Annotated in this window: 110 protein-coding genes, 1 tRNA gene and 1 pseudogene (1 of these 112 only partly in view); 55 read left to right on the forward strand and 57 right to left on the reverse strand. The window is 54.8% G+C overall.

Annotated elements, in window-relative coordinates; translation table 11 throughout:
• Positions 1 to 42: 42 nt before the first annotated feature.
• Positions 43 to 222 (reverse strand): hypothetical protein, encoded by a 180-nt coding sequence (locus C5Y44_RS09160; RefSeq protein WP_105324662.1) that lies wholly within the window; start codon positions 220 to 222, stop codon positions 43 to 45.
• A gap of 209 nt (positions 223 to 431) precedes the next feature.
• Here C5Y44_RS09160 and C5Y44_RS09165 point away from each other — a divergent pair, with 209 nt between their 5' ends.
• Positions 432 to 944, forward strand: a complete 513-nt coding sequence (locus tag C5Y44_RS09165; protein ID WP_233189931.1) for a hypothetical protein — start codon at positions 432 to 434, stop codon at positions 942 to 944.
• Position 945: 1 nt separating this feature from the next.
• On the opposite strand, the gene C5Y44_RS09170 is transcribed toward C5Y44_RS09165, so the two are convergent.
• Positions 946 to 1,854: a LysR family transcriptional regulator gene (locus C5Y44_RS09170; RefSeq protein ID WP_105324664.1), complete on the reverse strand. Its 909-nt coding sequence runs from the start codon at positions 1,852 to 1,854 to the stop codon at positions 946 to 948.
• A 71-nt stretch (positions 1,855 to 1,925) separates the two neighbouring features.
• On the opposite strand from C5Y44_RS09170, the gene C5Y44_RS09175 reads away from it, so the two are divergent.
• The 3 genes from C5Y44_RS09175 to C5Y44_RS09185 all read left to right on the forward strand — a co-directional run bounded on the left by C5Y44_RS09175 (position 1,926) and on the right by C5Y44_RS09185 (position 5,280).
• On the forward strand, positions 1,926 to 2,963 hold the full coding sequence (locus C5Y44_RS09175; protein ID WP_105324665.1) for a YeiH family protein: 1,038 nt from the start codon (positions 1,926 to 1,928) through the stop codon (positions 2,961 to 2,963).
• A gap of 112 nt (positions 2,964 to 3,075) precedes the next feature.
• Positions 3,076 to 4,194 (forward strand): HNH endonuclease signature motif containing protein, encoded by a 1,119-nt coding sequence (locus C5Y44_RS09180; protein ID WP_105324666.1) that lies wholly within the window; start codon positions 3,076 to 3,078, stop codon positions 4,192 to 4,194.
• Between the two features lie 75 nt (positions 4,195 to 4,269).
• Positions 4,270 to 5,280, forward strand: coding sequence for a pirin family protein (locus C5Y44_RS09185; protein WP_105324667.1), 1,011 nt, complete (start codon positions 4,270 to 4,272; stop codon positions 5,278 to 5,280).
• On the opposite strand, the gene C5Y44_RS09190 is transcribed toward C5Y44_RS09185, so the two are convergent.
• From C5Y44_RS09190 to C5Y44_RS09205, 4 genes are all read right to left on the reverse strand, one after another.
• Positions 5,277 to 6,182 (reverse strand): CPBP family intramembrane glutamic endopeptidase, encoded by a 906-nt coding sequence (locus C5Y44_RS09190; protein ID WP_105324668.1) that lies wholly within the window; start codon positions 6,180 to 6,182, stop codon positions 5,277 to 5,279. The two genes, C5Y44_RS09185 and C5Y44_RS09190, sit on opposite strands and share 4 nt — an antisense overlap.
• Positions 6,182 to 6,844 carry a DUF3887 domain-containing protein gene (locus C5Y44_RS09195; protein WP_105324669.1) on the reverse strand — a complete coding sequence of 221 codons (663 nt, stop codon included), beginning with the start codon at positions 6,842 to 6,844 and terminating at the stop codon, positions 6,182 to 6,184. The genes C5Y44_RS09190 and C5Y44_RS09195 overlap by 1 nt, the downstream gene beginning before the upstream one ends.
• Positions 6,845 to 6,900: 56 nt before the next feature.
• On the reverse strand, positions 6,901 to 8,421 hold the full coding sequence (locus C5Y44_RS09200) for an anion permease (RefSeq protein ID WP_233189932.1): 1,521 nt from the start codon (positions 8,419 to 8,421) through the stop codon (positions 6,901 to 6,903).
• A gap of 172 nt (positions 8,422 to 8,593) precedes the next feature.
• On the reverse strand, positions 8,594 to 8,803 hold the full coding sequence (locus tag C5Y44_RS09205; RefSeq protein ID WP_105324670.1) for a hypothetical protein: 210 nt from the start codon (positions 8,801 to 8,803) through the stop codon (positions 8,594 to 8,596).
• Positions 8,804 to 8,877: 74 nt separating this feature from the next.
• On the opposite strand from C5Y44_RS09205, the gene C5Y44_RS09210 reads away from it, so the two are divergent.
• Genes C5Y44_RS09210 through C5Y44_RS09230 form a run of 5 tightly spaced genes read left to right on the forward strand, consistent with a single transcriptional unit; the run spans position 8,878 to position 12,701 of the window.
• Positions 8,878 to 9,690, forward strand: coding sequence for an ABC transporter ATP-binding protein (locus C5Y44_RS09210; protein WP_105324671.1), 813 nt, complete (start codon positions 8,878 to 8,880; stop codon positions 9,688 to 9,690).
• Positions 9,687 to 10,346 (forward strand): ABC transporter permease, encoded by a 660-nt coding sequence (locus tag C5Y44_RS09215; protein WP_105324672.1) that lies wholly within the window; start codon positions 9,687 to 9,689, stop codon positions 10,344 to 10,346. The genes C5Y44_RS09210 and C5Y44_RS09215 overlap by 4 nt, the downstream gene beginning before the upstream one ends.
• Positions 10,343 to 11,017: an ABC transporter permease gene (locus C5Y44_RS09220; RefSeq protein WP_105324673.1), complete on the forward strand. Its 675-nt coding sequence runs from the start codon at positions 10,343 to 10,345 to the stop codon at positions 11,015 to 11,017. Before C5Y44_RS09215 ends, C5Y44_RS09220 begins: the two co-directional genes overlap by 4 nt.
• Positions 11,018 to 11,028: 11 nt before the next feature.
• Entirely contained in the window at positions 11,029 to 11,940 is a 912-nt protein-coding gene (locus C5Y44_RS09225; RefSeq protein WP_105324674.1) for an ABC transporter substrate-binding protein, read from the forward strand.
• A 2-nt stretch (positions 11,941 to 11,942) separates the two neighbouring features.
• Entirely contained in the window at positions 11,943 to 12,701 is a 759-nt protein-coding gene (locus tag C5Y44_RS09230) for an alpha/beta hydrolase (protein WP_105324675.1), read from the forward strand.
• Here C5Y44_RS09230 and C5Y44_RS09235 read toward each other — a convergent pair.
• The 4 genes from C5Y44_RS09235 to C5Y44_RS09250 form a co-directional block, all read right to left on the reverse strand.
• Positions 12,698 to 13,216: a GNAT family N-acetyltransferase gene (locus C5Y44_RS09235; protein WP_233189933.1), complete on the reverse strand. Its 519-nt coding sequence runs from the start codon at positions 13,214 to 13,216 to the stop codon at positions 12,698 to 12,700. The two genes, C5Y44_RS09230 and C5Y44_RS09235, sit on opposite strands and share 4 nt — an antisense overlap.
• A 25-nt stretch (positions 13,217 to 13,241) precedes the next feature.
• Positions 13,242 to 15,065, reverse strand: a complete 1,824-nt coding sequence (locus C5Y44_RS09240; protein ID WP_105324677.1) for an ABC transporter ATP-binding protein — start codon at positions 15,063 to 15,065, stop codon at positions 13,242 to 13,244.
• A complete protein-coding gene (locus C5Y44_RS09245) occupies positions 15,062 to 16,666 on the reverse strand; it encodes an ABC transporter ATP-binding protein (RefSeq protein ID WP_105324678.1) in 1,605 nt (534 codons plus the stop codon). Before C5Y44_RS09245 ends, C5Y44_RS09240 begins: the two co-directional genes overlap by 4 nt.
• Positions 16,667 to 16,730: 64 nt before the next feature.
• A complete protein-coding gene (locus C5Y44_RS09250) occupies positions 16,731 to 16,934 on the reverse strand; it encodes a hypothetical protein (RefSeq protein WP_105324679.1) in 204 nt (67 codons plus the stop codon).
• Between the two features lie 325 nt (positions 16,935 to 17,259).
• Here C5Y44_RS09250 and C5Y44_RS09255 point away from each other — a divergent pair, with 325 nt between their 5' ends.
• From C5Y44_RS09255 to C5Y44_RS09265, 3 genes are read left to right on the forward strand one after another with little or no spacing between them, the layout of a single operon-like run.
• Complete coding sequence (locus C5Y44_RS09255) at positions 17,260 to 17,598, forward strand: helix-turn-helix transcriptional regulator (RefSeq protein WP_105324680.1); 339 nt, start codon at positions 17,260 to 17,262, stop codon at positions 17,596 to 17,598.
• Positions 17,599 to 17,615: 17 nt separating this feature from the next.
• On the forward strand, positions 17,616 to 18,482 hold the full coding sequence (locus C5Y44_RS09260) for an ImmA/IrrE family metallo-endopeptidase (protein WP_105324681.1): 867 nt from the start codon (positions 17,616 to 17,618) through the stop codon (positions 18,480 to 18,482).
• 10 nt (positions 18,483 to 18,492) lie between these two features.
• Positions 18,493 to 19,092 carry a hypothetical protein gene (locus tag C5Y44_RS09265; RefSeq protein ID WP_233189934.1) on the forward strand — a complete coding sequence of 200 codons (600 nt, stop codon included), beginning with the start codon at positions 18,493 to 18,495 and terminating at the stop codon, positions 19,090 to 19,092.
• Positions 19,093 to 19,146: 54 nt separating this feature from the next.
• Here the strand turns inward: C5Y44_RS09265 and C5Y44_RS09270 are convergent, their stop codons facing one another.
• Positions 19,147 to 20,058 carry a hypothetical protein gene (locus tag C5Y44_RS09270; protein ID WP_105324683.1) on the reverse strand — a complete coding sequence of 304 codons (912 nt, stop codon included), beginning with the start codon at positions 20,056 to 20,058 and terminating at the stop codon, positions 19,147 to 19,149.
• Positions 20,059 to 20,360: 302 nt separating this feature from the next.
• On the opposite strand from C5Y44_RS09270, the gene C5Y44_RS09275 reads away from it, so the two are divergent.
• Together C5Y44_RS09275 and metE are read left to right on the forward strand one after the other, a co-directional pair.
• Positions 20,361 to 21,335: a methylenetetrahydrofolate reductase gene (locus C5Y44_RS09275; RefSeq protein WP_105324684.1), complete on the forward strand. Its 975-nt coding sequence runs from the start codon at positions 20,361 to 20,363 to the stop codon at positions 21,333 to 21,335.
• 9 nt (positions 21,336 to 21,344) lie between these two features.
• Complete coding sequence (gene metE, locus C5Y44_RS09280) at positions 21,345 to 23,651, forward strand: 5-methyltetrahydropteroyltriglutamate--homocysteine S-methyltransferase (RefSeq protein WP_105324685.1); 2,307 nt, start codon at positions 21,345 to 21,347, stop codon at positions 23,649 to 23,651.
• A gap of 37 nt (positions 23,652 to 23,688) precedes the next feature.
• On the opposite strand, the gene C5Y44_RS09285 is transcribed toward metE, so the two are convergent.
• A complete protein-coding gene (locus C5Y44_RS09285; protein WP_105324686.1) occupies positions 23,689 to 24,378 on the reverse strand; it encodes an HAD family hydrolase in 690 nt (229 codons plus the stop codon).
• A gap of 103 nt (positions 24,379 to 24,481) precedes the next feature.
• Here C5Y44_RS09285 and C5Y44_RS09290 point away from each other — a divergent pair, with 103 nt between their 5' ends.
• From C5Y44_RS09290 to C5Y44_RS09305, 4 genes are all read left to right on the forward strand, one after another.
• Entirely contained in the window at positions 24,482 to 25,018 is a 537-nt protein-coding gene (locus C5Y44_RS09290) for a peptidylprolyl isomerase (protein WP_105324687.1), read from the forward strand.
• A gap of 115 nt (positions 25,019 to 25,133) precedes the next feature.
• Complete coding sequence (locus tag C5Y44_RS09295; protein ID WP_105324688.1) at positions 25,134 to 25,787, forward strand: rhomboid family intramembrane serine protease; 654 nt, start codon at positions 25,134 to 25,136, stop codon at positions 25,785 to 25,787.
• 628 nt (positions 25,788 to 26,415) lie between these two features.
• Positions 26,416 to 26,760: a PadR family transcriptional regulator gene (locus tag C5Y44_RS09300; protein WP_233189935.1), complete on the forward strand. Its 345-nt coding sequence runs from the start codon at positions 26,416 to 26,418 to the stop codon at positions 26,758 to 26,760.
• Positions 26,753 to 27,277: a DUF2812 domain-containing protein gene (locus C5Y44_RS09305; RefSeq protein ID WP_233189936.1), complete on the forward strand. Its 525-nt coding sequence runs from the start codon at positions 26,753 to 26,755 to the stop codon at positions 27,275 to 27,277. Before C5Y44_RS09300 ends, C5Y44_RS09305 begins: the two co-directional genes overlap by 8 nt.
• A 155-nt stretch (positions 27,278 to 27,432) precedes the next feature.
• Here the strand turns inward: C5Y44_RS09305 and crgA are convergent, their stop codons facing one another.
• From crgA to C5Y44_RS09345, 8 genes are all read right to left on the reverse strand, one after another.
• Entirely contained in the window at positions 27,433 to 27,708 is a 276-nt protein-coding gene (gene crgA, locus C5Y44_RS09310; protein ID WP_105324691.1) for a cell division protein CrgA, read from the reverse strand.
• Positions 27,709 to 27,784: 76 nt separating this feature from the next.
• Complete coding sequence (gene pknB / locus C5Y44_RS09315; RefSeq protein ID WP_105324692.1) at positions 27,785 to 29,800, reverse strand: Stk1 family PASTA domain-containing Ser/Thr kinase; 2,016 nt, start codon at positions 29,798 to 29,800, stop codon at positions 27,785 to 27,787.
• Positions 29,793 to 31,385 (reverse strand): serine/threonine-protein kinase, encoded by a 1,593-nt coding sequence (locus tag C5Y44_RS09320; protein ID WP_105324693.1) that lies wholly within the window; start codon positions 31,383 to 31,385, stop codon positions 29,793 to 29,795. Before C5Y44_RS09320 ends, pknB begins: the two co-directional genes overlap by 8 nt.
• Positions 31,385 to 32,800, reverse strand: a complete 1,416-nt coding sequence (locus C5Y44_RS09325) for a penicillin-binding transpeptidase domain-containing protein (RefSeq protein WP_105324694.1) — start codon at positions 32,798 to 32,800, stop codon at positions 31,385 to 31,387. Before C5Y44_RS09325 ends, C5Y44_RS09320 begins: the two co-directional genes overlap by 1 nt.
• On the reverse strand, positions 32,797 to 34,137 hold the full coding sequence (locus C5Y44_RS09330; RefSeq protein WP_105324695.1) for an FtsW/RodA/SpoVE family cell cycle protein: 1,341 nt from the start codon (positions 34,135 to 34,137) through the stop codon (positions 32,797 to 32,799). The genes C5Y44_RS09325 and C5Y44_RS09330 overlap by 4 nt, the downstream gene beginning before the upstream one ends.
• Positions 34,138 to 35,685 carry a PP2C family serine/threonine-protein phosphatase gene (locus C5Y44_RS09335; RefSeq protein ID WP_105324696.1) on the reverse strand — a complete coding sequence of 516 codons (1,548 nt, stop codon included), beginning with the start codon at positions 35,683 to 35,685 and terminating at the stop codon, positions 34,138 to 34,140. It abuts the gene before it with no gap.
• Between the two features lie 3 nt (positions 35,686 to 35,688).
• Positions 35,689 to 36,153, reverse strand: a complete 465-nt coding sequence (locus C5Y44_RS09340; protein ID WP_105324697.1) for an FHA domain-containing protein — start codon at positions 36,151 to 36,153, stop codon at positions 35,689 to 35,691.
• A gap of 173 nt (positions 36,154 to 36,326) precedes the next feature.
• Positions 36,327 to 37,190, reverse strand: a complete 864-nt coding sequence (locus tag C5Y44_RS09345) for a DUF3662 and FHA domain-containing protein (RefSeq protein ID WP_105324698.1) — start codon at positions 37,188 to 37,190, stop codon at positions 36,327 to 36,329.
• Positions 37,191 to 37,411: 221 nt separating this feature from the next.
• Here C5Y44_RS09345 and C5Y44_RS09350 point away from each other — a divergent pair.
• A tRNA-Leu gene (locus tag C5Y44_RS09350) sits at positions 37,412 to 37,496 on the forward strand.
• A 67-nt stretch (positions 37,497 to 37,563) separates the two neighbouring features.
• Here the strand turns inward: C5Y44_RS09350 and C5Y44_RS09355 are convergent.
• The 9 genes from C5Y44_RS09355 to C5Y44_RS13495 all read right to left on the reverse strand — a co-directional run bounded on the left by C5Y44_RS09355 (position 37,564) and on the right by C5Y44_RS13495 (position 48,889).
• Positions 37,564 to 38,700, reverse strand: coding sequence for an ATP-binding cassette domain-containing protein (locus C5Y44_RS09355; RefSeq protein WP_199186024.1), 1,137 nt, complete (start codon positions 38,698 to 38,700; stop codon positions 37,564 to 37,566).
• Positions 38,691 to 39,350, reverse strand: coding sequence for an energy-coupling factor transporter transmembrane component T (locus C5Y44_RS09360; protein ID WP_105324700.1), 660 nt, complete (start codon positions 39,348 to 39,350; stop codon positions 38,691 to 38,693). The genes C5Y44_RS09355 and C5Y44_RS09360 overlap by 10 nt, the downstream gene beginning before the upstream one ends.
• Positions 39,350 to 40,105 (reverse strand): glycosyl transferase family 9, encoded by a 756-nt coding sequence (locus C5Y44_RS09365; RefSeq protein ID WP_105324701.1) that lies wholly within the window; start codon positions 40,103 to 40,105, stop codon positions 39,350 to 39,352. Before C5Y44_RS09365 ends, C5Y44_RS09360 begins: the two co-directional genes overlap by 1 nt.
• A 46-nt stretch (positions 40,106 to 40,151) precedes the next feature.
• A complete protein-coding gene (locus C5Y44_RS09370; RefSeq protein WP_105324702.1) occupies positions 40,152 to 41,090 on the reverse strand; it encodes a nucleoside hydrolase in 939 nt (312 codons plus the stop codon).
• An 11-nt stretch (positions 41,091 to 41,101) separates the two neighbouring features.
• Complete coding sequence (locus tag C5Y44_RS09375) at positions 41,102 to 42,295, reverse strand: FtsW/RodA/SpoVE family cell cycle protein (RefSeq protein WP_105324703.1); 1,194 nt, start codon at positions 42,293 to 42,295, stop codon at positions 41,102 to 41,104.
• Between the two features lie 229 nt (positions 42,296 to 42,524).
• Positions 42,525 to 43,343 (reverse strand): hypothetical protein, encoded by an 819-nt coding sequence (locus tag C5Y44_RS09385; RefSeq protein WP_146108490.1) that lies wholly within the window; start codon positions 43,341 to 43,343, stop codon positions 42,525 to 42,527.
• A 35-nt stretch (positions 43,344 to 43,378) separates the two neighbouring features.
• Positions 43,379 to 44,695, reverse strand: coding sequence for a heparan-alpha-glucosaminide N-acetyltransferase domain-containing protein (locus tag C5Y44_RS09390; protein WP_158255479.1), 1,317 nt, complete (start codon positions 44,693 to 44,695; stop codon positions 43,379 to 43,381).
• 73 nt (positions 44,696 to 44,768) lie between these two features.
• Entirely contained in the window at positions 44,769 to 47,108 is a 2,340-nt protein-coding gene (locus C5Y44_RS13490) for a Pls/PosA family non-ribosomal peptide synthetase (RefSeq protein ID WP_233189937.1), read from the reverse strand.
• Positions 47,105 to 48,889 (reverse strand): non-ribosomal peptide synthetase, encoded by a 1,785-nt coding sequence (locus C5Y44_RS13495; RefSeq protein ID WP_233189938.1) that lies wholly within the window; start codon positions 48,887 to 48,889, stop codon positions 47,105 to 47,107. Before C5Y44_RS13495 ends, C5Y44_RS13490 begins: the two co-directional genes overlap by 4 nt.
• A gap of 542 nt (positions 48,890 to 49,431) precedes the next feature.
• On the opposite strand from C5Y44_RS13495, the gene C5Y44_RS09400 reads away from it, so the two are divergent.
• The 4 genes and pseudogenes from C5Y44_RS09400 to C5Y44_RS09415 all read left to right on the forward strand — a co-directional run bounded on the left by C5Y44_RS09400 (position 49,432) and on the right by C5Y44_RS09415 (position 53,310).
• Positions 49,432 to 50,643, forward strand: coding sequence for an extracellular solute-binding protein (locus C5Y44_RS09400; protein ID WP_105324707.1), 1,212 nt, complete (start codon positions 49,432 to 49,434; stop codon positions 50,641 to 50,643).
• Between the two features lies 1 nt (position 50,644).
• Positions 50,645 to 51,478 carry a sulfate ABC transporter permease subunit CysT gene (cysT, locus tag C5Y44_RS09405; protein WP_105324708.1) on the forward strand — a complete coding sequence of 278 codons (834 nt, stop codon included), beginning with the start codon at positions 50,645 to 50,647 and terminating at the stop codon, positions 51,476 to 51,478.
• Between the two features lie 3 nt (positions 51,479 to 51,481).
• Positions 51,482 to 52,291: a sulfate ABC transporter permease gene (locus C5Y44_RS09410; protein WP_105324709.1), complete on the forward strand. Its 810-nt coding sequence runs from the start codon at positions 51,482 to 51,484 to the stop codon at positions 52,289 to 52,291.
• A pseudogene (locus C5Y44_RS09415) lies at positions 52,288 to 53,310 on the forward strand (sulfate/molybdate ABC transporter ATP-binding protein). The gene C5Y44_RS09410 and the pseudogene C5Y44_RS09415 overlap by 4 nt, the downstream one beginning before the upstream one ends.
• Here the strand turns inward: C5Y44_RS09415 and C5Y44_RS09420 are convergent.
• Together C5Y44_RS09420 and C5Y44_RS09425 are read right to left on the reverse strand one after the other, a co-directional pair.
• Positions 53,307 to 53,711, reverse strand: a complete 405-nt coding sequence (locus C5Y44_RS09420; protein WP_105324710.1) for a VOC family protein — start codon at positions 53,709 to 53,711, stop codon at positions 53,307 to 53,309. The pseudogene C5Y44_RS09415 and the gene C5Y44_RS09420 overlap by 4 nt on opposite strands.
• Positions 53,708 to 55,273 carry an ATP-binding cassette domain-containing protein gene (locus tag C5Y44_RS09425; protein ID WP_105324711.1) on the reverse strand — a complete coding sequence of 522 codons (1,566 nt, stop codon included), beginning with the start codon at positions 55,271 to 55,273 and terminating at the stop codon, positions 53,708 to 53,710. The genes C5Y44_RS09420 and C5Y44_RS09425 overlap by 4 nt, the downstream gene beginning before the upstream one ends.
• 201 nt (positions 55,274 to 55,474) lie before the next feature.
• Here C5Y44_RS09425 and C5Y44_RS09430 point away from each other — a divergent pair, with 201 nt between their 5' ends.
• Together C5Y44_RS09430 and C5Y44_RS09435 are read left to right on the forward strand one after the other, a co-directional pair.
• Positions 55,475 to 56,056, forward strand: coding sequence for an adenylate kinase (locus tag C5Y44_RS09430; protein WP_105324712.1), 582 nt, complete (start codon positions 55,475 to 55,477; stop codon positions 56,054 to 56,056).
• Between the two features lie 10 nt (positions 56,057 to 56,066).
• A complete protein-coding gene (locus tag C5Y44_RS09435) occupies positions 56,067 to 56,375 on the forward strand; it encodes a CHY zinc finger protein (protein ID WP_105324713.1) in 309 nt (102 codons plus the stop codon).
• Here the strand turns inward: C5Y44_RS09435 and C5Y44_RS09440 are convergent.
• The 6 genes from C5Y44_RS09440 to C5Y44_RS09465 all read right to left on the reverse strand — a co-directional run bounded on the left by C5Y44_RS09440 (position 56,346) and on the right by C5Y44_RS09465 (position 64,729).
• On the reverse strand, positions 56,346 to 57,233 hold the full coding sequence (locus tag C5Y44_RS09440; protein ID WP_105324714.1) for a class C sortase: 888 nt from the start codon (positions 57,231 to 57,233) through the stop codon (positions 56,346 to 56,348). The genes C5Y44_RS09435 and C5Y44_RS09440 overlap by 30 nt on opposite strands.
• Positions 57,234 to 59,990 (reverse strand): choice-of-anchor G family protein, encoded by a 2,757-nt coding sequence (locus C5Y44_RS09445; protein WP_233189939.1) that lies wholly within the window; start codon positions 59,988 to 59,990, stop codon positions 57,234 to 57,236. It abuts the gene before it with no gap.
• Between the two features lie 99 nt (positions 59,991 to 60,089).
• Complete coding sequence (locus C5Y44_RS09450) at positions 60,090 to 61,634, reverse strand: SpaH/EbpB family LPXTG-anchored major pilin (protein WP_105324715.1); 1,545 nt, start codon at positions 61,632 to 61,634, stop codon at positions 60,090 to 60,092.
• Positions 61,635 to 61,965: 331 nt separating this feature from the next.
• Positions 61,966 to 62,523: a hypothetical protein gene (locus C5Y44_RS09455; RefSeq protein ID WP_105324716.1), complete on the reverse strand. Its 558-nt coding sequence runs from the start codon at positions 62,521 to 62,523 to the stop codon at positions 61,966 to 61,968.
• 38 nt (positions 62,524 to 62,561) lie between these two features.
• Entirely contained in the window at positions 62,562 to 63,905 is a 1,344-nt protein-coding gene (locus tag C5Y44_RS09460) for a M20/M25/M40 family metallo-hydrolase (RefSeq protein WP_105324717.1), read from the reverse strand.
• Positions 63,906 to 63,916: 11 nt separating this feature from the next.
• A complete protein-coding gene (locus C5Y44_RS09465; RefSeq protein WP_105324718.1) occupies positions 63,917 to 64,729 on the reverse strand; it encodes a class II glutamine amidotransferase in 813 nt (270 codons plus the stop codon).
• Positions 64,730 to 64,834: 105 nt separating this feature from the next.
• Here C5Y44_RS09465 and C5Y44_RS09470 point away from each other — a divergent pair, with 105 nt between their 5' ends.
• Complete coding sequence (locus C5Y44_RS09470) at positions 64,835 to 65,239, forward strand: hypothetical protein (RefSeq protein WP_105324719.1); 405 nt, start codon at positions 64,835 to 64,837, stop codon at positions 65,237 to 65,239.
• Between the two features lie 129 nt (positions 65,240 to 65,368).
• On the forward strand, positions 65,369 to 66,085 hold the full coding sequence (locus C5Y44_RS13500; RefSeq protein ID WP_233189941.1) for an EamA family transporter: 717 nt from the start codon (positions 65,369 to 65,371) through the stop codon (positions 66,083 to 66,085).
• 22 nt (positions 66,086 to 66,107) lie between these two features.
• Here the strand turns inward: C5Y44_RS13500 and C5Y44_RS09480 are convergent, their stop codons facing one another.
• The 4 genes from C5Y44_RS09480 to C5Y44_RS13270 all read right to left on the reverse strand — a co-directional run bounded on the left by C5Y44_RS09480 (position 66,108) and on the right by C5Y44_RS13270 (position 68,432).
• Entirely contained in the window at positions 66,108 to 66,293 is a 186-nt protein-coding gene (locus C5Y44_RS09480; RefSeq protein WP_105324720.1) for a hypothetical protein, read from the reverse strand.
• A 5-nt stretch (positions 66,294 to 66,298) separates the two neighbouring features.
• Positions 66,299 to 66,910, reverse strand: coding sequence for a hypothetical protein (locus tag C5Y44_RS13265; protein ID WP_146108491.1), 612 nt, complete (start codon positions 66,908 to 66,910; stop codon positions 66,299 to 66,301).
• A 230-nt stretch (positions 66,911 to 67,140) separates the two neighbouring features.
• Positions 67,141 to 67,944, reverse strand: coding sequence for an MFS transporter (locus tag C5Y44_RS09485; RefSeq protein ID WP_158255480.1), 804 nt, complete (start codon positions 67,942 to 67,944; stop codon positions 67,141 to 67,143).
• Positions 67,866 to 68,432, reverse strand: a complete 567-nt coding sequence (locus C5Y44_RS13270; protein WP_369831084.1) for a hypothetical protein — start codon at positions 68,430 to 68,432, stop codon at positions 67,866 to 67,868. Before C5Y44_RS13270 ends, C5Y44_RS09485 begins: the two co-directional genes overlap by 79 nt.
• 158 nt (positions 68,433 to 68,590) lie before the next feature.
• Here C5Y44_RS13270 and bioB point away from each other — a divergent pair, with 158 nt between their 5' ends.
• Together bioB and C5Y44_RS09495 are read left to right on the forward strand one after the other, a co-directional pair.
• Complete coding sequence (bioB, locus tag C5Y44_RS09490) at positions 68,591 to 69,571, forward strand: biotin synthase BioB (protein WP_105324722.1); 981 nt, start codon at positions 68,591 to 68,593, stop codon at positions 69,569 to 69,571.
• Positions 69,571 to 69,828, forward strand: a complete 258-nt coding sequence (locus tag C5Y44_RS09495; protein ID WP_105324723.1) for a hypothetical protein — start codon at positions 69,571 to 69,573, stop codon at positions 69,826 to 69,828. Before bioB ends, C5Y44_RS09495 begins: the two co-directional genes overlap by 1 nt.
• A gap of 5 nt (positions 69,829 to 69,833) precedes the next feature.
• On the opposite strand, the gene C5Y44_RS09500 is transcribed toward C5Y44_RS09495, so the two are convergent.
• Both C5Y44_RS09500 and C5Y44_RS09505 read right to left on the reverse strand, forming a co-directional pair.
• Positions 69,834 to 71,060 carry an allantoate amidohydrolase gene (locus tag C5Y44_RS09500; RefSeq protein ID WP_105324724.1) on the reverse strand — a complete coding sequence of 409 codons (1,227 nt, stop codon included), beginning with the start codon at positions 71,058 to 71,060 and terminating at the stop codon, positions 69,834 to 69,836.
• 2 nt (positions 71,061 to 71,062) lie between these two features.
• Positions 71,063 to 72,244: an FAD-dependent oxidoreductase gene (locus C5Y44_RS09505; protein ID WP_105324725.1), complete on the reverse strand. Its 1,182-nt coding sequence runs from the start codon at positions 72,242 to 72,244 to the stop codon at positions 71,063 to 71,065.
• Between the two features lie 115 nt (positions 72,245 to 72,359).
• Between C5Y44_RS09505 and C5Y44_RS09510 the strand changes: the two genes are divergently transcribed.
• From C5Y44_RS09510 to C5Y44_RS09525, 4 genes are all read left to right on the forward strand, one after another.
• Entirely contained in the window at positions 72,360 to 73,259 is a 900-nt protein-coding gene (locus tag C5Y44_RS09510) for a LysR family transcriptional regulator (protein ID WP_105324726.1), read from the forward strand.
• 142 nt (positions 73,260 to 73,401) lie between these two features.
• On the forward strand, positions 73,402 to 74,679 hold the full coding sequence (locus C5Y44_RS09515; protein ID WP_105324727.1) for an ammonium transporter: 1,278 nt from the start codon (positions 73,402 to 73,404) through the stop codon (positions 74,677 to 74,679).
• A gap of 32 nt (positions 74,680 to 74,711) precedes the next feature.
• A complete protein-coding gene (locus tag C5Y44_RS09520) occupies positions 74,712 to 75,854 on the forward strand; it encodes a tyramine oxidase subunit B (RefSeq protein ID WP_105324728.1) in 1,143 nt (380 codons plus the stop codon).
• 26 nt (positions 75,855 to 75,880) lie between these two features.
• A complete protein-coding gene (locus C5Y44_RS09525) occupies positions 75,881 to 76,816 on the forward strand; it encodes a Sir2 family NAD-dependent protein deacetylase (protein ID WP_105324729.1) in 936 nt (311 codons plus the stop codon).
• Here C5Y44_RS09525 and C5Y44_RS09530 read toward each other — a convergent pair.
• From C5Y44_RS09530 to C5Y44_RS09545, 4 genes are all read right to left on the reverse strand, one after another.
• Positions 76,813 to 77,973, reverse strand: a complete 1,161-nt coding sequence (locus C5Y44_RS09530; protein WP_199186025.1) for a triacylglycerol lipase — start codon at positions 77,971 to 77,973, stop codon at positions 76,813 to 76,815. The genes C5Y44_RS09525 and C5Y44_RS09530 overlap by 4 nt on opposite strands.
• Positions 77,974 to 78,327: 354 nt before the next feature.
• On the reverse strand, positions 78,328 to 79,236 hold the full coding sequence (locus C5Y44_RS09535) for a hypothetical protein (RefSeq protein WP_105324730.1): 909 nt from the start codon (positions 79,234 to 79,236) through the stop codon (positions 78,328 to 78,330).
• A 32-nt stretch (positions 79,237 to 79,268) separates the two neighbouring features.
• Entirely contained in the window at positions 79,269 to 80,339 is a 1,071-nt protein-coding gene (locus C5Y44_RS09540; RefSeq protein ID WP_105324731.1) for a tellurite resistance/C4-dicarboxylate transporter family protein, read from the reverse strand.
• 20 nt (positions 80,340 to 80,359) lie between these two features.
• On the reverse strand, positions 80,360 to 81,961 hold the full coding sequence (locus C5Y44_RS09545; protein ID WP_199186030.1) for a DASS family sodium-coupled anion symporter: 1,602 nt from the start codon (positions 81,959 to 81,961) through the stop codon (positions 80,360 to 80,362).
• 127 nt (positions 81,962 to 82,088) lie between these two features.
• Here C5Y44_RS09545 and C5Y44_RS09550 point away from each other — a divergent pair, with 127 nt between their 5' ends.
• From C5Y44_RS09550 to C5Y44_RS09590, 9 genes are all read left to right on the forward strand, one after another.
• Complete coding sequence (locus C5Y44_RS09550) at positions 82,089 to 82,985, forward strand: LysR family transcriptional regulator (RefSeq protein WP_105324732.1); 897 nt, start codon at positions 82,089 to 82,091, stop codon at positions 82,983 to 82,985.
• A gap of 102 nt (positions 82,986 to 83,087) precedes the next feature.
• Positions 83,088 to 84,164, forward strand: coding sequence for a tartrate dehydrogenase (locus tag C5Y44_RS09555; protein ID WP_105324733.1), 1,077 nt, complete (start codon positions 83,088 to 83,090; stop codon positions 84,162 to 84,164).
• Positions 84,164 to 85,285, forward strand: coding sequence for a glycerate kinase (locus C5Y44_RS09560; protein ID WP_105324734.1), 1,122 nt, complete (start codon positions 84,164 to 84,166; stop codon positions 85,283 to 85,285). Before C5Y44_RS09555 ends, C5Y44_RS09560 begins: the two co-directional genes overlap by 1 nt.
• A gap of 174 nt (positions 85,286 to 85,459) precedes the next feature.
• Entirely contained in the window at positions 85,460 to 86,398 is a 939-nt protein-coding gene (locus tag C5Y44_RS09565) for an Abi family protein (RefSeq protein ID WP_105324735.1), read from the forward strand.
• A gap of 63 nt (positions 86,399 to 86,461) precedes the next feature.
• Positions 86,462 to 87,883 carry an AMP nucleosidase gene (gene amn, locus C5Y44_RS09570; RefSeq protein ID WP_105324736.1) on the forward strand — a complete coding sequence of 474 codons (1,422 nt, stop codon included), beginning with the start codon at positions 86,462 to 86,464 and terminating at the stop codon, positions 87,881 to 87,883.
• Between the two features lie 129 nt (positions 87,884 to 88,012).
• Positions 88,013 to 88,669 (forward strand): heme oxygenase (biliverdin-producing), encoded by a 657-nt coding sequence (locus C5Y44_RS09575; protein WP_105324737.1) that lies wholly within the window; start codon positions 88,013 to 88,015, stop codon positions 88,667 to 88,669.
• 308 nt (positions 88,670 to 88,977) lie between these two features.
• The gene (locus C5Y44_RS09580; protein ID WP_066792123.1) at positions 88,978 to 89,478 is read left to right on the forward strand and encodes a ferritin; all 501 of its coding nucleotides are present in this window, start codon (positions 88,978 to 88,980) and stop codon (positions 89,476 to 89,478) included.
• Between the two features lie 158 nt (positions 89,479 to 89,636).
• The gene (locus C5Y44_RS09585; protein WP_105324738.1) at positions 89,637 to 90,101 is read left to right on the forward strand and encodes a cytochrome C biogenesis protein; all 465 of its coding nucleotides are present in this window, start codon (positions 89,637 to 89,639) and stop codon (positions 90,099 to 90,101) included.
• A 71-nt stretch (positions 90,102 to 90,172) separates the two neighbouring features.
• The gene (locus C5Y44_RS09590; RefSeq protein ID WP_105324739.1) at positions 90,173 to 90,766 is read left to right on the forward strand and encodes an HAD family hydrolase; all 594 of its coding nucleotides are present in this window, start codon (positions 90,173 to 90,175) and stop codon (positions 90,764 to 90,766) included.
• Here the strand turns inward: C5Y44_RS09590 and C5Y44_RS09595 are convergent.
• Together C5Y44_RS09595 and C5Y44_RS09600 are read right to left on the reverse strand one after the other, a co-directional pair.
• A complete protein-coding gene (locus C5Y44_RS09595) occupies positions 90,763 to 91,965 on the reverse strand; it encodes an ROK family transcriptional regulator (protein WP_105324740.1) in 1,203 nt (400 codons plus the stop codon). The genes C5Y44_RS09590 and C5Y44_RS09595 overlap by 4 nt on opposite strands.
• 129 nt (positions 91,966 to 92,094) lie before the next feature.
• Complete coding sequence (locus tag C5Y44_RS09600; protein WP_105324741.1) at positions 92,095 to 92,829, reverse strand: NAD-dependent deacylase; 735 nt, start codon at positions 92,827 to 92,829, stop codon at positions 92,095 to 92,097.
• A gap of 26 nt (positions 92,830 to 92,855) precedes the next feature.
• Here C5Y44_RS09600 and C5Y44_RS09605 point away from each other — a divergent pair, with 26 nt between their 5' ends.
• On the forward strand, positions 92,856 to 93,419 hold the full coding sequence (locus C5Y44_RS09605; protein ID WP_066792127.1) for a TIGR00730 family Rossman fold protein: 564 nt from the start codon (positions 92,856 to 92,858) through the stop codon (positions 93,417 to 93,419).
• 65 nt (positions 93,420 to 93,484) lie between these two features.
• Positions 93,485 to 95,146, forward strand: a complete 1,662-nt coding sequence (locus C5Y44_RS09610; protein ID WP_105324742.1) for a DUF885 domain-containing protein — start codon at positions 93,485 to 93,487, stop codon at positions 95,144 to 95,146.
• Positions 95,147 to 95,168: 22 nt separating this feature from the next.
• Here the strand turns inward: C5Y44_RS09610 and C5Y44_RS09615 are convergent, their stop codons facing one another.
• A complete protein-coding gene (locus C5Y44_RS09615; RefSeq protein WP_105324743.1) occupies positions 95,169 to 96,803 on the reverse strand; it encodes an HNH endonuclease signature motif containing protein in 1,635 nt (544 codons plus the stop codon).
• Between the two features lie 114 nt (positions 96,804 to 96,917).
• Positions 96,918 to 97,535 carry a LysE family translocator gene (locus C5Y44_RS09620; RefSeq protein WP_105324744.1) on the reverse strand — a complete coding sequence of 206 codons (618 nt, stop codon included), beginning with the start codon at positions 97,533 to 97,535 and terminating at the stop codon, positions 96,918 to 96,920.
• A 113-nt stretch (positions 97,536 to 97,648) separates the two neighbouring features.
• On the opposite strand from C5Y44_RS09620, the gene C5Y44_RS09625 reads away from it, so the two are divergent.
• Complete coding sequence (locus C5Y44_RS09625; protein WP_105324745.1) at positions 97,649 to 98,131, forward strand: Lrp/AsnC family transcriptional regulator; 483 nt, start codon at positions 97,649 to 97,651, stop codon at positions 98,129 to 98,131.
• Here the strand turns inward: C5Y44_RS09625 and C5Y44_RS09630 are convergent.
• Positions 98,102 to 99,157, reverse strand: a complete 1,056-nt coding sequence (locus tag C5Y44_RS09630; protein ID WP_105324746.1) for an AbrB family transcriptional regulator — start codon at positions 99,155 to 99,157, stop codon at positions 98,102 to 98,104. The two genes, C5Y44_RS09625 and C5Y44_RS09630, sit on opposite strands and share 30 nt — an antisense overlap.
• A 64-nt stretch (positions 99,158 to 99,221) precedes the next feature.
• Between C5Y44_RS09630 and C5Y44_RS09635 the strand changes: the two genes are divergently transcribed.
• A complete protein-coding gene (locus C5Y44_RS09635; RefSeq protein WP_105324747.1) occupies positions 99,222 to 99,992 on the forward strand; it encodes a TSUP family transporter in 771 nt (256 codons plus the stop codon).
• 3 nt (positions 99,993 to 99,995) lie between these two features.
• Here the strand turns inward: C5Y44_RS09635 and C5Y44_RS09640 are convergent, their stop codons facing one another.
• Positions 99,996 to 102,341, reverse strand: coding sequence for an ATP-dependent RNA helicase (locus C5Y44_RS09640; protein WP_105324748.1), 2,346 nt, complete (start codon positions 102,339 to 102,341; stop codon positions 99,996 to 99,998).
• Positions 102,342 to 102,914, reverse strand: a complete 573-nt coding sequence (locus C5Y44_RS09645) for a sugar O-acetyltransferase (RefSeq protein WP_105324749.1) — start codon at positions 102,912 to 102,914, stop codon at positions 102,342 to 102,344.
• A gap of 42 nt (positions 102,915 to 102,956) precedes the next feature.
• Between C5Y44_RS09645 and C5Y44_RS09650 the strand changes: the two genes are divergently transcribed.
• The 7 genes from C5Y44_RS09650 (at position 102,957) to C5Y44_RS09680 (ending at position 106,936) form a co-directional block, all read left to right on the forward strand.
• Positions 102,957 to 103,637: an alpha-ketoglutarate-dependent dioxygenase AlkB gene (locus C5Y44_RS09650; RefSeq protein WP_105324750.1), complete on the forward strand. Its 681-nt coding sequence runs from the start codon at positions 102,957 to 102,959 to the stop codon at positions 103,635 to 103,637.
• A 105-nt stretch (positions 103,638 to 103,742) separates the two neighbouring features.
• Complete coding sequence (locus C5Y44_RS09655) at positions 103,743 to 104,462, forward strand: SDR family oxidoreductase (RefSeq protein ID WP_199186026.1); 720 nt, start codon at positions 103,743 to 103,745, stop codon at positions 104,460 to 104,462.
• 9 nt (positions 104,463 to 104,471) lie between these two features.
• A complete protein-coding gene (locus tag C5Y44_RS09660) occupies positions 104,472 to 105,128 on the forward strand; it encodes a LysE family translocator (protein ID WP_105324751.1) in 657 nt (218 codons plus the stop codon).
• Positions 105,129 to 105,145: 17 nt separating this feature from the next.
• Positions 105,146 to 105,475: a YbjQ family protein gene (locus tag C5Y44_RS09665; protein WP_105324752.1), complete on the forward strand. Its 330-nt coding sequence runs from the start codon at positions 105,146 to 105,148 to the stop codon at positions 105,473 to 105,475.
• Between the two features lie 2 nt (positions 105,476 to 105,477).
• Complete coding sequence (locus C5Y44_RS09670; RefSeq protein ID WP_105324753.1) at positions 105,478 to 105,789, forward strand: MGMT family protein; 312 nt, start codon at positions 105,478 to 105,480, stop codon at positions 105,787 to 105,789.
• 22 nt (positions 105,790 to 105,811) lie between these two features.
• A complete protein-coding gene (locus C5Y44_RS09675; protein ID WP_105324754.1) occupies positions 105,812 to 106,105 on the forward strand; it encodes an RNA-binding S4 domain-containing protein in 294 nt (97 codons plus the stop codon).
• 3 nt (positions 106,106 to 106,108) lie between these two features.
• On the forward strand, positions 106,109 to 106,936 hold the full coding sequence (locus C5Y44_RS09680) for a VOC family protein (RefSeq protein ID WP_105324755.1): 828 nt from the start codon (positions 106,109 to 106,111) through the stop codon (positions 106,934 to 106,936).
• On the opposite strand, the gene C5Y44_RS09685 is transcribed toward C5Y44_RS09680, so the two are convergent.
• Genes C5Y44_RS09685 through C5Y44_RS09695 form a run of 3 tightly spaced genes read right to left on the reverse strand, consistent with a single transcriptional unit; the run spans position 106,899 to position 109,960 of the window.
• Entirely contained in the window at positions 106,899 to 107,777 is an 879-nt protein-coding gene (locus C5Y44_RS09685) for a PrsW family intramembrane metalloprotease (protein WP_105324756.1), read from the reverse strand. The genes C5Y44_RS09680 and C5Y44_RS09685 overlap by 38 nt on opposite strands.
• The gene (locus tag C5Y44_RS09690) at positions 107,774 to 108,343 is read right to left on the reverse strand and encodes a hypothetical protein (RefSeq protein WP_105324757.1); all 570 of its coding nucleotides are present in this window, start codon (positions 108,341 to 108,343) and stop codon (positions 107,774 to 107,776) included. The genes C5Y44_RS09685 and C5Y44_RS09690 overlap by 4 nt, the downstream gene beginning before the upstream one ends.
• 27 nt (positions 108,344 to 108,370) lie before the next feature.
• A complete protein-coding gene (locus C5Y44_RS09695) occupies positions 108,371 to 109,960 on the reverse strand; it encodes a Na+/H+ antiporter NhaC family protein (protein WP_105324758.1) in 1,590 nt (529 codons plus the stop codon).
• A gap of 148 nt (positions 109,961 to 110,108) precedes the next feature.
• Here C5Y44_RS09695 and C5Y44_RS09700 point away from each other — a divergent pair, with 148 nt between their 5' ends.
• Together C5Y44_RS09700 and C5Y44_RS09705 are read left to right on the forward strand one after the other, a co-directional pair.
• Complete coding sequence (locus tag C5Y44_RS09700; protein ID WP_105324759.1) at positions 110,109 to 112,052, forward strand: M13 family metallopeptidase; 1,944 nt, start codon at positions 110,109 to 110,111, stop codon at positions 112,050 to 112,052.
• A gap of 24 nt (positions 112,053 to 112,076) precedes the next feature.
• A protein-coding gene (locus C5Y44_RS09705) for an alpha/beta hydrolase (protein ID WP_105324760.1) crosses the window boundary here: on the forward strand, positions 112,077 to 112,951 show its 5' portion. The gene runs 31 nt beyond the window's last position; only the first 875 of its 906 coding nucleotides appear in the window; it begins with the start codon at positions 112,077 to 112,079; its stop codon lies beyond the right edge, outside the window.

The raw sequence follows: 112,951 nt of genomic DNA on the forward strand, positions 1-112,951 counted from the left end.
GCAGCCTAGCACGCCTGGCAGATACGGCAAGCTCAGATTTCTTTAATTTGGACGATTGGTTTTATACACCAGATAAGACAGTAGAGCCCCGAAAAGGACGAATCCGATGGTGGCTACCGTCATGGAATGCTGCCATTCGAGATAGGCAGCGAATAATAGGCCGCCGATAAATACGGTTATGGCTTTCGTAATGGCACGCTGCTTAGTTCTTTTATCACGCACGACTAGTGCTCCTTAGATCGCAGGATTGTCCCGGCCAAGCTTTAACTGTGTAAGTCCCCCTACCAGTACGGCTCATAATGAACCCTACACGCCAGGCGGCTCAGGCGAGACAGCCCGATTTCTATAGTGGGGCTGTTTAGGGCAGCGGAAGACGTATTAGTGTGGGGCACACTGAATGCTTGATTCCTATGCGTGCTCGTTGAGGGGAAATGATGACTGACACCGCCACGCTTAAGGAACAACGCCGGCCCACGGCTTCCCTGAAGCGGTTAGCCACTGTAGAAGCTATTTTTGGCTACATCATGGTGCCGTTTTATGTGGTGTTGCAGTACGTTTTCCCAAAGCCGCGGGAGAAAAACGACCGTCAGCAAGGGGCAATTAAAGGTTTCATTGCCACGTGGGTGAAGTCGATTGGTATCGCGGTTAGTGCAGGAGCACTACTTGGCGCGGTGGAGTGGGTATTGGCCAAACTGCTTGGTCGCAGGCTTCTCGATGGCATCCCCGCCGTCCTGGCCGGAATCGGCATTCCGGCACTGGTCGGGGGCTGGCTGATTGACAAGCGCAATCGTCTGCGTGGTGCGATGATTGCGGCGGTGGCAACGCTTCCGCGCCTTGTGGTTTCTGAAAGTTGGGTCCGCGATAAATCCAGTGATGAGGAATTCGACCAGGAGATGAAGATCGCGCGGGATCGCTTGTACGCAGTGCTTAACGATGCCTCCTGATTCAAGCGCCAGTGGACTTCGCGATGGTAATCAGTTCGTGCGCCAACCTGGGCGGCCGGCGGTGCCCTGACCAGATTGCTGTGAGCGGGCGTGTGATCTTGTCGCCTTCTAAAGGCACTTGCAGGAGGTTGCCATTGGCGAGCTGATCGCGCACTGCCAGCTCACTCATCACTGCGGGTCCGGCACCGGAAGCTACTGCGACACGCACGGCCGCAATGCTGTTGAGTACTTGGGCTGGTGTAGCAACATCCAGGCCAGCTAAATGGTCTTGCAGGGCTTCGAAGGTTCCGGAGCCGGGTTCTCTTACAACAAGTGGTGTTTCAGCCAGCTCTTGCAAGCTGATTCGCCCGGTTCGTGAGGCCCAGTGGTGGTGCGGGGCAATCACCACGAAAAGCTCGTCTTCCTGGACGATTTGAGCGTTCAGCTGCACTGGTACATGTGGCGTTTCGATGAAACCTACATGGAAATGGCCATGTCGAACCTGTGAGATAACTTCTGCTGAATTCACCACAGAAATAGCAACCTGGACATCGGGGTATCGTTCGCGCAGCGCGGCAATCCATACTGGCAAGAGTGTCTCCGCGATGGTCAAGCTGGCGCCGACGCTGAGCGTCTTTTGTGATTCGTCGTGATTCTCCGCGACCCAAGATTGAAAATCACGCGCAGCATCCAGGACTTCACGCGCATGCGCAGCGAGCGAAAGCCCGAAAGGCGTGGGCACTGAGCCGCTGGGACGACGATCCAGCAAATGGCTTTGCATCGTTGCCTCAAGCTCGGCCATCGCGCGGCTTGCATTAGGCTGCGCCATTCCGACACTGCGCGCCGCGGCGCCGAGGCTGCCGCTATCCACCACTGCGACGAACAGTTCCAGTGTGCGAAGGTTGGGCCAGCGGTCCTGAGCAGGAGTCATATCAGTAGTATATGCCCGGATGTGTAATTGCCGTCTACCGCAAACCACGTTGCGCGGTGAGACTTTAAAGCATGTCCACTGAAATCTCGGCACCTGCTTCAAATGAAGTTCAACCGCGCGCACGTGTAATCAAGACGTATGCGCCCGGGCTGCTGCTGTGTCTAGGCGGCGCTATTGTCGCGATGATTTTCAGTTCTTTTGTTCCGGGGCTTAGCGCGATGATCGTGGCGATTATCGCCGGGATCGCTCTAACGAACATGACACGGCTTCCCGGCACGTTTTCGCCAGGTATCCAAGTAGCAGCTAAGACTTTGCTGCGGTGGGGAATCGTGTTTCTGGGACTGAAACTGGTTATCGCAGATGTCCGCGGCCTCGGGCTGCCGATGCTTCTTGTCATTGTCTGCATAGTCTCCGGCGGAATCATCGGCACGCTGCTTATCGGACGCCTGCTAAAGATGAAGCCAGCGCAGGTATTGCTCATCGCCTGCGGATTTTCCATCTGCGGCGCGGCGGCCGTCGCGGGAGTCGAAGGCACAAGCGATGCGGAGGAAGAAGACGTTGTCATCGCCGTCGCGTTGGTGGTGATTTTTGGAACCATCATGATTCCGACCATCCCGTTTCTCGGTGCCCTTGCCGGTTTAGCCCCGGAAACGATAGGAATGTGGGCCGGTGGATCAATTCACGAGGTTGCCCAAGTCGTTGCCGCCGGAGGCGTCATAGGCGGTAGCGCTTTGGAAATAGCCGTCGTTGTTAAACTCGCGCGCGTTCTAATGCTAGCTCCAGTCGTATTCATTCTGAGCCTTGCAAAACGTCGTCAAAGTAGCGGCGTGCAGACTACGGGCAAAGAGAAGCGCCCACCCATAGTCCCGCTGTTTATCATCGGTTTCTTATCGATGGTCCTTCTTCGCTCCACCGTCGACCTTCCCGAGCCAGTCCTCGCCACCGGCGATTTCTTACAAACAATTCTGCTTGCAACCGCGATGTTTGCTCTCGGGTGCGGGGTGAAAATCCAAAGCCTGCTGCACGTTGGAGTTCGTCCCTTCATCCTGGCCTTTGCGTCAACAGTGCTCGTCGCAACCATCGCATTTGTAGGCATTGAGCTCGTCTAATCGGCGTGCCTGTGGATAACTTCGCCGTTTGGGTGACGTGTCATGTGAATTACTCGCAGGTTTTTGAACTTGCCCTAGTCGGGGGTTGCACTGTCGTTTTAGTGTCGAAGTCATGAACGGATATGAATTATTTGAAGCCTTCGACAGAGGTGGCGTGGGTATTCTTCGCGACTTTTACGAGCTATCACCCTACGACGTAGCTACTGACGGACACAGACTTTCTACAGCGCAGAAATATGCTCGGCTGGCCAGAGTTTACTTTGGGTCCTGCGACTCGCCGCGTGTGCAGCAAGAGGCTGTCGCACTTGCCGAAGAGCGCAGGTTGAGCATCGAGTTCTTAGAGATGGTTAATAAACACGCGAAGAATTTGAAAGCGCGTGGTGCCGCGTGGAAGCTCCGTGCAGAACTCATCGCGTATGAGGGAAGCTACGAAGAAGTCGATGAGCATGGCAAAAAGCGCGTGACCGAAGAAGGCGGTGACAAACCGAAACAAAAAGGCGTACGCGTTGGCCGCGTAATAGACGGGCTGCGCACCATTAGCATTACCGATACCCAACGCCGGATTACTGATTTAGAAAAGACGCTTGATGCTGGCATCAAGCACGATGAGGACCAACCACGCTCCGAAGCCCTTCTAGAGCCATTCTGGGACTTAGTTGAAGGCAACGGCACGGGTCTTATCAAGCCTGAATACCGCACGGTTATCGCTATCGGCCTCAATGACTCGGCAAAGGTCTTCAGCGGCGAAGGCGACGATGTCAACGTCGGCGCCTCCGACGGCACCACCATGACCGGAGCCGAAATAGTCAACGCAGCGATGGAAGGCGCACTCGGCGGCAAGCTCTATGTCGGGCTTTTCCACCCCTCCGCCGGGCCGGTCAATCTCTACGAGGCCCGCTTCGCTTCCGACAAGCTGCGCACCTTGGCCATGGTGGAGAATCTCGTCTGCCCCTGGCCGGACTGCAACGTCCCGGCCGACAGGTGCCAAGTCCACCACATCGAGGCACACAAGAATGGCGGCCATACAAAGCCGTCGAACCTGACGATGTTGTGCAAGTACCACAACGGCGTCAACGACGATAACCCCAACCGTCCACGCAAGAAGCGAAAACGGCCAAGTCGTGGCAGGATGCGACGCCACCGCGGAATAGTCAGGCACTTCACCCCACGTGGAAAACCCGTCGATAACACGCACCCCTTGAGCAGCATGGGAGCGATGAACCTGATCTAATAACGCATACCCACGCTGAAACTGTGGACCGAAAGGTGGAAGAGAAAATAAACTCAATCGACTAAGGTTGTTGACATGAACGCAACTGCAGTTGAAATCATTTCTTCCCGCGCTGTTCCCCTAGGCGGACCACGCGCGATGACGGTTCACCGCACGCTTCCACACCGCCAACGATCGCTCATTGGCGCGTGGTGCTTTGTCGATCATTTTGGTCCCGATGATGTGTCAAAGACCGGAGGCATGGACGTTGCGCCGCACCCGCACACTGGGCTGCAGACCGCGACGTGGCTATTTACCGGCGAGATTAGCCACATCGATGCCGGGGGCGGACGCGGCTTCGTGCACCCCGGTGAGTTCTATTTGATGACTGCCGGTAATGGCATTTCGCATACGGAGACCACCACGGAAAAGACCACGATCTTGCATGGAGTGCAGCTGTGGATTGCGCTGCCGGATTCCACACGTAGTACTGCCGAGCGCGACTTGGCTTATTTCAAACCTCCAGTTCCCGAGCTCGATGGCGGTCAGCTCAAAGTGTTTATGGGTGAGCTCATGGGCGCATCTAGCCCAGTGCACTCGCATACCCCGATGGTCGGCGCGGAAATCACTATCGATCCGCGCTCAGAAATCGTGCTTGACCTCAACCCCGAATTTGAACACGGCGTGATCGCAGACTCCGGAACCATCGTGGTCGCAGATACCGAGCTGGAAAAGACGCAGATTGGATACACCGGTATCGGTGAAACGCGTCTGCGCATCCGCAACGATTCCGATGACATGGGTCGCGCACTATTTATCGGCGGTGAACCGCTGCGGGAAGAAATCCTCATGTGGTGGAATTTCATCGGCCGCGACCATGATGAAATCGTGCGTTTTCGCGACACTTGGCAAGCTAGCGAAGGTGAAGACGTTGACGGCCAGTTCGGTTTCGTCGATGGCTACATCGGCCACGGCGGCGTCGGCGAAGATGGCCTGGGCCGCAACGCCGATGGCATGACCTGGCTTCCAGCGCCGAATCTTCCCAATGCCCGAATGCGCCCGCGCACTCTCACCGAACCCGTCGCGCGGCCAAACACGAAAATCTAAACCTTTTGCTTAACTCCGCGCGAGCTAACAAACAACACGACGGCGACTACCGCAAAAATCGCGATGCCAGGAACGCCCATGGGCGCAGCAAGGACGCGGTCCCAATTATCACCGGTTGCAACAAGCATCGCGGGGAAACCGGCGAGCGCGTTGAAAAATGCGTGCCCAATAGCTGCGGGCAGTACGCTCTGGGAGCGCAGGCTCAGCCAGCTCAACACCGCGCCGAAGGCAATGCAGAAAGCCGTGAACAGTAGCACCGCCACGGCGCCGGGAATCTGATCACTGAAGTTATAGCCCGCCGCGATTAACGGTGCGTGCCACAGCCCCCAGATAACGCCAATGAGCAGCACTTGGCGCAGGCGCCCCAGCGGCTCTAAAGCATTTTGCAGCCAACCACGCCAGCCGGCTTCTTCACCGAAAGCCATGAGGGCGTTGATAGTAATGCCAGCGATAAACGCCTGGATAACCGTCATGACGATCAACACCGTCGGCGAAATATCCGCACCCGCTTCAATCAAAGGCGCACGGGTCTGCGTCATCTCCCAATCAGGATTCAGCCACCCAGCGGCAGTCGCCAGCGCGATCGACGCTGCAATCACGCCCACAACCAGCTCAAACCCGATGAATACCGAAGAAACAATCTTCTTCCAGTTACCATTCGCAAAAGATTCCTGGCCCAGCCCGACGGCACTCGTCCACTTTTCAAAGGTAATAAACCGGCAAACAATGACCGTTGCAATCAGCGGCGTGAACATGCGCAGCGAAATCGGCAGGATAGCCAGCGGATGCGCCAAACCCAGAGTGCTTAAAAGAACAGCATCGAGCGCATAAGCAAGCCCGAAAGAAATCAGCACGAAGAAGCCGACGGCTCTCCAATTGACTGCTCGCGTTTCGGTATTCATTAATCTGGCCTTTCTGTTAGTGCCTGGTCAGCGGGCACGAACCACAGTCCAGCCATGCTGCCATCGGTGTTGTAGCTAATGCGTGCAACTAGGTCGGCGGCTTCGAAGGCGAGGTGTTGTTCGACAACAGTGATGTCATCGGCAAGCCCGATAGCTTCAGCAGGCAGTCGGGTTTCTAACGCACCGCTTATCGATGCCACCTGCGCCCACGTCGTGGCCAACCCCTCCGCATCCAAATGCGCGCCGATGACCGGACCCAATTGACCTGCTGCTTCTTCCCAGCGGGATGCGGTCAGGTCGTCTAAAAATTGCTCCGCCTTGGTTATGGCTTCGCGCTTAGTATCTTCGGTCGGTTTGTTCATCGCTTTTCCTGTCCGAGGGTCAATCGCCGTGCCAAAACGTTGGAAGGCAGCTTGGCGCGAAATGCCCAGGGCATCTCCGATGGTCTGCCACGTAATTCCACGCTCGCGGGCATCGCTCACCAAGTGCGCCAATGCTTCATCGGCGAGCGCCTGCAAAGACCGCGCCGTGGACAGCGCATGGGTGACATCGCTGCGCGAACTTTCCCCGGAAGAGTCGTCTGAGGTGGAGAGTTCATCGGCAAGCAATGCGACTATGCGCGTGATGTGATCTGCCAGCTCGTGGCCTCGTTGATTGCCCACGTGTCAAGTCTGCCTTTACAACAAATGCTTTGTCAAGGAAAACTTGACACGTCCCGTCACCAGAGACCGATGAGGTTCATCCAACCCATGCCGACGAAGATCCAGATAGCCAAAGAAATCACGCCCGCGACAAGACCCACGCCCCACCATTGCGCGACGGAGTTGTACTTCATTCCGAACAGCGTCGGCGATGCGCCACCTGCGTAATGGGTCAACGACTGGAAGATATTCGAGCAGTAAGCGAAGATCAGCGCGGACAATAGCGGCGGTGCGCCGAGTGCGAGTGCCGCGCCGAGGAAGGCGATGTACATCGCGGAAATATGCGCGGTAGCCGAGGCGAAGAAGTAGTGCGCGAAGAAGTAAATGACAACGAGCAGAATCAATGCCGTCAGCCAGCTAAGTGCGCCCAAGGAGCCGGCGATGACTTCGGAGACCCAGTCGATGAAACCATAAGCCGATAGGGCAGTGGCCATCATGTACAACACCGCAAACCAGGTCATGGTGTCCCAGGCTGCCTTTTCCCGGATGATGTCTTCCCAGGTCAGCACTTGGAAGACCATCAGGATGATGACTCCGACAAAGGCCGTGGTCGTCGCGGAGATACCCAGGGCCAAGTCGCCGACTGTCCACAGCAGTAGCAAGACGATGAAAGTGGCGCCCAGAACCTTTTCGCCGTAGCTCATGCCGCCTAGTTGTTTTAGCTCATCGCGGGCCATCGCTTGTACTTCTGGAGTCTTTTTCAGCTCTGGCGGATAGACCATATAAATCACCAGGGGCACCACTACCAGTGCGAGAAGCCCGGGAACGATAGCGCCCATGGCCCACGTCGTCCAGGAGATATCGACGCCAAGTTCACCGGCGAGCGATGCAATCAGTGGGTTGCCTGCCATTGCAGTCAGGAACATCGCACAGGTAATGGAGTTGGAATTAGAGACCACCAGGGACAGATAAGCACCTGCACGGCGCGATGTCGGCCCGGGTTCTGAGTCGTAGGTTAGCGCCACCGACTTCATGATCGGCGCCATGATTCCACCGCCACGGGCTGTCGCCGACGGAATTGCTGGCGACAGCACCAAGTCCGCAAGCCCCAATCCATAACCGACACCCAGCATGTGCCCGCCGACTTTGGAAACGAAAAACAGCGCCACGCGCCGGCCGAAACCAGTCTTAATAAATCCGCGCGAGAGCAAGAAAGCCATGACGATCAACCAAATTGTGGAATTGCCAAAGCCGACCAGCGCATAGGGTGCGCCCGGGTTATCACTATCCGGCGACAGCGGAACAATCCCGGTGAGCACCGTGGCGATCATGCCGATGATTGTCACCGCACCCATCGGCATCGGCGCCATGATGATGCACACGATGGTGGCCACGAAAATGCCAAACATGCGCCACGCTTGGTCCGTCAGCGCCTCCGGATGCGGACTGAACCAGAAAATCAGCGCAATAATAATGGGAACACCGAAGCCGAGCCCCATTTTGCGCCAGTGTTGAGTGGGCGGGGCATCGACACGCTGCTGCGGCGGCGAAGCGTGCGACCGCGACTGGCTAGGTGTGCTGATGGGACTGGCAGACATAAGGTAGCTCCCGTCGTGAAACTGCTCCTGCCTTGTGCAGGAACTCGCCGCGGATATCGCTCTCCCCGAGTAGTGGGAAGAAAACCTTCCGCTAAGTCCCAGCTTAGTAACTTGCTATGACGGGAGGAAGGCCAGTGACCTGCTAAAAAGGTGAGATTCGCTACACGGTGGCCTAGCCTAAGTCACTATCGGGATTACACCGTTCCCGATGCTTTTCGGACGTGCTCCAGTGGATAATTAGCGCACCAATCACGGTGGTCGATAGCGCAAGAACAACCGTTATGGTGGAGATCTCGCCGGCAATCGCTGCCGCTAAAGTCCCGAGTGCACACACAATTGCCGCCACCCCGAGTGCGAATCCAGTCTTGTGGTGAATCTTCATGCTTACACGGTACCTGCGGGGAAAGAATCTGTTTTCCGGCTTTTTCCTTGTGCGTCGGTTCTATACTGGTGCCCATGATCGAGTTTGAACACGTCACCAAGTCCTATCCGGACCAAACCGTGGCGGTAGCAGATTTCTCGCTTGCCATAGACTCGCATCGCACCATCGCGCTCGTGGGTTCTTCCGGTTCGGGTAAGACAACGCTGCTGCGCATGGTAAACCGCATGGTAGAGCCCACCGCAGGCCGCGTGCTTATCGATGGCACCGATATCGCCACCGTTGACCCCGTCAAGCTGCGTCGCTCCATTGGATACGTTTTGCAGCAAGGTGGCCTGATGCCGCACCGCACGGTGGTGGATAATGTTGCTGCCGTGTTGCGCTTAAACGGTATGGCGAAATCTCCAGCGCGCGAGCGCGCGCTGGAGATGATGGACCGCGTCGGGCTTGACCGCGCGATGGCCAAGCGCTACCCAGGGCAGCTTTCCGGTGGCCAGCAACAGCGCGTTGGCGTTGCGCGGGCGCTGGCACCGGAGCCGAATATTTTGCTCATGGATGAACCTTTCGGCGCAGTAGATCCGATTGTGCGCCGCGAACTCCAAGATGAGCTGCTGCGACTGCAGGCAGAACTCGGAAAGACCATTGTTTTTGTCACTCACGACATTGATGAAGCATTCCGCTTGGGCGATGAAGTCGTGATTTTAAAGCCCGGCGGGGTCATCGCTCAGCAGGGCACCCCGGCAGAAATTATGGCGCATCCGGCAGATGATTTCGTGCGCGGTTTCGTAGGCAGCGACCGCGGGGAGCGGCAGCTGCGGATTGAAAAGCACGATGGGCGCACCGTTGCCGTGGACGTCAACGGCCGCCCTGTCGGAGTGATCAGCCAATGACGTGGCTGCAACTGAATTGGCCACAGGCACTGGAACTGTTGTGGGCGCACCTCACCTTGGCCATTCCGGCGATTGTGCTCAGCGCCCTCATCGCCATTCCGGTTGGCCGTTTTGCCTTTCGTAGCCCCCGTATCGGCGGTCCGCTGCTGAGCACCGCGACGTTGCTCTATGCCATCCCGGCCCTGCCAATGTTGATTATCGTGCCGGTGATTTTCGGCGTGGGCCTGCGCTCCCCGGCGACGATGATCATCGCGCTGACCGCCTACGGCGTGGCCCTGTATGTGCGCACCAGCGCTGATGCTTTCGGCTCCGTGGATCGTACAGTGCGCGATTCCGCCACCGCTATGGGCTATGCTCCACAGAAGCTGTTTTGGCAGGTAGACCTACCCCTTTCCACTCCGGTGCTCATCGCCGGATTGCGCGTGGTGTCAGTATCGACCATCGGCCTGGTCACCATCGGCGCGCTAATCGGCGTGCAAAACCTGGGCACGCTGATGACCGACGGTTTCCAGCGCGGCATCGCCGGCGAAGTTGCCGTAGGCGTCATCGCCACGGTGCTTTTGGCGTTGGTGATTGATGCGCTGCTGTTGATCATCGGCAAGCTGCTTACCCCCTGGACGCGCCGGGTGGAATCCACCAAGGCGGTGAGCGTATGAACCTTGTAGCGCAAGGCTGGCAATGGTTGACAGATCCCGCCCATTGGACGGGCATTGCCGGAATCCCCAACCGCCTGGCAGAGCATGTCACCGTGACCTTCGCAGCGCTGGTAGTAGCGGCAATTATTGCCATTCCCGCAGGGCTTATCATCGGCCATACCCGCCGCGGTGCAGCGGTAGTCGGTGCGATTACCGGTGGCGTGCGCGCTATCCCGACCTTGGGCCTGTTGACGCTTTTGGGCTTGTGGTTGGGCATTGGCATCGAAGCACCATTTATCGCCCTGGTGGTCTTAGCCATTCCCTCGCTGTTGGTCGGTGCGTATTCCGGCGTGGAAGCCATCGATAGCCACACCCCGCAGGCGGTCCAAGCCATCGGCATGCGACCTGCCCAAGTGCTGCTCACCGTGGAACTGCCACTCGCGCTACCCGTGATCGTCGGCGGCATCCGCGCCGCGACCTTGCAATTGGTAGCCACCACAACCCTTGCCGCCTACACTGCCGATACCGGGCTCGGCCGCTATATTTTCTCCGGGCTGAAAACCCGTGACTACGCGGAGATGCTCGGCGGCGCCGTTCTCGTCATCGTCGTTGCGGTTATCCTCGAACTTATCCTCGCTACCTGTCAACGCCTCGCGCACCGCGTTGCTCTTCCCGCTTCCCACAACCTCTAAGGACTAACCCCATGTTCTCTAAAAACCGTTTGACCGCACTTGCTGCACTCGCCGTTACCAGCACCTTTGCTCTGACCGCGTGCGGTACCGACAGCAGCCCATTAGAAGATGACGCCACAAACGATGACACCATTGTTATCGGCTCGCAGGATTATTACTCCAATGAGATCATCGCCGAAACTTACGCGCAGGCGCTAGAAAATGCTGGTTATGCTGTGGATCGGCAGTTCCGCATCGGCCAGCGCGAGGCCTACCTGCCGGAAATCGAAGCCGGGGAGATTGACCTTTTCCCCGAGTATTCCGGGCCGGTCCTGCAGTACTGGGAGCCAGATACCGAAGCGCGCCTGCCGGATGACGTGTACGCAGCGCTTGTCGATGCCTCCCCCGACGGCCTCAACATCCTCGACCAATCACCGGCCACTGACCAGGATTCCTATGTCATCACCCAAGAATTTGCCGATGAGTGGGGGATTGAAAATGTCGAAGACCTCTCCAAGGTCACCGAACCGATGACTTTGGGTGCTAACTCCGAAGGCGAATCGCGCCCGAATGGTCCGAAGGGCCTGGAAGAAACTTATGGCGTCAAGGTAGATTTCGCGCCGATCGAAGACAGCGGCGGACCGCTCACCGTCAAAGCCCTCAAAGACGGCGATGTTCAAATGGCGATTATCTACACCGCCGACCCATCCATTGAGTCCAATAACTTAGTGACCCTGGAAGATACCAAGGGCCTGTTCTTGTCCTCCAACGTTGTGCCGCTGGCCAGCGACAAAGTAGATGACAAGGCGGCCGAAGTTATCAATGAAGTCTCCGCCGCGATGAGTCCCGAAGACCTAGTCTCTTTGAATAACCGCAGCGTCACCGACCAGTTGCCCGCCGCGGACATCGCCAAGGACTGGCTGGAAGAAAAGGGCCTGGCGTAGTCATGCCGGAGAAAGCCGCACACGTCATCCTTGTTCCGGGTGCTTGGATGGGCGGCTGGATCTGGGAGCCGACGGTGAAGCGGCTGCGCGCTCACGGCATCGACGCGGAAACGATGACCCTTCGCGGCCTTGAGTCTGGGCAATCTGATACTGATATTGCGGGCGTGAGCCTCGAGAACCACGTGCAGCAGCTTGTCGAGCACATCGCGCAGACCCGCGCCGACAAAGTGATTTTGGTGTCGCATTCTTATTCTGGGGTGGTGGTGGCATCGGCAGCCGACCGGCTACGCGCCCAGGTCGCTGGCATCATTCACATCGGCGCTTTCTTGCCTGTCGATGCCCACGCGCTTCTCGATAACTGGGGTGCTACCGATGATGAACGCGCGCAAGAAAAGGAAGATACCGAGGCCGCCGGTAACCTGTGGCATGCTCCCACGCGTGAGATGTTCGATTACGTTGACGACCTCACCGATGCCGACCGCGACTATCTAGCTTCGAAATTCACAGCGCACCCTGGCCGAACGGTCCTTGATGCAGCGCACCTATCGTCGCCAGTGGAGGAGCAGCCTTCGACCTATGTTGCGTTGACGTTAAAGGATGATTTCGATGCCGCCTGGGAGGATGCTCCCGCCGTTGCCAAATCGGCTTCCTCGTGGCATCGACGCAGCCTAGTCAGCGGCCACTGGCCGATGCTCTCTGCCTTCGACGAGACCGTCACGCTCATTGAAGAAGAAATCCGCCATTATGGAAGTTCCGCTTAGAAACGTTTCACCAAAACGTAGTGGCCTTCGCGCTCGCTGACCTGTTCAAACCCTAAGTGGAGATACAGGCGGTGAGCGCGTTCATTTGCCGCGGCTACCGACAGTGAAATACCGGGAGCGCCCATCTGACGGGCGAGCTGCGTCGCGGCTTCCAACAATGTGGTTCCGATTCCCTCGCCCTTGTAGCGGTTCTCCACCGCCAAGGCGAGCTCCGGGATACCTTCTTCGACGTGGCCGAAACCGTGGAGTTCATCGGTGCCCCAGTTCAACCACACGCCACCAGCGGGGATATGCCCGCGCCAGGCGATGAATCCGCCTTTTTCTTCCGTCCAGTTCTGCAGATAATAAATCCAGTCGCGGTCAAAATCTGCGGTTACCTCACCAAGTTCGTCACCGAAGGTATCGGTCAGGAAATTCAAACGCGACAGGTACGTGCGGTCTGATTCGGTGGCGACGACCAGGACCAAGTCATCTTCTGAACTGCTTTCTGGGCTGCTTACGGGAGTGGAATTCATGCGCACCATTTTAACGCGCGCGTACCTACTTGCCGTGCTCCCATTGGGCATACGCGCGAGCGTAGTGCCCGCCGAGAGCAATGAGTGATTCGTGGTCGCCGTCTTCGATGATTTCGCCGGCTTCCATAACCAGGATGCGGTCGGCGACGCGGGCTTGATCGAGCCGGTGCGCTACGACCAAGGTGGTGCGGCCGCGGGCGACAGCGCGCGCGGCAGACTCGAGGGCCTCGGCGTGTTCGCTACCTGCTTCGGAGGTTGCCTCATCCATGATCAGCACCGGGGGCTGGCGCAAAAACATGCGCGCCAAGGAAATCTGCTGGGCTACCTCGGCGCCAACCTCGGGATTGCCGGCACCGATTTCGGTATTCAGACCCTTCGGCAGCCAGCGATCCCAAGCCGGAGTGCCGTGGCGCAGACCCACGGTGGAAAGTGCCGTGAGCAGTTCATTATCGCTGGCATCGGGTTTGGCCAGTAGCAAATCATTGCGCAAGGTGCCCGAAAATAGGTGCACATCTTGGGTGATCAACGCGACGTGCTGACTGATCCACACATTGGGAACCGTGGCGGTATCGGTGCCATCGACAATGATCTTGCCGGCAGTGGGATATTGCAAGCCTGCGACCAAAGCAGCCAAAGTCGATTTACCAGCACCCGATGTACCAACTAGAGCGGTGGTGGTTCCGGCTTTGAGGGTGACGGAGACATCGGAAAGCACGTGCGCGCCGCCGGGGTAGGCATAGTCCAGGTTTTTGATCTCCACCGTGGGCTGGGGTTTTACGGCGGGAAGCTCAGTATCGGCGATGATGTCATCATCAGCAATCTTGCCCAGCGCAACAGCGCGGCCCAAAGCAGTTAACGCGTGCTGGATATCGCCGGCGGAAAAGAGCAGGGTAAATACGTGCATCTCCAAGCGCATGACCAATAACACCGCGGTAGCGGCCTCACCCACGCTCAACCAGTTGGCGGCAACCATCGGCATGGACATCACTAAAGAACCCAAGAGCAAAAAGCCAAAAGCGATGCTACCTTGACCCATGATGCGGTTAAACAGCGGCAATCTATCGCCCCAGGCCTGTACCGTTTCCCAGGACACATAATCCATGCGGCGATGTGCCCAGCGCATCAGGCGGAATTGCCGCAGGGTCTCAAGCGCGCGGATGCTATCGAGCAACACATTATTGCGCTTAGCTTCTACCGCGGAGACCACGTTGGTTACCGCAGGCACATCGCGGATGACCTGCTTAATCCACGGCCACATGATGATTGCCGTAACAATCATCAACACTAAATACGCCGGGTGAACCAAAACCAACGTCACCGCGGTAACGGGGATAAAAACCAAGGTGACAATCAACCGGTCACCGGTATGGCTAATGGTAGAAACCGTCGTGTCAATATCTTTGGACAACCGCGTAATCACATTGCCGGTGCCCAGCTCCAAAATGCGTGGCACGGGCGCGCGCATCACGGCATCGAGAGCCGTTTTGCGCAGGTCGATGCTCAAACGCCTCGTTGCCGTATTGATCAAAAAGAGGTTGAGCGCGCGCCCGATGGTTTCGATGACTAAGGCGATGGCGAAGATGATCATCGCTAAGCTCACGGTGTCTTTGCCTGAACCTAAAATGGTGCTGCTGCCACCGGAGATGAGATCGACAATCGAGCCGATTACCGTCGCGCCGATATTCATCGCAGCGGCCGCGGTGATGATCGAAGCCAGAGTGAAAATGACTTGGTAGCGCTTCGGTGCCGAAGGCAAGGCCTTAATGAAATTCCAGATATCTTTGCCACCAGCAGGAACCAGCGCATCAGCTTGGCGCACCACGGGTTTAGGTTGTGCAGGTTGTGTCATCGTGTCACCACCTCATCAGCGACCGCTGCCCAGGACGGCGAGGAAGAAATCACGATGGTCATGCGCCCTGCACGCAAACTGGCCACGCGCCGGGCAACGGTTGCCAGCGTGATGGAATCTAATCCGGTGGTCGGTTCATCCAGCACCAACACATCTGGGTCATAGGCGAGTGCGCGCGCTAAAGCCACACGTTGGCGCTGCCCGCCCGATAAGTTTAGCCCGGCCTCGCCAATGCCGGTGGTGGGTAATTCGCCTTCGTCGCCAAAGCCACCTAGCCGGGTGACAATATCGTGGCAGGCCGCGGCATCGAGTGCCTCATGGACCTGCTCTAGCGAGAAGCTTCCTTCGGGGTTGATATTATCCGCCAAGGTTCCTTCCAGCACCGATACCTGGTGTGGTGGGCACAGCGCGCCCATGGAGCCGAGCAGTTTAATATCTTCAGCGATGCGGTGCCGGCCTTCAACCGTCGCGGGCTGCCAGACGGTTAGTCCTGGCCCCAGATTGAATGCGGTAGCAATAGAATCCGTGTTGTTTCCTGTGGAATTGGCGGGAGTGGGTTGCGGCTGGAGGTCATCGACAAGCGATGCGATACGCTGCGTCGATGCCAAAGCCCGGGCATAGAACTGGGTGAGAAAGCCCAGCGCATAGCCTGTCGATGTCAACGCCGGCGGCACCAACATCACGATAGTCATCAGCGCACCGGTGGAAATTTCCCCGGCATAAGTCTGCGTGATGGCATATAACACCAGCGTAATCGCCCACATGGTGGGAACGAGCTGGCGCACAAGCGTCGTCCACGATAGCGTGCGGACCTCTTTGAGCATCGAATCCAGCGCTGCCTGCGACACCTCAGCGAAACGCTGCGACACGATATCACCCGCGCCTAAGCCTTTGACCACGCGGTTGCCCTGGGCGGCATCGGTGGCCAAGCTAAGGGCGATATTGTCATTCGCACGGCGCAAAGCTGTGACTTTGGTCAGCGACTTGGCCGTGAAATAGGAAACCAGCATGGTCAACGCGACGCCGACAGGCAAGGCCGTGGCGACAACCGGTGAGGACGGCGCGATGACGATGACGGCACCAACGACATAGCCCAACATCATGACGGGGAAGTTGAGGATTTCTTTCAACTGCCCAATGTTGTTGCTGTCTTCATCCATGGTGTTGAGCAGCCGGCCGGGGTTAAGCCCCTGGGTGCGGCTGCGCAGCAGTCGCTGCAACAGTCCTAGACGCAGATCATGCGTGGTGCGCGCGGTGCCCACTTCTGTAAAGGCATCCGCGGTGGACTCGGCGACCCACTGAAACCACAACAATAAGATGGTCAGCAAGACCGGCACGAGAAGCGATGCCCAGGTAAGTTCCCGAAAGACGTTTTCAGTGGCGTAGCCAATCACCGCTGACACCGCTGCGCCAACGGGGGCAGAAAGCCCCATGCTCACAAGCGTCATCCACACGCTGGTGGGATGCATCCCTAGCAGGGAAAGGCTTGCGCGCACGGGGCTGTCCCACCGCGTGGCATTGATGTCGTAGGTGCTCGGCGGTGAATCCTCCGGCACATACCACGCCCACGTTCGCATCCGTGGGTACTTCGGTGCACTCATGGTGCTTTAGTCTATGCCTTTAGGCACAGATGCACAGCAAAATTTCTGCTGTGAAATGCACTAATTAGTGCATGGTGTAGCGCTCTACATCGGCGCCATTAAAGACCTGCTCATAGCCATCAGAGTCGAGGGAACGGAAATCGCTAGAGTTCTCAATAGCTTCCCGGAGCAAATCAAGACGAGCAGAGCTGTCTCCAATTACCGCGCCGGCTGGGAAGTAGTGAGTTTTTCCGTTCTTGAGGTTGACGGTAAGTGTTTCGTAGCTCATTGAAATCGCAGCCTCCAACTGGGCAAGGAACGTAGCGTAAAAAAGAAAACCGATTAACCCCACGGAAGATAACCATGACGCTAATGCAGTTATAGGGTTCTATCACGACTTTTAGAAGTGTTTTGCATAATTGAACCAGTGGCCGTCACCAACTGCAATCAAGTGGGATCTACATTACGTTTGACCCACCCCCAAATGGCGATTAACCAGCGCATCTTCAGCAGTTGAAGCTTTCAAAAGGTGGGATTCGGGTGGGGTGGACGTGAGGCATGGTATTAGCTATGCTGAATCAAGTTTCTAAAAGTGATTCAGGAGGTGAATTGCAGTGGATAAGCACTTTGTAGCCAAGCAGATCGGGGCGGCGTTGAAGCGCGCGAATATAAGCCAGCGGCGCCTGGCTGATGTCACGGAGATATCTCAATCGACTCTGTCTCGTATTATTGCTGGCGATCGCATGGTGAGCATGCCTGAGCTCATTCTGATTGCCGAGGCAACCGGTACCACCGTTGCTCAACTAGCGGGTACGAGCAATGTTGCCGAACGTGTGCAGTATGCGGCACGGTCTACCAATTCATCGTCGATGGATTCCATGCGGCAAAAGCTCCTGCACTTTGTTGAGCTCAATGATTACCTCGATGAGCAGGGCATTCCTACTCTCCGCTAAGGATGGTATTTGAAACCATGACACTGGAAGAACAGGGTAAAGCAGCTGCTGAGGAATTTCGTGCTTTGCACAATCTGGGTTCAAAACCATTACATGACCTAGTTCTTGTTATTGAGCAAGCCACTGCGCATGAAGTCGCGGTGCTTGATGTTGAGGATGCCAACGAACATGGGCTAACGATGTGGGACCCAGAAAGGAAAATCGCTTTCATTGGAGTGGCACGCACACGCCATCCCATGCGGCAGCGAAGCACCCTGGCTCATGAACTGGCGCACGTCGGGTTTAAAGATTGGTCCAATGGCGATGATGGTGAATTATCGGCGCGCACCCCTCAAGAAAAACGTGCGGATGCTTTTGCGCGCCACCTTTTAATTCCGCAACAAGGGATCGTGAGTCTTCTAGATGCTCCCGGGACAGAAATTTCTGAAGCCCAGTTGTCGCTGGTTGTGCAGCGATTCTTGGTATCTCCAGCTATGGCTGCCATCGCACTGTTTAATGGCGGATATATTTCCAGCCCTACTAAAGATGCGTGGATGAAGATATCCACACGTACTCTGGCAACACGCTTTGGTTGGTCTGATCAGTACCGGATGCTGCAGCACGACGCCGACCAAACCCGCGTGCCGCAACGCTTGCTTGCAAGGGCGGTCGCTGGCTACAAAGAGGGAATCGTCTCTGCTCGAGCCATTGCTGTACTCCGCGGACTTTCGGACGAAGAAGTCGCTGCCGAATTGGCCGAGGCGGGGATTTTCCCGAAAAGTCCAGATGCTACCTGGATGGATGCACAAGATCTCCCGGAGGTAGACATTGATCTAGATGACCTCGATGACATTCTTGGTCCTGAATCATGGGATGGAACGGGAGAGATGAAAACCGATGAATAGTCGGCCAATCATGGATGCTGGGCCAGGGCTAAATTTCTTTTCCATAAACAAGGAACGGCTACTATTCAAAGTGCTTGGACCTTTGTGTATTCCGATGAGTGTCGAGGAAGAAATCTTACGTAAAGCCCGGACCGACCGTCGGTTTTCTGCCGCGGGAACCGTGGTTAAGAAACTTCCGGATAAGTATTTAAAAATTCTTCCTGACACAGCTACCGATGAACTAGTTCAGGTAGTAGAACGAATATCGGGGACTACCTTTCACGAGCGTTTGGATATGAGCCGGGATCTGGGGGAAACGATGGTGATTGCTCACGCGGTAGTCGCAGCCGAGGCAGGGGCTGACATCACGGTCTTGATTGATGAACGCGGGGGAAGAAAAATAGCGGGGGCTGAGCAAAATCGACTAGTACGACTTAAGGGCCAAGGTCGAAACGTCGGGAATCTATCGCTAGTAAATACCGAGACCGTGCTTAAGACAGCGGTTACAAGGAAACACATCGCAGATAAGGCCGAGTTGCAGGAACTTTATCGTCGTCTGCGGGGGCTTGATGATGGTTTGGTGCCTATTGGGGATACCGGTTTATTGGCTGCGAACCTGTGGCAGAGATGAAAACACCCCAGGAAAATTTCCTGGGGTGTAAATCTTCGCGCGGAATGCTAGGTGCTACTTCTCGTCGCCTTCGAGGCGGTGCTTGCCTTCGTCCTCGGAGTCATCGGTAACGCGAGTGGTGTCGATGTCGGAGGCGTCATCATCCTCGACGTCAGGCGCTTCAGTGTCGGTTTCGGCTTCGGCCTGTTCGCGGTGAGCTGCAAGCTGCTCTTCCAGAGAATTGAGCAGTTCCTCATCGCGCTCTTCGGCGCCTTCTTCTGCCAGGTCGCCGGCTACCTTGGTGGCGCCGGCAACTGGAGCGCCTTCCTTGACGTCATCTTCGGTGGTGGAGGTGTAGACCAAAGTGGAGCCGGTTGCGTCTGGCTCGGACTTATCGGTGAAGTCTTCAACGCGCGGGGGAACCTCACCCGGGGTGTCGTTGCGGCGCAGGAGATAGTAGACACCGCCGAGAACCGCAGCGATCAAAGCAAGAATGCCGGCGATGGAGAAGAAAGACTTGCTCTTCGACTTCTTCTTTTTGCCGAGTTTCTTATTCAGCTTCTTGGTGTTCTTATTAGCGGTCTTTTCTAGCTGCTTGCGCTTAGCTTGAGCTGCCTTGGTGGCCTGGTTGGCCTGCTTGCGGGCCTTCTTGCGCGTTGAGCGGGTGGCCTTTTCTGCGCGGTCGCCGAAGTCGGAAGCGGCAGAGACCAAGCGTTCGCTGGCCTCTTCGCCACGGGAGCTAAATTCCGCCAAAGCTCGCTCGATGCGGTCGTGCGCTGCCTTGGTTACGGCACCGGCCTGCTTGCGGGCTTCGGAAAAGTTGGATTCCGCGTCATCGCTGAAGTTGTCCGCGTTTTCTTTAACGTTGGAGGCTGCCTCTTCTAAAGCAGAGTAGGCCTGCGCCGCCTTTTCTTTGCGGTATTTGTTGAACTGGCCCCACAACGAGGATGCGACCTTCAACGCTTGTTGCGCTGCAATGGGATTCATATCCTTCTAACTCCTTTACTTCCAGCGAAATTTTTTAATCGTGGTCTCTTCCACTACTTAGCTACCCACAGTAGTTGTCTTTGTCATGGCTGTGGGGACAAACAGAAGAAAAATTCTTCACCTTCAAGCCCCAAAATAGACAGCTTGGTATATTTTGGGCAGATTTTATTCATGCTGGTTTGGGGCCTTTTGCAAGGCAGTGCAATTTCAAAGGTAACACCATTAAAAACCCCTAGTGCAAAAAGTGAACAGCTTGGTACATTTTGGGTACTTGCACATCAACTACCAGCACAGGAGGAATCATGGTGCCACGCATGTCAGCATCTGCGCCGCTCGATTATCTTGAGCTGGACCCTGCCGGACACCCACGTCCAGAAAAAACTCAGCAGGCTTTTTCCCGTACCGCTTTGTCTTTTGAAGTCATCCCCCCGCGGCATGACGCAGACCAAGCAAAAATCGCGAACCTACTTCAGGTACTGGGAAGCTATAACCCCGACTACATCGCGGTAACTAGTTCCAAGCGTTCGGGATGGTTAGAAGGAACCGCGAAGTTTATTGAGCAGATTTCTTCGACCACCACTATGCGGCCTTTGGCGCACTTGGCCTGCACGGCAGGGGACAAGCGCGAGCTCATTCACTGGATTAACGTGCTTGTCGATGCCGGGGTGCGCGGTTTCTTAGCCCTTCGCGGCGACTTGGAACCTGGGCAGACCAGTCTTCCAGAAGGCTACTTGCAGCATGGCGATGAACTCGTGCGGCTTATCCGCCAGCTGGAAGGGGAGCAGGCAGCGCGCTTTGCCGCAGGTCGCCTCGCCGTTGCGGTGGCGTGTTACCCCAATGGCCACGCCGAATCAGCGAACGACGATGAAGATTTCGATGTCTTATTGTCCAAGCAGCGATCGGGTGCAGATTTGGCTATCACCCAGCTGTTTTTCGACGCTGAAGACTACCTAAAATTCGCGCAACGCGCCCAGCTGGCGGGCACGAAGATGCCGCTGATTCCGGGAATCATGCCGATTACTTCGCTCAAACGAGCCCAGCGGATGGGCGAGTTGTCGGGGCTGGAGGTGCCGCCGAAGCTCATCGACAAGCTCTCGCGTGCCCGCAGCCCGGATGAGGAATACGCCATTGGCATGGCGCACACCGTGGAACTTGCCCAGGCAGTTATCGCGGCGGGCGCTGGCTGTTTGCACATCTACACCCACAACAATGCAGATATCACCCAAGAATTACTGACTGCGATTGGCATTACGGCCAATAGCACCATCAAAAGTTAAGGAAAGCATATGACCAACCAACCCACTCCATTTCCAAAGGCCACGATTGAGGGCTACCCACGCGTTGGACCACAGCGCGAGCTGAAGAAGGCACTGGAAGCATTCTGGGCAGGCAAGATTGACCAGGAAACCTTCGAATCCGCAGCACATTCTTTGCGCGTAGATACCTATGCACGCCTGAAGGATTTGGGTCTGAATGAGGACTACGCCATCCCGGCGGATGTTGCGTACTACGACCAGGTACTGGAGACCGCTTTGACCGTCGGCGCTGTCGGTGGGGATGCGGCTGAGGTATCTCTCGATGAGGAATTCGCGCTGGCTCGCGGTAACTCCGAGCGTGCACCTTTGGAGATGACCAAGTGGTTTGATACCAACTACCACTACATCGTTCCAGAAATCGCCGATGGCCAGAAGTTCGTCGCGCGCCCACAGCGCATCGTTAAGCTGGTGGAAGAAGCTCGCGCCCAGGGCCACGCCGTGCGTCCTTACCTGGTTGGTCCAGTGACCGTTCTTGCGCTGTCCAAGCAGGCAGAAGGCTCCAACGGCCAGCCGCTTGAGCGCCTGGATGAGCTGGTGGAGTCCTACATTCAGGTTCTTGCAGCGCTTGCCGATGCCGGCGTCGCCTGGGTCCAGCTCGCCGAACCAGCGACTGTTGCTGACTTGGCTGTTGCTGATGACGCGCAGATTGCCGCGCACCTGGAAGCTGCCTACACCAAGATTTTGGCAGCCGAAAACCGCCCACAGGTATACCTGACCACACCTTATGGCTCCGCACGCGCCGGGCTGGATGCACTGGCCAAGGTTGCACCAGAAGCACTGCACGTGGATTTGTCCGTGGGCACCCAGGCACTGGATTCCGACTATGTTAACCGCGTGAAAAACACCGTTGATACCGCCAAGACCCAGCTGGTTGCTGGTCTGGTCGATGGCCGCAACGTGTGGGCAGGCAACCTGCGTGCACTGCGTGAGACCTTCGAGCAGTTCGACGGCGCATCCGTATCCACCTCAGTGTCGCTGCAGCACGTTCCACACACCGTGGAGGCAGAGCCCAACTTGCCTGTCGATGTCGCCGCATGGTTCTCCTTCGCGAATGAAAAGATCGGCGAAGTTGTAGCGCTGGCTGCAGGTCCTTTGGATGCGGCAGAAGCTTATGCTCGCGCTGACCGTGCAGTGCGTACCCGCGCGGAATCCACCCGTACCCACAATCAGCAGGTTGCTGACCGCACCGCGGCACTTCCTGAGGGCCAGGTGCAGCGTGAGCCAGCATTTGCGGAGCGCCAGGAAGCACAAAAGGCACTTGGTTTGCCGCTTTTGCCTACCACCACCATTGGTTCTTTCCCACAGACCTCCGATATCCGTAAGGCCCGCGCTGACCACCGCGCCGGCAACTTGACCGATGAGCAGTACGTAGAGGAACTGCGCAAGGAAGTTGCTAGCGTCATTGAGCTGCAGGAGCGCCTCGGCCTGGACGTTCTGGTTCACGGCGAGCCAGAGCGCAACGACATGGTGCAGTACTTCGCAGAGCTTCTCGATGGCTTCGTGGTCACCGAAAACGGCTGGGTCCAGTCTTATGGCTCCCGTTGCACCCGTCCACCAATCGTGGTTGGTGACGTCTCCCGTCCAAAGGCAATGACCGTGGAGTGGGCAAAGTACGCACAGTCCCTGTCCGAGAAGCACGTCAAGGGCATGCTCACTGGCCCAGTCACCATCTTGGCGTGGTCCTTTGTGCGTGACGATGTCCACCAGTCTGTCTCCGCTGACCAAATTGGTGTGGCGTTGGCTGATGAGGTCAAGGACTTGGAAGAAGCTGGCATCGAAATCATTCAGATTGATGAGCCAGCACTGCGTGAGCTGCTGCCACTGCGTGAAGAAGACCGCCCAAGCTACCTGGACTGGGCCGTGCGTTCCTTCCGCCTGGTGTCTTTGGATGCTGCGCCAACCACGCAGATTCACACCCACCTGTGCTACTCCGAGTTCGGTCAGATCATCGACGCCGTTGCTGGTCTCGACGCCGATGTCACCTCGATTGAGGCTGCCCGTTCCCGCATGGAGCTGCTGCAGGATATCGATGAGAAGTTCCACTCCGAAATCGGTCCTGGCATCTACGACATCCACTCTCCACGTATTCCATCCGTGGCTGAGATGGCCGAGCTTATCCGTGCTGCTTTGAAGCACGTTCCGCTCGAGCGTCTGTGGGTCAACCCAGACTGTGGCCTGAAGACCCGCGGCTACGAAGAAACCGAGCAGTCCCTGCGCAACATGGTTCTCGCTCGCGACGAAGTCGCCGCGAACCTCAAGGTTTCGGTTAACGCTTAAACGCAGAGCCAACGGCTCGAGTATTAAGCCCTGAGCATTAAGCCCTAAACACCAGCTGGCTGAGTGAGGAAATTACCTCCCGGTCAGCTGGTTGTGGTTTTGGCTGATGCGAAAGACCTTGGTAGAAGTACACGCCGGTTAGGCCGGCTTGGCGGGCGCCTTCGACATCGTTAAGCCAATTGTCCCCAATTAATGCGGTGCGCTGCGGGCTGGTGCCAATCTTTTCGCAGCCCAGTGAATATGCCCGCGGGCGCGGTTTGGGCGCGTCGTATTCCACAAGCGGAATCAGTTCCACACCGTCAATGACTAAGTTGCCGGCGCGGACTTTGCCTTCCTGCATCTCGCGGGCACCGTTGGTCAAAATGCCGACCTTCTTGCCGGCTTCCAACGCGCTGTGGATAGTTGGAATGGCGTTCTGAAATGCCGCCCAGTGCGCCTGGTAGCCGCGAATGAACCCCGCGTAGAGCTCAGTTGCTTCCTCATCACTTAAATGCAGCTGGCCCGTAAATTCCTTGGCACGTTCACGGCGCTGCTGCGGGTGGGAAAGATCCCCGCGCTCATAACGGCTAACCCACTTGTGCTCAATTTCTGCCCACCGTTCATACTGTCCGGTGGGCAGACCTAGTTCTTCACACCAGCTATCTAAGCCTTTGATGGATGCACCGGTGTGGTCCATGAGTGTGTCATCTAAGTCAAAGAGAATTCCGTCATAAGCAGCAAGATTCATAATTCTTCAGTGTACAAAAGTTAAACCCTGAAAGAAGGGATACTGATCGCTGTGCGCGAGCATTCCCCGGTACGCATGCCACGGCTTTAGAACTTTGTTTACAATGGCTGCCATGACTCAGAAGACTGCAACTGCAACGCTGCACACCAACCTCGGTGACATTGTCATCGACCTGTTCGGTAACCACGCACCAGTAACTGTTGAAAACTTTATCGGCCTCGCAACCGGTGAGAAGGAATACTCTGCTCAAAACGCTAAGGGCGAGCAGACCGGCCCGTTCTACGACGGCGCTATCTTCCACCGCATTATTGATAACTTCATGATCCAGGGCGGCGACCCAACCGGCACCGGCCGTGGTGGCCCTGGCTACCAGTTTCAGGATGAGTTCCACCCAGAGCTCACCTTCGACCGCCCATACCTGTTGGCTATGGCAAACGCTGGCCCTGGCACCAATGGTTCCCAGTTCTTCATCACCGTGGCACCAACCCCACACCTGAACAACCACCACACCATCTTCGGTGAGGTCACTGACCCAGCTTCCCAGGAAGTTGTGGCTAAGTTGGCAAAGGTTCAGACTGACCGCATGGACCGCCCAGCTGAAGACGTTGTCATTGAGTCTGTGGAGATTGCACAGGCTTAATGCCCTGATGAGCTAACTTCTCATCGTTATTTTCCCGCGTGAGCGCGCTCTATAGTTAAACCTGTAGAGGAAGCCCACGTGGGTTTTCTAGTTTTATCTCGAGGAACTTAAATTCATGCAGACGTGGCTGAAATCCTTTTATCGCACTGCTCCCGCAACGCTGATTATCACTAGCGCGTGCATTATCTTGTGGCTTGTCGCGGCCTTTCAGGCGCGATCGCTGACGAACGTTTTTGGCGACTCTGCGCTCATGAACAACATGATGGTGTGGGGGCCTGCATTCGAGATTGCAGACCACTGGTGGACTCCGCTGAGCTACGCGTTTATGCACCTGGATATTGGCCACCTGACGGTGAATATGTTCATGCTGATGCTCATCGGCCGTGAGGTTGAACGTCACTTCGGCACTGTGTTGTTTGTGGCGTTGTATCTCTCGGCTGCGATTAGCTCGGGACTGTTGATTCTGACCCTGGACTTCATGTCACCTACCGCCGGTGCCTCCGGCGCGCTGTTCGCGCTCATGGTGCTGTTGATTTCTGTCTACCGCAGCCGCGGTGCCGACCTGCGCGCGTCCATCGTCTTAGTTGTGGTCAACGTGGTCTATACCTTCCTCACAACTGGGGTATCCCTCTGGGGACATCTCGGTGGCCTTTTCGCCGGCATCATCCTGGCATTGTGCGTTAACCGTAAATCACCAGTTACCCACTGGGTTGGCATCATCGGCCTGCCCGTTGCTGCGTTCTTTTTATACACAGGGGTTGGAGCTTAAACCCAACAATCATTAAGGCGCCTTCCACACAACGTGGAAGGCGCCTATTTTGATCGCATTGGCACAGGGTTGTGAATTGTGCCGCGCAGTGAGACGCGGGCTGTGTGCATTTGTGGAATTTGTGCCCTGAGCAGGGCAGTGGGGATAACTACGGCATGTTATCCACGGGGACATGTGTGCGAAAGTAATTCACAGTAGTTATCCACATTGTGGATAACTACACTTGTGTAATTGTCGAAAGAAAACGCGAATCGAACATATAAAACGCCAGCTATTCCGATCTTTTGCGCATTTTTCGAAACTTTAGAGCCCTGTTAAAACAGTGAGAAAAGTTATCCACAGGCTGTGTGTAAACATGTGGAGAGCCGAATTCCACAGACTTGTCCCCAGGCTGTGGATAACTTTGTGCACGGGCGGTGTAAAACCGTGGATTACTCGGGGTTTTCACGCCGAATTAGCATGCTGTCCACAAGGTGGAAAAAGTTTTAACCATTTTGAGCAGGGGAAACCGTGATTTTCTCAACCCTGTTGTTGTTTTCCACCTTGTGCACAACTTGGTTCTATGCTTATCATGTCATTAAGCGATATATCAGTTAGTGATATAGCGTTGAGCGATATAAGGAGATGAATGATGGCGAGAAAGCCTGGCTTGGATGAAGGAAACCTTCCAGAAGCGGCGTTCTTTATTTTGCTGGCTGTGAGGAACACCCGTCACGGGTACTCAATCATGCAGCACTTGGAAGAACGCTCAGGCGGATTAGTCACCATCGGTCCAGCGTCGTTGTACACAACGTTGAAAAAGCTCGCCGATGCTGAACTGATTGAGGAAATTGATTCCTCCAACAACCGCCGTAGCTACCGCATGACCGCTAAAGGAATGGAAGTTGCAACCAAAAACGTCGAGCGCCGCCGGCAACTAGTCGCAGCGGCGGAGAAACTGCTTAACGAAGAGATAGGAGAAGATAATGGCTAAGCGTTGGAGCGGGGGTCTCGCTTTTAGTCCGGAGCGCGAACTGCAAGTATTTCGCGAAATGGCACTGAAAGGTGAACATCTGTCTGGAACAGCGATGGCTGGGCATGGCTGGGAGTTTACGCCAGGTGAGAAAGAAGATGTCATCTTTGACATGACTACCGAGCCGGACGCAGATGACGACTTTTTCACAATGTGCAAGCAAGCCGGTTGGACTCACGTTCTGTCTGTGGCAGATACGCACATCTTCAAAGCAGCTCCCGGCACCGTTGCATTGCACACCGATGAGCAATTGGAAACGGAAATTCTGGAGAATCAGCGCAATAGGTTTGCGAAGGCCTCTGCGGTATCCATCGTGATATTCATTGCCGTATTTCTACTTATTGCAAACGTTGACTGGCCCAATATTATTGAAGTCGTCCTTGGCGTCGCAGCGATTTTCCTCGTGGTTTACTCAGTTTTACCGCTGGTTGGTTTTCAAACCAAGCTCATAAAGGCTCGCAAGCAACTAGATGACTAGCAAAGCACTTCCCATCCGAAGGTCACTCTAACGAGGATGTTCGGCATGGCTCTTATACGCAGGGATAAAAAGCGACGATGAGCACGGTAGGTAATCCACCGTGCTCATCGTCGCTGCGAAGTTAACGCTATTTATAGCGTTAACGCCAGCTAAGGCTAACGCCAACCCATGGTCATGAGTAGACCGATGATGGCAAGGCCGAAGCCGATGCCGTAGTTCCAAGGGCCGAGGGCGGCCATAAAGGCGATCTGTTCGCCGGCGAGGTAGTTGACAACAATCCATGCCAGACCAATGATCATCAGACCCAACATGACAACGATGTACCACTTTGGGGTGCCCTCAGCATTGACCTTTACCGGGGTGCGGTTTGCTGCGGAACCGGCGGTAGACGGTGCAGGGGTCGAAGATGGGTTGTACTTTGACTTTGGCATGGGCCTTTATCAACCTTTTCGCGAATGAAATAACGACTAATATTTATATTGTGGAATCAAACTTTACCAGAGCAATCTAGGGGATAAGCTCCCCGAGATTAAACTCCCACACACGGATTTCGATATCGGCATCGCGGCGGACAGAGTCGCCTTCGCTTACCGATGCCCACGCGATCAAATCACTATCAACCGCCGAACCAGTATTAACTGGGCGGCCAATATTGAAACTGCCGGACCAGCCAGCATCGCGTAACGCTTCCTCGGCCTCCTCAGGGGTCTGGCGAACCAAATCCGGAGCAACAATGAGCTGGCCATTAGAAACGCGTACTGTCACGGTGCTATCGGCAGGAATCTCATTGCCCTCATCAGAGACCGAAAGAACCTGTCCATCTGTTTCTGTGGAGTCCACGTTTTCTACCTGGACATCAAAGCCCATGGCATCCAAGGTGGAGCGGACATCTTCAATATCTTGACCCACCAGGTTCGATGGCACACGGATCATGCGTGGACCAGTACCAACGGTCACCGTTACCCGGGAACCACGGGAGAGTTGCGAACCAGCAGGCGGATTCTGCTGGGTAACCCGTCCGGTGTTTTCCGCGCTGGATTCTTCTTCTTCGACGCTGTCAGACATGCTCAGGCCGGCATCGGAAAGCGCACGGGAGGCGTCTTCCAAGCTTAAGCCGACGACATCTGGTACCTCAGTGATCTCGCGTCCCGATGACACCGTGAGAATAACCGTGGAATTGCGCTGCAACTGCGAGCCCGGTGCCGGATTAATGCGAATCGCATTGTCACGAGCAATATCGGGATTAGCTTCCTCATTAACCGTGACCAGTAGATCAATATCTTCTAATTCCGCAATGACTTCACTGCGCGGACGATCTTCCACATCCGGAACGGTGACCATATTAGCTTGTGCCTGCTGGTCTTGTTCCTGCTCCGCTTGACGCTGCTGGGAAGTATTCCAATAGTCAAAGGCAAAACCGATGAGCAATCCAGCGAGCGCGATTGCCAAAATAATGGCGATCCACTTCATCCACGGCCGTGGTTTACGGTCATCGTCGCGCTCATCGATATCAGCAGAGGCCACACCAGGTGCGGCAACGGGTACGCCAGCTGCTGCTGCCGGCTGCGGATCCATCGTGGTGGTTGCAGGATGCACCGCTGCAACACGAGTGGAATCCTCCGGCTGACTGTGCGCCGACGGTTCATCGTCAGCAATGTGCATTTGTGCCGCGCGGGTGACATTACCGGAGCTCATGCGCTCTAAATCGGCACCGAATTCCTGCGCGGACTGATAGCGATCCATCGGATCTTTGGCCATCGACGTCAACACCACGGCGTCCAAATTGACGCGTTCGGTCGGTGTTAAAGAATCTGGATCCAAAGATTCCGACGGCGCATTGGGCTCTTCTTGCACGTGCTGATACGCCACGGCGAAAGGAGTTTCGCCTTCGAAAGGCGCATGACCGGTGACGGCTTCGTATAAAACGCAGCCCAAAGCGTAGACATCGGAACGCGCATCGGCGGGCTTTCCCTGCGCTTGCTCCGGGGAGAGATACTGCGCGGTACCAATAACTGCCGAGGTCTGCGTCATCGCCGAAGTGGAATCATCCAACGCGCGGGCAATACCAAAGTCCATGACTTTGACCTGGCCCGTGTTGGTGATCATGATATTGGCAGGTTTTACATCACGGTGAATAATGCCCGCATCATGTGAGGCCTGCAGCGCATGCGCCACCGGAATGAGCACTTGTGCAGCTTCGCGCGGGGACAACGGTCCATCTTCGCGCACGAGATCGCGCAAGGTACGCCCGTGGACTAATTCCATGACGATATAAGGAATCGCCATCCCATCTTCATCGGCCTCACCGGTGTCATAGACTGCGACAATATTGGGATGGTTCAAACGCCCAGAATTTTGAGCCTCTTTGCGGAAGCGTTCCCGGAAATTAACATCGCGCGCCATTTCTGGACGCAACATTTTGATGGCTACATCACGGCCCAGCAAGGAGTCGGTAGCACGGTAGACCTCCGACATTCCGCCAGTGCCAATGACGTCGCCTAAACGGTAGCGATCATTAACCATTGGCACCTCCTTCAAGGTTGTTTAAGATATCGTCAATAATATCCTCACCAGGGTTTCCTTCCTGGTTACCTCCGCCGTTTCCGCCGTTGGTGTCGGTTGGTTGCTCAGATCCGCCATCATTTCCGCCGTCGCCGCCGGGGTTGGAGCCGTTATTTCCGTCTTCGCCGCCATCGCCAGGTGTTGGCGAACCGCCGTTGCCATCGGTGGGTTCAGCTGGAGAAGTATTAGTTGGCGTGGGTGAGCTGCCAGTCGGCCGTGAGGTACGGCTTGGCGAGGATTGAGAAGATTCAGATTCCGTTTGGGTATTGGTCTCTTCGGTTTCTTCTGGCTCGACCTGATCTTCAGTGGGCTCATTGTCCGGAGTGACATATTCTGTCACGATGGATGGCACCGTAGAAGTAGTCGGCTGGACATCGCTGTCATCGCCGCTAAACATCGTGGCAGCGTAAAATCCGCCGCCGACTAGAGCAACAGCGAGCGCGGCGATGCCGACGCCAATGCCGAAGTTCTTGCCAGCGCTAGACTTCTTTGCCGTCTTCGTGGCCGTCGCTACAGGTGGCTTTGCCGTGTTAGCTCCGGCAACCGCAGCGGCCTCTGGGTCGGTAGCAGGATCTGCGGAAACAGCCGGGTGAATAGTGGTCGGGTTTGTGGTCTTACCCAGCATGGCCGTAGCTGCCGTTGGTGAAGGCTCCGGCGCGATGAGGTTATTGGGCATCGCCTTCGGCTGCGGTGGGCGCTTGCCCAAACGCACAGCCGAAACCGCCAAAGCCAGTTCATTGCCACCGGCATAGCGAGTGTTCGGATCCTTGCGCAAGGTAATCCCGATGAGCTCACGTACTGGTGCAGAGATATTTGTCGACAGTGGTTCCGGAGCCTGGCTGATGTGCGCCAACGCTACAGAGACAGAGGAATCTCCGGAAAAAGGGCGCTCGCCAGCCAACATTTCATAGCCGACGACACCGAGGGAATACACATCGGATGCTTCGGTGACATCCTTGCCTTGGGCTTGTTCCGGGGAGACGTATTGGGCGGTGCCTACGACCATGCCAGTACGGGTCAGCGGAACCGCAGCGGCGGCTTTTGCAATGCCGAAGTCGGTGATTTTCACCTGACCATTTTGAGTAATCAGCAGGTTGCCTGGCTTGATATCACGGTGGACCAGATCCATCCGGTGGATGATCGATAGCCCATGCGCGGTTTGCTCGAGCACGTCCAAAGCCAAAGACTCCGGCAGCATCTTCTCGCGCGCTAACAAATCCGCAAGGGATTCACCGCGCACGTATTCCATGACGATGAAACAAAAGCGGTAGCCCGAAGGGTCTTCTACTTCGCGGTAGTCATAGGTTTTAACGACGTTGTCGGAATCAATATTTTCCGCAGCATCTGCTTCATTACGAAAACGCGAGAGAAATTCTTCGTTGTTGGAGAATTCTGGGCGCAAAACCTTGAGCGCGACTTCGCGCTCATTGCGGACATCATCAGCCAGCCACACAGTGGACATGCCGCCGTGGCCGATGATCCATTGCAGCACATAGTCAGAACCGATCAGTGATTGAAGCAGTTCCTGGTTATCAGCAGTATTCACTACTGGCCACCTCCGTAGCTATCCAGGATCGCACGCCCAATCGGCGCCGAGACCTGGCCACCGGTGGCAGATTCGCCCAAGTTGCCACCATTTTTCACCACAACGCCGACAGCAATATCGCGGTCCGGATCAAACGCGACGTACCACACGTGCGGTGGCAGGCCATCGCCGTGTTCGGCGGTACCGGTCTTGGATGCATAGCTATTGCCGTTATAGCCGCTGGTGTTGCGCTCGGAGGCGTACATCAAATCGGTCAAAGCATTGGCCACGTCTTCATCGACAGCTGTCGATGCTTCCTTTGGCGAGGTAGTCCGAATCTCATTCATCGTGGAATCGGTAATGCGGTTGACCAAATAAGGTTCCATGCGCACGCCGCCATTAGCGACCGTCGCAGCCATGCCCGCTGCCTGCAGCGCAGACATGGACACATCGCGCTGGCCGATGGAGGACTGGCCCACGGAGGCATCGTCAGGCATCTCGCCGATATTGCCCGCTGCGGTTTCAACTCCGATATTGGATTCCTGGCCAATGCCAAAGCCTTCGGCGTAGCTGCGCAATTCATCAGCGCCGACATCCATGCCCATTTCCACAAAGGCGGTATTACACGACAGGGCAAAGGCCGTGGTCAAAGTAACCTGCTGGGAGCCGCCACAGACTTGTCCGGCGTAGTTGGTCAGCTGGGTATTGGTGCCCGGCAAGGTGATTTCAGAAGCACCGGTCAGGGTGGAATCTGGGTTGTAGCCATTGTTAAGACCTGCCGCGGTGGTGATGATCTTAAAGATAGATCCCGGTGGCAGGGTTTCCTGCGTGGCGTGGTTTAACAGCGGGTTACCTTCTTGTTCTTGCAGCTGAGCCCACTGGTCATCGATGTTGTTGGGGTTATAGGACGGGCTAGACGCCATCGCTAAAATTTTGCCTGTCGATGGCTGCAATGCCACCGCAGCGCCCTCATATCCAGGCTGGGTGAGCTGGTCATAAGCAACCTGCTGCAGCTGTGGATCGATGGTGACTTCGACGTTGGCACCGTCTGGCTGCTCACCGGTGATGAGATCCATGAAGTTGCTGGTGATCAGCGAATCATCAGTACCATTGAGGATGTTATTTTGCGAAGCCTCAAGCTGTGAAGCGCCGTATTGCGTGGACAAGTAGCCTGTGACCGGACCCCAGGCAGGCGAATCGACGGGATAAGAACGCGAATAAATGCCGTCTTCACTGGCGGTGGACTGTGCCAAGACGGTGCCGCCGGCGAAAATTTGTCCGCGCGCGACGGTTTGCATGTCATAAAAACCGCGTTGGTTCTTCGGATTATCGGCGTACTTATCCACGCTGAATGCCTGCACCACCGTCAAGTTAATGAGCAAGATGATGGTCAGGATGATGGAGAAAAGCGCGGTGACGCGAATTGATTTGTTCATGAGCGAACCTCCGCCACTTCGGCGTTGTCTTCGGGCGCAGCAATCTCGGCCTGAGGCCTGCGGGCGGTATTAGAAATACGCAGCAAGATAGCCAATAGGATGTAGTTCGCCATCAAGGCAGAACCACCGGCGGAAATAAATGGAGTGGTCAAACCGGTCATTGGCAGCAGCGCAGAAATACCGCCGGTGACGACGAAGACCTGAATAGCAACAGTCAAGGACAAGCCGCCGGCAACCAACTTGCCGTAGGAATCGCGTACCCGCATCGCGGTATTAAAACCGCGAGAGACCAGTAGCGCGAACAAGATCAAGACTGCAGACAGGCCGATGAGCCCGAACTCTTCACCGATAGCGGCGAGGATGAAGTCGGAGTGCGCAACCGGTACTAATTCTGGGTAGCCGTTGCCAAGGCCCGAGCCGGTAATACCGCCGGTGGACATGCCAAAGAGAGCTTGGGAGAGCTGGTAGCCGGTGTTGTCGTAGTTTGCCAAAGGATCGAGGAAGTTGGAGAAACGGTCCTGGATCTTGTCAGAAATCATGTAGATGCCGGTGGCGCCGACGGCGACCAAAATGATGCCGATGAGCAACCAGGACACACGCCCGGTAGCCATAAACAACATGCCCAACACGGTGGAAAATAGCAGCAGTGCAGGGCCAAAGTCATTGGAGACACCCATGATGACAATCGCGATTGCCCAGACAATCAGAATCGGAGCTAAGTCGCGCAGACGCGGCAGGGAGATGCCTAAGAAGCGGTAGCCAGCGACGGTAAATAGGGAGCGCTTTTGCACCAAGAGCATGGCGAAGAACAAAAGCAGCAAAATCTTCGAGAACTCACCCGGCTGAATGGAAAATGGTCCCAGCCAAATCCAGATGCGGGCCTCTGCGCCTGGTGGCTGCGGCCACACCAAAGGCAGTGCGAGCAGTACGATGCCGACGACGCCCAAGAGGTAGGAAAAGCGGGTAAAGACTTTGTGGTCGCGGACAATAATCAAGACCGCGGCAAAAAGCACAAGGCCGACGATGGTCCACATGACCTGGCGCGATGCCAAAGCAGTATCTTGCGCAATATCGATGCGCGCGAGCATTAATAACCCGATGCCGTTAAGTACTGCGACGATCGGCAACATGAGCTGATCCGAATGCGGCGCGAGGAAACACAGCACGATGTGCGCGCCAATGAGTACGCCCAAAAAGCCGCCAATGATCCACAAGATTTCAGTGGTTAGTTCATTGCCCTGGGATAATTCCAGGCTCACCAAAGTGATGGTGAATACGGCGGCTGCCATAATCAGCAGGGTGAGTTCAGTCCAACGACTGTGAAACTCTTTGAGCATTTAGTTCACCTCCCGGCAGTCAATCCCCGGGGTTGACCGGAACTTGTCCTTGTCAGTGGTAGATTCGCGGCACTTAGGCAGTGCGCGCTCGGATAGTTGGGTCAGCTGTGATTGCACCTCGTCATAAGAACCTGAATCTAGGTTTCCTACGGCGCTGCGCTCTGACGGCGGTAGATCGGTTAAAGAAAACGCTTGCGTACCAGTTGGGCATGAGTTTCCGGCAAGCTGCAATGCACCGTCTTCGCGCAAGCAGGCCACCTGGTAGTCCTTGTTGAGCGAGCGCCCGAACAGTTCCATATCAATGCCCTGCATGATGCGGATTTCCTCATTGGCGGCATCCGCAGATTCGGACGTAGTGGAAGCCTCCACAACCGCAACGTAGTAGTTGTTGTTGAGGTAATTCTTGCCAACCCACCACACGCCCGCTACGAGCGCAATGATGACCAAGATAGAAACAATCAACGGCCAGCCGGAGAATCTACGGCGTCTGCCAGGCTCCTCATCTGCTGGTTCAGCATCCGCGGTGCCCTCGGTATCGTCGGCATCGACAGGGTTGGTGGGATTGCCACCGGTGGGAGAAACAGTCGAGCGTGGAGCACCAGCAGCCGTGGCAGGGCCTGAATAAGGCTCAATGACCTGCGGACGACGGTTTAAGGCCGCAGCCCGCGATGCCGCCGAATCAGGGTGTGTGGGCTCAGGAACCTCACCGGCGATCGCACCGACCATAATGGCCTGCGGATTAATTACTGGAGACTCCTCAGAAGCCGCAAATTCGGTGGTATCAGCATTAGCTGAGTGCGCAGCTAGAGCATCTAGCTCTGCTACTTCTTCTTCGCTAGCTTCCACAACATCAGCTAAGACAATGGTGACATTATCTGGGCCACCAGAGCGCAAAGCTAATTCAACCAGCCGGTTCGCAACCTCTTCCAAAGAACCTGCTACTAGCGCGCTTTCAATGGTGGACGCGGTCACCGGATCCGATAAACCATCGGAGCACAATAAGATGCGGTCGCCTGGCTGTGCATCAAGTAAAAACAGCGTTGGTTCAACATCGCGGCCGTTATAAGCCTTTAAAATCAAAGACTTCTGCGGGTGCGAGGTGACGTCTTCGGGGTCTAACTTGCCTTCATCGACAAGCGACTGCACATACGTGTCATCCTTGGTGACCTGCTGCAACTTCTTATCACGCAGCAAATAAGCGCGGGAGTCCCCAGCATGGCACACAGCGAACTGGGAGCCGTTAAACATCATCGATGTCAACGTCGTACCCATGCCATCCGTTTCCGGATGCTTCCGGATGTGCTCTGCGATAGACCAGTTAGCTTCGGTGGACACCGTGCCCAATAGCGCCAACATGTCATTATCGCCGGGGTTTTTATCCAACCCCATCAAATGCGTGATCATCAGCTGGGAGGCAACTTCACCAGCAGCGTGGCCACCCATACCGTCGGCTAAAGCGAGCAAATATGGGCCCGCATAGGCAGAGTCTTCATTATTACCGCGAACCAAACCGCGGTCAGAAGCAGCAGCAAAATTAAGCTTTAGCATTACTTATGCCACCAGCCTTAAAGTAGAACGCCCCATCTTGATATCGGTATTGACACCTACCTGCTCAGGCTGATCGATACGATTACCGGCCACAAAAGTGCCGTTACGGGATTCCAAATCTTCCACAAACCACTGGCTGCCGCGCCGGAATAACCGCGCATGGCGTGACGACGCGTAATCATCACCTAAGACAAAGTCACAGTCCTGGGCGCGGCCCAAAGTGAAATCTTCCAGACCGGATAAAGCCATGTGAGAGCCCGCCAAGGGCCCGTCGATGATCTTTACTTCGCGCGGCGGGATGGCGCGTCCTTTAACGCGTGGCGCTGCAACCGGGCCGGCCTTGACTGCTTGGTAGGACCCGGCTGCTTTGTTGGCGTCGCGACGCATTGCGTTTAGGGCCACCAGAATAAACAGCCACAGGAGAATCAGCAGTCCGATTCTCAGTCCGGACATAATGACTGAATCCATGGGGACCTCCTCATTAAAACGTATGAAACCAGCTTAGTCAGGCACGCCCTGTAATTCAGTAGTGCTGGCACTAGTTTCGTAGCGCAAAAGCATAACCGGTTTCAATTTACGGGAAAAATATAAAAGCTCGCTGTGACGAAGATTTTCACCAGTGTGCGAGCTATGTAAAATCACTAGCCTTCTAAGCCGGTGATACGAACCTCAATTTGGGAATGGCCCATCGTGATGATGTCGCCGTCTGCAAGCAGCCAATTTTCAATAGGTGTTTCATTAACGGTGGTGCCATTGGTGGACTGCAGGTCTGCGAGGACCGCATCCTGGCCATCCCAGGTAATTTCCGCGTGCTGACGCGATACTCCTGTATCTGGCAGACGCAGGTGCGCATCATTGCTGCGTCCAATGATATTGGAGCCTTCTTGGACGTGATAGGTCCGCGATGACCCATCTTGCAAAAGCAGGTTAACCGCAGGGCCGTGGGGGATATTCTGTTCTTCAGAGGCTTCCTGGCGTACGAATGAGGTAGTTGCTGCTTCCTCAGCCGGATAATTGGAATCTGGGGTAGTCATGGAATTCTCCTGAGATTGGGAGGCTGAAGATTGTTCATCTTCGTCCTCGTGGGCGTCGTGGAAAATCGCGTCAAAGCCCGTGTCCACTCCTGGTTCCTGATTGATAAAGGAAGACACACGAAGCTGGCCGGTGCGAAGCGATGATTCTTCACCGATGCGCACGACAATTGGGCCAGCGAGTTGCCAGCCATTGTTGCGGATAAATCGCGAGATTTGATCTGCCAGGCCAGCCGGGGTTGAGCGATTGCGTGACAGGTTTTCTACATCCTTGGAGCTCACGCCGACTGAGTAGACGTTCGGGCAGTACAGCAGCTCATCATCTCCACGCTGAACATTATCCAGCGCTTCTTGCTTGAGTAGTTCTTCAATTTCTCCGGGAACGACTTTGCCTCCAAAGACAAATGCCATCCCGTTATCGAGGCCCCGCTGCATGGCCGAATCTAAACGAGCTAGTTTTTCTAATAGTTCCATGAGTGCGGCGCCTCCTTTCTGACTGCGTTTTGAATGAAACCTTCTTTATTATAGGCAACCATAGACCGAAACTAGTAGCTCGCGCGCAAGAACATGGAAGTTTTCTAGGCAAAACCCCAGTTAGTTTTTATATATTGAACTGCCGTTTTGGTATTAGTGTGAGCTCTCATGCTATTGTTGTCTAGTCGATGTGAGACTTTAGGTTTCATGTTCACCACCCAGCCCGGGTGGCGGAATTGGCAGACGCGCTGGCTTCAGGTGCCAGTGTCCTTATAGGACGTGTGGGTTCAAGTCCCACTCCGGGCACAAAATTTTGCTCCGAAACATTTTGTCTGATTTTGTTTCGGAGCTTTTGTGTTCTCGTAGCGGTTGCTTACAGCGATGAGCCTTTCGATCCAGACCCAGTGCCAAGCTGGAAAATCTCAACGTGGGCATAGCCGCGTACTTCTTCGATGAAGTTCTCATCATGACAGGCCAGTACAATGCTTCCCCCGCGGAGCAGATGCGACGCGAAACCTTCGTGCAACATGGTGCGTCCGGCGACATCTAATCCCACGTCCGGCTCATCAGCGCATAAAACTTCTACGTGCTGTCCATTGGCGGCACCGAAAACTGAGGCAAACTGCGCCAACCGCAGTGCACGCTGTGACAGATCTTCAGGATGTTCTTCGCCATCCAGATTAAATTGCGCACGCAGCTGGGTATCCGGCACCATGTGGTCCACGCGTGAATCAATAACCTGATCAATCGGGTCCTGCAACATTAACCCGATTCTTTTATCCCGTTCGACCAGTGCTTTCATCAACGTAGACTTGCCTGCGCCATTTGCGCCGCACAACCACAGCACACCACCGCGCGGGATAGACAGCGAAACGGGGCCAATGACGAAACGGTTCGCCTGAGATTTTCGGAACTGCCACCAACGCCGTTTCCCTGCGCCCTGGTTGCCCACGAGATCCGCGAAGCGCAGATGAGAATCATCGCAGTGATGGGACGAGGGAACCTTTTCCGGCAAATGCAGAATTGCTTCTTCTCCTAGCAATTTCGTATCCACATCGGGGTCATTGGTAGACAACCAGGCGTGATGCCCAGCGACCACCACGTCAGCATCGAGGTTGTGCAAAACGTGTGCCAGCTGCTGGCGGGCGGTGGGGTCGAGGCCGGCAAAGGGGTCATCGAGAAGCACCAGCGGAGCATCCAGGATTAACACCGTACCTAAAGCCACCCGCCGAGTTTGTCCACCGGAGAGCTGATTCGGGGCGCGATCCAAAAGGTCCTGCAGATCGAGAGCCCGCGCAACCTTTTCGATGCGCTGACGCATTTCATCAACGGCAACCCCGCGCTGTTCAAGGCCAAAGGCTAATTCTTCTTCCACCGTGGTGCGTAAATAAGTAATATGCGCCCGCGGGTTAGAAGTCAGCATGACCGCGCCGGGAGTATTTTCATACAAGTCCGTCAGATATTTAGTCAGTCCGGAACCAGAGGGACCAACCAGCTGTTTTATAGCCACACAACCACCACCAATGCAGCTATCGGCATTAACCAGCGCAGGACTTTTTGTGTGGTTGTATCAGGCACTGGGTGTAACAGCGTGCGCTGCCCGGTGCCCTCCAATCCGGATACTTCGAGCGGAATGGCGCGCGAGGCTCCTTGCGATAACAAGCGAGTAATCAGTGGGAACACAACAAATTTGACGGTCTTTGAAAGACCACGGGTGCTGTGCTGACGTGGGCTGTGTGCGCGCAAATGATTGGTATATCGCACCGAGCCTAAGGTGTCACGACCTTGCGGAAGCAACTGCACGGCGGAGCCTACGATATAGGCCACCCGCGGCATATGGCTGAGTGATTTCACCAGGTCTGTAATGGTGATGGCGCTAGCCGCTGTTAAAAATGCCGACATTAAAGCGATGAAGCGAACACTTAAATCAAGGGCAGTTGACCAGTCATTTCTGCCGAAGGGAATGTGGATAATCAGCATGGATAAGCTAACCGGGATGCTTAAGGCGACGGTAGTTGCCAGCACGGAAAAATTACGCAGGCGTACAAGTGCAACAAGCTGCGCAATCACGGCAACGCTTGCGCTTAAAGCAAGTTCATTAAAGCCCAGCACCACAATCCATGAACTAGCTGCTGCAACAATCCAGGTCAGCGGATTCATTAGTGGCTAGGCTCTGCTGTACGCGGGGCCAAGGCGCGCCGGGTCTTCTTGGGCAATGCGGCAACCACCGCAAACACAATCACCATGATAAGCCCCTTATCCAGCGGATCGGAAATAAAGGACTGCAGGGTAACAGAGCCAAGCAGCGAGTTGCCCATTTCGCGGAAGAGGCTGACCAAAGCGCCAGTGCCGACACCAGCGGTACCGCCGTAGACGAAGGCTGCCACAGGTGCGGCGATGGCACCGGTGATAAGACCGAGTACTGCGCCGGAGGCAAATGCCAAGAAAATATTGCGGAAAGCGCCCTTGTTAATGACCACACCAGCCAACCAACCGGTTAACGCAGAACCAGCTGCAAAAGGCAGCGCTAGGGGATTAAATAGTGCCCACACCACGGAGCTTAAAGCACCGGTTGCTAAACCAGCACGTGGGCCGGCAAGTGCGGCAACCAAGACGGTACCCACGGCGTCCAAGTAAAGCGGGATACCGATGGAGCCGACGATCTGGCCGATAAGAATGTTCAGGATCAATGCCACTGGAATAATCGCCACGGTGCGTGCCGGCAGGGTGGGTAAAACACCGGCGAGTAGCGCCAAAGTACCGCCGACATAGCCGATGAGCGTAATCAGGGCCTCGGTTGACCCGCCGACTGATTCCCAATCAGTGGGGCGAACTAAAACCAGATAGAGCCAGGTCGCAGCGATAAGCGCGCCACCGACGGCGACTAAAACCTTGTGCGTGGAGTTTTGTGACATGCGTAAAATCCCCTAAAGATCATAAAGCGGCTGAATTATCCGCGTCCTATGTCACCTCGGATGCGAACCGATTCAAAAGTATAGCGGCCCGCAAGTGTTCTGCGTGAGCGGCGTCGACATCAACATCATCCACCAATGAAGCGTTCGCCTTGCGGCCCCAGTGTCCACGTAAATCTGCAACCGTGGTCCCGCGCATTAATTCAGAATCAGCTTCCACATCCACGGTTACTTCCCGCGTGTTAAAAGGTATCTTGTCCAGCGCGATCATCACGGTGATTAAATCATGAATCTGCGCTAAGTAGCCTTCGCCTTGGCTATCGTGGAATTCGAAATAAAACCGCAGCATCTCCGGTAGATAGGAGGCGATGGGGGCAGAGCCGAGGGCATCGATAAGCGCATTTAGCGTCTGCGGATTAATGGTAAACCGCTCTGTTACGCCTAAAGAACACACCGTGATGGGGTCCGTAGCCTGCGCGAAGGCTTGCTTTGCGCCGTGCGGATCCACCCAGGTATTCCATTCAGCAGTCGGCGTGGTGTTGCCCGGGTATAAGTAGGAACCACCCATCAGCGTGGTGTTTCGAACTGCTCCGAAAGTAGCCAGATTGGTGGCAGGACCTGTCACAATCAACCGCAGATCAGCATGCTGGTCAATCGCATTGCGCCATACATCCTGCCAACTATCCTGGCTTATGTCCTGGGCGCCGGGATTGATATAACCCAATCCAAACTCCCCGTGAGTTTCCGGGGTGGTGGTCAAGGGCACCTGCAAAGGTGCTGGCTGGCCAGCTACAACAGGGATGTGTCCAAGTCCGCATTTATCAAGTACCCAGCGGGTATTGATGGCGGTTTGCGTGGTATCCACATTGCCCGCGGTGGTGGTTGCCCCGACGAGCTCAACCTCGCCTTCGTGATGCAAAGCTGCCAGATACATCAGCGCTAGTGCATCATCAATGCCGGTGTCGCAATCAATAAGAACAGGAATCATAGAGCTCAAGTCTAAGGAAATGGCTGCAGTAGTGGTTTTCTTGGTGCTTTCTGTACTTGGAACACAGAATCCGATGTCCGCGTGGAATGTGAGATGCGCAGAACCAAAGCGATGATGAGGTAATTCGCCAGCAGTGAAGAACCACCTGCTGACATGAAAGGCGTGGTCAGACCCGTCATCGGGATAAGCCCTGAAATTCCGCCGGTGACAACAAAGACTTGGACCGTCAAGATGATGCCAAGGCCTGTGACAAGCAGTTTTCCAAAGCTTTCACGCGTGTGCATTGCCGTGATGAAAAAGCGGCACTGCAGCAGGGTGAAAGCTAAAAGCACAGCCGCTAGGCCAATGAGTCCTAGTTCTTCGCCGACGGCAGCGAGGATGAAATCTGAGAATGCTAAAGCAATGTTTTGCGGATAACCTTGCCCCAGCCCAGAGCCCGTTATTCCACCGGTAGAGAGTCCAAAGAGTGCTTCGGAGAGCTGATTGCCGTTGTTGTAGAAATCAGCCAAAGGGTCGCGGGCATTAGCAATTCTTTGTTGAATCTTGGTGGAAAATTGCGCGAGCAACGTACCACCGGCAAGCAGCGCCGCGGTTCCGATTAATAACCATGACAGACGGGACGTTGCGACATAAACCATGCCGAAGACGGTAAGAAATAATAAAAGAGCCGGCCCGAAATCATTGGTTAAAGCCATGATGACTAGCGCGAAAGCGCCAATGAACGCAATCGGTGCCAGATCCCGCAATCGCGGAAACCCCATGCCCAAAAAGCGATTCTCTGCCACTGCGAATAGGGCTCGCTTTTGACTAATGAGCATGGCGAAGAAAATGACCAGCAAAACCTTCGCTATCTCACCAGGCTGAATGGAAAAGGGGCCAATCATCAGCCAAATATTGGCATCTGATTCCACCGGCTGCGGTGAAAATAATGGTGAGGCCAACAGGATAAGGCCGAAGGCTCCTAGGAGATAAGAGAACCTGGTTAGTACGCGGTGATCTTGCAGCATGATTAGCGCAACCACACACGCGAACAAAGCAAGGCCAGTCCACATCACCTGCTTTTCTGCGAGGTCTCTTCCCAGGGCCAAATCAAGCCGGTGAATCATGACTAAGCCAATCCCGTTTAAAAAGGCCACCGTGGGGAAAATGATTTGATCAGCATTCGGCGTCAAGAAACACAGCGCGAAGTGGGTGGCTAACACCATTACCGCAAAGATGAAGGGCAGATATAAAGAGGATGTATCTAGCGCTCTATCCGCGGGATTATCCGAAGCGATGTCGACTGTTATTGCGCTGATCAAAGTTATGAAGAGCACGATGATCAGGAGGGAAAGTTCACTCCAGCGAGCTTTTACGCTTCTAGTCAATGGTGTTTTACTTTCCCTATTCAAAGATTATTGATGGCTGAAGCAAGTATGGCACAAGACTTCAGCTTTAGGAAGTACCTACTAAGCCGCGCAGGGTGTCTTGTAAAACATCGATGGTTGGCAGGTTGTAGTGGTCGTAGTTGGGAAGGACTTCCAAGTTGATATTGCTAAAGCCCTCGTTGCGGTACCACCTGGAACCACGGTGCGCGGCGCCTAAAGCATCGAAGCCATCTTGGGAAGTAGAGCCGTCATCGTATTCTCCCACCACCCAATACAACGGAGTGCTGGCCCGGTACTCGGATTCAAAGTGTTTATTTTCCCAGGATGGTGCCCCACCGCCGGCGAGCATGATGGCGCCACCGGTGACGAGCTCAGGGCGTTTATGCAGCAAGGCATAACTGATAAATTCTGCGCCGCCCGAATATCCAGACCACCACAGCTGATTTTTATCTACGTTGAAGTCACTGGTTATCTGCGCGGTGAGATCATCTAACCATCGTTGGTTCTTCCGGAGGTTTCGCCACCACGTGCTCGATTTTTTATCGGGAGTGCGCGGGACAACGGTGATGAAATTATATTCGGCCGCCACGGCTGCCGCGCAGGTAGCAAATCCTTCTGGGAAGTTGTATTCATCCCCGCCATCGCCATGCAGATGAATCAGCGCACCCACCGGCTTGGAGGTATCAATACCGTGTTTGAAAAGGTGATACGTCGATTCAGTATCGCGCGAATCGGTAAAGCTTTGATTCAGCAGCGTGTCTTTTTCCATAGTGTGCAAGGCCGGAGCACGCAGCTTCGATAAGTCTTGCCCAGAAGCCGGCTCGAAAGCAGCATCTTGCCACGGGGAACAATCAGCACGATTGTGTGCTTGCCTGGTCATCACCACGTTGGCGATGATCAAACAAGCAATAACTAATGCCGCTATGAGGAGGAAGGCGAGGAACCGCGTTGACCTTTGGCGTGGCGGGCTGCCGTGGATTCTAATAGCGTGTCACCTCCTTTAGACGCCTTGGAAACAACCCACTCTAGTGGACCTTGGCGGACAAACCGGGTCCATACGAATGCAAAAGTCAGTCCCAGGCCAAGTTGAAGGAAGAAATGTTGCAGGGAAGACAATTCGGAAGGGCTATAGGTCATGTACAGCTGGTGGCCGACGTAAAGCGTTAAAGTCATCGAACCCATCAAGGCCAGCGGAGAGAGCACGCGCGGGATAACGCGGCACAGCAATAAACAGATGCCAAGGGCAGTGAGCGCAACGCCAGTGGAGTGCAAGATGGATAGCGCGGTATTAGCATGCGGCGCAGCGATAAGATTCCACAACCAGGTGTTGTGCGGCAAGTAATCAAACTCTGCACCAAAGACCCTAAACCGTTCAATCTCACGGGGGCTAAGCTGTGGCTCCGCAGCTAGTAGCGTCCGGTTGCCCCCGGCAATAGTAAATCCGGCATAAGAAATCATCCAGGTACCAATGGCCAGCAGGAAGCCAAAAAATGGCAGGTAGGCCTGGGTTGACATGATCTTCAACTGCATGCGGCCGATGATCAGGCCAATCAGGATGTAGAAGAACCAGGTGGCTACCGGGTAAGCACCAATGAAAAGCAAGGTGTTGATTGCAGCCAGCGGCGTTTGGAAGAGGTCAACAACCGTGACATTTTCCAAAGGTACAGGCTGTGCGTAATGGTTAATCAGGTAGATGCATACTGGCATGATAGCCAAGGTGAGTCCAGCAGAGATGGCGATCCACCGCATCCGCATACCTAGGAAAAATACGGCGAAGAGAAACAGCAGACCGTAATACGGCAAGATATTAAAGACCACGGGGCTAAAGATCTGGTTGACCAAAAGGCCGATGACAAAGATTGCTAGCGCGCGAAGGAATAAGCGCTTGCGGGAAATACGCAGCTTGAGTCCGGTTGCGCCATCAGCGCCGCCCGAGGCAAAAGCCAAACCAACACCGGCCAGGATTGCGAAAAGTGCAGCAGCATTGCCCGCAGCGAGCCAAAATGCCAGGCTCATGGAGCCGTTGTCGCTATGCGATGGCAACGTGTGCACCGCCATCATGCCAATCAAAGCGAGGCCACGGGCAACATCTATTCCGATGATGCGTTTATTTTTGAACTGTTTCTTATCGCTGTCATGCGGCACTGGCAGGTCAGGGTTCAGAAGGATGGGATCACCATCGTCGTAGCGTCCCGTCCAGACTTTTCTCAATCCTGACGCGCCGGGCTCAGGCCTCATGTCAGGTTCTAGCCTTGCGTTGGTGGGAAGTTGCGAAACCATGGAATTCTCCTTTTCGTATGGTTAGCAGTTGCTATTGCGTGTTTGAGGTATCTGCGTGCGTCGGTGATTGAGCAGGTGCTTCGATGCGGGAATCGGTGGCGGTAGAAGAGGACATGTCTATGCCGTCGCGTGGGAAATTGGCTTGCTCGACGGGCAGGTACTGCGCGGGGTTTCCTTGCCAGCAGGTATCCGCGGGTACTACTTCGTGGCGCTGAACCAAAGAGCCCGGTCCGACGGTGGCGCGCTCGCCGATGATGCTGCCGGGAAGGGTAAAGCTATTGGGCCCCAGGGTGGCAGATTTTTGTAGGAGTACTGGTTCCATGGACATCACGCGGTCTTGGAAGAGGTGGGTTTGAACCACGGTGCCGCGATTAACGCTGGCACCGTCTTCCAAGGTGACCAGGTCATATTCTGGCAGCCACCAGGTTTCGCACCAGACATTTTTGCCAACGCGTGCACCCATGAGGCGGTTCCACCAGTTAAAGACCGGGCTTCCTAGACTCATACGCACTAGAGCGGGGATGGCCAGTGACTCGACAAAGATATCGACGAGTTCACCGCGCCAGACAAAGCTGGAAAATAGTGGACGGTCTTGGACCCGGAAACGGCCGACAAGCAACCATTTCGCCATGATGGGAAGTACCGATGCAATAGTGCCGGAGACCAACAGCAATGGCCAGGACAGCAGTGCCGCCCACGCTAGCGATTCAAGAATCCCGTAGCCGCTAAAGAGCATGCCCATATAAATCATGGTCAAAGCCCAGATTGCGACAAGATCGAGCACGTTGGAGAGCATCTGCGGGATGATGCGGCAGCTTTCGACGATGCCGCGTGAAATCCGCAGTTTCTTGGTTGGCTTATAAGTTGCCGTTGTATCGCCTGTTACGGCCAGGCGAGGAATCTGGTGTGGGTTTTGGCCCAACCACGAGGAACCAGCATCAACATTGCCGGGGTTGGTAGATAGCACTGCGATAAGCGAATCATCCGGCACGTCCTGGTCAGGGCCAACGATGCCGGAGTTGCCGACGAAGCTGTGCTCACCAATAACGGTGGTACCGATGTGAATCCAGTGTGGGCTTTGGCGGGTGGTGCTTGCGCAGGAGTGGTCAGCCAGGAAGCTATCATCGCGAATCCACGTTAAGTGCGGGATGGTTTCCACGGTGGAGATTTCCACGTTGTGGCCAATGCGTGCGCCCAAAAGGCGCAGCCAGGTCGGTGTAAATCCAGAGGCATAAACGGGATAGGCAGAAATCAAGGTGCGCTGCATAATGATGTGGGTCAGCCACACGGCTGCGGCAACCGCACTGTGCGAAGAGTAGAAACCTGGGCGAATAACTACCGACAACAAGCGAATAACCACTGCGACTCCAGCGAGCCATGTTGCTGCCATGAGGATGGTAAATACCGGTACCCACAGCAAAAGTCGCGGGAAAACCTCTTCGTAGAATTGGATATTTGCCACCGTTGGGTAGACCAACACGAAGCCAGGAATCATGCTGACAACCTGCAAGAAGCGTACGACTAGGCCGCCGAGGTTATACAGAATGTACTGGTTGAACTTATTGAGCGGCTTTTCCAATGGACTTAAGCGGTCATGGCCGATTTCTTCTGGGGTTCCGGCTGGCCAGCTATCACCCGCAACGCCATGGAATTCGATGGGGGAGCCGCCCCAGGTCTCACCAGCGGGGATGGTGCCGGAGACAGTAGAGCCAGCAAGAATTTCCGAGGTGCGGCCAATGTGGGCATTAGGGTTGATAAAGGAGCGCATGCCGATGCGTGCGCGGTCTTCGATGGTGATTGCGCCGATGCATACGGTATCGCCATCAATCCAGTATCCCTGCAGGTCAACTTCCTGTTCAACCACTGCTAGCTCACCGATATTTGCCAGTCCTGTGACACATGGTTCGGCAGCGATTTGTGCGCCACGAGCAACTTTATTGCCGAACATGCGGTGAATCGTTGGCGCCATGGGTGAGCCGTACAGGTTATCAATTTGCATGAACGTCAACAGGCGCCCAGCTGCCCACATCCGCAGGTGCGTCCAACTGCCGCGGCGGTACAGGCCAGGGCGCATGCCCACGGTCAAAATGCGCGCGCCGGTTGCTGCAATAAGTGTTTTTCCTGGAAGCGAGTAGAACAGCAGCCAACCGAATAGCAGTGGCCAACCTGGAATGTGTGGAACCCAGCCGGCATCGAAAAGCGTGCCTAAACCCCATACTGCAATCAACGCGCCCAGGACATAGCGAATAGCGTTAATCATGTAGAGCAAACACACGAAGACAAACTGAAATACACCAGCCAGCCGGGGAATCGGTGCAGTTTGCGTGCGCGAATCCGCAGAGGATTTCAGCGTGGTGAGATAGTCCGTCATATCTGCCAATCGCGGGTTGGCGTAGAGCTCTGCGATTTCTGCTGAAGGATATTGCTGACGAATCCGTGCGGCCAGCTGCGCGATAGCAAAGGATATTGCTGACGAATCCGTGCGGCCAGCTGCGCGATAGCAATCGAGCTACCGCCGATTTCGAAGAAGTTGGACTCAGGGGCCAAAGAGACATGCCCGATTTGTTCGACCCACAATCCAGCCAGCTCTTGCTGCGCCGGCGTGAGATCCTCAAATTGCAGTTCAGAAGTGCTTTCCAAAGGCCACGGCAAGGCTTTACGGTCTACCTTGCCGGAGGTCTTAAGTGGCATGGAATCCACAATCGTGAGCTGCGGAACAATGCCATCGGGCAAGCTCTTTTTCATAATGTCACGAACTTGGTCGAGGTCAATCGTGTCATCGCCATAGACATAACCGACCAGCACGCTGGTGCCACCTGGGGTCTTTTGCACGGCTGCTGCCGCGGCGGAGACACCCGGTGCGGAGTTTAAGTATTTATCAACTTCGCCCAGCTCCAAGCGACGTCCGCCGATTTTCACCTGGTCATCGACGCGGCCTTCAAAGATCAAACCATCCCGATCCGCACGTACTAAGTCACCGGTGCGGTATGCGCGCTTTAAACCTAAATCAGGCAAGGGTGCATACATCTGGGCATCTTTTTCCAGGTCCAGATAACGGCCTAAACCGACTCCGGCGATGACCAATTGTCCGCTTTCACCCCAAGCAACTGGGTTCTCATTTTCATCAACCACTGCTAGAGCCCAACCTGGGATTGGACGGCCGATGCGAATGGGCAGGGTGCCATCCATCAATTCGGCGGAACCAATGACTGTGGCTTCCGTCGGTCCGTAGGTATTCCATACTTCGCGTCCGGGCTTTTGTAGACGCTCAGCTAATGCTGCGGGGCACGCCTCACCGCCGAAAATTAGCAGGCGAATATTGCCCAGGAATTCCTCGCTCCACATGGCTGCCAGGGTGGGCACGGTGGATACCGCAGTAATGTGCTTTTCGACGATCCACTCGCCCAAAACATCACCTGAACGCACAGTATCGCGCGAGGCAGCCACCAAGGCGGCACCGCCGGCCCATGCCAACCACATCTCTTCACACGAGGCATCGAAGGCAACGGATAATCCAGCCATCACGCGATCACCTGGGCCCAGTGGGGCAGTGGCGAGATAGGTTAAACGCTCGGCATCGACAAGCGCTGCGGCGCTACGGTGGCTAATGGCCACGCCCTTAGGCTTGCCAGTTGAGCCGGAAGTAAAGATAATCCAGGCTTCGTTCTCCAAAGAGACTGGCTGTAATTTTGATTCATCTAATTCGGGCACATGCAGCGGGTGGCTAATGGATAACTCTTCTCCAAAAACCGCGTCTACCTGGGCTTCTTCCCAGACGGTTTCAGCGCGTGAGTCCAATTCATCCCAGTCCACTGGAACATATGCTGCACCAGCGCAAATGGTCGCCAAAATGCCGACGTACAAATCGGTCGTTCCCGAAGGAATCCGGATGCCCACCCGTGATCCGGTTCCCACGCCATGATCGTTGAGACGTTTAATCTGCTTTTCTAAAACGTCTTCTAACTCTGCGTATGACAGCGTTCCATCGTCCGCCTCGATGGCTACAGCATGAGGGTAGGTACGAATGGTGTGCCCAATGATGCCTAAAAGGGTACGTGGTTCTGGTGCTGTTTCGAGCCCAAAAATCGCCTTCTCAGCGTGGTCATCTGGTGAAAACATATTAAATTGTAAAGACTCATAGTCAGTAGACATGACACTCCGTAAATAGTTATTAGAATCGCCAGATCGTTAGTATATCGATAGCAAAACTATCTGCTGTCTAAACCGATTTGCGGATGCATAAAACTGCATATATAGCAAAATATGTAGCGATCGCACCGGTTGGGTAAATCGCCCCTATGAATAAAATCGTTTTGCCTGGTATTTTTATTGCCCCACGAAATCGCTGTGAAAAGCCTGTGTATATTTTGCCCCCTGTTATGCAATTTAAGAAGATTAAGTTTTGCGCCCGAACTTATATTATACAGCGCTGGATATTGTCTATATATTTTTCACAATCCGCTGACCGGCGCGAATCGTTCCCCGGTTGGGAAATGATAACGAAATGGTAACGATATGGGTGTATATACTTATTTGTTACCAATGTGTGCTTCTGAGGTGTCCCATACCCCGGGCGGCAGCAGGATGCAAGTGTTTGTTTAGCGGTGGAAGAAATTGTCCGTTCCCACGCCTGTGGCGGGATAACTTTGTCTATTAAAAGTAGACAGAGCATTTCAGTAAAGGACGGCATCACGATGAGCAAGATTCTCACGGGCATATCTACCGCAGCTGCGGTTGCTGTTGCCGCACTGGTCTTCACGCCCGCTGGTGGTAGTACGGATGAACCGCATGGCGCGGATATCTCCTCTGGTGATGAGAGATTAAATATCGTTGCCTATGCCGTGCCAAAGGTCGGATTTGATCAGATTATTCCGGCCTTTCGGGAAACTGAAGCCGGAAGCGATGTCGGCTTTGCCCAGTCTTATGGGGCATCGGGAGACCAATCCCGCAAGGCGCTGCGCCGGGTACCTACTGACATCGTGAACTTTTCCGTCGAACCCGATATCACCCGGTTGGTGAAAGCAGGACTTGTGGATGAGGACTGGAAGGACAATGTTCCCGGTGATGAAAGTGGCCGTTCGGTTCCCTTTGGTTCTGTTGTCTCGTTTGTCACCCGCGAGGGCAATCCCAAAAACGTTCAGAGCTGGGATGACCTGCTGGACTCTGATGTTGAGGTCATCAGTCCGAACCCTGCCAGTTCTGGTTCGGCGAAGTGGAACTTGCTCGCGCCGTATTCCGCATGGTTCTTCCGCAGCGTTGACCAGCAGCAAGCACGCGGGGAAGTCAATTACACCCAAGCGCATGAATATGCTTCTGAGAAGCTAAGTCAGCTGGTCTCCACCACATTTAAGCTCCGACCCAAATCGGGGCGTGAAGCCACGTCCACCTTCGAGCAAGGACAAGGAGATGTGCTGCTGTCTTATGAAAATGAGGCCATCTTCTTAGACCGCACCAGCGGCGGTGTTGAATATCTGAATCCGCCGCAGACCTTCCGTATTGAAAATCCGGTCGCGGTGCTCAACACCTCCCAGAGTCCTCAGCAGGCAGAGGACTTCCGCGACTACCTCTTTACTGATGAGGCAGAACAAATCTGGGCGCAAGAAGGATTTCGGTCTGGAACGGACTTGTTTAACGAGGACGGTGAGACGCCGACCATCGATGCGCTAAGCCCGGAAGAACAGCAGGCTTTCAAACCTTATGACGTTGCTTATTCGGTTGATGATCTTGCAGAAGCATTCGCGCAGATTGCTCAGGAAAGTCCAGAGCTGAATAAACAACACGGTTTAAGCAGTATCGGTAAACCGCTTGAAGGCTGGGCGATGGTTGATGCCTTCCTGTTTAAAAAGGCACAGCCTGGCAGCGGCGAATCCGATGGCGTAATCGCCACTATCTATAAGGAAATCTGACATGAGTACAGCAATAGTTACCCGCAAAGCTGCACCGGCAGCCAGCAGCGGGGGAGTGGGTAAGTTCGGCCTGGGTGTTGCCACATTGTGGCTTTCGGTCATTGTTCTGCTGCCACTCGCAGCGTTGACCACGGAGGCTTTCTCCGTCAACGGGCTGCAAGGCTTTATCGACTCAGTAACCTCGCAAGGGGCTATCGATGCCCTCCGCGTCACCATCGGCGCCTCCGCAGTTGTGGCGCTGATCAACGTTGTATTCGGCACGCTCATCGCCTGGGTTCTAGTACGCGATGAGTTCCCAGGAAAAGGCATCGTCAATGCGCTCATCGACCTTCCCTTTGCTTTGCCAACGATTGTCGCTTCCCTGGTGCTGCTATCTATCTACGGCCCCGATAGTCCTGTCGGCATTACACTCAATGCCACACAGCCCGCACTGGTCTTAGCACTATCGTTTGTTACCTTGCCGTTTGTTGTCCGTGCCGTGCAACCGGTGCTCATTGAAGTCGATGGGGAAGTAGAAGAAGCCGCCGCCAGCTTGGGCGCGAATAACTTCACCATCTTCTTCCGGATTATTTTGCCGACACTCTTCCCAGCGTTGTTGTCTGGCGGCGGATTAGCTTTCGCCCGTGCCATCGGCGAGTACGGCTCAGTGGTTCTCATCGGCGGCAATGTTCCCGGTCAAACCCAGGTGGCCTCCCAGTACATCCAGGAACAGATCGAATCCGATGTGCCTTCGGCGGCCGCGGCGGTATCCGTGGTGCTGTTGCTAATCACCTTCATTGTTTTGTTCATTCTGCGGTTAATTTCTAGCCGCACAGCTAAGAAAGTGGAGGACTAAACAATGAAACTTGCCCGTCCCACAATATTGACTCTTCGCTCGGTGGCACTGCTTTATCTCCTGGTTTTGGTGGTTGTGCCCATCGTGACCATCTTGTACCGCAGCTTCGAACGCGGCCTTGGCACCTTCTGGGAGTGGATCACCACCCCGGCAGCAATCTCCGCACTACAAGTCTCAGTACTCATCGTGCTCATTACCGTCCCGCTTAACGTCATCTTCGGAATCGTTGTTTCACTCGCGCTGGTGCGCGGAAACTTCCCCGGCAAAGGCATCATCCAGGCGATTGTGGATCTTCCATTCGCGGTCTCACCCGTCATCATCGGCGTATCGCTCATCCTGCTGTGGGGTCACGGCGGATGGTTCGGTGGAATAGAAAACCTCGGATTCCAGGTCATCTTCGCTCTGCCTGGCATGGTGCTAGCCACCATCTTTGTCACCTTGCCGTTTATCCTGCGGGAAGTAGAACCAGTCCTGCGGGAGATCGGTACCGAACAAGAACAAGCCGCCGCCACATTGGGCGCATCGCCGTGGCAAATCTTCTCTCGCATCACCCTGCCGGCTATCCGCTGGGCTTTGACTTACGGCATCGTGCTGACCGTTGCCCGCGCGCTCGGGGAGTTCGGCGCTGTCATCATGGTGGCCTCCAACTTCGCCGGCGGCGGGCAGACACTGACGTTGCTGGTGCACTCGCGCTACATCGATGACCACAATGAATTCGGCGCTTATGCTGCCGCAACGCTGCTCATGGCCGTTTCTGTGGCAGTGCTTATTCTCATGACCACCATCCAGAAAAGAAGCAGGATTGAACAGTGAAAATTTCCATCAAAAACGTACACAGGAACTATGGGGATTTCGCCGCGCTTAACGATGTCTCCCTCGACATCGAAGAAGGCTCCCTCACCGCGTTATTAGGACCCTCCGGTTCAGGAAAATCTACACTGCTGCGTTCTATTGCAGGGCTCGATCAACCCGATAGCGGCGCCATCATTATTGATGGTGAGGACATCACACATGTCTCCCCGCAAAAGCGTGGAATTGGTTTTGTCTTCCAACACTATGCCGCGTTTAAGCACATGACTGTGCGGGAAAATGTTGGCTTTGGATTGAAGATTCGCAAAAGACCCAAGGCAGAAATTGATGCCAAGGTCGATGAATTACTCAAAATTGTAGGCCTTGCGGGTTTCCGCGACCGGTATCCCAACCAGCTCTCTGGCGGTCAGCGGCAACGCCTGGCACTGGCCCGAGCATTAGCGGTAAACCCAAAGGTGCTGCTGCTTGATGAGCCTTTCGGCGCGCTTGATGCAAAAGTCCGCGAGGACCTGCGTGATTGGCTGCGTCGCCTGCATTCTGAATTCAATATCACCACCGTGCTGGTTACACATGACCAGCAAGAAGCCCTTGATGTTGCCGATCAGATCGTGGTCTTAAACAACGGGCGTATTGAACAAGTAGGAACTCCGACGGAACTCTAAGACCACCCCGCTACCGATTTTGTCCTTTCCTTTTTAGGCCAGGTGTCAACGCTGGATGGCAAAGTCGTGCGACCACATGATATCCGCCTTGGCAGGTCCGCTGAGCTTGCGATTCCCAGCCACGAGATTGCCGAAACCGCAGTCATCGAAGCTGTCGTACAGCGCGTAACTTTCCTCGGATTCGAGGTGCGCGTTGAACTCCAAGAAGCCACAACAGGCAACCCTTTCAATGCTGAGATCACCCGCGGTGATGCGCTGGCGTTGAACTTAGAACCAGGTGACCATATTTTCGCCCGCGCCACTAGACCAGCTGCGCTGGTTAAAGATCAACCAGCGCAGTCTGCAAATCTGACAGTTTAAGCATCGGCGGATGGGGCTTCGACATTGAAGCCCCAGTCCACACCGAACTTATCTTTGAGCCCGCCGAACTTCGCACCCCATGCTTGTTCCACCAACGGCATGTGAACCTCCGCGCCTTCAGAGAGAGCTTCAAATTGGGCGGTCATAGTTTCCACATCATCGCCCCAAATGACAATGTTCATGCGCTGATTGGCTGAGTCTTCTTTACCGAGTTCAGGGTTATCGGCGCACATGAGGTCCCAGCCAGCTGCGGTGATGAGGTGGCCGTGCATGATGAGGTGCTCATCATTGTCTGGCCACTCCACTACCTGAAAGTCGCCACCGAATACTTCGCGGTAGAAGGTGAGTGCCTCGCGGGCATTGCCGCGAAAGCCAACATAGGTGGTTGCGTTGATGGTCATGATGTGGTGCCTTCCGGGTTCGACGAAGAGTTGCCACCGAGTGTAACCGTGTAATCAATCCCGATGTCCTCGCAGAAGACATCATCGTGGCTTACCACGATGACCGCGCCGTTGTAGCTGGCTAGGGCATCGATAAGCCACTGCGTCGTGGAGATATCCAAGTTATTGGTCGGTTCATCCAAGATGAGCAGCTGCGGTGCAGCAAGCGCATTGCACGCAAACTCCACACGGAAACGCTCCCCGCCAGACAGGCTGCGCATCTTTTGATTGACCGTGTCATTGTGGAAAAGCAGTTGCGCTAGCTGGTCACGAATTTCCTGCGGTGTAAATTCCGGCAGACGCTTCGCCACGGTTTCCAACACCGTAAGCTCCCCATCAAACTCGATGCGCTGGCGAATAAACCCCATATTGGAAAGAACGTAATCAACAACGTCCTCATCACCAGTAAAAATCTGGTTTAAAATCGTGGTCTTACCTGTTCCATTTGCACCCGCAATGCGTAGATACTCCGGGCCCACCATGATGAACTCTTCACGTTGCTCAACATTTGGTGGTAGCTGCACGTGTAATACCTTCGTTCCGGCGGCGAGCTTCGTCGATGGCAACGTGACATAAACTTGGGCGTCTTTGCGCACCCGGCGTTGTGCGGAATCCAGTTCACGCTCGGCATCGGCTATGCCCTGGGCATGTTTAGAACTCTGCTTCGCCGCAGTATTTTGCGCACGAGCCTTGTCATTGCCCAATGCCAGCCGCGATTTCCGCCGGTTGGCAATATTCTTTTTGCCCTTCGCAGCATCGTGCGCAATCTGGGTTGCCAGTGCCGCGCGTTCATCCTTTTCTTTCTTTAAGGTGGACTTTGCCTCGCGAACCTCTTGCCGCGCAGCTTGTTGTTCCTGCTCAATCGCAGCGCGGTACTCCTGATAGTTGCCGCTGAATTGGCGCAGCCGGCCATTAAAGAGTTCGGCGATTTCATCAACATGTGCCAAAAGTTCACGGTCGTGGCTGACCACGATAGTGGGAATAGTCGATGAGCGCAGCATCGAAATGAGCTGGTGTTTGGCCCCCGCATCCAGGTTATTGGTCGGTTCATCCAGCAACACCAAGTCCGGTTGCTGAGCAAAAACCGCACCCAGGGCAACGGATACAGCTTCACCACCAGACAAGGTGCCAATGGTGCGGTGAACATCTAGCTTGCCGATGTATTTCTGAATCCGCTCTTCCACATCCCAGTCATCGCCAATGATAGCCAGCAGTTCTTCGCTGTACTCACCGGCCTCGACCTTTGCGAGTGCATCGAGAATCTCAGTTACGCCGAAGACATCCGCGATGGTGGCAGAAGTTTTCAATCCTAAATCTTGGGGCAAGTAACCAATATTGTCCGGTACCTCGATGCTGCCGGAGGTAGGGGAGTACGTGCCCAACATGAGTTTGAGCAGTGTGGATTTACCTGAGCCATTATCACCGATAAGACCCGTTAGTGGTGCAGAAAGTGTTCCTGAAATCTCGCGCAGGCACGCGGTGCCGTTAGGCCAGGAAAAAGAAAGGTTGTTAAAAGTAGACATGAAAGCAGCGCCTTTTGTGCAGTAGAAAATCTAGATTTCCTGCTGAAGGCATGCTCGTGTGCGCGCGCTTCAGCAGTGGTTATGCGGTGCGGCGTGCAATCTTCACGTCTAAATCCTGTTCGTTGACAACAAATACGCCGATGACTGTAGCACTATTTATTCAGTAGCGGTTGAGGCATCCCAACCGGTAGGATTTTTCCAATGTCACGTGCCTCAACCAAGGATGTTTTAAATGCCCGCCGAATAGTCATTCAAGGTGTCACCGGCGCTGGGAAGTCTACGGCTGCGCGCACGTGGGCAGAGCTGAAAAATTTGCACGTCATTGACTATGACAACGACGTGTTGTGGATGCCCGCTTCAGAGTCACCGTGGACGACGTATTCGCCTGAAAAGCAACGTGAACGGGTTAGCCGCCATATGGAGTCTGGGGCGTGGGTCATGGCGTCGTGCGGCTCAAAGGCAACCGATATTGTGTACCCGGAAACTGATGTCATCGTGTATCTGGATTACCCACCGTTGGTGACTTTCACACAGCTATTCAAACGCACGATGTCACGATCGTTACGTGGGGAGACCTGCTGCAATGGCAATAAGGAATCATTCCGGTTGTCCTTACTGAGTAAAGACTCGATCTTTTTGTGGTGGCTGCAGACTTGGCGCGAGCGTCGGGAGCAAGCACGCATTATGGAAGCTGATCCCAACATGCCACCGGTTTATCGACTAACGCACCCGCGGCAATTCCAGGCTCTCGTGCGCTACGCGGCAGACCTCAGCGCGGACTAAACTTGCGCCCATGCCCAGAATTTACGGAGATACTCTCGACGATGCGGGACGCTGCACGCATTACCACTCTGAGAAAGACGTGATTGCAAATAAGTGCGCGACCTGCAATAAGTACTGGGCATGTTACGAATGCCATGCTGCAGCAACTGACCATAGCTTCGGGGCGATGGACCTGAAAACCCTCGCAGTGCTGTGCGGTGCATGCGGCCATGAGATGACCTTTGCTGACTACACCGGAAATACCAATAGCTGCCCGCGATGCGGACAGCTATTCAATCCGGGGTGCTCACTACACCGCCATATCTACTTTCTCTTTTAGCTTCCTCCGTCGACGAATGATTGACCACACCGCTGTGGCGATGATGAGTGCAATGATTGCTAACGCAATCTTCATCCACCAAGACAACTGAAGTTTCCAGCCTTCTGGTACTTCGCCTTCCTCGATGGGCAGATGGTCCCTTACTGCTGTGACCAGCAATCTGTCTGAGTTGATTCCATAGGGCGTACAGGTGATCAAAATGATTTTATCCACTCCATCCTCGTAGGTGATGGCATCGTAATCAGTGGGTTTCACAATTTCTGAACCCGTCATCCGGTAGCGAAGGGTTTCACCAAGCACGGTGATATAGATAGCCTCGCCCTCCTTGAGATTGCTGAGGTTATCGAACATACTCGCATTGACCATCCCCGTATGCGCGGTAATAACCGAGGTATGGCTGTCTCCGCCGATAGGAAGATCCGAGTTGTACAGGTGCCCGGCTCCTCGGTACAAAACATCATCAGAGGTGCCGTGATAGATGGGCAGATCAATTGCTACATCAGGAATCTGAATACGCGCCATCGTGGATGAATGCTCTGACGCGAGAAGCTGCTTTTTATATCCTTGATATCTCGGATCATCGGGGTCTTCGCGTCGCACAGGGTGTCCGGCAGCCCACAGCCCGGCGTTATATTCCTCCGCATTGTGCATCAGCTGCGTGATGGTTTCCGAGGGCACGGACTCCGTACTTTCTTCTGCATACCGGCGGGCAGTCTCGCTATTGTTGTAATCCGTCAACAGCGTTGCTACCACGGGGTATGACAAAAGCAGCACGCTGATAATCAGAAGGATTACTGAAATGAAGCGAGAACCGCGACCCGCTCTATTCGCCTTTGTGGCTTTCCGGTGCTTAGACAATTAATCGTTCCTACCTCGGAGGTGCATGATGAGTGCGCCGAGTGCGGATAACAGCCCGAGGCCAAGAATCCACACCAGCGTCTTTCGCCCCGTGTCCGGAAGCATCGCTGAGAAATCAAAGGAAATAGGAACACCATTGGTGGCAATCAATTGCAGGTTTGGTGTCGTCGGAGAATCCTCATCAATTCCGTGGTTAGCGTTGAAGAATTCTGTCGTGGAGTATCCATTTTCTGAGTCACTCTTTAATGGAGTTTCCGGTTCCCTAAGCACCCAACGCACGTCAGGGGCAGGGTCCGGGAGTTGCTCACGAACCAGAACTTGAATTGGCTCCAAGCTTGTTCCATCGATCAAAAGAACATCCGTAGTGAGGTTGTCTTCTACTAACTGCCAGGTTGCTCCTTCGTCGATGGAGTATTCAAAGACATAAGGGGCTGCGGGTTCCTCACCGTCGGTGACCGCAATGACTTCGATGGCTCGGGTATCAATATCGTACGAGTGGACAATATTAAATTGAATCTCATCAGATTGTGCAGGCACGGTGATGTTGATGGCGTGCTGTTTCCAGCCATCTTCAACAACATCAGTGTTGATACTTTCCAATCCATCTATGGATTCCCACGATGATTCACTCGTAGATACGTGAAGTCCCTGTTCATCGGTGTTGAGGAAGTACGTGTAGGGAGTTCGCGAAGGCGTAGTACCCGTGGGGCGTAGCGCTGCAAACTTTTCATCAGAAAGCGAGGGGTTAGAGCTCAACTGACATGTCGCACCCTCTGGCAGCTGCACATCAGTAGTGAAACCTGAGGCTCCGACAAGGCGCAGTTCACCCGAATTATCGGAGTATTCAAATCCTTCACCGACGTTATCGGATGGATAATCGATAAGTTCCGACTCAAAAATCGGGGTCTCACCATTGAAGCATCGAAGATCGTAGGTATATCCACCGTTGTGCAAGTTACGGCCATCGCCTTGCTTTGCGATGTTTATCTGCATCTCCCGCGGCTTCCAATTCTGTGCCATCACTGCTGCTGTTGCGAGCGGCAAATGTATTACGTCACTTGCGGGAGCTCCCAAATCTAGAACATTGAGTTCCAACGCAGACACTGTAAATACCGTGCCGTGCTCAACTTCTGTCAATGTCTGCCGGTTCACGATGATGTTGGCAATCGGATCAAGAACTTGCGTCAGCGCTGGATTTAAGGAATTCAGCAGGGGACTGACAACACCTGTTTGGAGGTTGGTAATTAGTCCGCTGAGTAATCCACCTGGGTCTTCGTCATTCCCGAAGAGAATTCCTTCGACGATTTCACCTACGGTGCCCAGCAACGGGGCGATAAGTTCTACAGCGAGGCTCAACAGCCCTGCGCGATGATAGAAGTCGTAAGGATTTGCCTCGTATTCGGCACGATCTGATGTTCCTTGCGCTCCAGTGAGCAGGCCGCCAAGGGTCGCGGTAAAGTCCAATCTTAATAAACACAAGACGCCGCACACGGCGATTTCAATTTCCGTGGCATACAGCCCACCTTTCCGGTCTTGCTCTTGCCCACGAATAATGTGGTCGAGCTTCGCGTTGAGCCCGTTCGGTTCCTCTACGGCGCTAGCAGTTAAAAGGTTCGTAATCGAATCCGTAATTTTTGAAAGTTGCTCGCCGGTGAGCAAGGAAGTATTTGGGTCTAACTGATTCAGGCCATCGGTGTGAAGTTTTTCAAGGTCGATTTTTATCAAGCCAGTTCCCGCTTCCTCTGAAGTGAGGTCGATTGTGACTAGCCCATCTGAAGAAGTTAAAGGCTCGATGAGCAGGGAATCGATGATGGTGTCTTCATCGATATTGGCTTCTACAGTCGCCGAAAGTACCGGACCGAGAATAAGTCCGACTGCTCCCAATACTCCTTCTGACCCTAGAAGGCCATTAAGGGTGTTCTCAACTCCGCCCAGGAGCACTTTAAGCGTAGCGCCCAAGTCAGAAACCAGGCCACCAACGAGTGGGGAGCTAATCACTAGCTCTGCATCAGCTATTTGATACGAGCTACAAATGCGGCCATCTTCTTGTTCCAGGATTTCTTCATCGCCGAAGAGATCCTCGTCTGGATCTAACTTAGAGTAATCGAATTCGGTGTAGTTCTCTGCGCAATTTAGGGCCTCAGAGTCATCGAGATTTTGGCTGGGTTTGATGGCGCCGGCACTAACTGCGCCTAAAGACAGACGAGCTTCATCAATGATTGACTCCGCAATCACGGTATTTTGCAGATCAAGCAAGCTCAATATGTTGATTGTGGCGTTGGCTCCTTCGCCAGGCTGCGTAAGCTCCAATCCACCGGAGTCGCTCACGACGCCCACAGCGCCGATCGCTTGCGTAGGTGACTGCGCATGTGCGAATTCATTTAACGCACCAACTTGCGCATCATTCATAACGAACTGCAGGAGTCCACCGTCGCCAAGCAGAGGAAGTGAAATCTGCCCGAGGTTGATATTGATGAGTTCTAACAGTCCCACATCAATCTTGGACGTTGTGGGATCAGCATTATTAACGTCGTCCTCTAATACTTCCCACAGCTGGTTGACGCCGTTGAGTTCGGCAGCCGTCAAAGCACGGTCATCGGGACCGATGGTTAAATGCTGATTGAGCAATCGCAGGTCCAATAAGCCGCCATAGCCATAGGACAATGCATCTTCAAGATGCTCTGTTAAAGGATCGTAAGGGCTAGAGGTTTGAGCCTGCGAGGTGGCAGGTGCTGCAACCAAAGTTACTAAAACCACAGCCAAAACCGTTGCTATACACTGCATGAATTTTGCGCGAAGCATCGTAACCTTCTTGGGGATTAAAGTAACTTGGTTGCCGCTTATAGCGTGCGACTATTAACTATTGCGAGCGCGGTTTCCGCGCAGCGCAGCGAATCCACCAGCAATAGCAGCAAGAACACCAGCTGCGATAAGCGCTAGAGTTCCCTTGCCGCCGGTAGCAGGTAGTTGTCCAATAATTGTGTCTTCATAGTTGGTGACATCAACGACCATGCGGAAATCTTCTGGGTTGTCGGGATCAACAAAGGTGACTTCCTGAGGCTCTGGATTGATGACATACCCTTCAGGTGCTTCGGTCTCAATTACACAAAGCTTGTCGCTCTCATCGGCAGTAGGAGCGACACCATTTACATGGTCGATGACTTGAACACCATACACGGTAATTTCACCGTTCACTGTCTCGAACTCGTCGATACGGTGAGAACTTGGATCCCCACTAATGTCTGAGCTATTTGAAGCAAAGAGTCGTTCTCCAACAAGAGTTAGAACCTGTTCTTGTTCTTGGCAGCGCCACAGCTCAAACTTGGCCGAATCATTGAGGATTAGTTCGCCAGCAGCATCACGCTTGTTGATGGTTAATGAGCCAAGGTGTGTTTCTGCGCCGTCTTCTGGTTCACCTGGGTTGTCGGGATCATTAGGGTCTGTGGTCACTCGACCGTTATTGGGAAGAAGAACCTCAATATCGTTGCGGATGATGCCGTTAGCAGGGAGATCAATAATTTGTGCTGGGAAGGTAACGACTACCTCGAGGCCAGGATTGGTGAGGCGCTGGGTTTCGAGGTTTTCCAGTCCGGCTTCGAGAAACTCAATTCGAACCTCTTGACCTGCAATGGTTAGCGAGTAGTCAGTGCCTTCTGCTAGTGGCGTACCTTCTGGGGATGAAACTTCGACGGCGTCGGCCTGGGGAGCTGCTAGCGCAGTAGGAAGGTTATCAATGATGACAAAGCGATCTAGATCGTCAGCTGGAACAGAGGCGCGGGCGGTGTAGTTGATGGTCGAACCGATGGTAGCGCCAGCATCAGCGACGTCCTTGGAAACGCTCGCAACTTGGTTCTTCGGAGCTACAACCTGGTGATAGTTCCACACGCCATCTGAATCAGTGAATGGCAGAGACACCAAGAAAGGCTTGGCGACGGTGTAGTTACCAGCCTGAAGCTCCGTAACCAAGTAGACGCCAACGGCAAGATCGATAGACACGCTTCCATCAGTGCCAGTTGTGATTGTATCGATTGTGGTTTTCCCACCAGTGTTTTCGTCTGCGGCAATTAGATCATCGAGTGCGCCCGCGGTTTCTTGCAGCTGCATGAGGTCATTCCAACCAGCGAGGGTATTTAACTCGTTGTCGAAATCGACTCTTTCAATTCGAAACTGGACGCCTGGGAGGGGATCGCCGGGGGCATTTTCTGGGTCGCCAGCTGCGACGGGATCGCCGAAGCGCTTGTTGATTGTCAGCGAAGCGTTCGCAGTTAGATCGACGCTCGATACATCGTTTTGGCTGATTTGAGCCGATGCGACTGGAGCAAGCATTGGTGCACCGGCGATGGTAAATCCAAGAGCAAGGCTTAGGGTAGCAGCGGAAATTCGCTTGGAAATGAGGGTCATAGCATTCCTATGTTCGTGAAGGGAAGGAGGGTGGAATACTTCGAATCGAAAAAGTTGCCTTCGGGTCGAACTTTCCAATTGGTGGCTTGTATTGCCAAACGAACGTCATTATAGGAAAACTCCTGCACAAATGCCCTAATGGAATGCGTGATGGGGGTGCCTTTAGGGGGTAGAGTAAATCTCCTTGGCCGACACGTCTAAATCGTATCCACGTATTGCGATCGCTTTATTGTAGATATTTTCGAACAAAAATAATAACTACTATGGGTCTTTGGAACGATAAATGCAGCTGCCCGCGACGCGGACAACTGCATTTGATTAAAAGTTTATTTTAGAAAGAGGAGCCAGGGATATTGGCAGAGACTTCCTTGAAAGTGTTGGATGCGATCTTCGCTGCATCTGGAATGCGGAAGGTAGCGATATTGGCTACAGGGACATCCACGGTGGGCATGCCTGGCTGAACGAGGACAGGAATTACCTGTGCACCAGGGTTTTTAGTGCCAGAGTTCTTGGTTCCAGAGTTAGTTTTGCCGGAGTTGTTGTTCTGGTTCCCAGGATTGTTGTTGCCACCGGTGTTTCCGCCAGTGTTACCGCCGCCGTTGAGGTTGCAGCGCGCAATGGCTTCGTCCATGCGGCCGATCGCTTCGCGAACTTCGGCGCCGCGTGGGTGAACGGTGGCGACGGCAAGAGCCTGACGCTTCTTGGAGTTGTAGTCAGAAGCGTTGGTGTACTGGGACTTTGCTTGGGAGCAGGAGATTTGGCCAGAAGGCATTTTTGCCAGCACGTCATCGACAACATCGGCAGATGCGATGGCTGGGCTGGCAAGGGTGGCAGTCAGGGCAGTGGCGGCTGCGATCAGCCCGGTCTTCGCGGAAGTGAGTTTTGGCATAAGCGCATTATGTCACACCAGTAACATTTGCGAAACCGCTAGCGAACACTTAAGAATTTGTGCACCAGTGAGTCATAGGCGCGCACAGTTAGTTCCAGATCTTCTAGGTAGAGGTGCTCATCGTGACTGTGCAACTGGGAGTTGGCGCTGGCCATGTCGCGCTCGCGCGCATGCATCGCAAAGCCATAGGCACGTCCACCATTAGCGCCCTCCAAGCGGCGCGCGAAGCGTAAGTCGGAACCACCTGTTGCGTGTACTGGCACTACGGCTGCATCGGGGAAGAATTCCTTGGTGGTGCTGACAATGGCGTCCCACAGGGGGCCATCGGCAGGCGAATGCGTTGCGGGTTCGGTGATGAGGTGCTCGATTTCTACTTCCTCAGCCAAATCACCCAAGGCTGCACGCAGGAAATCGTCCAGATCTTCCTGGGTTTGACCAGGGAACGGACGAATATCCATTTCCAACCAGGCATGCGATGGCAACACATTAATCGCGCCACCGGCGCGCAGGACAGTCTGCGCGATGGTGGTGTGAGAAAACGCATGCGCATAAGCAGAAAGCGCGCCGAACTTTTCGTAGTCGGCGTCGGTGGCGGTGCCATCGATAAGCACTTGCTCCGTTGCCTCATCAAATTTGAACGCCCGAACGAAACCTTCCCACGTCTCATTCGATACCGCCGGTGGCTGCGCGGCCGCAATCCGGCGTGCGACCTCTGCTATCTTGATCACGGCAAAGTCCTTGCCAAAAGGCGTCGAACCGTGCCCGGCATCGCCGTGGACGTGAATACGGCGCTGGCCAGCACCCTTTTCGCCGACATTAAAACCAATCGCATCACTGCCATCTAATGCCGGCAAGTGCGAACCGCCGGTCTCTGATAAGCAATTGCGCCAGGAAAACGCCTCGGGCTGATTCTCCGAAATCCACTTTGCGCCCAACCCGCCGCGGGCTTCTTCATCGGCGAGACCCACAAAAGTCAACGTGCCTTTCGGGCGCGGGCCCTGCGCAATCTTGCGGGTCACCGCTGCCTGGCTGGCGGTAATAAACAACATGTCTACTGCGCCGCGACCGTATAACTTGCCGTCTTCAATCAGCGCATCAAATGGCGGCTTCGTCCATTTGGGCTCATCCACTGGAACTACGTCGATATGGCCCAAGAGCGTCAGCGGCTCAGCCTGCGGATCGGAGCCTTCCACGGTAAACGCCACCGATACTCGGCCCGGATGCGGCTCGAATTTTTGCACTTTCACGTCAGTGCCCTCAAAGAACTTCTCTAACGTTGCCGCATTTCGGTATTCCTCACCCGAATCCGCCGTTAAATCATTCACGCAGGCATTGCGGATAAGTTCCTGCAGCAATTCCAAAGTGTCATCATAAAGGCTCATAACCTGCCATCTTAGTGTGCGAGCAGCCTGCGGGGTGGGCCGTCGACCACCGGGATGTGGGTCAGCGATAGATCTGCACCCACGTGAATCAGCTCGCCGGAGCGGATGCGCTGCCAGTTGCGAGCAGGATCTAGCACCTCACTGGCGATTACCACAGACGGATGAAAGCCCAGTTCCGGAGAGCTGATCCGCATGCCGTGGCTGGTACGCTCTTCAACAGATGCTGGCTGTTTTCGTTGGTCGAGCAGAAATAGCTCATGAGTATCGGGCCAGCGCACAGCCCACATCTCATGCGCCGTGGTGATGATCAGGTTTAAGGCGTAGACCGGCACATTCTCTGCCAGCCAGGACAAAGCCTGGCGCACTCCCTCTACGACATCGCCGCCGGCGCGCTTTGTCTCCCTGGTGATCAGTGCAAAGACATGCTCGGAATCTGTTTGACCCTGCACCCGCTTTAGATCAGCACCGAGGTGTTCTTTAAGCAGCGACAGATCACCGACGATTCCATTGTGAGCGAATAATCGTCCGTCCATCTCGAAGGGGTGAGTATTGCGAGCTTCTGCGGGCGCGCCCGTGCCGTAGCGCAGGTGTGCCAGGAAGGTGCTGCTGCGGCGGTGCTTCGCTTCTTGGGCGAAGGCGGTGTCTTGGTAGGCCGCGATCGGTTCTTTCTCCACCCGGGGTAGTCCATCGGCATCGAAAGTCCCCAGGCCAGTGCCGTCCGGATTGCGGTGGGATTGAAGGATGAGGCTATCTGGGGCATCAAGAAGCCAGAACGATGCGCGCACGCGCTGCTGTCCTGCACTTAAACCGAAAAGTCGGCACATGGCTCCCTCGCTTCCCATGCTTCATTTGCAATTGCCTAATGCCTGAAGTGTCCCACTTTTCCTGAACTTCCGGAACCCTTTGTGAATCCCAATTAAGGTGAGAACATGGAAAGAAAAGATCAGCGACTAATCCGCCACAAGAGATTCGCTCTGCCCATTCCTGAGGTGGTGATTGCCATCGTGGGCTTAATAATGGTCTTTGTATTTCCCGAGAGACAGTATTTTGAGCTCAACGGCTGGGCTGTACTGGCTCTGGCATGCGGTGTGATTGCACTTCCGCTTGGTGTTCCGCTGCTATTTTTCAAAGTGTCATTCTACTGGGGCGACATCACTTATATCATCGTCGGCATATTGCTGGTGAAGTTTGTGATTTCGCTGCCTGATGGCCCCAATATTGGGGCGGGGGCCTTGGCCTTTCTTGGAGTTAGCTTTGTGATCAGTGGATGCTCCCATGTACTGCGTCGCGCGCTAGCTTCGTCTTCTGTGAAGAAGAAAGTCCACAATGAGTAGATCCACAGCGGGCGCGTTCATTATTGCTGTCGCCGTGTTGTGGCAGGGTATTGGTACAGCAGTCGTTGGGCATCGGGTGGAAGCAGAGCTTTCTTTATCGCCGCAATAATTTCGTCCGCAGGCTTTGCGATGCGCAAGGCCGGCAAAAGTTCCGCACTCGGGTTATTGAAGAGTCCTTGTGGGATCAAGATTGCGCTTGCGCTGAATCTGTTTACCGCTGGTGCGTTTTGTTTATTTTATGTCTCAGCCACGTTGATTCCACCGACTGCTGCCAGCGTTATTGAGACCGGCATCGGTCCGTTAGTGGTCGCAGTGTTTGTGGCTTTTGCTGCGCAACGATTTAGCAAATCGCTTATTCCGCCGCTGGTTATTGTGGTGCTGGCCTTAGGCTATTTCTTCTTGGGTGATGTGGATGCTTCCAGCGGAACCGTGGTGGGTTTTCTTTTGGCTATCGCTGCGGGAATGTCTGCGGTCGGCGTGCTGTATTCCTCGCAGTGGGCATCGCAGCTGGGCTTGGACGTTATTTCTATTGCGGCCATCAGGTTTCATCTCGCGTGGATTCTAAGTGGCGTCGTGGCTTTTTCCACCATTGATATGACGTCTTTTAGCCAGGGAGAAATCACATCGACGGTGGCGCTGTCGGTGTTGTGCATTACTTTTCCCATTCTTTTATTGCAGTGGGGGATCATTTTGGCGCCGCCGTTTGTTGCCGCGCTGATTATCGCGGCGCTTCCTGCCGTAGTGATGATTACTGAGATTTTACTTGGCGCGAGCATTAATCCGATTCAGCTGGTGATTCTTTCGCTCATCGTTTTAATAACCATTGGTCAAGCAATTAAACGGTGATGACTCGTATTGGCCTGGGGTTTTAAGACTTCTGCTTCCGGCCCACTGAACGCGCGACGAAGAATCCAACGACGGCAGCAATCACCATGATGATTGCCATCTCAACTATGCCCGCGCCCAGACCAGTGACGGCAACTAGTGCCGTCAAAATGGCGGTGGTGAGCACGAAAGCAAGGATGAAAGCTAAGGACTTAAGGACCCATTTCATTAAAACTACACTCCATGTCCGTGATTAAATCGCCCTCCAGGGTACATTGTGAAAGTATTGTGGGGGTATTGGCTACTTAATTGCCCCACCCACGGAACAACATTTTTTACCAGATATTTATGGCGGGCATACCCATTAGCGCCAGGTCGTTGAGTCGACTCAACGACACCACCGATTTCGGCCATTGGATCAACATTACTGAAGCTTGTGTTTAACCCGCTCACGGAAGTCACACGGTTTCCGCTCCAGCAGAAATTAACAGTCGTTTGCATTTTATAGAAAGTTAACCCGAGGAGGGTTTTAGTGTGCTGCATGCCTGAGGCATATTTACAACCATTTGCGGCATGGGCCGAAGCTTGCAGATTTTGGTTTGATGTTGACTCGATACTAGATGGGCGGAGGTCGGGGACAACTGCGGCGAGTTCTGGATAGTTGTCTTTCAATAGTGAAACCTCGGATGTTAACAGAGGTTCCGAGAAGCCTTTCTCAACAACCTTTACAACCTCATCTGGATAGGCGCTTTTGGGTTTGATGGCGTTAGTTTCTGCAAGCGCTGGTTGAGTAAGGCAGGTTCCACAGATGAAGACAGCAGCAATCGTACAAAAAAGTTTTCTCAATTTTCCTCAATTCGAATATATGGTTAGCCTAACCTAACTTAGGTTGCCCTAAGCCTACGGATGTGTGTGCGGCGTTTCAAGCAGAGTGCGATTTGTCATTTTTGGGGGATGGCGAACGGGGGTGCTTTGGTCAAAGTTGTAGGTAGATTATGGGCTGGGTTGCGGTTCTGGTGGTTTTATTCAGCTCGTGATTCTTGTGCTCATCGTTTTAATAACCATCGGACAAGCAATTAAACGGTGATTCGCATGCTTGAGGCTGCCGCTTTAAGCTGCCGGACTATCCGCTGTTGTGGCGTTGCGATGGGAGTCCTTGTGAGGGAGAAAATTCCTAGGGCGACGGTGATGATGGCGCCAATGATCATTAGGGCAACTACGTTGTGAACCGAGATGAAGAAACCGGCAATATATGAAAGAAACACGAAGCTGTGAATACTGAATACGAAAGCCGGCATGAGAGCAGCGCGGAGCTTTTTGGGTAGGGCATTCATGAGCAAGATGGGCATGAATGTGTTTTGGCCACCGTTGCCGATGCCCATGAGGAGACCAGCGAGGAGCGTAAAAGCGATGTTCCCAGGCTGAAAGAGCAGGGCGATGCCCAAGGCACAGAAGATTCCGGAGATTCCGATACCGGGTCGCATTCGATCTTTAACTAAGAATCCCACGAAGAAGGGTCCGAGCACCAGCCCGATGCTGATGCAAGCGCTAACCAAGCCGTAGACAGCAGGAGCTTCGTTGCGGACGGTCAGGATATAAACCACCAAGCCAACGTTGACGATTGAACCGAAAAACGCTGTCAATATCGGCGGCAGAATGCGTATAGCGACGCCGGGGAGCGTAAATAGCTCTCTTACTGTGGAAATAAATGAGCGCCGGGCGGGAGTTTCCTGGGCTGCTTCATCATCTGCATTGGAATAGACCGGTTTAAGGCATGCTTCAGTAAGGATGATCCCCAGTATCAGAAGTATCGTGGCGCCCCAAAACACGTAATGCGCGCCAAAAGCGTACAGTAGTCCGCCCAATGTCGGTCCAGCCACAAACCCAGATTGCGAATGGTGGTTGTCCACTTATTCGCGGTATCTAGCTCGTCTCTGTTAAATGTTTCTGCGATAAATAGCAGAACGATTGTCCATAGGACACCGCCCAAGATTTCCATGAGGCCACTGGCAATGACTGCAATGACTGGAATGGATGACAAAGCGGTTGCCGCCAGGATTAGCGTAACTAGGGCTTCAGCCAGGAGTGCGTAAATAAACAGTGTCACTAACTCACGGCGACCATCGAGAAGTTTGCTTGAGACCGGGCCGGAGATAAGCGCTCCGGCAGTTGTTACTGCAAACAATAGGGATGGCCAGAATCCTGCGCCGCTGTCGATTTCCAATAGCAAAATGACGGCAATGAGCTCGTCAATAACGCTGGTAGCGCATAAAACAATTAAAGCTAAAGCCCACGTGAGTTTCTGTTTCTTCAATCTTGTCATGCCCTTTGTACAACTTTCCCGCCTGGTGCCAATCCATCGCCCCACGTGTTGAGGGTAGTTGGTAGTTAAGTTTTGCTTCTTTGGAAAAATAATCTCGGGGGAACTGACGGGAAGCGGCTAAATTACCCTACAATGAGGGAATTAAACGGTGTTTAAGTCCAATGATTAAACAGTGTTCAATTGATGGTTTATGCTGCTGTGGCATGACTATCATTGACGTCGCACGCGACAAAGCACTCGAACTAGGCCAGGGACTAAACAAAGAAGAGCTCGTTGAAGTTCTCAACAGCGATGACTCGCAGCTGGAAGAACTGGCGGATATCGCGCACCAAACGCGTTTGAAGTGGTGTGGGCCGGCGGTGGAGGTGGAAGGAATCATCTCCATCAAGACCGGTGGCTGCCCAGAGGACTGCCATTTTTGCTCACAGTCGGGGCTGTTCCAGTCGCCGGTGCGCGCGATTCGCTTGGACATCGCGGAGCTGGTGGAAGCAGCAAAGAAGACGCAAAAATCGGGCGCAACAGAGTTCTGTATCGTCGCGGCGGTGAAATCTCCCGACCAGCGCCTGTTGGATCAGGTCGCGGTGGCAGTCCAGGCCATCGAACGCGAAGTCGAGATTGATATCTCATGTTCTTTGGGTACTTTGACCGCCGACCAGGCGCAGCAGCTGCGCGAGATGGGTGTGAAGCGCTACAACCACAACCTGGAAACCGCGCGCAGCTTCTTCCCACAGGTAGTAACCACGCACACCTGGGAAGAGCGCAAGAACACCCTGGATTTGGTGCGTGGCGTGGGCATGGAAGTATGCTCCGGCGGCATCATCGGCATGGGCGAATCCCTGGAGCAGCGCGCGGAGTTCGCGGTGCAGCTGGCAGAGATTTCCCCGTGCGAGGTCCCAATGAACTTCCTGGATCCACGTCCGGGTACGCCTTTTGCTAACCGTCCGTTGGTACCGATGGGCGATGCTTTGCGCGCGGTCGCAGCATTTCGCTTAGCGATGCCGTCGACCACCCTGCGCTTTGCCGGCGGCCGCGAACTTTCCCTGGGCGATGACGGCACAGAAAAGGGCTTGCTATCCGGTATCAACGCGATTATCGCGGGTAACTACCTGACCACACTCGGCCAGGAGATTGAAAAGGATATTGACATGCTTGGTCGCATCGATCTGCCTATTAAGGCCCTGTGATGACCTGGCCACCACAACTGGGTGAGTTGGCCACGGCAGTGGTGGCTGGTGATGCGCCAATCTTTCATCCCAACACCGGTCAAGAGCTCGCCACCGGGGCCGAGATTTCCCTGCATGCGGCGGCAGCCGCTGGGTTGGATGTCCCGCGCTATTGCCAGTTGTGCGGGCGGCGCATGATGGTACAAGTCCGTCCTGACGGCTGGCTGGCACACTGCTCCCGGCATGGAGATCTAGATTCTTCGTTGCTTGATTCCTGAAGTTCTTAGAGGCTTAAGTGTCGAAGGACATCGGCTAGCCGGAGCGCGCCGCTATCCACGTCCTCTGCCTCGGCAAATTCCGCAGGAGAGTGCGATGTTCCAGAGGGGTTACGCACAAACAGCATGCCGGTGGGGACATGGGTGCTGAGAGTACCGGCATCGTGTCCGGCGCCGGTGTCTAGCACTGGAGCATCGCTAAGCACGCTCTTCATTTCCTTGCGCAACGCGTTATCGAAATGGACCGTGGGGGAGAAGGACTCCTCATTAATACGGATTTCGCAGCCTTCGGCCTTTGCCAGCTGCTGTGCACGCTGGGTTATCCGTTCGACGATGGCCTTGGTGGTTTCATCATCACGGTGGCGGACGTCGATCCACAGATCAACCTGGGAAGCAATCACGTTCGTGCCACCAGGGGTGACCTCGAATCGGCCCACCGTGGCGCGTGCTTCGTCGACACTTTGGCCTTCTTCGCGCACGGCGGAGACGATGTGCGCACCCACTACCGTTGGATCCTGCCTATCCTGCATGCGGGTGGTTCCTGCGTGATCGCCAGTTCCTTTAATGAGGACGTGCCAGCGACCGTGGCCCAAAATGGTGCCGGCGATAGCCACCGGTTGACCAAGGTCTATCAAGCCCTTGCCCTGCTCGATGTGCAGTTCCACAAACTGAGCTAATCGGGATAGGCCCTCTTTATCGGCACCAATTGTGGAATGGTCAAACCCGGCAGCTTCAGCGGCTTCGGCATAAGTGATTCCTTGCGGATCCGTCAGGGCGCGTACCTTCTCCGGAGTGACTGCGCCGGTTGCCAAACGCGAACTTAGACAAGCCAAGCCGAAGCGTGAGCCCTCCTCTTCTGGAAAGACCATCACGGCAATAGGGCGAGAGGGCTCAAACCCTTCGTTCTTTAAGGCCGCGACAGCGGATAGCGCACTTACTACTCCCAGTGGCCCGTCGAAATTGCCTCCACCGGGGACTGAGTCCAGGTGACTTCCGGTACCAATCGCATTAGTTCGTTCCTTGCTAGGGGTATCCCACCACGCCCAGAAGATTCCATTGCGGTCTTGCTCCACCTCTAGTCCAAGGGACGTGGCCTTGTTGATGAACCACTGGTTTAGTTGTTGCTCCGGTGCGGAGAACACCGGGCGGCTATAGCCACCGCGGACAGGGTCTGTTCCGATATCGGCGATTTCACTCAGCAGCGCGCTCGGGGTGATATTGATTGTTCTGGTCATGGTTAGGCCTCCTGGAGGAATCGTTGCGGATGGGCGCGAAAGAGTTCGCGTGGTTGTTGAGTGTTGGTGCTGGTAACCAACTCATAGATGGTGCTGCCGATTAAGGGTGCGAATTTCGCGCCTTGTCCGGAACAGGCAGAGACAATGGTGATGCCTTCGGCGCGGTCGATGATCATGTGGTCATCAGGGATACTTGTGAAAATACAAGTGGTTTCCGCGTACGGCGTCGGATCAAGGCCTGGGCAATTGGCTTTCACAAAGTCAATGACGCGGTGACGGTTTGCTGCGTCAATGATGCCGTCTTGGTCTCCGGCATTTCTAATAACGCGGCCACCGTTATATTCGGCAACTTTCTGTCCCCGGAATCCGGCGTCACCGCCACCGGGGAGTGCATAGCCCTGGAAACCGGGTTCTTTGGAAATGAGGCACGGCCAGGAGGTGTAGTTGCCTAGCGGGGTCTCTCCCCAGTCTGCGGTATCGCGATAGTGGAAATGGTAGGCGTTTTCTTGGCGCACCTGAATCTCTGGCATTCGCTCCAAGAATCCTTGCGGCAACTGGAGATTGCCCAGTAGTTTCGGTAGCCAACCGCCGCTGGCAACGATGACCTGTTCTCCCTCGACGGTATCGCCAGTAGTTGATGTTACGCGATACCCCGTGCCGTGGCGGGTTACTGATTCAACTTCCCAGCCGCAACGCAAATGAGCACCAGCCGAGATTGCCAGATTGTTCATGGCGGCAACAGACTCACCCGCGTTGATGACTCCCGCGCCGGGGTGCCAAAGAACCGGGCCTGAGAAGTTGAACTGTGGCCAGCGTTGTTGGGCTGATGTGGCATCGAGAAGCTCGTGCTCTATTCCTTCCAAGCTCAGAAGGTTGGCCAAGTGTTCCGGATTGCGCACCGAGCCGGTATCTAAGCAGCCAGAAGGGGTGATCAATCGCTTTCCGGTGATAGCCTCCAGCTCATTCCACTGCGTGCGTGCTTCTTTGACGAGGCTCGTGGTGGGCTGATCCATGTACGGGTAGCGGAAAATACGTGCTGACCCATGGGAACTACCGGAGTCGGAGGCGGGGATGGAGCGTTCAAGAATGATGACGTCTTTTCCGCTTTGGGCAAGGCGCCACGCGGCTGCGGTTCCGAAGAGGCCGGCGCCGATGACGATGTATTGCGTGCTGTCGTGTGCCACTTTGAGGGCCTTCCTGAGAGTGTGTCTGTCCGACATGCTTGACGTTATGGCGGTTCCGTGATTAACTCCAATACCAATTAGTCGATAGTTAATAGCGAATGGATATCATTGCACCATGGAGCTTCGACAACTGCGTTATTTCGAGGCCGTAGCCGATGAATTGCACTTCGGAAGAGCGGCGCAGCGGCTGCATATGTCGCAGCCTCCGTTGAGTGCACAGATTGCCCGGCTAGAAAAAGAACTGGGCGTTAGCCTTTTTGATCGCGCCAACCGGCAAGTGCGGCTTACCCCAGCAGGATTGCATTTGCAGCAGCGTTTGCGAAGCATTCTCGGGGATATTGATGACACGGTCCAGGAACTTCGCGAATATGCCCGGGGTGCGGTGGGGCGGGTGTCAGTGGGGTTTGTAAGTTCCGCCAACTATGTCTTGCTGCCGCAGGTCGCATCCCTATTTTCCCAGCGGTACCCGCAAGTGGCTTTGAGTCTTTATCCCTTGACCAGCCACGAGCAGGTAGACGGGCTGCGGTCTGGGCATATTGACATCGGCATTGTGCGTGATGAAGCACCGGCGGAGGGGTTTACCTCCACTGCGCTTTATTCCGAGGAGCTAATGGTCTGTGTTCCGGAAGATCATCGCTTGGCACAACAGTCAATGGTGCATCCAAGTGAATTGGTGGATGAACCACTGATCACCTATCCCCGCCGGCTCATGCCAGGGTTCTCGCACAAGTGGGAGGAAGTCTTCGGCCACGATGCCGGGCACATGAACGTGGTGCGCGAAGTAATTCACCATGAAACCTCCCTCGGTTTTGTCGCCGGTGGTTGGGGAGTAAGTATCCTGCCTGAATCCGTTCGTTTTCTACTTCCTGCCTCCCTGCGTCTAGTCCGAATAGAGGGATCGCCTAAGTCTTGGCTGAATGCTGTTCGGCGTGCAGAGGACGTTCCTCAGGTGGGGGATCCTGCGGACCGCTTTGTGGAATGTTTGCTGGAAGTCGCAGAGTCCGAGCGCGGCTAAGCAAAGCCCGTATTTAAGTCGCTGAACAGCAGTGTGGTTACAGTCACCCCTTTAAAACCTGTCGATCTATAGAAATCTGAAATAGGATACCTATAGACCGATAGATAAAGGCGGTCTGACCAACTTCGCAAAGGACTCTAAAATGGAAGCGGCTGATATAGCATGGGTCATGGCGGCGTTTGCCCTGGTGTCGCTCATGTTTCCTGGACTCGCGTTCCTCTACGGAGGAGTGATGGGTCGAAATTACACACTGAATATGTTCATGATGGTCATGAGCTCTGTCGGGGTGACAGCAGTGGTTTACGTACTCTACGGCCACGGACTTGTGCTCGGTGATTCACTGGGTGGGCTGGGGATAATTGGTAACCCCACGGAGCTCCTCGGGTTCTCACCCATGACCTCCGATGACGGTGGGGGCGGAACAATCTGGGGAGCTTTCTACGTGCTCTTCGCGGCAATCTCCGTGGCCCTGGTGGCTTCCGGTGCAGCAGGGCGCATGAAGTTTAGTGCCTGGATGGTCTTCGTAGTCCTGTGGGTGACCTTTGTGTACGCCCCGCTGGGGCATTGGGTATTCGCCATTAGTGATGAAGCGGCAGGATACATCGGCGGATGGATGATTAATGTCTTAGAATTCCACGACTTCGCCGGTGGTACCGCTGTGCATATGAATGCTGGCGCCGCTGGACTGGCGTTGGCACTGGTACTCGGTGCGCGTCGGAATCAGAATGTTCGACCACACAGTCTGCCCCTGACCTTATTGGGTGCGGGGCTAATTGCGGCGGGGTGGTTTGGCTTTAACGGTGGTACTGCCGGCGGCGCGAACTTCCTGGCCGAGTACGTCATCATGACCTCATTGCTGGCTCTAGCCGGGGGCATGCTGGGCTACATCTTCGTGGAACGAATGCGAGATGGTCACTTCACCCTTCTGGGTCTAAGCACCGGCATGATTGCTGGACTCGTAGGTATTACTCCATCCGCAGATGCCGTTGGCCCGGTCGGAGCATTGCTCGTAGGCTTCTCGTCTGCGGCTGCTGCTTGCTGGGCTACAGGATTAAAGCGTCTGTGGAATATCGATGACACTGCCGATGTCTTCGCAGTACACGGTGTTTCCGGAATCGTCGGTGTCCTCTTCGTCATGCTGGTGGGAAATCCGGACGCACCAGCTGGCGTGGCCGGCGTGCTGCGCGGGGGAGACCCGGCGATGCTCTGGCGGGATCCGCTTGCCATCGTGGTCACCCTGGCCTTCTCCTTCGGCATGACCTGGCTTCTGGCAACCATTGTGGACAAAACCATGGGGATTCGCATTAGCGCCGAAGAAGAGGAAGCCGGAATTGACGCCTCCATTCACGCTGAGTCGGCCTATTCCGATAGCGGAGCCCGTCCAAGTCTGCCTAGCAATCGCACAGCAACCACAAAATAACCTCCCTCACTTATCTGAAAGGACCACACCACATGAGCTCTGCAATTGATTTTCTTTACCTCAATGAAAAAGACATGGTTTCCGCGGGCGTGACCGATATCGGTCGCTGCGTCGACGTTATGGAAGAAACCCTGATTCTTCTGGCGCGCGGTGACTACCGCATGGCCGGAGCCTCCGCTAACTCGCACGGCGCCCAGGTCAACTTCCCTGCGGCTCCGGAACATGAAGGTATGCCCTCCGATGGTCCGGATCGCCGATTCATGGCCATGCCCGCTTACCTGGGCGGACGCTTCCGCAACTCAGGCGTTAAATGGTACGGCTCGAACACTGAGAACCGAAAGAGCGGTCTGCCTCGTTCTATTCACGTCTTCGTGCTTAACGATGCCGACACTGGCGCACCACTTTCCATTATGTCGGCGAACCTGCTGTCGGCGTACCGCACCGGTGCTGTCCCCGGGGTCGGAGTAAAGCACCTGGCAGTCAAGAACGCATCCACCGTAGGAATCATTGGTCCTGGCGTCATGAGCCGCACAATTCTGGGTGCAGCCCTATCGCAGCGCCCCAGCATCAACGAGGTAAAGGTCAAGGGACGCTCGCAGGGCTCAACCCAAAATGCCGTTGACTGGATCAAGGAGTCCTATCCCCAGATCGACAATGTCCGGGTTGTTGACACCGAGCAGGAAGCTATCGAGGGCTCAGACATCGTCATTGCTGGAACCTCCACGTCATCAGAAGGCCCGAGCGGTTTCCCGTACTTCAAAACCGAATGGATCAAGCCCGGTGCTTTGCTGCTCATGCCGGCTGCTGCCCGCTTAGATGATGATTTTATTGCCTCCGACGCCGCTGAGCTGGTGGTTGATTACACCGGACTGTATGAAGAATGGTTCAACGAAAACGGCCCGAATGTTACTTATGAGGAACTGTTGGGTATTCCAGGTAACCGTTGGTGGGACATGATGAAGGAAGGCAGTTTGCCTACCGATGCCCTGCACAACATCGGTGACATCGCCGACGGCAAGGTTCCGGGGCGTATCAATAACGAGCAGATCTTCTGTTTCTCCATCGGTGGCATGCCCGTCGAGGACGTCGCATGGGCTACCGAAATTTATGAAAACGCTAAGGACAAGGGCATCGGTACTGAGCTCAATCTTTGGGACACACCGGCGCTCGCATAATAATGACGGCAGTAAACTAAATTGTCATGGCTTTCCATGATGAAGCAGTAGAACTCGCTCACCGCTCCGCATTGCGCTCCATTGCGCGTGTGGTCAGCGATATTGCCTCGCCGACGCCGCCGGAAAAGGCGCTGGGGGACATCGTTAAGCAATTGCGTAACGGCCCTGCCGCCGTGCTCACGGGAGCTGGTGTCTCCACCGATTCTGGCATCCCGGATTACCGCGGTCCGCAAGGCTCTTTATCGCGCCATCGGCCGATGACCTACCAAGAATTCCGCTATGACCCTGCTGCCTCGCACCGTTATTGGGCGCGCAGTTTCGTCGGTTGGCGCGTGATGAATCAAGCACGTCCCAACCGCACGCACTATGCCCTGGTGGAGTTGGAGCGCGCCGGGCTGATTAATGGTGTTATTACGCAAAATGTTGACGGTCTGCACAAGGCCGCGGGCACGCGCACGCTGGTTCCGCTGCATGGCGATATGGAAACCGTGCTGTGCCTGGAATGCGGCAATATCGAAGACCGCACGGAATTTGATATCCGCTTGGGCGCGCTGAACCCCGGCTACGTGGAATCGCTGATTGTCAGCGCCGATATGGTCAACCCCGACGGCGATGTCACCTTAGACGATGCCGCTATTGCGCGCTTTCAGATGGTCGGATGCACGCGCTGTGGGTCCAAGCTGTTGAAACCCGATGTGGTCTACTTCGGCGAATCGGTGCCGAGTAAGCGCAAGAAGGCCGCATATTCGCTTATCGATGCCTCCTCGTCCCTCCTTGTCGCCGGCTCCTCCCTGGCGGTGATGAGCGGGATGAGATTCGTTTTAGAAGCCCGCAAACAAAATAAACCTGTTGCCATTATCAACGGCGGGCCAGGCCGTGCAGATACCCGCGCGACGACCTTGTGGCGCACCCAAGTTGGCCCGGCCTTTGATGAACTTCTAGACGCATTGGACCTGTCCTAGTTTGCGCCCAACACGGAACCAATCTGGCGCAGGATAGTTCGCGCGATGACGCGTACGCGTTTATCCACCGGCAAATCGTGGTGTAGAACGACTGCGCGGCGGTCAAAGTCCTGGACGTAGATATTGCGCACGGTGCCGTTTTTAACCTTGTCAGGCGCTAGGAAACATGATTCTGGGGGCACGACCACGGCATCCGAGCGGGTGACGATGTTGGTATAAGTTACGCCCTCTTCCAAGTCACCATCCCGGTTAACTTCATCAAGGATGCCGCTGCCGACGATTTGTTGCGCGCCAGCTGAGCCAAAGTAGGCATCGATGACCGATTTCATGACGCTATCGGCCCGGCGATTGGTCACCAGTGGAGAGAGAATTCCGCCCTGGGTGGTGCCGTGATTCGGCGTGCCGATGCACACTAGGTGCTTGACGTACTTCGCCCCGCCCAATAGGCGCATCCAATAGCGTGCGACCAACCCGCCTTGGGAATGGCCCATGATGATGACTTTCTTCGCCCCCGTGGTGTGCATGACCGCTTGGATATAGGCGCCAACCTGCGCGGCTGAATCCGGAATCAGGCCTGTGGCGCGCGTGCCATAATCGGGTGCGAATACTGCCCAGCCATCTTCGCGAAGGTCAGCTCCTAAAAGCTGCCAGATGCCCTTGGAATCACAGGTGCCGTGCAGCAAGATGACCGGCCAGGGGCGCTGCGCGGATAAAGTTGCCGTCCAGTCATCTTCAAAGATGCCGCGGGGTTTTAGCCGTGCGCCCAGCGGTAGCGAGGATACCGTGCTGCCAGAACCAGCCTGCTCCGTTCCTTCATTCGAGGTAGTAACGCCCGCACGCGTAGTGGTTGTGTTGTCGTCTTCGCCGGTGGTGTCAAAGCTTGCCTGCTGTGAGGGATTGGCGTGCAGCCGCGCGGCAATCTCTGAGGCGACTTCATCGCGTAAAGACACCGCGGGTGCGGTATCCGATACGCCGACCCGCCGCGGGTCATTGCGCCATTCCCGAAGTCCCGATATGGCATTTTCAATGGGCGCTAATGGTCTTGGTGCACTTTCTTCCTCACTGCTATTAGGCGTGAGGAAACTTTTCAGGTGCTCGGAAATGACAGCGCGTAATTCGGCTAATGAATCTTGAGCGGGCAAAAGGCAGCCTCCCATTCATGGTGCTGCACTTCATTCTAACTATCTTCGTCCGAGTGCATTGTTTAGTGATTGATTGTGATAGTTTTATCGTCCAGAATGTGTTTAGGCAAGCCTTTCCACATTAAATTCAGAAGTATTTTCAAACGTCTGACCTGCATAAATGAGAATAAACTCCCCCATATCAATAAAAAGTTTGAGAAAAGGGGTTGACGATATCTCACGATGATGTAATGTTAGCCTTGCCTAATCACGGGCGGCACGATGTAGGAGATGCGCTCCACACCCTGCATTGTGTCGGAGATTAGTCATGGGGAGAAGGGCTCGTCAGTGCGCAGCTGGCGGGCCCTTCGTTATATTTAAGTTCTTTTTCTAGCGCTCAACCGGCTGGTAACCATTAGGGGTTTCAATCAGCAGCTCAACATCATCAGGCGAGGGAATCAGGTCAAGATCTGGGTTAACCGCGCAGATCTCTTCCCACCGCTCTTCCTGCTGCGGGGTCCAATCAGGCGTGCGTTCAATGTTGACGCTGTCAAGGTAGCCATCATCAATGAAAAACTCGATGGTGAAGGGGAGATCCTCAACCGCGGTGAAGGTGCCGATGACGGGGAAGCGGTAATTGCCTGGCACTACACGTGGGGTGTGATTCGGGACGTGGAACTGAGCGGCGTCAAAGTCAGGTGCTTCGCCGTCCCAGTGGTAAACGCTTGCTTCAGCCAGCTGCTCACGCAACTGTGGGGCCGCGAATTCATCGGTTGCTTCTAGTAGCGTGCTGATGATTGCGCGCAGATTATCTGGAACTTCATGCAACGTGCGGTTCGGAGCAGTTGGAGCAAAGTCTCCAACGTCTTGAATGCCGAAGCTCCCGCCATCAAAACGGCGCCCGAGCCACCATGCTGCTGCCGCAAAGGCTCCGCCGCCGGCAGCCAACCACAGCCGCGGGTGAGATACGCCAGTGCGCCTAACTGCGTCGTGTAAACGCGCATCAAGGCCTTCGCTGACTTCAGCGACCCCCATAACCGCGCCAGCAGTACCGGTTGTAATCGCTGCACGCCCAATGGGGCCGATGACATCAAAGTCATCCTCATTGACCGGCCGCAGGCCAGCATGCATGCTCCACGCAGCTAGTCCGGCAATCGTGCCGCGATGCGCTAACCGGCGGCCTGTGGTCAGCTTGCGTGGTTCCACCAATGTCAGTGCCGTGACTGCGCCAGTGGAGACCACACCGTGAAGAAGGCTGTGGGGGTTATTGAGCTTATTTAAGATTTGGCGAAGTTCCATGTCTTAGAAACTACCTGGAAAGCTATCGTGAGTTAGCGCCGGCTCTTGAAAAATCCCAGCAGGATATGGCGCAGCATGGCGATGAAAACAACTCCCCACACGGCAACCGCAATCCATAGTGCAACTTCCCCGAAGGCTTCGACCACAGGCAGGTTATCCACGCGGCCTAAGGTAATCGAAGCGACGGAGAACATTCCGATGGGAAAGACCATAGACCACAGGGTAGGGGTGTATTTCAAAGGAATCCGGTGCACGAAATGCCGCCACACGCCGGCACCGATGAGCACTGGAATCAGCCACAGACAGAAGCTCCAGAACACGGCGATGGTGCTTTCGATGAGCGCGCGCGTGGCGTCAACCATCGGGCTGGATTCAATATTGACCACATTGGTTCCCGCAACCACCGCAATCGCCAGCGCGCCCATGGCTACCCAATAGGGTGGTTCAAATTCTAGGGCGCTAATGCCGTAGTGAATAATCCGCAGCAGCACCAAAATCGCCATGCAGCCATAGAGTGCCACGCCCACCGACCAAGAAAGCACGGTGAGAAGGCCCAGCCACCTTTCATCGCCAGGTAAAAAGGGCTGTGCATTCGCGAGCCCGAGTGCCACAGATTGACTCGCCACGGCCCAAATAAACCAGGTGCCGTTGGTGCGCGACAGAATCGGTTTGCCGTCGCGGGTCATAAAGACCTGCCAGGGCAAAAGGTACCCAAAAATAAACCACAAGATAGCAGCAAAAATGACCAGCGGAACCGCCAGTCGATAATGACCAGAATGCAAAAGGCGCACGGCTAAAACGCCGGTGCCAGCCACAACGGTGAAATAAGCAAAAGCCATTTCCGGGCCGCGCAGGTCGTGCAGCATTGCTTGTCGATGCGAAATTGCCCGCCACACATACAACACCCACAACACCACATAAGACACTGCGGCGATCCACAGCAGCGCGGTCGAGAGTGCCTCAAAACCTACTAAGTACAAGCCGACGGAAACAATGCCCGTGCCCATGACCAGCGCGAAATAGCCCGGCGATAACCGCTCTAAAGAATCAGAAAACACGCCCCTAAACTTATCTGGGGCGTGTTCCTGCAACTGCTCATTCATGTTGCTTACTTTAGCGGTTACTAGCCAATACCCACCAAGGTTGCAACAGTTGGAAGGAAGAAGATGATCAGCGCGCCGCCGATGATGTCGAAGCTGATGCCGGTGCGGATCATGCGCGCGATGGAAACACAGCCGGAGCCATAAACAATGGCATTTTGTGGCGTGGAAATCGGAAGCATGAAGCCAAAGGATGCGCCGAAGGTGGCGGCCATCGCCGGGATGACGGGGTCTACTCCTGCGGCCATGGCGAGTGGAACCACAATCGGCACGGTGACAGCCGCTGCAGCAGTATTACTGGTGGTCTCCGAGATGAGGATGGCCAGCAGCACCGCCATCGCCGTGATGACTAGAGCACTAGATACGCCCAACATGTTGTTGAGGCCAGAACCGATGGTTTCCGCCAGACCGGAGCTGCCCAGCATGGCGCCGAAGATCATGCCGCAACCGAACAAGATGATGGTGCCCCAGTCAATCTTGGCCGCATCTGACCAGTCCAAGGTGTACTGCAACTTCCTTGATTCAACGGGCAGGATAAACAGCAGCACTGCGCCCATGACAGCGACGATACCTTCGTTCAGGCGTTCATCGACAAGCTCATAAATAGCGGAATCGGTACCGGTGAACATGCCCAAAATCGCGGGGAAAATCCACAAGAATACGGTGATGGAGAAAGCAATAACCGTGTTGATTTCTGCACGCGACATCTTTCCTTGCTGCTCTTTATGCTTGGCGACGAATTCCGCCACGCCTTCAATGCGACGGGTCTCTGGGCGGTTGACTAGGAACAAGATGACGGTCAAAGCCAGCATCATGCAGGCACAGATGGGAAGCGCAGTCATGACCCACTGACCGAAGGAGATACGTACGCCGGTAGCCTCTTCAATCAGGCCGCGGCCAATCAGGTTGGGTGGCGCGCCCACAGGCGTGAGCAGGCCGCCAATCGATGCGCCATAGGCAAGCATCAACATTAATGCAGCACCCACGCGCAGGCGCAGTGGATCGAAGTCTTCTTTAACAATGCCCTTATCCTGCATGAGCTGCGCGATGACAGTCAGAATGCCCAGTGCGGTTGGAAGCAGCATGGCAACTGTTGCGGTATTGGAGACAAAAGCTGACAACACACAGGTAATGCCACCAAATGCCAAGATGATGCGCACGGTGGAGTTGCCCACGCCAGGCAGTCCCAGCACGAAGTACGCCAGGCGTTGCGCAACGCCGTGCTTGAGCATGGCCTGGGCCAGGATGAATGCGCCGATGAAGGTGAAAATCGTGGTGGAACCGAAAGGCGCGAGCACTTCTGATGCCGGGGCAGTGCCGATGAGCACCATCAATCCGACACCCAATAATGCTGTCACCGGGATGGGCAGGGACTCACACAGCCACAGCAAAATGACGCCGACCAAAACCGCCGCGACTTTCTGCTGGGTGGGTTCCATGTCATTGGGAACGTACAGCATGAACAGAAAGCCCAGTGGGGCGAGGAAGAATCCAGAGACCCGTCGAATAGTTTCAAACTTTTCTTCCGCAGGTGATAATTGTTGCTGCTCTAGGCTGCGGTAAGTTCCTCCGCTGAGCAGAACTTCCGTCACATTCGTGCGGATTGACCGCGTGCTGGCGGTCATGGTGTTGTTGGGCATTTTCATGCCTCCCTCCTGATAGTTGCTAGTATCAGCATGGGATGTGATGTGGATTACGTCCAAGACAAATTTTCACTACCACACATAGGGCGTACCTATGTCAGGAGGATGCGTGGACATTCGGCAATTAACGTACTTTCTCGGAATTATTGATTATGGGGGATTTGGCAAAGCGGCAGAAGCTTTGCACGTTGCACAGCCGTCGCTATCGCAATCCATTCGCGTCCTCGAGCGCCGCTTGGGAGTAGAGCTGTTTCATCGCACCGGCCGCGGTGCTGAATTAACCAGCGCGGGCGAAAGATTAGTTTTGCCCGCACGCCAGGTGCTACGCGACTTAGATGCCGCACGTCGCGCCGTATCGTCTGTGCGCGAATTGGAATCCGGCACAGTCAATATCATCGCTATGCCCAGTCCCGGCGTCGAGCCTCTAACCGGACTGATCAAAGCATTCCACGCACGCTATCCCGGCATGATGGTCAACGTCGAAGGGTCTTTTACCCCCGCAGAAACCGTCGAAGCCATCCGTTCCGGCACTGCAGAAATCGGCTTGCTTGGCTCCTCGGGCCAGCCGCATACTGCGGATTTAGATGTGTGTCAGTTGGAATCGCAGCCCTTGGTCCTCATTTCTCCACCAGGTACGGAAGCTGATTCGGACACCATTGAGCGCCAGCACCTTGATGGTCTGCGGTTTGTTATATCCCAGCGCGGATCGCTCATGCGGCAATTGATTGATAGTGCGTTGGTGCATGATTCATCGACAAGCGTCATTGCGGAAATGGCACACCGAACCTCCCTGCTGCCTTTAGTGTGCGCGGGCGTGGGGCACACAGTCATGCCGGATTCGTGGCGCGATATTGCTGCCAGCAGTGGGTGCGTGGTGCGCCGAATCGTTCCCGAAGTGCACCTGGATATCTTCGTAGTCAGCCGCAAAGGCGAACTTAGCCCCGGCGCCGAGGCATTGATGTCTTTGATTCACAGCCGAGCGTTGGGGCTTGATTTCAGCACATAGTAAAAACCTATGTGGGGCAATGAAAATAGGTCTTGGACTTCCCTTGCGTGCGAAATTTAAATGGAATGTGTCAGCAGTCACTCTCAAAGCAAGGAAAAGCACATGAGTTCGCAAACATTTGAAATCGCGTCCATCCCCGCCGATGGCGTCGGCCACGAAGTTGTTGAAGCCGGACGCGACGTTCTTGACGCCTTGGCGAAGAATTCCGGCGGTGCCTTCTCATTCGACTGGAAGGATTTCGACTGGGGCAGCGAATACTACGCCCGCACCGGCCGCATGATGCCAGAAGATGGCCTGGACCAGCTCAAAGACCTTGATGCCATCTTCTTCGGCGCTGTGGGTTGGCCAACCGTGCCGGACCACGTGAGCTTGTGGGGCCTGCGCATCGCCATCTGCCAGGGCTTTGACCAGTGGGCCAATATTCGCCCGGTCAACTTCCTGCCAAATGTGAAATCACCCATCGTCGATGCCCACGAGCGCAACCTGGACTGGATTGTTGTTCGCGAAAACTCCGAAGGCGAGTACTCGGGTTTCGGCGGCCGTAACTTCTCTGGCCGCGATGGCCTGGGCGAGGTCGCGACGCAGGCGGCCGTGTTTACCGAGGTCGGTTGCGAACGCATCTTCCGCTACTCCTTCGAACTTGCGCGCACCCGCGACCGTAAGAAGCTGTCGAAGGTTACTAAGTCCAATGCACAGCAGTACGGCATGGTGCTGTGGGATGACGTATTCGATCGTGTGGCCCAGGACTACCCAGATGTAGAAACTGAATCAGTGCTTGTCGATGCCATGGCCGCCAAGTTCGTCCTCACCCCCGAAGACCTCGACGTGGTGGTTGCATCCAACCTGCATGCCGATATCCTCTCCGACTTGGGATCCGCCATGGCCGGTTCCTTGGGTCTGGCTGCAAGTGCGAACCTTAACCCAGAGCGCCGTTTCCCATCCATGTTCGAGCCAGTCCACGGCTCCGCGCCCGATATCGCTGGTCAGGGTATTGCGAACCCAGTCGGCCAGATTGGTTCAGCAGCGTTGATGCTCGATCACTTTGGCTTGGATGTCGAAGCTAAGCGCGTGCGCTCGGCGATTGAAAAGACATGCGCCGACGGTATCCGCAGCCGTGAGGTAGGAGGCAATTCTTCGACCAAGGATATTACGGCCGCCATCATCGACAACCTGGCCTAATGTCTCAGGTCCTCATCTGCCGCGATAAGTTCAAGGGCTCCGCCACATCGGCAGCAGTATCCCAAGCTTTAGCCAAAGGCTTGGAGCAGGCGGGGCACACAGTATCTATTGCACCGCTTGCCGATGGCGGCGACGGCACCTTAGAAACCTTCGACTCCTTGGGTTATCACCGGGTCTCTGCACAAGTGCATGACTCCAACGGCGACATCATTACCGCAGAGTACGCGCTGAAAGATTCCACCGCTGTCATCGAAATTGCTCGCGCGTGTGGCTTGCATGATCAACGGCCCACCTCAGAAGCCGCAGTTCAGGCGGGCTCTTGGGGAGTGGGGGATCTGATTGCCTCAGCTGTCGATGCCGGCGCGCACCGCATCATCATCGGACTCGGCGGCAGCGCAACCACCGATGCTGGATTCGGCATGGCCCAAGCATTAGGCGTGCGGTTTCTCAATTCCGCGGGCGCTGAAATAACGCAGGTCAGAGACTTAAACCTCGTTCACAGCTTCAGCCTGGAAAAGTTCGACCCGCGCCTTGCAGAGGTGGACTTTATTATCGCATCTGATGTGCGCAATCCCTTGTATGGAACCAACGGCGCTGCGGCTATCTATGGTCCGCAGAAGGGATTAAGCGACACCGATATCATCCGCGTTGACGCAGCAATCAAGTACTTTGCCACCGTGGTTGAAAAGAGTGGCGAAGCACAATGTCCCGGAGCCGGTGCCGCCGGCGGGCTAGGTTTTATGGCGATGGCGCTTCTCGATGCCGAGATGCGCTCCGGCGTCGACATGATCCTCGATGAAACAGGTGGTGAAAAACTCCTCGACGAAGCCGATTTAGTTATTACCGGCGAAGGCCGCATCGATACGCAAACACTCAGCGGCAAAGCGCCGGCTGGCATCGCCGAGCGCGCACGTGCCCGCGGCATTCCAGTCGTTGCTGTGTGCGGACAAAATTCCCTCCCGGAGGCATCATCAAGCACTCTTTTTGAAGCGATATACGCTCTCACCGACTTTGAGGCAGACATTGCCGAGTGCATCCACAACCCATTGCCCATCCTCGAACGCATTGCTTCCGATATCGCTTGTAGCCACCTTGCCGACGATCGTGACAAGTCACCCTAGAGCTGATATTCTTTATATCAACATGGCGTCCCGCTCTCTTTGAGAGTTAGGGGCGTTTTCTAATTCGGGTTCAAAGAAGTTGTCTGAATGAGCATATAACCTCTTCAGCATGAGTAACTATCGGAAAAGTACTTAACTATCGATGAACAAATCGAGCTTCTTAAGAGTCGGGGAATGGTTATCAATGACCATGATTATGCTTGGCGTCTGCTCGCAAAGGTTGCCTACTACCGGCTGAGCGGATACTGGTACCCACAAAGAATAATCACAGGTGGAGTTAGGAAAGAACAATTTCTTCCAGGCACTACGCTTGAGTCAATTGAAGCAATATATCTATTTGATAAGGATCTAAGGATCCATGTTTTTAAAGGTATCGAAATAGTCGAGGTTGCCTTAAGGGCTGCTTTAGGAAATGTAATCGGTAAGCACGGAAGCATGGCGCATACAGATCCAACCATATTTCGCACTAAATTTTCCGGTTATGACAGGGCACGGGGATTCTACGACCCGAAGTCCAACAAAAATAATAACTCACATCAATCCACTATTGATAGCTTGGAACGAAAAACTCGCCGCGCTAGACACGATTTCGTTCGGCATATTAAAGATAAATATGGACTTCCCTTGCCGGTATGGGTAGTTACTGAAGTGATAGATTTCAGTGATCTTTCTAAATTGTACGAAGGACTTTTGGAAGAAGATCAGTGGAACGTTGTGAAGAAATTTAACTTCGAGGACGTAGTTGATAAGAATCCAGGAGGAGCCTCCAGAAAATTTGTAATCACGCTAGCGAATTGGCTTGAGGTATTAACCTTCACGCGTAATTCTTGTGCTCACCACTCGAGAATGTGGAACGCAAACTTTACGCGTCAGATTTCTGCGACAAAGTTGCTTCCAGAAGAAGTGGAACACTTATCTTTAACTACTGATGCTCAAAGAGCACGAATTTATCCGGCACTAGTTGTGATTGCATGCATCATTAAGAGAATTGAACCTAATACTTCATGGCATAGGGAACTAGTCACGTTGATGAACAAATTTGCAGAGACAGGGCGTAACGAGGGCGAGATGGGTTTCGTGGACAATTGGCGGAGCAAGTCCGTTTGGGCGTAGGCGTCTCAACTCCAGAATCAAAGTGCAATCACGAGGTGTGAGGAACGTAGCTAGGATTGCCTTATGAGCGATTTGCAGCATGCCCACACGGTAGATGAGGCCATTGAGCGACTAGTTCAGCTGTACGATTCTTCGTGCGAGTTGGCAAGAAAATCCCTGGAGACAGGCGATTATGATGCTTACCGGCACGTGGTCTATCCGAAGATTGTGGTCGATGTCCGCGAGTGGCGCCCCATCGACCGTTCACAGCCATATGGTTATGTTGATGAAGCCGGCCGTTATAGCGCGACGATTTCTAAGCCCTATGTCATTCGTGACTATCTGCATGAGCAATTGGAGCGACTGACGGAGAATTACCCCTGCGATATCTTCGTGGGTCAATCCGATGTGCGCATTCCGCCGGAGTACATCCGCAATATTGGGGATACTTCAGAAGCGCGCCGGGCGGGTGATGTTGCAGATGCAATTCCGCGACCGACTCTCGATGAAGTCCATGACGCCATTATTGATGGTGAGTGGGACGCTTTTCACGGCGAAGAAAAGCCGCTATTTCATTTCGGTCCGCAGCGCTTCGATATCGCGTGCGCGCGCATTGAGCATTACACCGGCATTGAAATTGATACGGTGCAAAAGTTCATCCTCTTTACTAACTACGCCATGCACACCACCGAATTCGTGCGCTTTGGTTTGAGCCAGTTAGCTCAGGAAGACTCGCGCTACACGTCGATGGTGCTGCCTACCGGGGAAACGCTGCATTCTGATGATGCGGTCAATGTGGACTGTGAGCAGCTCACGCTAACCTCACGTTTTCAGATGCCGCGCTTTGACCTAGTCACCGCCGCGGGTGATGGCATCACCATGATCAATATTGGTGTCGGGCCTTCGAATGCGAAGACCATTACGGACTGCTTGGCTGTCTTGCGTCCAGAAGCCTGGATCATGATTGGCCACTGCGCCGGCTTGGATGGACGCATGCGCATTGGGGACTTAATCCTAGGCAATGCCTATCAGCGTCAAGACAATCTCCTCGACGGATATGTGGGCTCTCATAACCCGATTCCCGCCATCCCTGAGGTGCAGCGCATGCTGGAGGCGTCCGTCGATGAAATTTACGGCACCAATAAAACTCTGATGCGTACTGGCACAGTGCTTTCCACCGATGACCGCAATTGGGAGTGGCGCACGAGCCGGCAGCTCTGGGAATGGTTAAAGGCATCCACCGCGGTGGCCGTGGATATGGAATCCTGCACGATTGCTGCCAATGGCTACCGTTACCGAGTTCCCTACGGCACGTTGTTGTCCGTATCGGACTTGCCACTGCATGCGGTTCCGAAACTTCCGGCACAAGCGCAGGCATTTTATTCGAACTCTAAAGAGGCTCACGTGATGTGTGCAGTGCGCACCGTAGAACAGCTGGCGGATAACCCGCAGCGACTGCATACGCGTAAGCTGCGCCGGACTATCGGTGAGGTGCCCTTCCGCTAAACGCGGGGTGCAACTTTCGGAGGAACTTTAGCCCAGGCATTGCGCTTTAGGTAACCCTAACCTTATGGTTGGGTCAATTACATCGCCGATTGTCCCAGAAGAAGGGATATCTCTTAAAGGAGAACAACCATGACTGTTACAACCTCGCAGCCATTGTCCGCAGTGCTGAAGGAAGCTACCGCCACCGCGCATGAGGATGCTGAAGGCTCACGCTTTATGGAAGATCTGTTGGGCGGCAAGCTCAACACCGAAGCGGTTGCTGCATTTACCGGTCAGTTGTGGTTTATTTACGAAGCTTTGGAGCGCGCTGTTCGCGCAATTGAGGACCAGCCTTTGGCTGGTTCGATTGTTGACCGTCGCCTAGAACGCCAGGTTTCCCTCGAGGCTGACCTGGCGGGGATGTACGGCGCGAACTGGCGCGATGCTATCCGTATCTTGCCGGCAACCATGAAGTACGTCTCCCGTCTGGAAGAACTTACGGGCACGGGCGATCCGGTACCGGTAATTGCTCACCACTACGTGCGTTACCTTGGTGATGTTTCTGGTGGTCAGGTCATTGCTGCTCGGTTGGGTACCTACTACGACATCGACCCAGAGTCTTTGAACTTCTACGACTTCTCCGCCATTGGCAAGATTCCTCCATACCGTTCGGGCTACCGCACGGCCCTGGATGAGCTGGACCTTAATGAGGAGCAGCGTGAGAGCCTGCTCGAAGAGGCCCGCATGGCGTTTGGCTTCAACTCTGGTGTATTTGCTGATTTGGCTAAGCGGCACTGCGCTCAGTAAATCGCAAGTGCTGTGACGGCGCGGGTGCGGAGTGAGAAAATCAACTCGTTATACACGCTTTCTTGCCTTAGGCACCCCTGCTTCTCCCCCTAATTTCGGGTAGAAAGAAGTTTGATAGAACCGTTATGAAGTAAAACCTATCAAATTTGAACAATTAAAAATAGTGTGTGGCCTGCGCTTTTGTGTGCATTATCTTAGGGTTTCCAAATTTTGGCTGGCCTAACCTATGTGGCGCATATTCTCCAAACGCTTTAAAGTTGGTACCTGAACGCAGCGCACGAAAGAAATTACGAGGAAAGAGGAAGAATATGAACGAGAAGCTCATCACCGCAATCAACAACCAGGTCACCAACGAGCACCAGGCAGCAATGATCTACACCCAGCTCGGCTACGAGATGGATGATCTGTCCTTCCCAGGCATGCGTGACTGGTTCATGGCTCAGGCAGAAGAAGAGCGTGAGCACGCTCAGAAGTTCGCTGACCACTTGCTGGCTCGCGGCTACCGCGTTGAACTCGGTGACATCACCATGCCTTCCCTGAAGGCAGCAACCCCACTCGATGCTTTCGAGGCATCTTACGCTCACGAGCAGAAGGTCTCCGAGGACATCCGCGAGATCGTCCGCATCGCTGACGAAGTTCAGGACCTGGACTCCCGCTCCATCTTGAACTGGTTCATGAACGAGCAGATCGAGGAAGAGGACACCGTTTCCGAAATCATCGACCAGATCAAGCTGGTTGGCAACGACGGCGCTGGCCTACTGCGCATCGACCGCAGCCTGTCTTCCCGTCAGCCTGCAATCGACGCATAAATCCGCTGTCGATAAATAGATAGTCCCGCCCACTACTTACCTTTGTGTAGGTAGTGGGCGGGTTTATTTGTGAAGTAGTTCATTGGATCAATAACATCTCGGTATATTTATGCAGATTTTCTTTCTTTTTCCCGATGAGGAGTGGAAGAATACTTGCTATGTCATCAAAGCAAAAGATCGCGTTGTGTGCGTTCCTCATTAGTTTGGGGTTTGCCATGTTGTGCGGAGCAACCCTCATGGTTACCCAGGTAGCCTTGGGGACCTTTCTTTTCGCGTTTTCCCTCATGCTTTCCCCGCTGGCCGCAATCTTCATGTTGCTGGTTAGTTGGTACATGAACGTCGGGTCTTTTTCGAAGGCGCTGTTCGGCCTAAGCGGAACATTGGTGTTGGCGTCTTTGGCTTTTGCCGTTTTCACCCCCTTTGGCACGCTGCCGCGAATCAGCATCCCCGTATTTATGGCCGGTACTGCAATTGGCGTCGGGGCGGTTTTATTGGTCAGCCCTTATGCCAAGCTAGGCGGACCTTTTAAGGTGTTCCGGCCGCAATCTGGCACAGCAGTGACAACCACTGCACCTTCTACGACTTCCAGATCTTCGCAAAACCATCAGATGATTGGCAGCTGATAAACACACTCATGTTTCATTAAACTGGACCAGCACACGCCAAGTGGCAAGGAACTGGTTAGAATCTAAACATGAGTACGAGAGTGTTATTTGACCTCTACGGGGTCTTTCTTACCCGCGGGGTAGAGGACTCTCTGCTGCACATCACTGATGCGGTCAATGCAGAGGTGGCTCAGCAATTTCGAAAAACATACTTGGAATTGCGCCCCGAATTAGAAGCCGGGCACATCAGTGATGAGCGCTGGTGGCAGCAACTCGCGCTGCGGTCCGGGGTTGACAATGGCGAAATCTCCGAAATTGCTCGTGCTTTAGAGTCCACCTTTGAGCTCAATACTGAAGGCTTAGAACTGGCTTCCGCAGTCATGGATGCCGGCTTTGTTACAGGGCTTTTCGCTAATATTTCACCCGGACTGGCGCAACTGGCCCGCGAAAGATTTGACTGGATTGAAGACTTCGCTGCCGTCATTTTTAGCTGCGATATCGGAGTGTGTAAACCCGATGCGGCAGCCTTCGACGTAGCGGTGGAATCTCTCGGCGCAACGGCTAAAGACACCGTGTATTTCAGTCCCACACAAGAATTCGTCGATGCCGCACGGAAGATGGGCATCGACGGGTTTGTGTATCAATCACCGCAGCAGGTCTTCGACGTGCTTGACGCTTTCTAACCTCGCAGCGAAGCCCGGCGACGTGGGGTAGGAGCCTCTGCCGGTGGCGAGCTGGGCTGCAGGGATAAAGGCACGCGCAAAAGTGGGTCGAGTGCTACAGCGCGTGCAATCGCGCGAACAATCTCATGGTGGGTTGGGATCAAGCGCAGCTGCAGAGCGTGGATATCGGCGCCATCGCGACGCTCAGCGATAAACTCGCGGACATATGAAGCGAAAAGCTTAGCGGCACGAGGGTCATCAATAAAAGCTGAGCCTGCCAAGACTACGGTCACAGGATTGTGCTCAACCACTAGGTCAGCGGCGATGGACGCCAAAAGGCGTGCGCGTTCATCCAGGATGCTGCGTGCTGTCTCATTGTCTTCTGCTACTTTAGCGGCTTCAGCCAGGGTGGTGACGTGAATATCGTCGACAGCCAGGGCATCCAAGACAGCTTGGGTGGACACATTATCTTCTGATGCGGCCTCTTTTAAGTTGAGCAACTCCGAAGAAATAGTTGGCAGTGGCACCAACTGGGTCACGCCCTCTTCGGTGGATAGGGCAGCGCCAGTGGAGTCATCAGCGAAGAGAACCAATACATTTTCTTGCTTATCTAGTTCCGCGCTTTGGGTTTCCGAGCCCAAAATCGCCGGAATAGCAGAAGAGACAACCACCGGAACATTAAACTGGTAGCGCAGTCGCTCAGCGATGTCCACGCCTTCCCAACCCAGGTTCGAAGCCCATACGAGGCCGTCCTCATCGACGTTGCCCGAGGTGGTCACGCCTACGGAGACTAAGGTGCGCGAGATGCCAGTGGTTAGACGGTTTACGCCAGCCATGATGTGCTCGATGAAATCGGATTCGCTCAAGCGTGCAACCGGGGTCGCGATATCGTCTTCGCGCAGAGTGCGGCCCATGGTATCGAATAATGCAATATGGGTGCGCGAGGTTCCAATCGCGATACCGGCCAGGATCCACTTGCTATCAGCTACCTCTAAAGGAACGGTAGGACGTCCACGGCCCCGGGTGCGGGTGAGATCGGTGCGTTCCTGCACCAGGCCAGCCTCTAATAACGCTGCAGTAGCGCGAGTAATGGTGGGCTGAGATAGTCCAGTAGCCTCTACTAATTCGCTGCGCGTGATGATCGGATTGAGTCGCACCAAATGCAGGCAGCGCGCAGCGGGAGTTTGCGGAGGGGTAAAGACTGGACCTGGCTTAATCATGAAGTCATACTAACCTGCCTAGACCGCATTGTCTAATAACGTCGACCGAGCTGTCTACAGAAATTCAAGATTTAAGATTCCACCTGTGCAAACCTGCAGGTGGTGAGCTGTAGACCAAGTGGTACAGGTTTACATATCCAAGATCTTTGGCAACACTTGTGCTGCTGTGTCTTCTAGCCATACCGAAGCTAAATCCGTAAGCTCGCTGCGCTGCGGGGATATCTCAATGATCGGTGTGCCTTGGCGGTGTGCAAGGGTCGGAAGTCCCGCTGCCGGCCATACGGAACCAGAGGTTCCCACGATGACTACTGCATCGGCCGCCCGAATATTCTCTTCTGCCTTTTGCCAATGGTCCTGCGGCAGGGACTCCCCAAACCACACCACGCCAGGGCGGATGGAACCGCCGCAGTCTTCGCACAGTGGTGGAGAGAGTCTTTCAACTGGGGTGTTCGGAAGCTCTATGTCGTGCGGGTAGGGAAGGTGGCAGGAGGAGCATCGAAAAGCGAAAAGCGATCCGTGAAGATGTGCAACGTCTCCGGATCCTGCTCGTTCGTGCAGGTTATCAATGTTTTGTGTCGTAACAGAAACTGTGCGGGATAAGTTAGCAATTGCCTTGTGTCCCGCATGCGGATCGGCTTTTCGCGCCAGATGTGCGCGCCACAAATACCACGCCCACATGGGCTCTGGATCCCGTTGCCATGCCTCAAGGGAAGCCATATCCTGTGGATTTACTTTTTCCCACAGCCCAGTACGCGCATCACGGAAGGTGTCCAGACCAGAATCGGCCGACATTCCGGCGCCGGTGAAAAAGTGCACGTGGGAGGCCGCATGAATGATCTCACTTGCTTGAGCCACGGTAGTCATGCCTGTCAGCTTATATGCTTTAAGGCATGAAATCAGTCGCTATTTATTGTGGATCTTCTATGGGAAGCTCCCCGCGGTATGCGGAGGTAGCCAAAGAAATGGGCGAGGAGCTGGCGCGTCGCAACCTGCGGGTCGTCTACGGCGGCGGCAATGTGGGGCTTATGGGCACGGTGGCTGATGCCGCGTTGGCTGCTGGTGGGGAAGTCGTCGGCGTTATTCCACGCCAGCTGATTAATCGGGAAATGGCGCACGCGGGGCTGACTGATTTAGAGGTGGTCGACACCATGGCGCAACGCAAAACCCGCATGGAAGAGCTTGCCGATGCCTTCGTCTGCCTGCCCGGCGGTGTTGGCACCTTGGAAGAAGTGGTGGAGGTGCTCACCATGCAGCAGCTTGGACACGTCCAAGGGCCGGTGGGATTGGTTAACGTCGATGGGTTTTGGGAACCTTTCGTGCGCACCTTGGAGTCGATGGTGGCTTGTGGTTTTGTGCAATCCCGCTACATTGATGCCATAGCGTTATCTTCGGACCCAGCGGAGATTCTGGACGAATTTGCTGGTTGGAGTCCAATTGGCGCCAAATGGAGCTGATGTGGACACGCCACGCCGTGGATAAGGTGTGCACGCTGCATTATTGAAAGATAGACTTTGACGATATGAGTTCTGAGCACCAACCTGCTCGCGAGCCATCCTTATTGGATGCCTCCTGCGATAATTTTCTTGCAGACCTAGCGAAGCTAAGCCCAACGGATGCAACCGAATGGGGCATCGAAGGCTACGAAGGCGACCTGCAGGACTTTTCTCCTGACTACTTCACCGCGGTTGCAGACCGTACCCGTGAGATGGTCGCGGACCTAGACGCGCTAGATGACAGCACCGATGAGTCCGACGATGATGACGATTTTGATGACGTAGATTATGTCACCGCAGCAGTCCTGCGTGACCGTTTGTGCCTGGAGCTGGACCTGCACCACCACGGTGAGGATATCCGCAATCTCAATAACATTGCCTCCCCGGTACAAACCATCCGCGACACCTTGCTGCTGATGCCACACGACACCGCTGAGCAAAAAGACGCAATTCGCTCCCGGTTGTCTAAGGTCGAGGCATCGCTGCAGGGCTACCGCGAATCTTTGGTCGAGGCCGCGAACCAGGGCATGGTTCCACCTACCCGCCAGATCAATGAAGTTATCGGCCAGTGCAATGCGCTTGCCGATGCCTCCTCGATGCTCGACGAACTCGGCTTAGAAGAGGGCAACGCAGAGGTCGAATCCGCAAAGGCAGCTTTCGATGACTTCTCGGGCTGGCTTTCTGTAGAACTGCAGCCTTCTTCTGCCAATGAAGATGCTGTGGGACGAGATCGTTATGCCCGTTTCTCGAAGCTTTTCGTTGGCGATTCCGTTGACCTCGATGAAGCTTATGAGTGGGGTCTGCACCGACTGCAGGAAATTCACGCTGAGCAGCTAAAGCTTGCTGAGGAGCTCTATGGTCCTGGCACCGCGCTGCGCACGGCGGTACGCAAGCTCAACGCCGATGAGCGCTACCAATTGCACGGCACTGATGCGCTCGTGGAGTGGATGCAAGGCGTTGCCGACAAGGTCATCTCCGACCTCAACGGCACCTACTTTGATATCCCCGAGCAAATCCAAACTATTGAGTGCAAGATTGATCCAGCCGGCACTGGCGGCATCTTCTACACTCAGCCGACTGAGGACTTCTCCCGTCCCGGCCGTATGTGGTGGTCGGTTCCTGCAGGCCAGGAAATCTTCCACACTTGGCAAGAGCTGACCACCGTGCACCATGAGGGCGCGCCAGGTCACCACCTGCAGATTGGTACTGCGCTTTTGGAGCCGAACCTGAACTCCTGGCGTCGTAACGCCTGCTGGAATTCCGGACACGGCGAAGGCTGGGCCCTGTATGCCGAACAGCTCATGGCGGAGCTAGGCTACCTCGAAGATCCTGGCTACCGCATGGGACTTTTGGATTCCCAGCGCCTGCGCGCTGCACGTGTAGTTGTAGATATCGGACTGCATTTGGGCAAGAAGACTCCGGACGGTTCTGGCATCTGGGATAAGGCACACATGAAATCTTTCATGCGTGAGAACACCGCCATGGATGACGCGAACCTTGCCTTCGAGGTTAATCGTTATCTGGGCTGGCCAGGCCAAGCCCCAAGCTATGCGATCGGTGAGCGCCTGTGGGAAAAGACCCGCGATGACGCAATAGCCCAGGGCATGACTCCGCGCCAGTTCCACTCTGAGGCTCTAGCGTTGGGTTCTATCCCGATGTCGATTTTGCGTGAGGCCATCCTGGATTAATTCGTCAATTTTGCGAAATCCTTTAAAAGGGTGGTTCTTCGGCCGTGGCGTTTTCTTTCTTCTTGCGCCACGGCCGTTTCCAATTGCGCGGTAGGCGGCATGCGGCTTGAGCTTTGTATTTGAATTCTTCTAGCAGATTTTCCGGTACAAGGTTTGCGAGTCTGTCGACTTGTTCCTGAACCCTGCGCTCGATTTCTTCCTTTTCAGCCGCGACTAGCTTCTTATGCACTCGCACCCACCCCGCGATGTCATCTGGTGGGGTGAAGTTGAGCCCCATGATGTTTGCGGCTTCGATGAGCATGAATACGTTGGGGCTAATCGTCTGCGGAAACGGTTTGGTGAAGTCACCTTCGCGAAGCCAAGCTTGGGCAAGTTTGACATCATCGACCCAGGTTTCATCCGTGAGGTCTTGTAGCTCCTGCTCGCGCTTATCTGCAGCGGCGCGCTCGTGATACCAGTCATCGATTTCTTGGGCCTGCTCGTGCGCGCGTTCCTGCGCATTTTTGCGCCGAGCGACAATCTTTTGAGCGAAAGTCTGCAGCCAATTCTTCGCCCCGCGCCCAATCGGGCCATCCTGCGCGGAATCCGAGACCCAGGTTCCATCTTCGAAAATCCAGTAAATGATGTCTGAGATAGGGTCGACGATGTAATGCGCACGAGTATCGGTCTTGACGTTGTGGTGGTGTTGGCACAGTGCGAACAAGTTTGACGGCGAGGTCGGACCACTCTCATCAAAGTTGTGGCGATGGTCGAGCTGGCAGTGCTGGGCTGGTACTGAACATCCAGGCCAGCGGCAGGTGCCGTCGCGTCCTTCGACGAAGGTGCGGATGGCATCCGTTGGCCGGTAGCTATCGGTTTCTGCAGTGGCAGCGGCGTCCATGTCGATGATGGTCGCGTCTTCCCGAAGCCGCTCGACGGTTTCTGGCCCGACCCAACCCACGCCCTGCAGGTACGCCGGTACCCCCTCGAGATCCTTTGCGGTAAATAACACGAGCTTGGTCTGAACCTGTTTGGCGTCAAGCTCCCCAGATAAGATTTTGAGAATTGCTTCAGCACGACTGATGCCTAATTCTCGCGCAGTGGCCTTCACGCTGTCGTGAGCTGCCTCGATTTCTTCGTGTGGGGCTTCAATAGTAAGCGATGAGGCGTTTGCGCTCACCTGGGTTTTGGTGAATCGTCGTTGTGGGCGTGGGTCTTTAACGGGAATACGGTCATCGAATTCGGCGACCATTTGGCGCACTCGTTGCCCAATGTTTCTTGGGCTGGGCAATTGTTGGTTGGCAGTACGTGGGGTGAGATAACTGGTTATTTTGGCATCCAGCTCGGTCATCACCTCTGGTTCGGGAGTTGCACCAAGCTTTGATAAAGCAGTGTCGATTGCAATAATTCGGGGAAAATCTAAATGCCAGTGAGTTGTAATGGCCTTATGGAGTTGCGGTAATTCAGTGGTTAAGCGCTGTAAAGCGACCAGGATTTTAATAACGTTATCGGCTGATTGGCCCGCGTGACGAGCATATTTTTCGCTAACTAATTCGCTATCTTCTTCGAAGTCTGGAATGAGCTTTAACCAAGCTTCATACTCCATGCTGCGGGCGGTGGAATAAAGTTGGGATAGTGGATTCTCTGGATTGTTGACTGCATAGAAACACGTACTCATCGCATATCCGTTCAACTAGAACACATTTTCTAAACATGATGATATAGCCCTTCTGGCTTTCCGTCTAGTCGAACAAAGTAACGAAATTAAAACGTTTACACTTACCCTCAGGTGTTAGGCGGTGAGGATTTGTTCAATGCCGAGTCCGATGCCGAGCGCAATTAAGACGATGCCAGATAGAATCCGCACGGTATTGGCAACTTTGGGACGGTTGGCCAAGACGGTGGCTGCGCCATATCCGACGGCCAGGTAAACCGCCGCGCAACCAATGATGTGGATAAAGCCTAAGACTAAAATCTGCGCGCCAACCGGTAGTGCGGCTGCCTGGCTGGTGAATTGAGGCAATAATGCCAGGAAAAACAAGTAGGTCTTGGGGTTGAGCGGGTTAATTCCCATGTCTTTGACAAATAGGCGGGTGCCGGATGCTGGTGCCACATTCATCTTCATCTGGGCCGAGGGTGCTTGCCGCAAGGTTTGCACGCCCAGCCATACCATGTAAGCCGCGCCGGCTAGGGTGAGTACAAGCATTGCGGTATCGGATGCGGTCATAATCACCGCCACGCCAGCGGCCACAATCAATGTCGCGGTGACATGCCCGCCGAGCGCGCCTCCCACGGCCCAGCGCATTTGTGGTTTACCGGAAATGCCGGAAGCGATGATGTGCGCCCAGTCCACGCCGGGGGTCAGTGCCAGCAAGATTGAGACCGACCAAAACGCTGCTCCAGCGACCAATCCATCAGAAATTTTCTCCTTTGAAGCGTATCAGATGGAAATATTTCGCCCCAATCATCTCAATTGCTTAAATCTTCTTGAAAGAATTTCAGATCTTTGGAAGATTATTTCCCATGGACGCTATAGATATGAAGATTCTTTCAATTTTAGGTAGGCATGGGCGCGCGACGATGACAGATATTGCCGCGGAATTAAACCTCAGCCTCTCAGCTTGTCATCGACGATTCCGGGATTTAGAGGCTTCCGGCGTTATAGATGGCTTTACTGTTCGCGCCGATTTGGATCGGCTGGGGATGCCCTTTGAGGCTCTCGTCTTTGTGAATATGGTTGCTGGTGATTCGACAGTAGTTACTGACTTTGAAAAGGCAGTGAGAGAGATTCCCAATGTGATTCAGGCTTATCGGTTGTTCGGGCAGCCGGACTATCAGCTGCATATCGCGGCGGAGTCTAAAAAGGCTTTTCAGCAGCTTTACGATGAAGTCTTGTCGCAGCTTCCCGGCATTCGTCGATTAACCTCGACGCTTATTATGAGCACGGTGGTGCCGCATCAGATGCCGCAGCCACTTTTAGGAGGTTTTACCCCGGCCACGAAATAAGAACCGGAGAATCTGCGGCAGGTAGGCCGCGACGGTGAGTACCAAGATGAGGCGGATGATCTGTAGGGAGACCACAATTGGGCCGGCGCCGCCTTCGGAGGAAAGTGCCAAGACAGTTTCAAGGGCACCGGGGCTGGTGGCGAGGTAAGCCTCGAAGTAGGTGATGTCGAAGACCGCCATGACCGGCACAGCGAGGGTCGCGCAGGAGCCCAAGATGAGTGCGATGAGCCCAAAGGTGGCCGGTAGCTGGCGTCCAAAGTGGCGCAGCGTGGGCATCGACAAGCCACCGCCGCAGACCCAGCCGATGGACAAGAAAGCAAGGATGCGGAAGATTTCGAGTGGCTGCATGGTGACATCGTCAGGAAGTAAGAAAGACACCAGCACGGTGAGTACAACTGGTCCCATGACGGAGGCGACGGGGATGCGCAGCTTTTTGCCCAAAGGTTCTCCGAATGCTGCAATCGCGATGATCAAAAGTATTACCCACCATTGCGTATTCGCGTGGAGTGAGGCATCGGTATCGCCGGAGGGGTGCGGCATGAACGTCACTAACAGCGGCAAACTGACGGAGACGCACAACAGGCGTAGATACTGTGTGAGGGCGACGTAGCGGAAGTTGGCGCCTAATTCATCGGCAAGCGGCGGCATCATCGATGCACCACCTGGCAGCAGGGAAAGCACACCGGTCTCGCGGGAAATCGCACCCTTTTGCATCTTGGCCAGCAATAGGCCGCCGACCATGCAAAATGCGATGGAGGCGATGCCAACGGCGATGCCCATGGGGACGTATTTGATGAGCTGGCTTGCCGATGACAGCGTCAACGGCACTGCCGCCATAATTCCAATGAACCCGCGTGAGATGCCATAGAAGTGCTTGTTGACCGGCATGTCGCGTTGCGAAATCAGCGCCGCGGCACCCGATGCCACAATAGCTGCGAGAATCCATGCGGCTGGCACATTGAGCCAGTCAAATAGAAAGCCCAGCACCACTGATGCCGGGACCACAACTAACCAGCGGAAATCCATGTGCCTGCCTTAATTATTGGCGTATCCGAGACTCTCTAGGGTATCACCGGTTTATAGTAATGCCATGGAACTAGAGCTTGCGCAGTGGGCGTTTTTGTTGGGCGGCGCCGCAGTTGCCGGCTGGGTGGATGCTGTTATCGGTGGCGGGGGACTAGTGCTTATCCCGTTGATCATGGCGGTGATTCCCGGAGTAGCCCCTGCGACGGCGCTGGCGACTAATAAGCTAGCTGCGGTATCGGGCACGGCATCAGCGGCATTCACGCTGATGCGCACGGTGCAGCCACCGATGAAAGAGACCTTAAAACTAGGGCTCATCGCGGGTATTGCCTCCGGCGTCGGTGCGCTTGCGGCGACGCTGATGCAAGAAGAATTCATGCGCCCGCTGATTATCGTGCTGCTGCTTGCAGTGGGTACCTTCGTGGCATTCAAACCATCGTTTGGCACCGGCAACTCTGATGGCGTGCGCGGTGGTTGGCGCACGTGGGCAGCCCTTGCGGCCTGCGCTGGTATTGGATTCTACGATGGCATCTTTGGTCCGGGTACCGGCATGTTCCTCATCATGAGCTTTACAGCTATCTTCTCGCAGAATTTCATTAAATCTGCGGCCATGGCCAAGGTGGTCAACACCGCGACCAACCTCGGCGGGCTCGCCACCTTCATCATCGGAGGGCACGTGTGGTGGACGCTAGGCATCGCACTAGCTATCGCGAATATCGCTGGTGCGCAACTGGGAGCCCGCACGGTCCTTGGCGGCGGAACGAAGCTGGTGCGCTACGCACTATTGACCCTCGTTGTGGTGATGTCCGTGAACCTCGCCTGGCAGCAGTGGTTTTAGAGACTACATCCGGTTCTTGGTGCGGGCCGTTGCCTGCGCCGTCCACGGATCTTCTGGCCACGGGTGCTTGGGGTAGCGCCCTCGCATATCCGCGCGCACGCCGGCATAAGGGCCAGTCCAGAAACTTTTCAAGTCATCTGTGACGGCGAGTGGTCTTCCCGCAGGCGAGAGCAGATGAAACTGCACGCGCACTCCCGCGCATTCGGGAGACTCTGCCAGACCAAAGCACTCTTGCAGCTTCACGCGTACGACTGGGCGGCCGGTGGAGTAATCGATCCGTGGGTGCGAGCCGGATGGAACTGAGAGTTTCGAAGGTGCAAGCTCATCCAGGGAATTCGCTTCTGGCCAGGGCATAAGTCGCTGCAGAGCCTGGTGCATATCCACGCTCTTGGGTGAGGCGCCATGCGCCATGGCATCAAGTTCGGGACCCAGCCAATACTCGGGGTCAGCGGATTCCACATCGGGCCACGGTTTGCCAAGCTGCGCACGCAAGAAATTCAAACGCTCGCGCAAAGACTGTGCCTTGTCAGAAAAGGTGAAGAGGGAAAGACCGTGGGTGCGGATGCCATCGGCAAGCGCGGCGGAAGCCTGCTCTGGTGGAACCTTAACTGGCGTGCTGGACAGCTCGATGGCTCCTGCGCGCTTAATCGCGCGACCTTGCAGCTTGCCGCCAGTGAAGGTCGCGGTAAGCGTCTCTTCGACGCCGATGATGTCGAGGGCGTCGCGTTCAGAAATGGTCGCCGCCGCGCGAATGACCGAGCCTGCCTTGCCGGCACCGGATTTAGAGACGCTGACCTCGGCGATGGCGAGCCAGTCACTTGCGCGCAAGGCGCTGTATTCCGGAGGCAACCAGGCTCGGGTCCCGGAAGCCAAGAGATAGTCAGAATCGGAAACCTTCTTGGCAATGCGCTGGGGAAACGCAAGACCCGTGATGACGCCAGGATCTTTGCTTCCGGAAGAAGTGGAATCCCTCACTAGGCTGCGTAGGCGTTTGACCTCGCGCTGGGGTGGTTGGGCCGTGGCAATATTGCCCGAGGGGGAGTCAGATAATACTGCGATGGTCTCTGCCGCCTGCGGGCCGCATTCCAGTAGCGCGCGGCCAAGGCGCGGATGTAGTGGCAGCTTGGATAATCTAGTGCCCAGCGCGGTGATCGTCCCATCCTGAATTGCGCCGATATCGGTAAGCGCCTGCTGCGCCTGCAACCAGGCATTATGCGGTGGTTTATCGGGCAGTGGGAAGTCCGCACCGCCACCCCAGGCAGCAATAAGCAGTGCGGCCTCGGTGAGATCGGAGGTGGCGATTTCTGGAGTGATGTGCGCGGCCGCATGCTGATAATCCGACTGCGAATAGGCGCGAACCACGGTGCCAGGTCCTTCACGCCCGGCACGACCTGCGCGCTGATCCACCGTGGACTGCGCAGCGGAAATGGTGACCAGCCCGGTCATGCCGCGTGCGGCATCGCGTCGAGGAACGCGGGAAAGGCCGGAATCCACAACGGCGCGTACGCCCGGCACGGTCAAAGAAGACTCAGCGATGGAGGTAGAGACTACGATTCGTGGGGCATCGGCAGGCGTAAGTGCCTGATCCTGTTCGGCCGAACTAAGCCGGCCGTGTAGAGGCAAGGCGCCGGGAATCTGCATACAGACTTGCTCAACTTCGCGTACGCCAGGAACAAAGACCAGCACGGAATGGCCGGTGCTATCGCGGACTCGTTTTGCCTGAGTAGCTAAGTGCGTAAGGAACTCCCGCGTGCAGCCAGCGCGCCCGGGATGCGGGACATAGTGCGTATCCAGCGGATAGGTCACCGCCGGGGTATCCAGCACGGAAGCATTCATCAAATTTGCGAAATGCTGCGCATCTAAGGTGGCGGACATGGCGACGATGGAGAGGTCATCGCGAAGCTCTGCTAATTCCAACAGCATGGCGAGTACCAGATCGGTGTCTAACTGGCGCTCGTGGACTTCATCGATAGCCACGGCATTAACGCCCGTGAGCTCAGGGTCGGAGAGCAAGCGCCGCAGCAGCACGCCGGGGGTCATAAATTCCACGTGCGTGCCGGGGTGGTGTTCGCCGCGGATGCTAAAGCCGACCTTGTCGCCGATGCGGCTGCTATCGAGCTTCGCCAAACGCCGGGCGGCCGCGCGCACCGCCACGCGTCGGGGTGCGGTGACCAGTACTTTGCCAGAATGATTCGCGAGCGCCGGCGGCACCAGAGTGGTCTTACCGGTACCGGGCGGGGCTTGCACAACCAAGCGGCCGGTCTGCGCGATGAGCTGCGGCAGCCGGTCAATATCGTTGGCCACGGGCAGGCCCTGGCCTATCGCGGACAGATTAAAAGGAGTAGTCATTTATTTATCGAGCGTACGCACTACTTTTCCGGGCGAGCCCAGCACCAAAGAATTATCGGGAATATCGCGGGTGACCAGCGTGCCGGCACCAATGACGCATTGCTTGCCGATGCTAACCCCCGGCAACACAGTTACATTCGCCCCCAACCAGGTGTTCTCCCCAATTGAGATAGGTTTTGCCTGCTCCCAGCCTTCGCGGCGCATCTGATGGTCGGCCACCGGATGCCCGACGGTAATTAGCGAACAGTTGGGGCCAATCATGACATCATCGCCCAAGGTGATTGGTGCTTGCGCCAGGATGGCGGCATTGAAGTTGATGAAGACTCTTTCGCCACAGCGTAGGTTGGTGCCGAATTCAATATTGAGAGGTGTATGGATCATCGTGGAGCCCGAATCCGGGTGAATCAGCTTAGCGATGATCCCGCGTGCCTTTTCCGGATCCGTATTTCCTAAATCATTGAGCTGCTTTGCGAGTTTGAAGCCTCGTACCTGCTCGGACGTAGTCTCTGGGGTACCAGGCATAAACCATTGGCCGGAGACCATGGCTTCCCACTGGTTTTGCTGCTTATCCATAGATTCATTGTGTCAAAAAGCTCGGCGATTAGGATAAGGGCCATGTTGTTTCATGGCATCGAGCGCAATCCGGTGAAGGTAAAGCCAGGGGTTGCGCACATCCCGGGCTGGTTGGATACCTCGGTGCAGCAGGGTTTGGTGAGCCAGCTTCGCGATGAAGCCCGAATCATGGCCGGTACACCTATGGCTATGCACAAGCCGGTGTTGAAATCTGGCGGGCAGATGAGCGTATTCATGCTGCATCTAGGTCACTTCTGGGACCATCAAACTTACCGCTATGTGGACCGCATAGGTGAGACAAAGGTGCGGCCAGTACCGCAGAATCTCCTGGGTATTGCGCAGAGTGGATTGCGCGCAGCAGCCGAGGTCGCTGAGGAGCTTGCTCCCTGGGTCGATAATTTTCGACCCGATATGGCTCTGATTAACTTCTATCCGCCTGGTGCCACGATGGGCATGCATCAAGATGCTTATGAAACCACACTCGCCCCGATTGTGTCCTTGTCCATCGGTGATGAAGCCGTCTTTCGCATCGGCAGTACAGAACACCGCAACAAGCCCTGGGATGATATCGCCCTGCTCTCCGGCGACTTGGTGGTCTTTGGTGGCCCCAACCGCAAAGCCTTCCACGGCGTTCCCGAAACCCGCCCCGGTACCCTCGATGAATCCTGCGGACTGAAAGAAGGCCGCATCAACATCACCTTCCGGCAGGTTTATCCGAGGTAACTGGGAGCGGTACGGTAGACCCTAGGAGCCCCTTGCATTCCTAGTTTGTGAATGAAATCCGTGCGAGGGCTGTGGCAGGCGTCTCATTGGCCTATTGTGGGGTGCATGAGTATCCCAGAGAATCAAAAAGTTGCTGTAGTGACAGGGGCATCGTCAGGAATTGGCGCTGCTAGTGCGCGTTTGTTGGCTAACGATGACTGGCACGTTGTTGTGGCTGCGCGCCGCAAAGACAAGTTAGATGCATTGGCTGACGAAATCGGCGGCACTGCCGTCGAATTGGATGTGACCAGCCAAGAATCCGTGGATGCGCTCGCGGCGCAGCTGCCTCGCGTGGACCTACTGGTCAACAACGCTGGTGGCGCCAAGGGACTGGAACCACTGACGGAAACCTCCATTGAGGACTGGACCTGGATGTATGAAACCAACGTCCTGGGCACCGTGCGGTTGATTCAGGCACTGATTAAGAAGATTGAAGCAGCTCCTGATAACTCCGGGCTGATTATCAACATGGGCTCGATTGCCGGCTGGAGCGTTTACGAGGGCGGATCCGGATACAACGCCGCGAAGCATGGTGTGCGCGTTATTTCGCGTGCGCTGCGACTAGAAAACCACAATATCCGCACCACGGAAATCATCCCGGGCCGTGTGGCAACGGACTTCTCACTCGTGCGTTTCGAAGGAAACGAAGACCGCGCGAAGGCTGTCTACGATGGCCAGCTCAACTTGGTTGCTGATGACGTCGCGGAAGCTGTGCGGTGGGTGGCGTCGTTGCCGAATCACGTCAACATCGACAGGCTAGAACTGAAGCCACGCACCCAAAGCTAAAATCACTGTGTGGCTTTTGCATCATTACTAACACTTACCGGCGTCTGGCTCGCAGTCTGTATCGCCCCCGGCCCTGATGTTGTTCAAGTGATGCGGGTGGCCTCGCGCTCCGTGCGCGCCGGGCTGTGGTGCACTGCCGGTATTACCGCCGGTATTGCGGTGTGGCTGACTGCATCGCTGGCGGGAATGTCCGCGCTGATTGCTACGCACCCCGGGCTGCTGGGGGTGCTGCAGCTTTTCGGCGGACTATTTTTGGCATGGATGGGGATGCAGTCGGTGCGCTCAGGCGTTCGGGCTCGCCGCGCGCCATCGCATATTGTGGCTACGGAAGACTCTCCTGCAGCACCTGTTGCCGAAGCGGAAATGCCTGCGCATGCATTTCGCCTGGGGTTATACACCAACTTGTCCAACCCGAAGGCTCTAGTGTTTTTCGGCGCGGTCTTTGCGCAGTTTATCCGGCCCGAAATGTCTATCGCTTGGACTTTTGCCGTCGGGATTTGGCTGTTGGCATTATCAACGGCGTGGTTTGTAATCGTGACGTTTATCGTGCGCGGCTTTTCCACTTGGTTAGCGAAGTACTCGCCGCTTATCGATGTCATCGCTGGAGTAATCTTCATTATTTTGGGAGCGGTGATGGTCTATGAAGGAATTATCCAACTGCTTTAATAGGTAGTATTGGGCTCATGATTTTTACTACCACGAACAACGTTGAAGGCCGCGAAATTGACACCTATATCCGCATCATCGCGGGTGAAACGGTAGCCGGCATTAACTTCTTAAAAGACATTGGCGCCTCTTTCCGTTCTATTACCGGTGGCCGTTCCGCCGGCTATGAGGAAGAGGCCGTCCGTGCACGTGAATCTGCACTGAATGAACTGTGGAACCGCGGTCAGGAAGTTGGCGCGGATGCCGTGGTAGGCATTGCTTTTGATTACTCACCAATGGGTTCATCCAATGACATGCTGATGGTCACTGCAACTGGTACTGCGGTCAGGCTCAAGCCATTGCAGTAAGAATGTCGGACCTAGATGATGTGTCCCAGCGCGTGCTTGATATCGCCGCGCTGATTCCCCCAGGCAATGTTTCCACCTACGGGGAAGTCGGCAAAGCTGCTGGGGCAGGTCCACGCCAAGTGGGCTCGATCATGCGGCAGTGGGGATCGCGCGTGAGCTGGTGGCGAGTGATCAAAGCCGATGGCACCTCCCATGACTTTGACCGTGCCAAAGCCCATTGGGAAGCCGAAGGCATCCAGCTACGCGGGAAAGCAGTGCGCATGGATCTATGCGGATTAGATCATAGGGATCTGGTGAACATCGCTAAGCAATAAGCGGTCTGTAAACTAGGTGGTTATGAGCGACATCGAAGTACCGATCTCGGGTGAGTCCATTAAATTAGGTCAGTTTATTAAACTAGCCAGCCTTGTTTCCACAGGTGGGGAGGCCAAAGCAGCGATTGCTGAAGGAGCTGTCACCATCAATGGTGAGGTGGATACTCGCCGCGGTGCGAGTGTGCGCGCTGGCGATAGGGTCTGCATTGGCAACGTTTGTGCGATCGTAACTACGGCTGATGATGACGATGATGACTACTTTGATGAAGCTACCGCCGATGATGATTTTGATCCTGAAAAGTGGAGGAACCTCTAAACCATGCCCGCATTTATGTCAGAAGTAGGCATGCCCTACTGGATTGATCTCACCACCTCGAACCCAGAAAAATCCGCAAAGTTCTACCGTGAGGTATTGGGCTGGGAAGTAACCGCGGAAACTGATGAATACCGCATCGGCCGCATGCAGGGCCTTCCCATCGGTGGATTTATCCCGCAGCCAGCTGATTCGACCATGCCAGATACGTGGGTGACCTACTTCCGCGCCGGCAATTTGGAGAAGGAATGCCAGCGCGCCGAAGAACTTGGTGGTCGCGTGCTTTCCGGTCCGCAGCAGGTGGAGCTGGGGCAGATGGCATTGCTTAGCGATGTCACCGGTGCCCTTTTCGGGCTGATTGAGCCAAAGAATACCGAGCAATTCGTTGCCGCTGGAGAGCCAGGCCTGCCTGTGTGGCACGAGATGACGGCAACGAAAGACTTCCCGAAGGCTCTGGATTTCTACGGTGAGCTTTTCAACTGGGAGCTTCGCACCCAGTCCACCTCCGGTTCTGAGAAACCTGAAGATGCTGATTACGCAACCGCAGAAGAAGAAGGCGCACCATTTGCTGGCCTGTGGAATGCCGAAGGCAAATTCCCACCGCAAGTCGGTGGTTTCTGGCAGACCTACTTGGGCGTACGGAATATGGAGCAGGCTATTAAGTCCGCTGTTGAATGCGGCGGCGAAGTCATCCGCGAGCCATGGTTGTCGACCTTCGGCCTAATGGCCCTGGTTGCAGATGCCACCGGCGCTACTATCACTTTGACTGAGGTCGAAGATGCTCCGGAAGATGATGTCACTGAGTCTGATGACATTTTAGGTCTGGACGTGTAATTATCTCAGAGGTGTAGCTATGTCCTACATCTTCGCGATAGAGCCTAGTGCTGGTGATGCATAGGCGCGCAAAGATGTAGTACATCGCGACCATGATGATGAGGACCTTAATGACCATTGGCGTTAGCGCAACGAGGTCATAATTCCACGCGAAGTGAATGGCAAAGGCCACCAGCCACCAACCAATGACCATGCGGATGCGCCACCCGCGGGACTTATTCGCAGCAAAAAGTGCCCAGCCAATGCCCCAGCCGGCAATCGCGGTGCACATGATGTGAATGCCAGGTCCTGCGATCATGCGCAGTCCCCAGGATTGCCAAAAGCCTAACCAATCGGAATCTTGGTGCAACTGCGCGCCACCTGCGCCGTAGAGAACATTTTCTACTGTCTCAAAACCTAAGCCGATGACCGCACCTACTAAAAGGCCATGCCAAGGGCGAGAAAGCTGTGTAAAAGCTAGGCAGATAAGTACTACGCCCAGGGTTTTAGTGATTTCTTCCGGATAAGCACCACCCCACGATGCAGCAGAAGCATGGCCGGAGGTATAGGCAAAAATTTCGATGAGGGGCGTGCCCATCGGAAGCCCGAGCACGATAGCTACCCCACCGCCCCACAGCAGCGCAGCATAAATCCACAGCCGTGATTGCCCAGGCTTTTTCTTCGGCCAAAAGGGCAAACGAGAGAGTAAAAAGATCACGAGGGCGAAATAAACAGCAGTCAGCACAATGCTGATGAGTCCAAGTCCCGGTGACATCAAGATTGCCGTTAAGAACATCGCTGTAGCAACGCAGCCACCCACCACCATGCTGATGATGGTCAGAATGTAGAAAAATTTACTCATGCAATTTTCTCCAGCAGAACATCTTCTTCCATGCGGACTGGTAGGGGTTCATCGGAAAAGCTTCCCCACACTTTTTCTGCCAGCGGGAGCATTTGCTGCGGTTGTCCTTGAAGCAATACCTGGAATTCTTCCCCTGCGTGCTCGGGATCTTGACTACGGAGGTTGATGGCAATGGTGTTGACGCTCGGAAGTACCATCACAGCGTTATTTTCAATGTGCGTGATGGGCTCTGTGGGAAGCGCAGTGAGGTTGTAGGCACGCACCGCGCGGCGCAAAGAGTGATCGGAATCTTCCACATCTTTAACCCAACTGACTTGGACATTAGTATTTCCACAGATATAGGAATCGAGCAATAACCCAGCTGGGTCCCACTCGCAGTCCACGCCGTCAATCGGCTGTTCCCACTTCGTTTCAGAAGTAGTGATGACCAGCGGCTCGGTGTGCTTTGGCTGGGTGGAAAATGCAGACAACGCAACCATGGGTGCTGCGATAGCTAGTGCGACTATTGCGCACAGCAGCGCAAAATATTTTCCTGTCCGTGCCGGCTGAAGTCGGTATGTTGCCATACCTATCAGGCTACAAGATCCGCGGTTTTAAGCTTGGGCTGCTACTTCTTCAACGGTAAGCCGGTTGCGTGATTTTAGAACGACAACAATGATTGCCAACCCGATAATCATGCTGATAAAGCCAATCAGAGCAGAACTGGTTATGGCGAAAAGTACGTATCCGATCAAGGCTGCTGCAGCGCCGACGAAGGCATAAGGCAATTGGGTATTGACGTGGGTAGCAACAGAACAGCCAGCACCGGTAGAAGACAAGATGGTGGTATCGGAAATTGGGGAGGAGTGGTCGCCCCATACGGAACCGGCTAGAACCGCGCCGAAGGCCGGGATGAGCAAAGTACCCTCCGGATCAGCAGCGTTCATTATTTCACCAGCAAGTGGCAGCAAGATACCAAAGGAACCCCAGGAGGTACCGGTGGCAAAAGCCATGCCAGCGGCGATGAGGAATAAGACCGGCACTAACCAGATTGGCGTGACAGACAAGCTGGTAACGATGCTTGCGAAGTACGCGCCCGTACCCAACACACTAATCAATGTGCCCAGCATCCATGCAAGCATCAGGATGTAGATGGCCGGCAACATAGATTTCGCACCCTCGAGAGATCCGCGGGTGATAACACCAGCGGTGAATTTTTCATCGTTACGCGTATAGCGGATGCAATAGCCAAGAGCGATGAGCAGACCTGCGACGCCACCAATATTCAAAGCCATTGCTACATCGGCATTGGCCATGGCGTCCAAAGCTGACCAAGAACCAGCTGCCATGGCACCTGTGATGTACATACCGGAGATAACGCCGATGACCAAGACAATAAAAGGCACAACCAGTGCCTGGACGGTACCGCGGTCATGGGTTGGCAAAGAATCCGTTATCTGACCTGGTACATCATCATCTTCTGCCATGACACCTTTATCTGACGCGGCGCGTTGTTCTTCACGTCGCATGGCGCCAAAATCCAGCTGCCACAAAACAACAACCCACAGCAGGATGATTGCTGCGATGGCGTAAAAGTTCATGGCTGCCGAGCGTAAGAATACTTCCATCTCGCTCATGGTCAGTGCGGAAGCTGCGAGGATGGGAGCCATGATGCCGATAATGGAAGCGCCCCAGCTCGAAAGGGGAACCAAGACCACCGTTGGGGCAGAGCTTGAGTCGACGAGATAAGCGAGCTTTGCGCGGGAGACTTTTTGCTGATCGGAAATGGGGCGCGAAATCTGGCCGACTGCCAGCGCATTGAAGTAGTCATCGATGAAGATGACCATGCCCAAAATAGCTGTGAGAACTTGCGAGTCGCGGCGTTTTTTTACGCGCTTTCGAGCCCAATTGGAAAAGGCCTGGGTGCCGCCCGACATCAACACGATGGCAGTAATAGCACCCAGTTCCAAAAGGAAAGCGAGGATCAAAATGTTGTACCAGTTCGGTGCACCATCAGCCCAGAACAGCTCCAGCACGCTGGAAAAGAGTAATTTCAGGCTTTCGACCGGGTGAAAATTTGTGATCAGCAAGATACTTAAGATCACGCCGGAGGCCAGTGACGCTAAGACCTTGCGGGTAGCAATTACCATGATAATCGCTACTAGCGGCGGCAATATTGTCAAAATGGGAAATGATTCGACCATGCTGGGGCTCCGATCAATTAAAAAATTCTAAGCAAGCATAAACTATTTTCAGCTGTTTGTCTCATCTTGTGGACACTTGCTTAAGCTCGCGAGTGGGAAAAATCTAAATAGCTGCCTTCGTGAATTGTTTTCGCATAATGTGGGCGGTATGACGCAACTTCATGATTTGTACCAATTTGTCAGTGGCCCTTGGCTGAAAACCCACGTTATTCCCGATGACCGTGGTGTAGACGGAACCTTCCATAAACTGCGCGACCAGGCAGAAGAGCTCTCGCATGAGATTGTGGAAGAAGACACTGGCCGCGCTGGCACGGTTTATAACTCCTATATGGATACCGACGGCATTAACGCCGCGGGCATGGCGCCGCTTGATGCCGATCTGGACCGTTTAGCTGTCGCCGGAATTGATGAATTCGCAACCGTGGTTGGTCAGCTTGAGCGCCTAGGCGTTAGCTCACCGGTTACTTTCTGGGTCGAAAAGGATTCTGGCTCGGAAGATTGCGTTGCTTATATCATTCAGTCTGGCTTGGGCCTGCCAGATGAGGCTTATTACCGGGAAGAAGCACACGCTGAAACGCTAGCCGCGTACCAGGTGCACGTCGAAGAAATGCTGGAATTTTTAGACCCCGCGCGTCTTTTCGGCCTGGGTGCCAAGGTCGCTGCAGAGCGCATCGTGAACTTAGAAAAGAAGATTGCTGCAGGACACTGGGATGTGGTTGCTACCCGTGATGCGGTAAAGACCTATAACCCAACTGAATTCCAGGACCTGCCAGAAATCGTGCGCACTATCCTGACCGGTGGTGGGCTGCCTGAGCACCGCGTTGTTAATATGATGCCTTCTTACCAGGAGCACCTAGCGCAATTGCTGACCGAGACCCAGCTTGCGGATTGGCAGCTGTGGGCAACGTGGGCAATTTTGCGTGCGCGCGCGGGAGTTCTGCCGGAAGAAGTAGGCAAGAAGAACTTTGAGTTCTACGGCACCAAGCTCACCGGTGCGACACAACAGCGTGACCGCTGGAAGCGCGCGCTGGGCTTGGCGGAGAGCTTGGTGGGTCAGGAGATCGGCAAGATTTTCGTCGATAGGCACTTCCCGGCATCGTCCAAGGCAGAGATGGATGAACTGGTGGAGTACTTGGTTCGCGCTTACCGCGAGCGCATCTCGCAGCTGGAGTGGATGACGCCAGAAACCCGTGAGCGTGCTTTGGAAAAGCTCGGCAAGTTTAAGGCCAAGATTGGCTACCCAGATACCTGGCGCGATTACTCCGGCCTGGAATTCTCCGCTGCCGGTGCAGACTTGGTTGAGAACCTGCGCAACGGCAATGCTTGGGCGCATGATTTTGAGCTCAACAAGATCGGCAAGCCGACTGACCGCGATGAGTGGTTTAGCACCCCGCAGACGGTGAACGCTTTCTACAATCCAGTGGTCAACGACATCACTTTCCCTGCCGCAATTTTGCGACCACCGTTTTATAACCCTGAAGCAGATGCGGCGGAGAACTTCGGTGCCATCGGCGCGGTTATCGGCCACGAAATTGGCCACGGTTTTGATGACCAAGGATCGCAGTACGATGGCGACGGCAACTTGAACTCCTGGTGGTCGGATGAAGACCGCGCTGCGTTTGAAAAGCTCACCTCCAAGTTGGTCGAGCAGTTCGATGGCGAAGTGCCTTCCGTGCTTAAAGAAGCAGGGATTGAATCAGGCGGCGTCAATGGTGAATTCACCTTGGGTGAAAACATTGGTGACCTGGGTGGATTGGGTATCTCCGTGGTTGCCTACCGCTTGTACTGCGAGGATAAGGGCCTTGATATCAACGGCCAAAAGGCGCCATTTGAGATTGAAGGCGGCTCCGAAGAACTCGAAAACGGTGAGTTCACCGGCTTGCAGCGTTTATTCCTCGCGTGGGCACGCGTGTGGCGCACGGCGATTCGCCCGGAGATGGCCAAGCAGTACTTGGCGATGGATCCGCACTCCCCGGCAGAATTCCGCTGTAACCTCATTGCTGCGAATATCGCTGAGTTCTACGATGCTTTTGACGTAGCTGAAGATGGTCCGATGTTTATTGAGGAAAAAGACCGCGTGACCATTTGGTAGCGCGCACCTAGTAGCCTTGGGTGCATGACTGCAAACGCGAATGATGCTGATAAATACCCGTGGCATATCGGTGGCTATGACCATGTGATGAGCCAAGAAGACCAGCTTGAGCAGCTGTATTCGCACCTTGAGGCACATTTCCCACTTCCTGATTTCACCCCGCCGTGGAAGGGCGGAAGTGGGGATCCCACCGCGGCTGATAATTACAGCGCTAAGTTGATGGACCGCATTACCCAATCATCGATGATGGTGCTTGGCAGCGCGGTGGACCATGCCATGCCAGGTGTCGCCTTCACCGACGGTATTGATGTCAGCTATCCCGGCGAAGGTTTGGCACAATTTACGCCCGCGGAAAAAACTTCCACAACGTGGATTGTGTCCTTCCACTCTGGCGGATGGTGGCGCGGCTCGGGGGCTGCGTTAGAGATTCAGTGGCAGCCAGAAGTTGCCGCCGTGGCTAACCTGGCCGGCGTTGTCGCTGTAGATGTTGATTATCCGCTCGCGCCGCAGCACACAGTTGCGGATATGGTTGCCGCTGGCCGCGCAGCGATTTCCTATGCGCGGGCCAATGGCGCAGAAAAGATTGTGCTGTGGGGTTATTCTTCCGGTGCAGCGCTGGCAACTTTGCTTGCCGATGAATCCATCGACGCGCTTGTCTTGACCTATCCAGACTTTGCGGCTTTAGATGGCCTGCCAGATGACGTCCGCGGTGAGGCGATCTTGCCGGAAAGTGGGACGTGGCCTAAGACCTGTATCCAGATTGCGACACACGACGAAGTAGTAGATGGCGCTCATACTCGCGCGGTTGCACAAGGCGCAGAGGATTTAACCATTGCCGAGTATGTCTCCCGCCACCGCATTTCTACTCCGGAGGTGGCGCGCAAGCGCGTGCAGGATAT

Origin of the sequence: Corynebacterium sp. J010B-136, from assembly GCF_002967075.1 — a bacterium.
Lineage (GTDB): Bacteria > Actinomycetota > Actinomycetes > Mycobacteriales > Mycobacteriaceae > Corynebacterium.

What these genes read in the sequence shown, in the direction of transcription:
- crgA (WP_105324691.1), bottom strand. Translation starts at nt 27,708, where the DNA reads ATGCCAAAGTCAAAGTACAACCCATCTTCGACCCCTGCACCGTCTACC.
- C5Y44_RS09470 (WP_105324719.1), top strand. Translation starts at nt 64,835, where the DNA reads ATGGAAAGAAAAGATCAGCGACTAATCCGCCACAAGAGATTCGCTCTG.
- C5Y44_RS09285 (WP_105324686.1), bottom strand. Translation starts at nt 24,378, where the DNA reads ATGAATCTTGCTGCTTATGACGGAATTCTCTTTGACTTAGATGACACA.
- C5Y44_RS09610 (WP_105324742.1), top strand. Translation starts at nt 93,485, where the DNA reads ATGAGTTCTGAGCACCAACCTGCTCGCGAGCCATCCTTATTGGATGCC.
- C5Y44_RS09165 (WP_233189931.1), top strand. Translation starts at nt 432, where the DNA reads ATGATGACTGACACCGCCACGCTTAAGGAACAACGCCGGCCCACGGCT.
- C5Y44_RS09460 (WP_105324717.1), bottom strand. Translation starts at nt 63,905, where the DNA reads ATGAGCCTTTATGATGACACTTTGGAATTGCTGCAGGAACTTATCCGC.
- C5Y44_RS09420 (WP_105324710.1), bottom strand. Translation starts at nt 53,711, where the DNA reads ATGACCATCAACGCAACCACCTATGTTGGCTTTCGCGGCAATGCCCGC.
- C5Y44_RS09560 (WP_105324734.1), top strand. Translation starts at nt 84,164, where the DNA reads ATGTCTCAGGTCCTCATCTGCCGCGATAAGTTCAAGGGCTCCGCCACA.
- C5Y44_RS09580 (WP_066792123.1), top strand. Translation starts at nt 88,978, where the DNA reads ATGAACGAGAAGCTCATCACCGCAATCAACAACCAGGTCACCAACGAG.
- C5Y44_RS09270 (WP_105324683.1), bottom strand. Translation starts at nt 20,058, where the DNA reads ATGAATCCCATTGCAGCGCAACAAGCGTTGAAGGTCGCATCCTCGTTG.
- C5Y44_RS09600 (WP_105324741.1), bottom strand. Translation starts at nt 92,829, where the DNA reads ATGACTACCGTGGCTCAAGCAAGTGAGATCATTCATGCGGCCTCCCAC.
- C5Y44_RS09220 (WP_105324673.1), top strand. Translation starts at nt 10,343, where the DNA reads ATGAACCTTGTAGCGCAAGGCTGGCAATGGTTGACAGATCCCGCCCAT.
- C5Y44_RS09190 (WP_105324668.1), bottom strand. Translation starts at nt 6,182, where the DNA reads ATGAATACCGAAACGCGAGCAGTCAATTGGAGAGCCGTCGGCTTCTTC.
- C5Y44_RS09170 (WP_105324664.1), bottom strand. Translation starts at nt 1,854, where the DNA reads ATGACTCCTGCTCAGGACCGCTGGCCCAACCTTCGCACACTGGAACTG.
- C5Y44_RS09265 (WP_233189934.1), top strand. Translation starts at nt 18,493, where the DNA reads ATGGATGCTGGGCCAGGGCTAAATTTCTTTTCCATAAACAAGGAACGG.
- C5Y44_RS09675 (WP_105324754.1), top strand. Translation starts at nt 105,812, where the DNA reads ATGAGCGACATCGAAGTACCGATCTCGGGTGAGTCCATTAAATTAGGT.
- C5Y44_RS09510 (WP_105324726.1), top strand. Translation starts at nt 72,360, where the DNA reads ATGGAGCTTCGACAACTGCGTTATTTCGAGGCCGTAGCCGATGAATTG.
- C5Y44_RS09260 (WP_105324681.1), top strand. Translation starts at nt 17,616, where the DNA reads ATGACACTGGAAGAACAGGGTAAAGCAGCTGCTGAGGAATTTCGTGCT.
- C5Y44_RS09290 (WP_105324687.1), top strand. Translation starts at nt 24,482, where the DNA reads ATGGCTGCCATGACTCAGAAGACTGCAACTGCAACGCTGCACACCAAC.
- C5Y44_RS09665 (WP_105324752.1), top strand. Translation starts at nt 105,146, where the DNA reads ATGATTTTTACTACCACGAACAACGTTGAAGGCCGCGAAATTGACACC.
- pknB (WP_105324692.1), bottom strand. Translation starts at nt 29,800, where the DNA reads ATGGTTAATGATCGCTACCGTTTAGGCGACGTCATTGGCACTGGCGGA.
- C5Y44_RS09430 (WP_105324712.1), top strand. Translation starts at nt 55,475, where the DNA reads ATGTCACGTGCCTCAACCAAGGATGTTTTAAATGCCCGCCGAATAGTC.
- C5Y44_RS09700 (WP_105324759.1), top strand. Translation starts at nt 110,109, where the DNA reads ATGACGCAACTTCATGATTTGTACCAATTTGTCAGTGGCCCTTGGCTG.
- C5Y44_RS09500 (WP_105324724.1), bottom strand. Translation starts at nt 71,060, where the DNA reads ATGACCAGAACAATCAATATCACCCCGAGCGCGCTGCTGAGTGAAATC.
- C5Y44_RS09555 (WP_105324733.1), top strand. Translation starts at nt 83,088, where the DNA reads ATGAGTTCGCAAACATTTGAAATCGCGTCCATCCCCGCCGATGGCGTC.
- C5Y44_RS09680 (WP_105324755.1), top strand. Translation starts at nt 106,109, where the DNA reads ATGCCCGCATTTATGTCAGAAGTAGGCATGCCCTACTGGATTGATCTC.
- C5Y44_RS09400 (WP_105324707.1), top strand. Translation starts at nt 49,432, where the DNA reads ATGAGCAAGATTCTCACGGGCATATCTACCGCAGCTGCGGTTGCTGTT.
- C5Y44_RS13490 (WP_233189937.1), bottom strand. Translation starts at nt 47,108, where the DNA reads ATGACGGACTATCTCACCACGCTGAAATCCTCTGCGGATTCGCGCACG.
- C5Y44_RS09330 (WP_105324695.1), bottom strand. Translation starts at nt 34,137, where the DNA reads ATGCTCAAAGAGTTTCACAGTCGTTGGACTGAACTCACCCTGCTGATT.
- C5Y44_RS09295 (WP_105324688.1), top strand. Translation starts at nt 25,134, where the DNA reads ATGCAGACGTGGCTGAAATCCTTTTATCGCACTGCTCCCGCAACGCTG.
- C5Y44_RS09630 (WP_105324746.1), bottom strand. Translation starts at nt 99,157, where the DNA reads ATGGATTTCCGCTGGTTAGTTGTGGTCCCGGCATCAGTGGTGCTGGGC.
- C5Y44_RS09520 (WP_105324728.1), top strand. Translation starts at nt 74,712, where the DNA reads ATGAGCTCTGCAATTGATTTTCTTTACCTCAATGAAAAAGACATGGTT.
- C5Y44_RS13500 (WP_233189941.1), top strand. Translation starts at nt 65,369, where the DNA reads ATGCGCAAGGCCGGCAAAAGTTCCGCACTCGGGTTATTGAAGAGTCCT.
- C5Y44_RS09450 (WP_105324715.1), bottom strand. Translation starts at nt 61,634, where the DNA reads ATGACCCTCATTTCCAAGCGAATTTCCGCTGCTACCCTAAGCCTTGCT.
- C5Y44_RS09515 (WP_105324727.1), top strand. Translation starts at nt 73,402, where the DNA reads ATGGAAGCGGCTGATATAGCATGGGTCATGGCGGCGTTTGCCCTGGTG.
- C5Y44_RS09575 (WP_105324737.1), top strand. Translation starts at nt 88,013, where the DNA reads ATGACTGTTACAACCTCGCAGCCATTGTCCGCAGTGCTGAAGGAAGCT.
- C5Y44_RS09300 (WP_233189935.1), top strand. Translation starts at nt 26,416, where the DNA reads ATGATGGCGAGAAAGCCTGGCTTGGATGAAGGAAACCTTCCAGAAGCG.
- C5Y44_RS09465 (WP_105324718.1), bottom strand. Translation starts at nt 64,729, where the DNA reads ATGTGCCGACTTTTCGGTTTAAGTGCAGGACAGCAGCGCGTGCGCGCA.
- C5Y44_RS09390 (WP_158255479.1), bottom strand. Translation starts at nt 44,695, where the DNA reads ATGAGGCCTGAGCCCGGCGCGTCAGGATTGAGAAAAGTCTGGACGGGA.
- C5Y44_RS09590 (WP_105324739.1), top strand. Translation starts at nt 90,173, where the DNA reads ATGAGTACGAGAGTGTTATTTGACCTCTACGGGGTCTTTCTTACCCGC.
- C5Y44_RS09340 (WP_105324697.1), bottom strand. Translation starts at nt 36,153, where the DNA reads ATGGATTCAGTCATTATGTCCGGACTGAGAATCGGACTGCTGATTCTC.
- C5Y44_RS09180 (WP_105324666.1), top strand. Translation starts at nt 3,076, where the DNA reads ATGAACGGATATGAATTATTTGAAGCCTTCGACAGAGGTGGCGTGGGT.
- amn (WP_105324736.1), top strand. Translation starts at nt 86,462, where the DNA reads ATGAGCGATTTGCAGCATGCCCACACGGTAGATGAGGCCATTGAGCGA.
- C5Y44_RS09640 (WP_105324748.1), bottom strand. Translation starts at nt 102,341, where the DNA reads ATGACTACTCCTTTTAATCTGTCCGCGATAGGCCAGGGCCTGCCCGTG.
- C5Y44_RS09545 (WP_199186030.1), bottom strand. Translation starts at nt 81,961, where the DNA reads ATGACCGCCAGCACGCGGTCAATCCGCACGAATGTGACGGAAGTTCTG.
- C5Y44_RS09225 (WP_105324674.1), top strand. Translation starts at nt 11,029, where the DNA reads ATGTTCTCTAAAAACCGTTTGACCGCACTTGCTGCACTCGCCGTTACC.
- cysT (WP_105324708.1), top strand. Translation starts at nt 50,645, where the DNA reads ATGAGTACAGCAATAGTTACCCGCAAAGCTGCACCGGCAGCCAGCAGC.
- C5Y44_RS09530 (WP_199186025.1), bottom strand. Translation starts at nt 77,973, where the DNA reads ATGGGAGGCTGCCTTTTGCCCGCTCAAGATTCATTAGCCGAATTACGC.
- C5Y44_RS09235 (WP_233189933.1), bottom strand. Translation starts at nt 13,216, where the DNA reads ATGAATTCCACTCCCGTAAGCAGCCCAGAAAGCAGTTCAGAAGATGAC.
- C5Y44_RS09185 (WP_105324667.1), top strand. Translation starts at nt 4,270, where the DNA reads ATGAACGCAACTGCAGTTGAAATCATTTCTTCCCGCGCTGTTCCCCTA.
- C5Y44_RS09305 (WP_233189936.1), top strand. Translation starts at nt 26,753, where the DNA reads ATGGCTAAGCGTTGGAGCGGGGGTCTCGCTTTTAGTCCGGAGCGCGAA.
- C5Y44_RS09375 (WP_105324703.1), bottom strand. Translation starts at nt 42,295, where the DNA reads ATGGTGTTAGCCACCCACTTCGCGCTGTGTTTCTTGACGCCGAATGCT.
- C5Y44_RS09360 (WP_105324700.1), bottom strand. Translation starts at nt 39,350, where the DNA reads ATGAATCCGCTGACCTGGATTGTTGCAGCAGCTAGTTCATGGATTGTG.
- C5Y44_RS09425 (WP_105324711.1), bottom strand. Translation starts at nt 55,273, where the DNA reads ATGTCTACTTTTAACAACCTTTCTTTTTCCTGGCCTAACGGCACCGCG.
- C5Y44_RS09540 (WP_105324731.1), bottom strand. Translation starts at nt 80,339, where the DNA reads ATGAATGAGCAGTTGCAGGAACACGCCCCAGATAAGTTTAGGGGCGTG.
- metE (WP_105324685.1), top strand. Translation starts at nt 21,345, where the DNA reads ATGACCAACCAACCCACTCCATTTCCAAAGGCCACGATTGAGGGCTAC.
- C5Y44_RS13495 (WP_233189938.1), bottom strand. Translation starts at nt 48,889, where the DNA reads ATGTCTACTGACTATGAGTCTTTACAATTTAATATGTTTTCACCAGAT.
- bioB (WP_105324722.1), top strand. Translation starts at nt 68,591, where the DNA reads ATGACTATCATTGACGTCGCACGCGACAAAGCACTCGAACTAGGCCAG.
- C5Y44_RS09670 (WP_105324753.1), top strand. Translation starts at nt 105,478, where the DNA reads ATGTCGGACCTAGATGATGTGTCCCAGCGCGTGCTTGATATCGCCGCG.
- C5Y44_RS09635 (WP_105324747.1), top strand. Translation starts at nt 99,222, where the DNA reads ATGGAACTAGAGCTTGCGCAGTGGGCGTTTTTGTTGGGCGGCGCCGCA.
- C5Y44_RS09230 (WP_105324675.1), top strand. Translation starts at nt 11,943, where the DNA reads ATGCCGGAGAAAGCCGCACACGTCATCCTTGTTCCGGGTGCTTGGATG.
- C5Y44_RS09240 (WP_105324677.1), bottom strand. Translation starts at nt 15,065, where the DNA reads ATGACACAACCTGCACAACCTAAACCCGTGGTGCGCCAAGCTGATGCG.
- C5Y44_RS09345 (WP_105324698.1), bottom strand. Translation starts at nt 37,190, where the DNA reads ATGGAACTATTAGAAAAACTAGCTCGTTTAGATTCGGCCATGCAGCGG.
- C5Y44_RS09275 (WP_105324684.1), top strand. Translation starts at nt 20,361, where the DNA reads ATGGTGCCACGCATGTCAGCATCTGCGCCGCTCGATTATCTTGAGCTG.
- C5Y44_RS09690 (WP_105324757.1), bottom strand. Translation starts at nt 108,343, where the DNA reads ATGGCAACATACCGACTTCAGCCGGCACGGACAGGAAAATATTTTGCG.
- C5Y44_RS09435 (WP_105324713.1), top strand. Translation starts at nt 56,067, where the DNA reads ATGCCCAGAATTTACGGAGATACTCTCGACGATGCGGGACGCTGCACG.
- C5Y44_RS09205 (WP_105324670.1), bottom strand. Translation starts at nt 8,803, where the DNA reads ATGAAGATTCACCACAAGACTGGATTCGCACTCGGGGTGGCGGCAATT.
- C5Y44_RS09215 (WP_105324672.1), top strand. Translation starts at nt 9,687, where the DNA reads ATGACGTGGCTGCAACTGAATTGGCCACAGGCACTGGAACTGTTGTGG.
- C5Y44_RS09480 (WP_105324720.1), bottom strand. Translation starts at nt 66,293, where the DNA reads ATGAAATGGGTCCTTAAGTCCTTAGCTTTCATCCTTGCTTTCGTGCTC.
- C5Y44_RS09175 (WP_105324665.1), top strand. Translation starts at nt 1,926, where the DNA reads ATGTCCACTGAAATCTCGGCACCTGCTTCAAATGAAGTTCAACCGCGC.
- C5Y44_RS09410 (WP_105324709.1), top strand. Translation starts at nt 51,482, where the DNA reads ATGAAACTTGCCCGTCCCACAATATTGACTCTTCGCTCGGTGGCACTG.
- C5Y44_RS09245 (WP_105324678.1), bottom strand. Translation starts at nt 16,666, where the DNA reads ATGAGTGCACCGAAGTACCCACGGATGCGAACGTGGGCGTGGTATGTG.
- C5Y44_RS09615 (WP_105324743.1), bottom strand. Translation starts at nt 96,803, where the DNA reads ATGAGTACGTGTTTCTATGCAGTCAACAATCCAGAGAATCCACTATCC.
- C5Y44_RS09605 (WP_066792127.1), top strand. Translation starts at nt 92,856, where the DNA reads ATGAAATCAGTCGCTATTTATTGTGGATCTTCTATGGGAAGCTCCCCG.
- C5Y44_RS09595 (WP_105324740.1), bottom strand. Translation starts at nt 91,965, where the DNA reads ATGATTAAGCCAGGTCCAGTCTTTACCCCTCCGCAAACTCCCGCTGCG.
- C5Y44_RS09625 (WP_105324745.1), top strand. Translation starts at nt 97,649, where the DNA reads ATGGACGCTATAGATATGAAGATTCTTTCAATTTTAGGTAGGCATGGG.
- C5Y44_RS09200 (WP_233189932.1), bottom strand. Translation starts at nt 8,421, where the DNA reads ATGTCTGCCAGTCCCATCAGCACACCTAGCCAGTCGCGGTCGCACGCT.
- C5Y44_RS09565 (WP_105324735.1), top strand. Translation starts at nt 85,460, where the DNA reads ATGGTTATCAATGACCATGATTATGCTTGGCGTCTGCTCGCAAAGGTT.
- C5Y44_RS09535 (WP_105324730.1), bottom strand. Translation starts at nt 79,236, where the DNA reads ATGGAACTTCGCCAAATCTTAAATAAGCTCAATAACCCCCACAGCCTT.
- C5Y44_RS09525 (WP_105324729.1), top strand. Translation starts at nt 75,881, where the DNA reads ATGGCTTTCCATGATGAAGCAGTAGAACTCGCTCACCGCTCCGCATTG.
- C5Y44_RS09685 (WP_105324756.1), bottom strand. Translation starts at nt 107,777, where the DNA reads ATGAGTAAATTTTTCTACATTCTGACCATCATCAGCATGGTGGTGGGT.
- C5Y44_RS09335 (WP_105324696.1), bottom strand. Translation starts at nt 35,685, where the DNA reads ATGCTAAAGCTTAATTTTGCTGCTGCTTCTGACCGCGGTTTGGTTCGC.
- C5Y44_RS09585 (WP_105324738.1), top strand. Translation starts at nt 89,637, where the DNA reads ATGTCATCAAAGCAAAAGATCGCGTTGTGTGCGTTCCTCATTAGTTTG.
- C5Y44_RS09365 (WP_105324701.1), bottom strand. Translation starts at nt 40,105, where the DNA reads ATGTCACAAAACTCCACGCACAAGGTTTTAGTCGCCGTCGGTGGCGCG.
- C5Y44_RS09655 (WP_199186026.1), top strand. Translation starts at nt 103,743, where the DNA reads ATGAGTATCCCAGAGAATCAAAAAGTTGCTGTAGTGACAGGGGCATCG.
- C5Y44_RS09250 (WP_105324679.1), bottom strand. Translation starts at nt 16,934, where the DNA reads ATGAGCTACGAAACACTTACCGTCAACCTCAAGAACGGAAAAACTCAC.
- C5Y44_RS09695 (WP_105324758.1), bottom strand. Translation starts at nt 109,960, where the DNA reads ATGGTCGAATCATTTCCCATTTTGACAATATTGCCGCCGCTAGTAGCG.
- C5Y44_RS09650 (WP_105324750.1), top strand. Translation starts at nt 102,957, where the DNA reads ATGTTGTTTCATGGCATCGAGCGCAATCCGGTGAAGGTAAAGCCAGGG.
- C5Y44_RS09210 (WP_105324671.1), top strand. Translation starts at nt 8,878, where the DNA reads ATGATCGAGTTTGAACACGTCACCAAGTCCTATCCGGACCAAACCGTG.
- C5Y44_RS09370 (WP_105324702.1), bottom strand. Translation starts at nt 41,090, where the DNA reads ATGATTCCTGTTCTTATTGATTGCGACACCGGCATTGATGATGCACTA.
- C5Y44_RS09645 (WP_105324749.1), bottom strand. Translation starts at nt 102,914, where the DNA reads ATGGATAAGCAGCAAAACCAGTGGGAAGCCATGGTCTCCGGCCAATGG.
- C5Y44_RS09455 (WP_105324716.1), bottom strand. Translation starts at nt 62,523, where the DNA reads ATGCCAAAACTCACTTCCGCGAAGACCGGGCTGATCGCAGCCGCCACT.
- C5Y44_RS09495 (WP_105324723.1), top strand. Translation starts at nt 69,571, where the DNA reads ATGACCTGGCCACCACAACTGGGTGAGTTGGCCACGGCAGTGGTGGCT.
- C5Y44_RS09325 (WP_105324694.1), bottom strand. Translation starts at nt 32,800, where the DNA reads ATGAACAAATCAATTCGCGTCACCGCGCTTTTCTCCATCATCCTGACC.